The 111,543-nt window shown below is 69.7% G+C and carries 107 protein-coding genes (2 of these 107 running past the window's edge); 55 read left to right on the forward strand and 52 right to left on the reverse strand.

Going from position 1 to position 111,543, the window contains the following annotated elements:
• The 14 genes from AMK58_RS25970 to AMK58_RS26035 all read left to right on the forward strand — a co-directional run.
• On the forward strand, positions 1–1,255 hold the 3' portion of the coding sequence (locus AMK58_RS25970) for a gamma-glutamyltransferase family protein (RefSeq protein WP_059399640.1). The gene continues 335 nt to the left of window position 1, outside the view; the window shows 1,255 of its 1,590 coding nt (coding positions 336–1,590); its start codon lies beyond the left edge, outside the window; it ends in the stop codon at positions 1,253–1,255.
• Positions 1,256–1,299: 44 nt separating this feature from the next.
• Complete coding sequence (locus AMK58_RS25975; protein WP_079285785.1) at positions 1,300–2,454, forward strand: ABC transporter substrate-binding protein; 1,155 nt, start codon at positions 1,300–1,302, stop codon at positions 2,452–2,454.
• A 231-nt stretch (positions 2,455–2,685) separates the two neighbouring features.
• Positions 2,686–3,558, forward strand: coding sequence for a branched-chain amino acid ABC transporter permease (locus AMK58_RS25980; protein WP_035682121.1), 873 nt, complete (start codon positions 2,686–2,688; stop codon positions 3,556–3,558).
• The gene (locus AMK58_RS25985) at positions 3,555–4,592 is read left to right on the forward strand and encodes a branched-chain amino acid ABC transporter permease (protein WP_035682125.1); all 1,038 of its coding nucleotides are present in this window, start codon (positions 3,555–3,557) and stop codon (positions 4,590–4,592) included. Before AMK58_RS25980 ends, AMK58_RS25985 begins: the two co-directional genes overlap by 4 nt.
• Entirely contained in the window at positions 4,589–5,407 is an 819-nt protein-coding gene (locus tag AMK58_RS25990) for an ABC transporter ATP-binding protein (protein WP_035682128.1), read from the forward strand. Before AMK58_RS25985 ends, AMK58_RS25990 begins: the two co-directional genes overlap by 4 nt.
• On the forward strand, positions 5,394–6,098 hold the full coding sequence (locus tag AMK58_RS25995) for an ABC transporter ATP-binding protein (protein WP_035682130.1): 705 nt from the start codon (positions 5,394–5,396) through the stop codon (positions 6,096–6,098). Before AMK58_RS25990 ends, AMK58_RS25995 begins: the two co-directional genes overlap by 14 nt.
• A gap of 21 nt (positions 6,099–6,119) precedes the next feature.
• Positions 6,120–8,489 carry a xanthine dehydrogenase family protein molybdopterin-binding subunit gene (locus tag AMK58_RS26000; protein ID WP_035682132.1) on the forward strand — a complete coding sequence of 790 codons (2,370 nt, stop codon included), beginning with the start codon at positions 6,120–6,122 and terminating at the stop codon, positions 8,487–8,489.
• Complete coding sequence (locus AMK58_RS26005; RefSeq protein ID WP_035682134.1) at positions 8,486–9,298, forward strand: FAD binding domain-containing protein; 813 nt, start codon at positions 8,486–8,488, stop codon at positions 9,296–9,298. Before AMK58_RS26000 ends, AMK58_RS26005 begins: the two co-directional genes overlap by 4 nt.
• The gene (locus AMK58_RS31885; RefSeq protein ID WP_035682136.1) at positions 9,295–9,783 is read left to right on the forward strand and encodes a (2Fe-2S)-binding protein; all 489 of its coding nucleotides are present in this window, start codon (positions 9,295–9,297) and stop codon (positions 9,781–9,783) included. The genes AMK58_RS26005 and AMK58_RS31885 overlap by 4 nt, the downstream gene beginning before the upstream one ends.
• A 4-nt stretch (positions 9,784–9,787) precedes the next feature.
• Positions 9,788–10,435, forward strand: a complete 648-nt coding sequence (locus tag AMK58_RS31890) for an SRPBCC family protein (protein WP_051140917.1) — start codon at positions 9,788–9,790, stop codon at positions 10,433–10,435.
• A gap of 67 nt (positions 10,436–10,502) precedes the next feature.
• The gene (locus AMK58_RS26020; RefSeq protein ID WP_059399730.1) at positions 10,503–11,684 is read left to right on the forward strand and encodes an amidase; all 1,182 of its coding nucleotides are present in this window, start codon (positions 10,503–10,505) and stop codon (positions 11,682–11,684) included.
• On the forward strand, positions 11,681–12,061 hold the full coding sequence (hpxZ, locus tag AMK58_RS26025) for an oxalurate catabolism protein HpxZ (protein ID WP_035682152.1): 381 nt from the start codon (positions 11,681–11,683) through the stop codon (positions 12,059–12,061). The genes AMK58_RS26020 and hpxZ overlap by 4 nt, the downstream gene beginning before the upstream one ends.
• Before the next feature lie 96 nt (positions 12,062–12,157).
• Positions 12,158–12,643: a MarR family winged helix-turn-helix transcriptional regulator gene (locus tag AMK58_RS26030; protein WP_051140919.1), complete on the forward strand. Its 486-nt coding sequence runs from the start codon at positions 12,158–12,160 to the stop codon at positions 12,641–12,643.
• Between the two features lie 49 nt (positions 12,644–12,692).
• Positions 12,693–13,892, forward strand: coding sequence for a YlbE family protein (locus AMK58_RS26035; RefSeq protein ID WP_059399641.1), 1,200 nt, complete (start codon positions 12,693–12,695; stop codon positions 13,890–13,892).
• A gap of 29 nt (positions 13,893–13,921) precedes the next feature.
• Here AMK58_RS26035 and AMK58_RS26040 read toward each other — a convergent pair whose 3' ends face one another.
• The 8 genes from AMK58_RS26040 to AMK58_RS26075 all read right to left on the reverse strand — a co-directional run bounded on the left by AMK58_RS26040 (position 13,922) and on the right by AMK58_RS26075 (position 23,591).
• Positions 13,922–14,866, reverse strand: coding sequence for an electron transfer flavoprotein subunit alpha/FixB family protein (locus tag AMK58_RS26040; RefSeq protein ID WP_059399642.1), 945 nt, complete (start codon positions 14,864–14,866; stop codon positions 13,922–13,924).
• A 35-nt stretch (positions 14,867–14,901) separates the two neighbouring features.
• Entirely contained in the window at positions 14,902–15,666 is a 765-nt protein-coding gene (locus tag AMK58_RS26045; RefSeq protein WP_035677218.1) for an electron transfer flavoprotein subunit beta/FixA family protein, read from the reverse strand.
• A 30-nt stretch (positions 15,667–15,696) separates the two neighbouring features.
• Complete coding sequence (locus AMK58_RS26050; RefSeq protein ID WP_079285096.1) at positions 15,697–17,148, reverse strand: FAD-binding oxidoreductase; 1,452 nt, start codon at positions 17,146–17,148, stop codon at positions 15,697–15,699.
• A gap of 29 nt (positions 17,149–17,177) precedes the next feature.
• Entirely contained in the window at positions 17,178–18,632 is a 1,455-nt protein-coding gene (locus tag AMK58_RS26055) for an aldehyde dehydrogenase family protein (protein ID WP_059399643.1), read from the reverse strand.
• 153 nt (positions 18,633–18,785) lie between these two features.
• Positions 18,786–19,769 carry a ketopantoate reductase family protein gene (locus tag AMK58_RS26060; protein WP_035678508.1) on the reverse strand — a complete coding sequence of 328 codons (984 nt, stop codon included), beginning with the start codon at positions 19,767–19,769 and terminating at the stop codon, positions 18,786–18,788.
• 25 nt (positions 19,770–19,794) lie between these two features.
• Positions 19,795–21,585 (reverse strand): TRAP transporter large permease, encoded by a 1,791-nt coding sequence (locus tag AMK58_RS26065; RefSeq protein WP_059399732.1) that lies wholly within the window; start codon positions 21,583–21,585, stop codon positions 19,795–19,797.
• 169 nt (positions 21,586–21,754) lie between these two features.
• Positions 21,755–22,375: a TRAP transporter small permease subunit gene (locus AMK58_RS26070; protein ID WP_035671138.1), complete on the reverse strand. Its 621-nt coding sequence runs from the start codon at positions 22,373–22,375 to the stop codon at positions 21,755–21,757.
• A 130-nt stretch (positions 22,376–22,505) separates the two neighbouring features.
• Positions 22,506–23,591 (reverse strand): TRAP transporter substrate-binding protein, encoded by a 1,086-nt coding sequence (locus AMK58_RS26075; RefSeq protein ID WP_035671091.1) that lies wholly within the window; start codon positions 23,589–23,591, stop codon positions 22,506–22,508.
• Positions 23,592–23,980: 389 nt separating this feature from the next.
• Between AMK58_RS26075 and AMK58_RS26080 the strand changes: the two genes are divergently transcribed.
• From AMK58_RS26080 to AMK58_RS26110, 8 genes are all read left to right on the forward strand, one after another.
• The gene (locus AMK58_RS26080) at positions 23,981–26,650 is read left to right on the forward strand and encodes a 2-oxoglutarate dehydrogenase E1 component (RefSeq protein ID WP_079285094.1); all 2,670 of its coding nucleotides are present in this window, start codon (positions 23,981–23,983) and stop codon (positions 26,648–26,650) included.
• A gap of 279 nt (positions 26,651–26,929) precedes the next feature.
• On the forward strand, positions 26,930–28,618 hold the full coding sequence (locus AMK58_RS26085) for an acyl-CoA dehydrogenase family protein (RefSeq protein WP_059399645.1): 1,689 nt from the start codon (positions 26,930–26,932) through the stop codon (positions 28,616–28,618).
• A gap of 112 nt (positions 28,619–28,730) precedes the next feature.
• On the forward strand, positions 28,731–29,690 hold the full coding sequence (locus AMK58_RS26090) for a LysR family transcriptional regulator (RefSeq protein WP_014199620.1): 960 nt from the start codon (positions 28,731–28,733) through the stop codon (positions 29,688–29,690).
• Positions 29,691–29,826: 136 nt separating this feature from the next.
• Positions 29,827–30,579: a glucose 1-dehydrogenase gene (locus AMK58_RS26095; protein ID WP_035682162.1), complete on the forward strand. Its 753-nt coding sequence runs from the start codon at positions 29,827–29,829 to the stop codon at positions 30,577–30,579.
• Positions 30,580–30,663: 84 nt separating this feature from the next.
• On the forward strand, positions 30,664–31,869 hold the full coding sequence (locus tag AMK58_RS26100; RefSeq protein ID WP_059399646.1) for a CoA transferase: 1,206 nt from the start codon (positions 30,664–30,666) through the stop codon (positions 31,867–31,869).
• A gap of 94 nt (positions 31,870–31,963) precedes the next feature.
• The gene (locus AMK58_RS31010) at positions 31,964–32,119 is read left to right on the forward strand and encodes a hypothetical protein (protein ID WP_167555943.1); all 156 of its coding nucleotides are present in this window, start codon (positions 31,964–31,966) and stop codon (positions 32,117–32,119) included.
• A 124-nt stretch (positions 32,120–32,243) separates the two neighbouring features.
• Positions 32,244–32,846 (forward strand): cytochrome c oxidase subunit 3 family protein, encoded by a 603-nt coding sequence (locus AMK58_RS26105; protein ID WP_051140920.1) that lies wholly within the window; start codon positions 32,244–32,246, stop codon positions 32,844–32,846.
• 4 nt (positions 32,847–32,850) lie between these two features.
• Complete coding sequence (locus AMK58_RS26110; protein ID WP_035682167.1) at positions 32,851–33,126, forward strand: cytochrome C oxidase subunit IV family protein; 276 nt, start codon at positions 32,851–32,853, stop codon at positions 33,124–33,126.
• A gap of 61 nt (positions 33,127–33,187) precedes the next feature.
• Here AMK58_RS26110 and purT read toward each other — a convergent pair whose 3' ends face one another.
• On the reverse strand, positions 33,188–34,357 hold the full coding sequence (purT, locus tag AMK58_RS26115; RefSeq protein ID WP_059399647.1) for a formate-dependent phosphoribosylglycinamide formyltransferase: 1,170 nt from the start codon (positions 34,355–34,357) through the stop codon (positions 33,188–33,190).
• Positions 34,358–34,454: 97 nt separating this feature from the next.
• A complete protein-coding gene (locus tag AMK58_RS26120; protein WP_035682169.1) occupies positions 34,455–34,952 on the reverse strand; it encodes a hypothetical protein in 498 nt (165 codons plus the stop codon).
• Positions 34,953–35,304: 352 nt separating this feature from the next.
• Between AMK58_RS26120 and AMK58_RS26125 the strand changes: the two genes are divergently transcribed.
• The 3 genes from AMK58_RS26125 to AMK58_RS26135 are packed head-to-tail and all read left to right on the forward strand — an operon-like array spanning position 35,305 to position 38,145.
• Complete coding sequence (locus AMK58_RS26125; RefSeq protein ID WP_035682171.1) at positions 35,305–36,336, forward strand: iron ABC transporter substrate-binding protein; 1,032 nt, start codon at positions 35,305–35,307, stop codon at positions 36,334–36,336.
• Entirely contained in the window at positions 36,260–37,345 is a 1,086-nt protein-coding gene (locus AMK58_RS26130) for a FecCD family ABC transporter permease (RefSeq protein ID WP_236778375.1), read from the forward strand. Before AMK58_RS26125 ends, AMK58_RS26130 begins: the two co-directional genes overlap by 77 nt.
• Positions 37,342–38,145, forward strand: coding sequence for an ABC transporter ATP-binding protein (locus AMK58_RS26135; protein WP_244621365.1), 804 nt, complete (start codon positions 37,342–37,344; stop codon positions 38,143–38,145). Before AMK58_RS26130 ends, AMK58_RS26135 begins: the two co-directional genes overlap by 4 nt.
• Before the next feature lie 7 nt (positions 38,146–38,152).
• Here AMK58_RS26135 and AMK58_RS26140 read toward each other — a convergent pair whose 3' ends face one another.
• The 8 genes from AMK58_RS26140 to AMK58_RS26175 all read right to left on the reverse strand — a co-directional run bounded on the left by AMK58_RS26140 (position 38,153) and on the right by AMK58_RS26175 (position 44,996).
• The gene (locus AMK58_RS26140; RefSeq protein WP_035682173.1) at positions 38,153–38,797 is read right to left on the reverse strand and encodes a protein-methionine-sulfoxide reductase heme-binding subunit MsrQ; all 645 of its coding nucleotides are present in this window, start codon (positions 38,795–38,797) and stop codon (positions 38,153–38,155) included.
• Between the two features lies 1 nt (position 38,798).
• Positions 38,799–39,761 (reverse strand): protein-methionine-sulfoxide reductase catalytic subunit MsrP, encoded by a 963-nt coding sequence (gene msrP, locus AMK58_RS26145; protein ID WP_417891213.1) that lies wholly within the window; start codon positions 39,759–39,761, stop codon positions 38,799–38,801.
• 104 nt (positions 39,762–39,865) lie between these two features.
• Entirely contained in the window at positions 39,866–40,894 is a 1,029-nt protein-coding gene (locus tag AMK58_RS26150; RefSeq protein ID WP_059399648.1) for a Gfo/Idh/MocA family protein, read from the reverse strand.
• 5 nt (positions 40,895–40,899) lie between these two features.
• The gene (eda, locus tag AMK58_RS26155; RefSeq protein ID WP_014199635.1) at positions 40,900–41,535 is read right to left on the reverse strand and encodes a bifunctional 4-hydroxy-2-oxoglutarate aldolase/2-dehydro-3-deoxy-phosphogluconate aldolase; all 636 of its coding nucleotides are present in this window, start codon (positions 41,533–41,535) and stop codon (positions 40,900–40,902) included.
• The gene (locus tag AMK58_RS26160; protein ID WP_104675465.1) at positions 41,532–42,230 is read right to left on the reverse strand and encodes a GntR family transcriptional regulator; all 699 of its coding nucleotides are present in this window, start codon (positions 42,228–42,230) and stop codon (positions 41,532–41,534) included. Before AMK58_RS26160 ends, eda begins: the two co-directional genes overlap by 4 nt.
• Before the next feature lie 85 nt (positions 42,231–42,315).
• On the reverse strand, positions 42,316–43,248 hold the full coding sequence (locus AMK58_RS26165; RefSeq protein ID WP_035682199.1) for a sugar kinase: 933 nt from the start codon (positions 43,246–43,248) through the stop codon (positions 42,316–42,318).
• A gap of 151 nt (positions 43,249–43,399) precedes the next feature.
• Positions 43,400–44,356 carry a DMT family transporter gene (locus AMK58_RS26170; protein WP_035682194.1) on the reverse strand — a complete coding sequence of 319 codons (957 nt, stop codon included), beginning with the start codon at positions 44,354–44,356 and terminating at the stop codon, positions 43,400–43,402.
• A 166-nt stretch (positions 44,357–44,522) separates the two neighbouring features.
• On the reverse strand, positions 44,523–44,996 hold the full coding sequence (locus tag AMK58_RS26175; protein ID WP_051140921.1) for a hypothetical protein: 474 nt from the start codon (positions 44,994–44,996) through the stop codon (positions 44,523–44,525).
• A gap of 355 nt (positions 44,997–45,351) precedes the next feature.
• Between AMK58_RS26175 and AMK58_RS26180 the strand changes: the two genes are divergently transcribed.
• The 7 genes from AMK58_RS26180 (at position 45,352) to AMK58_RS26210 (ending at position 50,974) form a co-directional block, all read left to right on the forward strand.
• The gene (locus tag AMK58_RS26180; RefSeq protein WP_059399649.1) at positions 45,352–46,146 is read left to right on the forward strand and encodes a response regulator transcription factor; all 795 of its coding nucleotides are present in this window, start codon (positions 45,352–45,354) and stop codon (positions 46,144–46,146) included.
• A gap of 340 nt (positions 46,147–46,486) precedes the next feature.
• A complete protein-coding gene (locus AMK58_RS31855; protein ID WP_035682206.1) occupies positions 46,487–47,731 on the forward strand; it encodes a flagellin N-terminal helical domain-containing protein in 1,245 nt (414 codons plus the stop codon).
• A gap of 111 nt (positions 47,732–47,842) precedes the next feature.
• Positions 47,843–48,235, forward strand: a complete 393-nt coding sequence (gene flaF / locus AMK58_RS26190) for a flagellar biosynthesis regulator FlaF (RefSeq protein WP_035682208.1) — start codon at positions 47,843–47,845, stop codon at positions 48,233–48,235.
• Positions 48,225–48,662, forward strand: a complete 438-nt coding sequence (locus tag AMK58_RS26195) for a flagellar biosynthesis repressor FlbT (RefSeq protein WP_035682210.1) — start codon at positions 48,225–48,227, stop codon at positions 48,660–48,662. Before flaF ends, AMK58_RS26195 begins: the two co-directional genes overlap by 11 nt.
• Positions 48,663–48,667: 5 nt before the next feature.
• Positions 48,668–49,060, forward strand: a complete 393-nt coding sequence (locus AMK58_RS26200; RefSeq protein ID WP_035682213.1) for a FlaG family protein — start codon at positions 48,668–48,670, stop codon at positions 49,058–49,060.
• Positions 49,057–49,851 (forward strand): DUF1217 domain-containing protein, encoded by a 795-nt coding sequence (locus tag AMK58_RS26205; RefSeq protein ID WP_035682215.1) that lies wholly within the window; start codon positions 49,057–49,059, stop codon positions 49,849–49,851. Before AMK58_RS26200 ends, AMK58_RS26205 begins: the two co-directional genes overlap by 4 nt.
• Before the next feature lie 88 nt (positions 49,852–49,939).
• On the forward strand, positions 49,940–50,974 hold the full coding sequence (locus AMK58_RS26210; RefSeq protein WP_014199647.1) for a hypothetical protein: 1,035 nt from the start codon (positions 49,940–49,942) through the stop codon (positions 50,972–50,974).
• 25 nt (positions 50,975–50,999) lie between these two features.
• On the opposite strand, the gene AMK58_RS26215 is transcribed toward AMK58_RS26210, so the two are convergent.
• Entirely contained in the window at positions 51,000–52,196 is a 1,197-nt protein-coding gene (locus tag AMK58_RS26215; protein WP_196813258.1) for an MFS transporter, read from the reverse strand.
• Positions 52,197–52,348: 152 nt separating this feature from the next.
• On the opposite strand from AMK58_RS26215, the gene AMK58_RS26220 reads away from it, so the two are divergent.
• On the forward strand, positions 52,349–53,221 hold the full coding sequence (locus AMK58_RS26220; RefSeq protein WP_035682217.1) for a LysR family transcriptional regulator: 873 nt from the start codon (positions 52,349–52,351) through the stop codon (positions 53,219–53,221).
• A gap of 6 nt (positions 53,222–53,227) precedes the next feature.
• Here AMK58_RS26220 and AMK58_RS26225 read toward each other — a convergent pair whose 3' ends face one another.
• Both AMK58_RS26225 and fliI read right to left on the reverse strand, forming a co-directional pair.
• On the reverse strand, positions 53,228–53,833 hold the full coding sequence (locus AMK58_RS26225; protein WP_059399650.1) for a hypothetical protein: 606 nt from the start codon (positions 53,831–53,833) through the stop codon (positions 53,228–53,230).
• The gene (fliI, locus tag AMK58_RS26230; RefSeq protein WP_059399651.1) at positions 53,830–55,170 is read right to left on the reverse strand and encodes a flagellar protein export ATPase FliI; all 1,341 of its coding nucleotides are present in this window, start codon (positions 55,168–55,170) and stop codon (positions 53,830–53,832) included. The genes AMK58_RS26225 and fliI overlap by 4 nt, the downstream gene beginning before the upstream one ends.
• A 125-nt stretch (positions 55,171–55,295) precedes the next feature.
• On the opposite strand from fliI, the gene AMK58_RS26235 reads away from it, so the two are divergent.
• The 9 genes from AMK58_RS26235 to AMK58_RS26275 all read left to right on the forward strand — a co-directional run bounded on the left by AMK58_RS26235 (position 55,296) and on the right by AMK58_RS26275 (position 62,394).
• A complete protein-coding gene (locus AMK58_RS26235) occupies positions 55,296–55,688 on the forward strand; it encodes a flagellar basal body protein (protein ID WP_035682222.1) in 393 nt (130 codons plus the stop codon).
• Between the two features lie 20 nt (positions 55,689–55,708).
• Complete coding sequence (gene flgC, locus AMK58_RS26240) at positions 55,709–56,128, forward strand: flagellar basal body rod protein FlgC (protein ID WP_035682224.1); 420 nt, start codon at positions 55,709–55,711, stop codon at positions 56,126–56,128.
• A 14-nt stretch (positions 56,129–56,142) separates the two neighbouring features.
• Positions 56,143–56,508, forward strand: a complete 366-nt coding sequence (fliE, locus tag AMK58_RS26245) for a flagellar hook-basal body complex protein FliE (protein WP_059399652.1) — start codon at positions 56,143–56,145, stop codon at positions 56,506–56,508.
• 152 nt (positions 56,509–56,660) lie between these two features.
• Positions 56,661–56,927 carry a flagellar biosynthesis protein FliQ gene (gene fliQ, locus AMK58_RS26250; RefSeq protein WP_035682228.1) on the forward strand — a complete coding sequence of 89 codons (267 nt, stop codon included), beginning with the start codon at positions 56,661–56,663 and terminating at the stop codon, positions 56,925–56,927.
• A gap of 1 nt (position 56,928) precedes the next feature.
• Positions 56,929–57,699 carry a lysozyme family protein gene (locus tag AMK58_RS26255; protein ID WP_035682231.1) on the forward strand — a complete coding sequence of 257 codons (771 nt, stop codon included), beginning with the start codon at positions 56,929–56,931 and terminating at the stop codon, positions 57,697–57,699.
• Between the two features lie 70 nt (positions 57,700–57,769).
• On the forward strand, positions 57,770–59,863 hold the full coding sequence (gene flhA, locus AMK58_RS26260) for a flagellar biosynthesis protein FlhA (protein ID WP_059399653.1): 2,094 nt from the start codon (positions 57,770–57,772) through the stop codon (positions 59,861–59,863).
• 10 nt (positions 59,864–59,873) lie between these two features.
• Positions 59,874–60,632, forward strand: a complete 759-nt coding sequence (locus tag AMK58_RS26265; RefSeq protein ID WP_035682233.1) for a flagellar biosynthetic protein FliR — start codon at positions 59,874–59,876, stop codon at positions 60,630–60,632.
• Between the two features lie 10 nt (positions 60,633–60,642).
• Positions 60,643–61,740 carry a flagellar biosynthesis protein FlhB gene (gene flhB, locus AMK58_RS26270; protein ID WP_035682236.1) on the forward strand — a complete coding sequence of 366 codons (1,098 nt, stop codon included), beginning with the start codon at positions 60,643–60,645 and terminating at the stop codon, positions 61,738–61,740.
• A gap of 114 nt (positions 61,741–61,854) precedes the next feature.
• Positions 61,855–62,394 carry a hypothetical protein gene (locus tag AMK58_RS26275; RefSeq protein ID WP_035682238.1) on the forward strand — a complete coding sequence of 180 codons (540 nt, stop codon included), beginning with the start codon at positions 61,855–61,857 and terminating at the stop codon, positions 62,392–62,394.
• 30 nt (positions 62,395–62,424) lie between these two features.
• Here the strand turns inward: AMK58_RS26275 and AMK58_RS26280 are convergent, their stop codons facing one another.
• Positions 62,425–62,853, reverse strand: coding sequence for an Lrp/AsnC family transcriptional regulator (locus AMK58_RS26280; RefSeq protein ID WP_035682240.1), 429 nt, complete (start codon positions 62,851–62,853; stop codon positions 62,425–62,427).
• Positions 62,854–62,984: 131 nt separating this feature from the next.
• On the opposite strand from AMK58_RS26280, the gene AMK58_RS26285 reads away from it, so the two are divergent.
• Complete coding sequence (locus AMK58_RS26285; protein ID WP_035682242.1) at positions 62,985–64,112, forward strand: saccharopine dehydrogenase family protein; 1,128 nt, start codon at positions 62,985–62,987, stop codon at positions 64,110–64,112.
• Positions 64,113–64,142: 30 nt separating this feature from the next.
• On the opposite strand, the gene AMK58_RS26290 is transcribed toward AMK58_RS26285, so the two are convergent.
• Positions 64,143–65,897 (reverse strand): thiamine pyrophosphate-dependent enzyme, encoded by a 1,755-nt coding sequence (locus AMK58_RS26290; protein ID WP_035682245.1) that lies wholly within the window; start codon positions 65,895–65,897, stop codon positions 64,143–64,145.
• Positions 65,898–66,187: 290 nt separating this feature from the next.
• Here AMK58_RS26290 and AMK58_RS26295 point away from each other — a divergent pair, with 290 nt between their 5' ends.
• From AMK58_RS26295 to AMK58_RS30050, 4 genes are all read left to right on the forward strand, one after another.
• Positions 66,188–67,114, forward strand: a complete 927-nt coding sequence (locus tag AMK58_RS26295; protein WP_035682247.1) for a PDR/VanB family oxidoreductase — start codon at positions 66,188–66,190, stop codon at positions 67,112–67,114.
• 36 nt (positions 67,115–67,150) lie between these two features.
• Positions 67,151–67,576, forward strand: a complete 426-nt coding sequence (locus AMK58_RS26300; protein WP_035682249.1) for a PAS domain-containing protein — start codon at positions 67,151–67,153, stop codon at positions 67,574–67,576.
• A gap of 125 nt (positions 67,577–67,701) precedes the next feature.
• Positions 67,702–68,016, forward strand: a complete 315-nt coding sequence (locus AMK58_RS26305; RefSeq protein WP_035682252.1) for a hypothetical protein — start codon at positions 67,702–67,704, stop codon at positions 68,014–68,016.
• A gap of 147 nt (positions 68,017–68,163) precedes the next feature.
• Entirely contained in the window at positions 68,164–68,337 is a 174-nt protein-coding gene (locus AMK58_RS30050) for a DUF1328 domain-containing protein (RefSeq protein ID WP_014199667.1), read from the forward strand.
• Positions 68,338–68,341: 4 nt separating this feature from the next.
• Here the strand turns inward: AMK58_RS30050 and AMK58_RS26310 are convergent, their stop codons facing one another.
• Both AMK58_RS26310 and AMK58_RS26315 read right to left on the reverse strand, forming a co-directional pair.
• Positions 68,342–69,559, reverse strand: a complete 1,218-nt coding sequence (locus AMK58_RS26310) for a S41 family peptidase (protein ID WP_051140922.1) — start codon at positions 69,557–69,559, stop codon at positions 68,342–68,344.
• A 56-nt stretch (positions 69,560–69,615) separates the two neighbouring features.
• Positions 69,616–70,578: a LysR family transcriptional regulator gene (locus AMK58_RS26315; RefSeq protein ID WP_035682254.1), complete on the reverse strand. Its 963-nt coding sequence runs from the start codon at positions 70,576–70,578 to the stop codon at positions 69,616–69,618.
• 103 nt (positions 70,579–70,681) lie between these two features.
• On the opposite strand from AMK58_RS26315, the gene AMK58_RS26320 reads away from it, so the two are divergent.
• The gene (locus AMK58_RS26320; RefSeq protein ID WP_035682256.1) at positions 70,682–71,446 is read left to right on the forward strand and encodes an SDR family NAD(P)-dependent oxidoreductase; all 765 of its coding nucleotides are present in this window, start codon (positions 70,682–70,684) and stop codon (positions 71,444–71,446) included.
• 66 nt (positions 71,447–71,512) lie between these two features.
• Here AMK58_RS26320 and AMK58_RS26325 read toward each other — a convergent pair whose 3' ends face one another.
• From AMK58_RS26325 to AMK58_RS26335, 3 genes are all read right to left on the reverse strand, one after another.
• Positions 71,513–72,160 (reverse strand): DUF47 domain-containing protein, encoded by a 648-nt coding sequence (locus AMK58_RS26325; RefSeq protein WP_035682258.1) that lies wholly within the window; start codon positions 72,158–72,160, stop codon positions 71,513–71,515.
• A 139-nt stretch (positions 72,161–72,299) separates the two neighbouring features.
• Positions 72,300–74,501 (reverse strand): xanthine dehydrogenase family protein molybdopterin-binding subunit, encoded by a 2,202-nt coding sequence (locus AMK58_RS26330; protein WP_059399654.1) that lies wholly within the window; start codon positions 74,499–74,501, stop codon positions 72,300–72,302.
• Between the two features lie 3 nt (positions 74,502–74,504).
• On the reverse strand, positions 74,505–74,963 hold the full coding sequence (locus AMK58_RS26335; protein WP_035682261.1) for a (2Fe-2S)-binding protein: 459 nt from the start codon (positions 74,961–74,963) through the stop codon (positions 74,505–74,507).
• Positions 74,964–75,240: 277 nt separating this feature from the next.
• Between AMK58_RS26335 and AMK58_RS26340 the strand changes: the two genes are divergently transcribed.
• Positions 75,241–76,134 carry a LysR family transcriptional regulator gene (locus AMK58_RS26340; RefSeq protein WP_035682263.1) on the forward strand — a complete coding sequence of 298 codons (894 nt, stop codon included), beginning with the start codon at positions 75,241–75,243 and terminating at the stop codon, positions 76,132–76,134.
• Between the two features lie 127 nt (positions 76,135–76,261).
• The gene (locus tag AMK58_RS26345; protein ID WP_059399655.1) at positions 76,262–78,646 is read left to right on the forward strand and encodes an EAL domain-containing protein; all 2,385 of its coding nucleotides are present in this window, start codon (positions 76,262–76,264) and stop codon (positions 78,644–78,646) included.
• A gap of 49 nt (positions 78,647–78,695) precedes the next feature.
• On the opposite strand, the gene AMK58_RS30710 is transcribed toward AMK58_RS26345, so the two are convergent.
• From AMK58_RS30710 to AMK58_RS26385, 9 genes are all read right to left on the reverse strand, one after another.
• Complete coding sequence (locus tag AMK58_RS30710) at positions 78,696–78,860, reverse strand: hypothetical protein (protein WP_014199676.1); 165 nt, start codon at positions 78,858–78,860, stop codon at positions 78,696–78,698.
• Between the two features lie 103 nt (positions 78,861–78,963).
• Entirely contained in the window at positions 78,964–79,527 is a 564-nt protein-coding gene (locus AMK58_RS26350) for a GNAT family N-acetyltransferase (RefSeq protein WP_236778377.1), read from the reverse strand.
• 64 nt (positions 79,528–79,591) lie between these two features.
• Positions 79,592–80,593 carry a glycosyltransferase family 9 protein gene (locus AMK58_RS26355; protein WP_035682276.1) on the reverse strand — a complete coding sequence of 334 codons (1,002 nt, stop codon included), beginning with the start codon at positions 80,591–80,593 and terminating at the stop codon, positions 79,592–79,594.
• 226 nt (positions 80,594–80,819) lie between these two features.
• A complete protein-coding gene (locus AMK58_RS26360; RefSeq protein WP_035682278.1) occupies positions 80,820–81,347 on the reverse strand; it encodes a flagellar protein FlgN in 528 nt (175 codons plus the stop codon).
• Positions 81,344–81,649, reverse strand: a complete 306-nt coding sequence (locus tag AMK58_RS26365) for a rod-binding protein (protein ID WP_035682281.1) — start codon at positions 81,647–81,649, stop codon at positions 81,344–81,346. The genes AMK58_RS26360 and AMK58_RS26365 overlap by 4 nt, the downstream gene beginning before the upstream one ends.
• 24 nt (positions 81,650–81,673) lie before the next feature.
• Positions 81,674–82,810 carry a flagellar basal body P-ring protein FlgI gene (locus AMK58_RS26370; protein WP_035682292.1) on the reverse strand — a complete coding sequence of 379 codons (1,137 nt, stop codon included), beginning with the start codon at positions 82,808–82,810 and terminating at the stop codon, positions 81,674–81,676.
• 40 nt (positions 82,811–82,850) lie between these two features.
• Positions 82,851–83,915, reverse strand: coding sequence for a flagellin (locus AMK58_RS26375; RefSeq protein WP_035682282.1), 1,065 nt, complete (start codon positions 83,913–83,915; stop codon positions 82,851–82,853).
• Between the two features lie 4 nt (positions 83,916–83,919).
• Positions 83,920–85,317: a flagellar hook-associated protein FlgK gene (gene flgK / locus AMK58_RS26380; RefSeq protein WP_035682285.1), complete on the reverse strand. Its 1,398-nt coding sequence runs from the start codon at positions 85,315–85,317 to the stop codon at positions 83,920–83,922.
• A gap of 25 nt (positions 85,318–85,342) precedes the next feature.
• Complete coding sequence (locus AMK58_RS26385; RefSeq protein ID WP_014199683.1) at positions 85,343–86,575, reverse strand: flagellar hook protein FlgE; 1,233 nt, start codon at positions 86,573–86,575, stop codon at positions 85,343–85,345.
• Positions 86,576–86,885: 310 nt separating this feature from the next.
• On the opposite strand from AMK58_RS26385, the gene AMK58_RS26390 reads away from it, so the two are divergent.
• Positions 86,886–87,497, forward strand: coding sequence for a cold-shock protein (locus AMK58_RS26390; RefSeq protein ID WP_059399656.1), 612 nt, complete (start codon positions 86,886–86,888; stop codon positions 87,495–87,497).
• 75 nt (positions 87,498–87,572) lie between these two features.
• On the opposite strand, the gene AMK58_RS26395 is transcribed toward AMK58_RS26390, so the two are convergent.
• Together AMK58_RS26395 and AMK58_RS26400 are read right to left on the reverse strand one after the other, a co-directional pair.
• A complete protein-coding gene (locus AMK58_RS26395; protein WP_014199685.1) occupies positions 87,573–87,896 on the reverse strand; it encodes a hypothetical protein in 324 nt (107 codons plus the stop codon).
• Between the two features lie 129 nt (positions 87,897–88,025).
• Positions 88,026–89,069, reverse strand: a complete 1,044-nt coding sequence (locus AMK58_RS26400; RefSeq protein WP_035682297.1) for a hypothetical protein — start codon at positions 89,067–89,069, stop codon at positions 88,026–88,028.
• Positions 89,070–89,285: 216 nt separating this feature from the next.
• On the opposite strand from AMK58_RS26400, the gene AMK58_RS26405 reads away from it, so the two are divergent.
• Entirely contained in the window at positions 89,286–89,489 is a 204-nt protein-coding gene (locus AMK58_RS26405) for a hypothetical protein (RefSeq protein WP_035682299.1), read from the forward strand.
• Between the two features lie 48 nt (positions 89,490–89,537).
• On the opposite strand, the gene AMK58_RS26410 is transcribed toward AMK58_RS26405, so the two are convergent.
• From AMK58_RS26410 to pyk, 10 genes are all read right to left on the reverse strand, one after another.
• Positions 89,538–91,736: a methyl-accepting chemotaxis protein gene (locus AMK58_RS26410; RefSeq protein ID WP_158283107.1), complete on the reverse strand. Its 2,199-nt coding sequence runs from the start codon at positions 91,734–91,736 to the stop codon at positions 89,538–89,540.
• 82 nt (positions 91,737–91,818) lie between these two features.
• Positions 91,819–92,496, reverse strand: a complete 678-nt coding sequence (locus AMK58_RS26415) for a TerC family protein (protein WP_035684187.1) — start codon at positions 92,494–92,496, stop codon at positions 91,819–91,821.
• A gap of 79 nt (positions 92,497–92,575) precedes the next feature.
• Entirely contained in the window at positions 92,576–93,859 is a 1,284-nt protein-coding gene (locus AMK58_RS26420) for a TRAP transporter large permease (RefSeq protein ID WP_035684184.1), read from the reverse strand.
• Positions 93,850–94,389 carry a TRAP transporter small permease gene (locus tag AMK58_RS26425; protein WP_059399658.1) on the reverse strand — a complete coding sequence of 180 codons (540 nt, stop codon included), beginning with the start codon at positions 94,387–94,389 and terminating at the stop codon, positions 93,850–93,852. The genes AMK58_RS26420 and AMK58_RS26425 overlap by 10 nt, the downstream gene beginning before the upstream one ends.
• Before the next feature lie 79 nt (positions 94,390–94,468).
• A complete protein-coding gene (locus AMK58_RS26430) occupies positions 94,469–95,455 on the reverse strand; it encodes a TRAP transporter substrate-binding protein (protein ID WP_104675464.1) in 987 nt (328 codons plus the stop codon).
• A gap of 431 nt (positions 95,456–95,886) precedes the next feature.
• Positions 95,887–96,642 carry a GntR family transcriptional regulator gene (locus tag AMK58_RS26435; protein ID WP_035684181.1) on the reverse strand — a complete coding sequence of 252 codons (756 nt, stop codon included), beginning with the start codon at positions 96,640–96,642 and terminating at the stop codon, positions 95,887–95,889.
• 74 nt (positions 96,643–96,716) lie between these two features.
• Positions 96,717–97,664, reverse strand: coding sequence for a DMT family transporter (locus AMK58_RS26440; RefSeq protein ID WP_035684180.1), 948 nt, complete (start codon positions 97,662–97,664; stop codon positions 96,717–96,719).
• Positions 97,665–97,796: 132 nt separating this feature from the next.
• Complete coding sequence (locus tag AMK58_RS26445; RefSeq protein ID WP_051141107.1) at positions 97,797–98,714, reverse strand: formate/nitrite transporter family protein; 918 nt, start codon at positions 98,712–98,714, stop codon at positions 97,797–97,799.
• 16 nt (positions 98,715–98,730) lie between these two features.
• Complete coding sequence (pflA, locus tag AMK58_RS26450) at positions 98,731–99,510, reverse strand: pyruvate formate-lyase-activating protein (RefSeq protein WP_051141106.1); 780 nt, start codon at positions 99,508–99,510, stop codon at positions 98,731–98,733.
• A 66-nt stretch (positions 99,511–99,576) separates the two neighbouring features.
• The gene (gene pyk, locus AMK58_RS26455; RefSeq protein WP_059399659.1) at positions 99,577–101,100 is read right to left on the reverse strand and encodes a pyruvate kinase; all 1,524 of its coding nucleotides are present in this window, start codon (positions 101,098–101,100) and stop codon (positions 99,577–99,579) included.
• 501 nt (positions 101,101–101,601) lie between these two features.
• Between pyk and AMK58_RS26460 the strand changes: the two genes are divergently transcribed.
• The gene (locus AMK58_RS26460; protein WP_035682306.1) at positions 101,602–104,145 is read left to right on the forward strand and encodes an HWE histidine kinase domain-containing protein; all 2,544 of its coding nucleotides are present in this window, start codon (positions 101,602–101,604) and stop codon (positions 104,143–104,145) included.
• Between the two features lie 252 nt (positions 104,146–104,397).
• On the opposite strand, the gene AMK58_RS30060 is transcribed toward AMK58_RS26460, so the two are convergent.
• The 3 genes from AMK58_RS30060 to AMK58_RS26475 all read right to left on the reverse strand — a co-directional run bounded on the left by AMK58_RS30060 (position 104,398) and on the right by AMK58_RS26475 (position 108,913).
• The gene (locus tag AMK58_RS30060; RefSeq protein ID WP_079285394.1) at positions 104,398–107,157 is read right to left on the reverse strand and encodes a hybrid sensor histidine kinase/response regulator; all 2,760 of its coding nucleotides are present in this window, start codon (positions 107,155–107,157) and stop codon (positions 104,398–104,400) included.
• Between the two features lie 145 nt (positions 107,158–107,302).
• The gene (locus AMK58_RS26470; RefSeq protein WP_035682308.1) at positions 107,303–107,980 is read right to left on the reverse strand and encodes a TetR/AcrR family transcriptional regulator; all 678 of its coding nucleotides are present in this window, start codon (positions 107,978–107,980) and stop codon (positions 107,303–107,305) included.
• A gap of 222 nt (positions 107,981–108,202) precedes the next feature.
• The gene (locus tag AMK58_RS26475) at positions 108,203–108,913 is read right to left on the reverse strand and encodes a TetR/AcrR family transcriptional regulator (RefSeq protein ID WP_035682310.1); all 711 of its coding nucleotides are present in this window, start codon (positions 108,911–108,913) and stop codon (positions 108,203–108,205) included.
• 209 nt (positions 108,914–109,122) lie between these two features.
• Between AMK58_RS26475 and AMK58_RS26480 the strand changes: the two genes are divergently transcribed.
• A complete protein-coding gene (locus AMK58_RS26480; protein ID WP_035682312.1) occupies positions 109,123–110,307 on the forward strand; it encodes an efflux RND transporter periplasmic adaptor subunit in 1,185 nt (394 codons plus the stop codon).
• Positions 110,308–110,323: 16 nt separating this feature from the next.
• On the forward strand, positions 110,324–111,543 hold the start of the coding sequence (locus AMK58_RS26485) for an efflux RND transporter permease subunit (RefSeq protein ID WP_035682314.1). It continues 1,933 nt past the right edge of the window; 1,220 of the gene's 3,153 nt are visible here — the first part of the coding sequence; it begins with the start codon at positions 110,324–110,326; its stop codon lies beyond the right edge, outside the window.

Raw genomic sequence — 111,543 nt, forward strand, 5'->3', positions numbered from 1 at the left:
CTGGCGCGAGGCGCTGGCCGTCAGCGCCGGCTGGGCCGACCCGCTGCCGCTCGCCCGCATCCTGGAGGAGGCCATCGCCCACGCCGAGCAGGGCATCCCGGTCACCGCCAGCCAGGAGAGGCTGACCCGCCAGAAGCTGCACGAGTTGAAGGACGTCCCCGGCTTCAAGGACACCTTCCTGCCGGGCGGCGCCGTGCCGCTGGAAGGCTCCACGCTGAAGCAGCCGGCGCTGGCCGCCACGCTGCGCCGGCTGGCGGCGGAGGGGCTGGACAGCTTCTACCGCGGGCCGCTCGCAGCATCCATCGCAGCGGATCTGGAGCGCGCCGGCTCGCCGGTGGGCGCCGCCGATCTGGCGGCCCATGCGGCGCACCGCCGGCCGGCCCTGTCGGTGGGCGTGCGCGGGGCGCGGCTGTTCAACCACCCGCCGCCGACGCAGGGTCTGGCCTCGCTGATGATCCTCGCTTTGTTCGACCGGTTGGGCGTGACGGAGGGCGAGGGCTTCGACCACATCCACGGGCTGATCGAGGCGACCAAGCAGGCCTTCCTGGTCCGCGACCGCGAGGTCGGCGACCCGGCCTACATGGGACGGGAGGCGCAGAGCTTCCTCGACGCCGCCGTGCTGGACGGGCTGGCCGCCAACATCGACCGCGCCCGCGCGCTGCCCTGGCCGCATGTCGCGAAGCCCGGCGACACGGTGTGGCTGGGCGTGATCGACGGGCAGGGCCGCGCCGTCAGCATGATCCAGAGCGTCTATTTCGAATTCGGCTCCGGCCTCGTCCTGCCGGAGACCGGCATCACCTGGCAGAACCGCGGCGCTTCCTTCCGCCTGGCGGAGGATGGCTGGAACGCGCTGGCGCCCGGCCGCAAGCCCTTCCACACGCTGAACCCGGCGATGGCCCGCTTCGACGACGGGCGCAGCATGGTCTACGGCACCATGGGCGGGGAGGGGCAGCCGCAGACTCAGGCCGCCGTCTTCTCCCGCTACGCGATGTTCGGGCAGGGCCTGCAGGCCGCCGTCACGGCGCCGCGCTGGCTGCTCGGCCGCACCTGGGGCGAGGACAGCGTGACGCTGAAGCTGGAAAGCCGCTTCGACCCCGCCCTGGTCGCCGCCCTGCGCGACGCCGGGCACGCGGTCGAACTGCTCGATCCGTACACGAGCACCATGGGGCATGCGGGCGCCATCGTCCGCCATCCCGACGGAACGCTGGAGGGGGCGACCGATCCCCGCAGCGATGGCGCGGTCGCCGCCTGGTGACCGCCGAACCAAGGCACAATCAAGAACAGAGGGGGTTAGACGACATGCGGACGATGAAGACCACGGCGTTGCTGCTGAGCGCCGCGCTGCTGGCGCCGGGCGTGGCCTTTGCGCAGGAGACGATCAAGATCGGCGTGACCCAGCCGCTGACCGGCGCGGTCGCCGCGTCGGGCAATTACGTCGCCAACGGCGCGCGGGTGGCGGAGGAGGTCGTGAACGCCAACGGCGGCGTTCTCGGCAAGAAGATCCAGCTGATCATCGAGGACAACAAGAGCAACCCGAAGGAGGCCGTCGCCTCCGCCGAGAAGCTGATCGTGCGCGACAAGGTCCCGGTGCTGATGGGCGCCTGGAGCTCCACCTTCACCCTGGCGGTGATGCCGAAGCTGGTGGAGTACGGCGTGCCGATGGTGGTGGAGACCTCCTCCTCGACCAAGATCACCACCTCCGGCAACCCCTGGGTGTTCCGCATCGCCCCGACCTCCGCCATGGAGGCCAAGTCCTTCGCGGAGAAGCTGGACCATTTCCAGCCGGCCATCCAGAAGGCCGATTTCCTGGCTGTGAACAACGACTTCGGCCGCGGCTCGGCGGAAGAGTTCCGCAAGATGCTGCAGGCCAAGGGCGTCAAGATCGGCGTCACCGAGACGATGGCCCCGGAGGCCACCGACCTGTCGGCCCAGCTTTCCAGCATCAAGCAGTCGGGCGGCGACACGCTGTTCGTCACCACCGGCGTCGAGCAGATCACCCTGATCCTGAAGCAGGCGGCCGAGTTGCGCCTGCCGCACCGGATCATCACCAACGGCGGCTCCTCCTCCCCCGACCAGCTCATCGCGCAGGCGGGTGCGGCGGCGGATGGCGGCTACTTCACGCTGTTCTTCGCCCCCTGGTTCCCGGAGAAGGCGGTGCACCCGACGGTCGCCAAGAGCTTCGTCGATGGCTGGAACAAGAAGGGCTACGACTTCGCCGGCCTGACCGAGGGCTACCGCGGCTATGACGGCATCATGACCATCGTGGAAGCCATCAAGAAGGCCGGCAAGGCCGAGCCGCAGGCCATCCGCGACGCGCTGTGGACCGTCAAGCTGGACGGCGTGAACGGCGACATCGCCTTCAAGAAGGACGGCCCGGAGGGCAAGGAGAGCGGCCAGAACGAGGCCAACGTCTACGTCGTCCAGGTGAAGGACGGCAAGGTGACGATGCCGTAAGGCCCTCCTTTCAAACGCCCTCTCCCCCGCTCACGCGCAAACGAAGTTTGCGCTGACGCGACAGGCGGACCTTTGGTCCGCCGAAAGCGGGGAGAGGGAGGGGACCCGCGCCGCAGGCGCGGGGAGGGTGAGGGGGATGTCCGTGGCGGCACGTCCGGCAAACGCGCAACCCCCTCACCCTGACCCTCTCCCCGGAGGGGAGAGGGGAAAACCGAGGGATGGAGACACGCGGTGGAAGCGCATCTGCAGCACCTTTTGAACGCCGTGGTCCTGGGGGGGACCTACGCGCTGCTGGGAATCGGCCTGACGCTGATCTTCGGCATCATGCGCGTGGTCAACTTCACCCATGGCGAGCTTTACACCTTCGGCGCCTACATGGCCTACATGCTGGCCGGGATGATGGGACTGAACTTCTTCATGTCCCTGGCGATGGCCGCCGTGTTGGGCATGGCGCTGGGCGCGCTGATCGAATTCACGCTGCTGCGCCCGCTGAAGGGTGCCGACATCGACACCACCATGCTGGTGATGATCGGCGCCGGCATCGCCATGCAGGCCGGCGAGCAGCTGGTCTGGGGCGGTGTCGCGAAGTCCGTGCCCAGCCCCTTCCCGACCGAGCCGGTGGTGCTGGGGTCGGTGTCGGTGGGCATGAACCGGCTGTTCGTCCTGGGCGTGGCGCTGCTGCTGCTGGGCGGCTTCTACCTGCTCATCAACCGGACCAAGCTGGGCGTCGCCATGCGCGCCACCTTCCAGGACCCGGACACGGCGGCGCTGATGGGCGTCAACCGCGGGCTGATGTACACGCTGACCTTCGCGCTCGGCTCCGGCCTCGCCGCCACGGCGGGGGCGCTGCTCGGCCCGATCTTCGTGGTCACACCGACCATGGGCGATCTGGTGGCGCTGAAGGCCTTCGCCATCGTCATCCTGGGCGGGTTGGGCAACATCCCCGGCGCCACCATCGGCGGCTTCGTCCTGGCGCTCGCCGAGGAGTTCGGCGCCGGCTACCTGTCGTCGGGCTACCGCGACGCCATGGGCTTCATCCTCATCATCGCCGTGCTGATCGTGCGGCCCCAGGGTCTCTTCGCCATGAAGGAGCGGATCGGATGACGACGCGTCTCCTCCCCTGGCTGTTCGTCCTGGTCATGGCGGTCGGACCGCTGTGGCTGGGCGACCAGTACATCCTCTACGTCCTGACCTCGACCGGCATCTTCATCATCGGGGCGATGAGCCTGAACCTGCTGCTCGGCTACACCGGGCAGCTCAGCCTCGGCCACATCGCCTTCTTCGGGATCGGGGCCTACACCAGCGCGCTGCTGTCGCTGGGCTTCGACCTCGATCTCGGCGGGGCGGAACCCTTCGTGCTGGGGCCGCAGCCGGTGTGGGTCGCCTTCCTCGGCGGCATCCTGGTGGCGGCGTTGTTCGGCTTCCTGATCGGCAAGCTCGCCTTCCGGGTGCGCGGGGCCTACTTCGTCATCGTCACCATCAGCTTTGCCCAGGTCATGCGCATGGTCGCGCTGAACTGGGTGGACCTGACCGAGGGGCCGATGGCGCTGAACAACATCCCGCCGCTGTCGGTCTGGCTGCCGTGGGACGGGGTGATCCCGCTCTACAAGAAGGAATACAATTACCTTCTGGTGCTGGCGGTCGCGGTGGTCTGCTTCCTGGTGATCCAGCGGCTGGTGCAGTCGCGGGTCGGCCGGGCGCTGGTGGCGCTGCGCGAGAACGAGTCGCTGGCGCGCTCGGTCGGCATCGACGTGACGCGCTATCTGGTCGTCGCCACGGTGATCGCGGCGGGCATGGCCGGGGCCGCGGGCGGGCTCTACACCCACTACATCCGCATCGTCGATCCGGACGTCTTCATGTTCATCTACACGGTGACCATGGTCATCATGGTGGTGACGGGCGGCAAGGGCACGCTGGCCGGACCGATCGTCGGCGGCCTCGCCTTCGGCATCCTGCCCGAGGTGCTGCGCGAGGTGGCGCGGCCCGAGGTGCAGTGGATCATCTACGGCGTCGCCATGATCGTGGTCGTCTTCTTCCTGCCGCAGGGCATCGTCCCGGCGGTGAAGAACTGGTTCGCCGGCCGCCGCAAGCGCGTCGCCGGAACGGCGCTGGGCCTGCGCAAGGAGACCTCGGCATGAGCCTCGCCCTCGACGAATCCGCCGCCCCGATCCTGGCCGCTCCGATTCTGGAGGTGCGCGAGGTCGCCGTCCATTTCAGCGGCCTGATCGCCATCGCCTCGATGAGCTTCGCCGTGCCGGAGGGGGAGATCGTCAGCCTGATCGGCCCCAACGGGGCGGGCAAGACGACGGCCTTCAACGTCATCACCGGCTTCCTGAAGCCGACCGGCGGCAAGGTGCTGTTCCGCGGCACCGACCTGACCCGCCTGTCCTCCAACCGCATCGCCGGCCTGGGCGTCGTGCGCACCTTCCAGCGCACCAGCATCTTCGCCGGCTGCACCGTCTTCGACAACGTGCTGACCGGGATGCACCGGCAGGGCCGGGCGGAGACCTGGGGGGCGCTGCTGCGGCTCGCCTCCGTGCGGGCGGAGACGGAGCGGATGCGGGCGGCGGTGGCCGAGATCCTGGCCTTCGTCGGGCTGTCGCACCGCGCCGACGAGCTGGCCGGCAACCTCGCCTACGGGGAGCAGCGGCTTCTCGGCATCGCCATCGCGCTGGCCGCCGACCCGAAGCTGCTGCTGCTGGACGAGCCCGCCGCCGGGCTGAACCCGTCGGAGACGGAGGCCTTCATGGGCGTCGTCCAGCGCATCCGCGACCGCGGCGTGACCATCCTGCTGGTCGAGCACGACATGCGCATGGTGATGACCATCTCCGACCGCGTGGTGGTGCTGAACCACGGGCGCATCATCGCCGAAGGCCCGCCGGAGGTCATCCGCGCCAACCCGGACGTGATCCAGGCCTATCTGGGCCAGGGGGTGAAGCATGCTAAAGGTTGAGGGGATCACCGTCTGCTACGGCCAGATTCCGGCGCTCCGCAACGTCTCGCTGACGGTGGAGGAAGGGGAGCTGGTCACGCTGATCGGCGCCAACGGCGCCGGCAAGACCACCACGCTGCGCGCCATCAGCGGCCTGCTGCCGCTGGCCTCGGGCCGCATCACCTTCGAGGGGCGGGAGATCGGCAACGCAGCACCCCGCACGGTGCTGGCGCTGGGTGTGGCCCACTGTCCGGAGGGGCGGCGCGTCTTCCCCCACCTGACCGTGCGCGAGAACCTGGAGATGGGCGCCTATCTGCGCCGCGACTATCAGGCGGTGGCCCAGGACATGGAGCGGCTGTTCGACCGCTTCCCCCGCCTGAAGGAGCGGCTGAACCAGCCCGCCGGCACCATGTCGGGCGGCGAGCAGCAGATGCTGGCCATCGCGCGGGCGCTGATGTCGCGCCCGAAGATCGTGCTGTTCGACGAGCCGTCGCTGGGCCTCGCCCCCAACCTCGTGGAGCGCACCTTCGAGATCGTGTCGGACATCCGCCGGGAAGGGACCACCGTGCTGATGGTCGAGCAGAACGCCTACGCCGCGCTCGACATGTGCGACCGCGCCTACCTGCTGGAGAGCGGGCAGGTGATGGAGCAGGGCACCGGGCAGGCCATGCTCGCCAACGACCACATCCAGCGCGCCTATCTGGGCGGTTAAGAAAAAAGAGAGGGTCAGGGAATGGGAGAGGTTAGCACCGCTGGATCGGGCGCCGGTTCCGGCGTCGGCGCCAGGGTCCGCCGCAAGGAGGACGACCGGCTGCTGCGCGGGCGGGGCCGCTTCGTCGGCGACATCGCCCTGGTCGGCATGAAGGAATTGGCCTTCGTGCGCAGCCCGGTCGCCCACGCCACCATCACCGGCATCGAGATCCCGGAGGAGCACCGCGGCGCCGTCTTCACCTGGGCGGACTTGGCGGCGGGCGGCGTCAAGCCGATCCGCGCCGTGTCGGGCCTGCCCGGCTTCAAGGTGTCGGAGCAGCCGGCGCTGGCCGACGGCAAGGTCCGCTTCGTCGGTGAGCCGGTGGCCGTCTGCGTCGCTGCCACCCGCGCCGAGGCCGAGGACATCGCGGCGTCTGTCTTCGTCGATTACGCCGAGCTGCCGGTGAATTCCGACATGCTAGAGGCGGTGACGCCGGGCGCGCCGAAGGTGCACGACCACTGGCCGGACAACGTCTTCCTGGAGACCAACGTCGGCGGGAACATCGCGGAGATCGCCGCCACCGCCCCGGTCAAGGTCTCGCGGACCATCCGCACGGCGCGCCAGTGCATGGTGCCGCTGGAGGGCAAGGGCGTGGTCGCCCATTGGGACCGCCACGTCGAGCAGCTCGTCCTGACCACCTCGACCCAGATGCCGCACATCGTGCGCGCTGGCCTGTCGGAATGCCTGGACCTCGACCAGGGGCTGATCCGCGTGGTGGCGCCGGACGTCGGCGGCGGCTTTGGCTGGAAGGGCCTGCTCCAGCCGGAGGAGATCGTGGCCGCCTGGATCGCCATGCGGCTCGACCGTCCCGTCCGCTGGACCGAGGACCGGCGGGAGCATCTGGTCGCCGCCGCCAACGCCCGCGAGCACCATTACGAGATCACCGCCTACGCCGACGCGCGCGGGCGGCTGCTGGGGATCGAGGCCGACGCCTGGGTCGATGCCGGGGCCTACTCCGTCTATCCCTTCTCGGCCTGCCTGGAGGCGGCGCAGGTCGGCAGCATCCTGCCCGGTCCCTACGACTTCGCCCATTACCGCTGCCGCACCTTCTCCGTCTGCACCAACAAGCCGCCGATCGTTCCCTACCGCGGCGTGGCGCGCACCGGCGTGTGCTTCGCCATGGAGCAGATGATCGACGCCGTGGCCGACGCCGTGGGGCGGGAGCCGTGGCAGGTCCGGCTGGAAAACCTCGTCCCGCCGGAGAAGATGCCCTTCGACAACGTGACGAAGAAGCATTTCGACAGCGGCGACTATCCGGAATCCGTCCGCCGCGCCGTCGCCGCCATCGAGCTTGAGGGCTGGCGCGCCCGCCAAAAGGCGGGAGAGCCGGATGGGCGTCTGATCGGCGTCGGCTTCGCCACCTATTGCGAGCAGTCGGCCCACGGCACCGCCGTCTATCACGGCTGGGGCATCCCCATGGTGCCGGGGCACGAGCAGGCGCAGGCCCGCATCACCCCGGACGGCGGGCTGGAGCTGCGCGTCGGCGTGCAGTCGCACGGCCAGAGCATGGAGACCACCTTCGCCCAGGTCGCCCACGAGGTGCTGGGCATCCCGCTGGAGAAGATCAAGCTGGTGCACGGCGACACCGGCCTGACGCCCTATTCGACGGGCACCTGGGGGTCGCGCAGCATGGTCATGGCCGGCGGCGCCGTCGCCACCGCCTGCCGCACGCTGGCCGAGCGGCTGCGCAAGATCGGCGCGCACCTGATGCAGGCCGGGCCGGACGGGGTGGTTCTGGAGGGCGGGTCGGTGAAGGCCGGGGCCGCCGCGGTGACCATCCGCGAGATCGCCCACACCTGGTACCGCGCGCCGCAGCTCCTTCCCGCCGACGTGGACCGCGGCGGGCTGGAGGTCACCGCCGGCTACAAGCCGGGCAGCGACCACGGCACCTTCTCCTACGCCACCCACGCCGTGGCGGTGGCCGTGGACCCGGAGATCGGGCAGGTCGAGATTCTCGATTACGTGGTGGTCGAGGACGCCGGGACCATGGTCAACCCGATGGTCGTCGACGGCCAGATCTACGGCGGCGTCGCCCAGGGCGTCGGCACCGCGCTCTACGAGCGTATGCCCTACGACGCGGAGGGCCAGCCGCTCGCCTCCACCTTCGCGGATTACCTGATCCCCGGTTTCACCGAGGTCCCGCACGTAAGGATCATCCACATGCTGACCCCCTCGCCCTACACCGAGTTCGGCGTGAAGGGCATCGGCGAGGGCGGCGCCATCGCCCCGCCGGCGGCGATTTGCAACGCCATCAACGACGCGCTGAAGCCGCTGGGAGTCATCGTGACGAACGCGCCGATGACGCCCGAAGTGATTCTCTCCGCCATTGCGGGCGAGCGGGGTGCGGCATGAAGGCGGTCGATTTCGACTACGCCCAGCCGGCGACGCTGGACGCGGCGCTGGAACTTCTGTCCCGCGAGGACGTGATGGTGCGGCCCGTCGCCGGCTCCCAGTCGCTCGGCCCCATGCTGAACCTGCGGCTGGCCCAGCCGGAGCTGCTGGTGGACATCACCCGCATCGCCGAGCTTCAAACGATCCGCCAGGAGGGCGACCGGCTGGTCATCGGCGCCTGCGTCACCCACGCGCGGCTGGAGGACGGCGACTACCCGGACGTGACGCGCGGCGTGCTTCCCAGCGTGGCGGCGGTGATCGCCTACCGCGCGGTGCGCAACCGTGGCACCATCGGCGGCAGCCTCGCCCACGCCGACCCGGCGGCGGACTGGGTGAACGTCCTGACCGCGCTCGGCGCCGACGTGGTGATCGCCGGCCCGGGCGGGCGGCGCAGCGTGCCGATGACCGATTTCATCCTGGGCGTCTTCGAGACGGCCCTGCAACCGGGCGAGATCGTCGCGGAAATCCATGTGCCCGCCCTGTCCGACCGGGCGCGCTGGGGCTATTACAAGGTCTGCCGCAAGACCGGCGAGTTCTCCCACGCCACCGGGGCGGTGCTGATCGACCCGGCCCGCGGCGTCCAGCGCTGCGTCGCCGGGGCGACCTCCGGCAAGCCGGTGGTGATCGACGGCCCGGCCCTGTTCGAGGGCGGCTGCACCGAGGCGGCGCTGGCCGCGCATCTGGCCGGCAGCCCCGCCGCGGACGACCCCATCGCCCTTCGGACCCACACCGTCGCGCTGAAGCGCGCCATCGCGCAGGTGATGTCATGAGCGCCCACGCCAAAAGCATTTCCCTGACCGTCAACGGCACGCGCGTCGAGGCCAGCGTGCCGCCGCGCCAGCATCTCGGCGACTTCCTGCGCGAGCGGGAGCTGCTGACCGGCACCCATCTGGGCTGCGAGCACGGCGTGTGCGGCGCCTGCACCATCCTGATCGACGGCGAGCCGGCGCGCTCCTGCATCACCTTCGCGGTGGCCTGCGACGGGCGGTCCGTCACTACGGTGGAGGGGCTGGACGACGACCCCGTCGCCACGGAGCTGCGCGAGGCCTTCTCCGCCGAGCACGGGCTGCAATGCGGCTTCTGCACGCCGGGGATGCTGGTGGCGGCGCGCGACGTGGTGCTGCGCCGCCCGGACGCCGACAACCCGGCGATCCGCACGGCGATGAGCGGCAATCTGTGCCGCTGCACCGGCTATGTCGGGATCGTCAACGCCATCCGCCGCGTCATCGACGCGCGCAACACGAACGCGGGGTAAGCCCATGCCGACCATGACCCAGACCCTTGCCGTCAATTTCCCGCGCGCCCGCGTCTGGCCGCTGCTCGGCGATGTCGAGCAGGTGATTTCCTGCATGCCCGGCGCCTCGCTGACCAAGCCGCGCGAGGGCGACCGCATCTTCGGGCAGATGCGCGTGAAGCTCGGTCCCATCGCCGCCGCCTTCGCCGGCGAGGGCACGCTGACGATGGACGAGGCGACCCACACCGGCGTCATCCACGGCCAGGGCACGGACCCCAAGAACAACTCCCGGGCCAAGGCCGACGTGACCTTCGCCGTCGTGGAGGAGGGGCCGGGGACGCGGATCGACCTGACCGTCGATTTCACCCTGACCGGCGTTCTGGCCCAGTTCAGCCGCGGCGCCATCGTGCAGGAGATCGCCAACCGCCTGACCGCCGAGTTCGCCCGCAACCTGGAAGCCAGGCTCGCCGCCACGGCACCGGCGGCGGAGGTGGCGGTGGCTCCGTCCTCGGACGCGGTGGCCGCTCCGGCCCTAGGACCTGCTTCCGAGTCCGCCCCCGAACCCGCCAAGGAACTGAACGCAGGCAATCTGCTGTGGGTGATGCTGAAAGACTGGCTGCGTGGCCTCTTCGGCGGCCGCTCTCTGCAAGACAACCACGGCCGTTCCCGATAAACCCTCTCCCGCCCCGGGAGAGGGGATTGCCGTGCCGTTTGCCGAACGTGAGATTGACCACCGCATCATGCCGAACGACCCCCTGAACGCCTTCGTCCCCTACGGCCGGACCGAGGTCGCCGGAGCCGCAAGCGGCCCGCTGGCCGGGCTGCGCTTCGCGGTGAAGGACCTGTTCCACATCGCCGGCCTGCCCACCGGGGCCGGCAACCCGGACTGGCTGCGCACCCACGAGGTCCCGCGGGAGACCGCGCCCGCCGTGCAGCGGCTGCTCGATGCCGGGGCGCGCGTCGCCGGCAAGACGCTGACCGACGAGTTGGCCTGGAGCCTGGCCGGCGAGAACGCCCATTACGGCACGCCGGAGAACCCGAAGGCGCCCGGCCGCATTCCCGGCGGCTCCTCCAGCGGGTCGGCCGCGGCGGTGGCGGGCGGGGCGGTGGACTTCGCCATCGGGACCGACACCGGCGGGTCGATCCGCCTGCCGGCGAGCTATTGCGGCCTCTACGGCATCCGGCCCAGCCATGGGGCGGTTCCGCTGGACGGCTCCGTTCCCTTGGCGCCGAGCTTCGACACGGTGGGCTGGTTTGCCTGGGAGGCGTCGCTGCTCCGCCGCGTCGGAGCGGTGCTGCTGCCCCCGTCGTCCACCCTGGGGCCCGATCCGGCCTTCCGCCGCCTGCTGGTCGCCGAGGACGCCTTCGCCATCGCCGGGGAGGCGGTGCGATCCGCCCTCGCCCCGGCCGTGGAGCGGCTGCGCGGGCGGTTCGGGGCGGTGGACGCCGTGACGCTGGCCCCGGAGGGGCTGGAGCAATGGCGTCCGGTCTTCCAGACGGTCCAGGCCGCCGAGGCCTGGGCGGCGCACGGCGCCTGGATCACGGCGACGAAGCCGACCTTCGGACCGGGCGTGCGCGACCGCTTCGCCGCGGCCGCCACGCTCGACCCCGCCCTGACCCGCGCGGCGGCGCAGACGCGGGAGGGCATCCGGCGGCGGATGGACGACCTGCTGGGGACGGACGGGCTGATCGTCCTGCCCAGCGCGCCGGGCATCGCGCCGCTGCGCGGCTCCTCAGGGGCGGCGGTGGACGCGGAGCGCGGACGGGCGCTGGCGATCCTCTGCCCTGCCGGTCTGGCCGGGCTGCCGCAACTCTCCATTCCCGCAGCGCGGCTCCAGGGCTGCCCGCTCGGCCTGTCGCTCATCGGCCCGCGCGGCAGCGACTCCGCGCTTCTCGCCATCGCCGAGGACCTCTTTGCATGACGCTTGAGATCAACATCCCCGAGGTGGTGGCCGAGGTCACCGCCGCCTTCGAGCGCTACGAGCGCGCGCTGACCGGCAACGACGTGGCGGTTCTGGACGAGCTGTTCTGGAACCACCCGGCGACCCTGCGCTACGGCGTGGGCGAGAATTTGTACGGCTACGACGCCATCGCCGCCTTCCGCCAGGGCCGCCCGGCGGCGGGGCTGGACCGGAGCCTGCGCAACACCGTCATCACCACCTATGGCCGCGACATGGCGACCGCCAACACCGAGTTCACCCGCCCCTCCACCGAGCGCGTCGGGCGGCAGAGCCACACCTGGGTCCGCATGCCGGAGGGCTGGCGGATCGTCGCGGCGCATGTGTCGCTGATGGGCTAGGCGCCACCGCCTTCCGGCCCGCTTGCCGATCCTCCGGCCCGCCGCCATCCTCACTGACAGTCGCTTTCCCAAACCCGCTCCGACGGACCGCCCGCGATGACCTTAGACGACCCCCTGATCGAAGAGGCGTACCGCGTCCTGGCGGAGCGTCCCGGATTCCTCATCCGCCGCTTGCACCAGATCCACGTGGCCATGTTCATGGAGGAGTGCGCGGAGTTCAACATGACCCCCGTCCAGTACAGCGTGCTGACCGCCCTGGTGGACCGGCCCGACCTGGATCAGGTGACGCTGGGCGCCCAGATCGGCATCGACCGCACGACCACGGCGGGCGTTCTGGCCCGGCTGGCCGAGCGCGGTCTGATCCAGCGCCGGGCCAGTCCAGTGGACAAGCGCATGAAGCTGGCCGCCATCACCGCGGAGGGGCGGAAACTGCTGCGCCGCATGGACAAGAAGGCCCAGCGCGCCCACGACCGCACCATCGCGCCGCTGCCCAAGGAGGACCGGGCGGTCTTCCTGCGCTACCTGCTGCATCTGGTCGACGCCAGCAACGGCTACGGCCGTGCGCCCCTGCATCTGCCGTAAAACCCCCTCTCCCGCCCCGGAAGAGGGGTTGAACGCAAGGACACACGCGATGAACGACGCCACCGCGCGGGCCGTGGAACGGATGCTGGCCGCCGATCCGGTGTGGACGGAGACCGGAACCGCCGGGGAGCGGATCGGGCTGGACCGCCACACGCTGCTGCACGCCGGACCGCCCTTCGCCGATCCGGCGGAAATCTGCCCGCCGATCCTCAACGCCGCCGCAGCGGCGCTGCTGTTCGAAGGCATGGCCGGCAGCGTGGAGGAGGCCCGCGCCATGGTGCGGAGCGGCACCGTGACGCTGCGCCCGGCCCAGGACTTCGGCGTGGTCACCCCGCTCGCCGCCGTCGTGTCGCGGTCGATGTGGCTGCATGTGGTGGAGGATGCCGGCGGCTCCGGCGCCCGCGCCTACAGCCCGCTCAACGAGGGCGGCGGTCCCGCCCTGCGCTTCGGGATCGTCAGCGGCGCGGTGGTGGAGCGGCTGCGCCTGCTGCATGGAACGGTTGGCCCGGCGCTGGCCGGGATCGGGCCGGTGGCGCTGTCCGCCATCGCCCGCGAGGCGATGGAGCAAGGGGACGAGCTGCACGGGCGCGTCGGGGTGGCTTCGGCGCTGCTGACCGAGACGCTGGTGTCGCGGCTGGGCGGGACCGGTGGGGTCTGTGCGTTCCTGAAGGAGGCCGGGCAGTTCTTCCTCAACCCCTGGATGGCCGCCTGCAAAACGATGCTGCTGGCCGGCGACGGGGTGCCGGGCGCGGCGCTGGTGACGGCGGCGGGCGGCAACGGGGTGCGCTTCGGGCTGCGCCTGTCGGGCATGATGGGCGAGGGCTGGGCGAGCGCGCCGGTGGCGGCGCCTCAGGGGCCGGACATCGGTGCTTCACGCCCGCGCCTGCCGGCGATCGGGGACAGCGCCGTCATCGACGCGCTGGGCTTCGGCGCGCTGGCGCTCGACGCCGCGCCGCTGCTGCGGGCGGAGCTGGGGGCGGCGGCCGAGACGGCCATCGCTGCGGCGGACCGGCTGCTCTGCGCCGACCACCCCGTCCACGGGCGGCGCGTCGGGCTGGACGCCCGCGCCGTGCTGCTGGGCGGTCCGGTGCCCCCGGTCTGTCTGGCCGCCCTGCACGCGGCGGGGGAGGACGGGATCGTCGGGCGCGGCCTCGCCTGGCACCCGCCCTCCTGCCACGCCGAAGCGGTGGCGGCCGTGGACCGGCTGAGCCGCGCCGGTTTCCCGGACGCCCCCGACCGTCGCGCCTGACGTCCGGGGGACCGGCGACGCCTATGGCGTCACAGCGCGGCCGTCAGCTCCGGCACCGCCTTGAAGAGGTCGGCGACGAGGCCGTAGTCGGCGACCTGGAAGATCGGCGCCTCCTCGTCCTTGTTGATGGCGACGATGACCTTGCTGTCCTTCATGCCGGCGAGGTGCTGGATGGCACCGGAGATGCCGACGGCGATGTACAGCTCGGGCGCCACGATCTTGCCGGTCTGGCCGACCTGGTAGTCGTTCGGCACGAAGCCGGCGTCCACCGCCGCCCGGCTGGCGCCGACCGCCGCCCCCAGCTTGTCGGCCAGCGCTTCCAGGAGCTTGAAGTTCTCGCCCGACTGCATGCCGCGGCCGCCCGAGACGACGATCTTGGCCTGCGTCAGCTCCGGACGCTCCGACTTGGTCAGCTCCTGGCCGACGAACTTGGCGGAGCCGGCGTCGCCCGTCCCGGCGATGCTCTCGACCGTCGCCGAGCCGCCCGTCGCGGCGGCCGCCTCGAAGGCGGTGGTGCGCACCGTGACGACCTTGATCGGGTCGGCGGACTTCACCGTGGCGATGGCGTTGCCGGCGTAGATCGGCCGCTCGAAGGTGTCGGCGGAGACCACCCCGGTGATGTCGGAGATCGCCGCGACGTCGAGCAGCGCGGCGACCCGCGGCAGCAGGTTCTTGCCCTCCGACGAGGCGGCGGCCAGAAGATGTTCATACTTTTCGGGGCCGTAGCCCTTGGCGAGATTGACGACCAGCGGCGCGACGTTCTCCGGCAGCGGATGGGCGTAGGCCGCGTCGTCGGCCAGCAGCACCTTGGCCACCCCGGCGATCTTGGACGCCGCCTCGGCGACGGCCTGCGCCCCCTGGCCGGCGACCAGCACATGGATGTCGCCGCCGATCTTGGCGGCGGCGCTGACCGCGTTCAGCGTGGCGGCCTTCAGCGCGGCGTTGTCGTGTTCGGCAATGACGAGAATGGACATGTCAGATCACTTTCCCTTCAAGGCGCATTGGCCCCTCAGATCGCGCGGGCTTCGTTCTTGAGCTTGTCGACCAGGGCGGCCACGTCGGCGACCTTGACGCCGGCCTTGCGCTTGGCCGGCTCGGCGACCTTGAGCGTGGTCAGGCGCGGCGCCACGTCGACACCCAGCGCGTCGGGGGCCAGCGTCTCGATGGGCTTCTTCTTGGCCTTCATGATGTTGGGCAGCGAGGCGTAGCGCGGCTCATTCAGGCGCAGGTCGGCGGTGACGACCGCCGGCAGCGTCAGCTGCACCGTCTCCAGCCCGCCGTCGATCTCGCGGGTCACGGTGACCGAGCCCTCGCCCGGCGCGACCTTGGAGGCGAAGGTGCCCTGCGGCCAGCCCAGCAGGGCGGCGAGCATCTGGCCGGTCTGGTTGCAGTCGTCGTCGATCGCCTGCTTGCCCAGGATGACCAGGCCTATCCCATTTTTATCGGGGCCTTCCTTGTCGACCAGCGCCTTGAGCACCTTGGCGACGGCCAGCGGCTGCGTCTCAGCGTCGGTCTGGACCAGGATGCCGCGGTCGGCGCCCATGGCGAGGCCGGTGCGCAGCGTCTCCTGCGCGGCCGTCGGGCCGACGGTGACCACGATGACCTCGGTCGCCTTGCCGGCTTCCTTGAGGCGGACGGCCTCTTCGACGGCGATCTCGTCGAAGGGGTTCATGCTCATCTTCACGTTGGCGGTCTCAACGCCGGAACCGTCCGCCTTGACGCGGATCTTGACGTTGTAATCGACCACCCGCTTGACCGGGACGAGGACCTTCATGAGTTTCATCCTTGACTGGCGGAACCGCGCTCAGGCGCGCAGGATCTTGCCGGGATTCATGATGTTGTGCGGATCGAAGGCGCGCTTCAGCGTCGCCATCATGTCCAGCTCGACCGCCGACTTGTAGCGCGGCATCTCGTCGATGCGCAGCCGCCCGATGCCGTGCTCGGCGGAGATGGACCCGCCCAGCTCGACGACGATGTCGTGGACGATGGCGTTGACCGTCGCCAGCTTCGCCTTCCATTCGGCCGGGTCGCCGCCCTCCGCCTGGATCGGGTTGAAGTGGATGTTGCCGTCGCCGAGATGGCCGAAGGCGAAGGGGCGGATGCCTGGGCATTCCCGCTCCAGCGCCGCGTTCGCGCGGTCGAGGAAGCGCGCCACGCGGGAGATCGGCACCGACACGTCGTGCTTGAAGGACACGCCCTCGCGCTTCTGGCCCTCCGGGATGCCCTCGCGGATGCGCCACAGCGAATCGGCCTGGGCCTTGGAGGCGGCGACGACGCCGTCCAGCACCTCGCCGGCCTCCATGCCCGCCTCCAGGATGCCTTCCAGCATCTCCATCAGGCGGTTGCCGCCGTCTTGGTCGGCCAGCTCGACCAGCACGTACCAGGGATAACGGTCGCGCAGCGGGTCGGGTACGTCCGGCACATGGCGGCGGGCCACGTCGATGCAGTCGCGCTGGATCAGCTCGAAGGTGATGATGCGGTCGCCGGCCACGCCCTTGGCGCGGGTCAGCAGATCGACGGCGTCGCTGGGGGCCGACACCGCGACCAGCGCCGTGGCGGTGGCGCGCGGCAGCGGCGACAGCTTCAGCACCGCGGCGGTGACGATGCCGAGCGTGCCCTCCGACCCGATGAAGATCTGCTTCATGTCGTAGCCGGCGTTGTCCTTGCGCAGCCCGCGCAGCCCGTCCCAGATCCGCCCGTCGGGCAGCACCACCTCCAGCCCGGCGACGAGGTTGCGCATGTTGCCGTAGCGCACGACCTGCACGCCGCCGGCGTTGGTGGCGATGTTGCCGCCGATCTGGCAGGAGCCCTCGGCGGCGAGGCTCATCGGGAACAGCCGGCCGATGTCGCGCGCCGCGTTCTGGATGTTGGCGAGGATGCAGCCGGCCTCCACCGTCATCGTGTCGTTGTCGATGTCGATCTCGCGGATGCGGTTCAGCCGGTTGGTCGAGAGGACGATCTCCGTCCCGTCGGCGTGCGGCTGGCTGGCTCCGGTCAGGCCGGTGTTGCCGCCCTGGGGCACGATGGGGGTGCGCGTCTCGGCGCAGATGCGCACCACCGCGGCCAGCGCCTCGGTGCTGTCGGGCAGAACCACGGCGGGCGAGCGGCCGACCCAGCCATCGCGCCAGGATTCCATGAAGGGCTGCATGGTGCCGGGGTCGGTGATCAGCCCGCGGTCGCCGACAATGGCGTGGATGGGGGCGAGCACGGCCGTCGCGAAGTCCGGCCGCCCGGCGGTCAGGGTGTGGTTGGACAAGAAGGCTCTCCCTGGGCTTCGGTTCGGCGTCACAGCGCGCGATAGGCCGTCTTGATGATGGTGTAGAACTCGATGGCGGAGCGTCCCTGCTCGCGCGGGCCGTAGCTCGACATCTTCCGGCCGCCGAAGGGGACGTGGTAGTCGACGCCGGCCGTCGGCAGGTTCAGCATGGTCATGCCGGCCTGGATGTTGGCCTGGAAGTGGCGGGCGTGCTTCATCGAGTTGGTGATGATGCCCGACGACAGGCCGTAGTCGGTGTCGTTGGCCACCGCCAGGGCTTCTTCGTAATCCTTGACGCGGATGACGCTGGCGACCGGGCCGAAGACCTCTTCCCGGTTGATGGTCATGGCGTTGCTGGTTTCGGTGAACAGCGTCGGGGCGAGGAACCAGCCGCGCGTCGGCCGGTCCAGCCGCCCGCCGCCGGAGGCCAACTGCGCGCCTTCCTTCAAACCGGTGTCGATGTATTGCAGGTTCTTGGTGAGCTGGAACTCGTCGATGACCGGACCGATCTGCGTCTCCGGCAACAGGGCGTGGCCGACGCGCAGCGCCGCCATCCGCTCCGTCATCGCGGCGACGAAGGCGTCGTGGATCGAATCCTCGACGATGAAGCGACCGGTGGCGGTGCAGCGCTGGCCGGCGTGGAAATAGGCGCTGTTGACGCCGATCTCGGCGGCGCGCTCCGGGTCGGCGTCGCCCAGCACGACCAGCGGGTTCTGGCCGCCCAGCTCCAGCTGGACGCGGATCATGCGTTCCGCGCAGCGGACGGCGATGCGCCGCCCGGTGTTGACCGAGCCGGTGAAGGACACGGCGTCCACCGTGTCGACCACGGCGGCGCCGACATTCGGGCCGGCGCCGATCACCAGATTGAACAGGCTGCTGGGCATGCCGTGGGCTTCCAGCGCCTCCGCGATGAGGCGGGTGACGGCGATGGAGATGCCGGGGGTCTTCTCCGACGGCTTCCAGATCACCGCGTTGCCGAAGGCCAGCGCCGGGGCGATCTTCCACATCGGCGTGGCGACCGGGAAGTTCCAGGGCGTGACGAGGCCAATGACGCCGACCGGCTCGCGCGTCACGTCAACCTCGACGCCCGGCCGGACCGAGCCCAGCGTCTCGCCGGGCGCGCGCAGCGCCTCGGCGGCGAAGAAGCGGGCGAGGTGGGCGGCGCGGGTGATCTCGCCCAGCGCGTCGGGGATGGTCTTGCCGCCCTCGGTCGCGGCGATGAGGGCCAGTTCGTCCTTGCGGTCGAACAGCGCGCGGGAGATGGAGTCGAGCACCAGCGAGCGCTGCTCCACCGTGGCGGCGCGCCATTGCGGCTGGGCGCCGCGCGCCGCGGCCACGGCCTCCGCCACGTCGTCGGCGCCGGCCAGCGAGTAGGAGCCGGCCAGTTCGTCGAGGTTCGACGGGTTGAAAATGTCGAGCCGGTCACGGCCCGGACGCCAGGAGCCGGCGATGAAGTTGGTGATGCGATCGGAAGCGGGGGACATGTCGTTTTTTCTCCGGGGACGTTCTTTGGTGGCGCTGGTCCTTGCCCCCACCCCGGCCCTCCCCCGCTGCGCAGGGGAGGGGGATTTTCGCGAAGCGGCGGCAGTCCCCTCCCCTGCGACAGCGGAGGAGGGTTAGGGTGGGGGCCTGTGCGCTCAGTCGGCGCGCGCCACCCGCTCCTTCAGGGCGGTCAGCGCCCACAATGTTTCGATGGTCGGCACCGGCACGCCGCGGCGGCGGGCCAACTCCAGGACGGTGGTCACGATGGGGTCGATCTCCATGCTGCGCCCCGCTTCGAAATCCTGGAGCATCGACGGCTTGTGGCCGGGCACGCCGCTGCCCCGGCTCAGCCGCTCGTCGATGTCGTCGGGCAGGGCGACGCCCCAGGCCTGGGCGACGTTCAGGCATTCGCGCATCAGCCGGCCCTGGACGGCGGCCATGCCGGGGGCCTGCTCCATGGCACCCATGGTGGCGCCGGTCAGCACGCTGGTCGGGCCGACCGCCATGTTGAGCATCAGCTTGCTCCACAGCGGCACGCGGATGTCGGCGGGCAGGCGCGCGGTGGCGCCCGCCGCGTTGAAGGAATCCGCCAGGGCCGCCAGCTTCTCCGCGTGGTCGCCGGGCCGGGGGGCGCCGAAGGCCAGCACCGGCAGGGCGGTGTGGGCGACGACTCCCGGCTCGACGATGCGGGCGGGCAGCACCTCCATCACGCAGGCAGCGACCCGCTCCGGGCCGATGGCCGCCCAGATGGCGCCGCCGGGATCGACCACCTCCAGCGGTTCCGGCGTCACGCCGTCGCCGGCGCCGTACAGATACCACCAGGGAATGCCGTTCTGCGCCGCCACCACCAGCGTGTCCGGCCCGCACAGCGCCGGGAAGGACGCGGCCAGGGCCGGCAGCCCGTGCCCCTTCACCGTGACGATCACCACATCCTGAGGGCCGAGATCTTCGGCGGAGTCGCTGGCCCGCGGCCGACTGGTCAGCGTCCCCTTCGGCGTCTGCACGGTCAGCCCGCCCTCGCGGATCGCCGCGAGATGGGCGCCGCGGGCCAGCAGCGACAGCTCGTGCCGGCCCGTGGCGGCGAGATACCCGGCCAGCGCGCCGCCAACGGCCCCGGCTCCTACGACGGCGATGCGCATGTCGCTCTCCCTCTCTCGGTCTCGATCACTTGAATTCCAGCGGCGGCAGGTCGTCGTTCAGGTCGCCGCCGAGGCCCTTGAACTGCTCTTCGATCTGCTTGTCGTCGAGCTTGGTGGCGGTCGACTTGTAGTGCATGACCATCTGCGGGAAGGCGATCACCAGGGCCACCATGACGAGCTGGATGACCACGAAGGGCACAGCACCCCAGTAGATCTGGCTGGTCAGGACGGGGGCCGTCTCCTTCTTCGTGATGCGGTCGATGTAGGGCACCTTCGGCGCCACCGAGCGCAGGAAGAACAGCGAGAAGCCGAAGGGCGGGTGCATGAAGCTGGTCTGCATGTTCACCGCCAGGATGACGCCGAACCACACCAGATCGATGCCCAGACGATCCGCCGCTGGGGCCAGCAGCGGGATGACGATGAAGGCCAGCTCGAAGAAGTCGAGGAAGAAGGCCAGCAGGAAGACCATCACGCTGACCGCGATCAGGAAGCCCATCTGCCCGCCGGGCAGCGAGACCATCAGCTCCTCGACCCAGATGTGGCCGTTGACGCCGTAGAAGGTCAGCGAGAACACCCGTGCGCCGATCAGGATGAACAGCACGAAGGCCGCCAGCTTGGCCGTCGAATAGGTGGCCTGCTGCACCATGTCGAAGTTCAGGCGCTTCTTCATGGCCGCCAGCGCCAGCGCGCCGACGGCGCCCATGGCGCCGCCCTCGGTCGGGGTGGCGAGGCCGATGAAGATGGTGCCCAGCACCAGGAAGATCAGCGCCAGCGGCGGCACCATGACGAAGGTCGCCTGCTCGGCCATGCGGGAGATCAGGCGACGGCCGGTCGCCCGCTCCACCACCGCCACCGTCAGGGCGTAGAGCGCGCCCGCCGCGATGGAGTCACCGATCAGGGCCAGGGTGGTCCATTCGTTGACCGTCAGCCACGCCGCCGCCGCGGTCAGCGCCGCCGTGGCGATGGTCTGCAGGACGAGGCGCTGCGCGCCGAAGCCGCGGTTGAAGGCGGCCGCCAGGAAGGCGACCAGCACCGCCACCGAGAGCAGCAGCACGACGTAGTCGGCGCCGGACTTCACGTCGGTGCGGCCCATCACCCAGGTGGCGACCGCGCCCGCGAACAGGGCCAGCAGGCCGAGCTGCCAGACGCCGCGCGCGCCGTTCGGTTCGCGGTGGGCGATGGCCTCCGGCGGCAGGCCGGGGGCGGCCTTCGGCCAGATCATCGAGACGACGAAGACGTAGAGCGCGTAGAGGCCCGACAGCAGCAGGCCGGGGACGAAGGCGGCCTCGTACATGTCGCCGACCGAGCGGCCGAGCTGGTCGGCCATGACGATCAGCACCAGCGACGGCGGGATGATCTGGGCCAGCGTGCCCGACGCCGCGATGACGCCCGACGCCAGACGGCGGTCGTAGCCGTAGCGCAGCATGATCGGCAGCGAGATCAGGCCCATCGAGATCACCGACGCCGCCACCACGCCGGTCGTCGCGGCGAGCAGAGCGCCGACGAAGATCACCGCGTAGGCCAGGCCGCCGCGGATCGAGCCGAACAGCTGCCCGATGGTGTCGAGCAGATCCTCGGCCATGCCGGACCGCTCCAGCACCAGACCCATGAAGGTGAAGAAGGGCACGGCCAGCAGCACGTCGTTGTTCATCGTGCCGTAGACGCGCTCCGGCAGCGCCTGGAACAGGTCGGGGCGGAACAGCCCGATCTCGATGCCGATCAGGCCGAACAGCAGCCCGTTGGCGGCCAGCGCGAAGGCCACCGGGTAGCCGAGCAGCAGCATCCCGACCAGCGTGGCGAACATGATCGGCGCCATGTTGTGGCCGAACCAGCCGCGCCAGCCGTCCTGTTCGGCGAGCGCCGCGGCGCCGGGCACCGGCAACACGTAGAGCGCCACGGCGACCACCGCCAGCAGCACCAGGGAGATGACGGACAGCCGGACGGCGCGCGGCGAAGGGGTGGGGGAGGTCGTGCTCATCGCGCGGTCACCGGCTGGGAAGGGTATCGGGGTGGGAGGTGCGCTCGCGTTCGGCCGCCAGCAGCCGTTCCGCCTCGGCCTCGGCAGCCGCCAGATGGCCGCCGGCCCGGTGGTTGGGGTCTTCCAGATGGCCGGACATGATCGCGGCGCGCTTGGCCAGCTCGGACAGGCCCTGGATGAACAGCACGGTGAAGCCCAGCGGAATCAGCATCTTCGCCGGCCATTGCGGCAGGCCGCCGGCGTTCATCGACTGCTCCTCGATCGCGTAGGAGGCGATGGCGAAGGGCCAGGAGGTGACCATCATCACGAAGCTGAAGGGCAGCAGGAAGGTCAGATGGCCGAACAGGTCGATGGTGTCGCGGGCGCGCTTGCCGAGCTGCGCGTTCACGATGTCGATGCGGATGTGCTCGTCCTCCTTCAGCGTCCAGGGGGAGCAGAGCAGGAACACCGCGGCGAACAGCACCCATTGCAGTTCGAGCCATGAATTCGAGCTGACGTCGAACATCTTGCGGACGACGGCGTTGACGGCCGACACCAGGATCGCCAGCACGATCAGCCAGGATATCGCCTTGCCCAGCCGCGCGGTGACCGCGTCGACCAGCCGGCAGACCCCGACCAGGGCCGTCATGAAAGGGGAAGCGTTGGGGCTCGGCATGGTGGGCAGGCCCTCCCGAAAAAGCCGGTCGCGCGGAACGCGACGATGCCACGGCCGGGGAGCGGCATACCCGCTCCCCGGTCATGGTTGAGGACGTGCCGGATCAGCGCCGGGCGAGGCGGAGGACGGCGCTGTCGTAGGCGTATTCCGACGCCTGGTTCCACAGGTTCGAATCGTTCTGGAAGCGGCGGTAGCTCTCGTAGAACTTCTTGAAGGTCGGGTTCTTGTCCGACAGCTCGTCGTAAAGCTCCATGGCCGCCTTGTGGCTGGCCTGCAGCACGTCCTGCGGGAAGGCGCGCAGCTTGGCGCCCTTCTCCACCACGCGCTTCAGCGCCGCCGGGTTCAGCACGTCGTAGCGCGCCACGCTGTCGACGTTGGCGAGCGCCGCCGCCGAGGTCAGCGCCGCCTGGTAATGCTTGGGCAGGCTGTTCCAGCGGTTCGTGTTGATGAAGAAATGCTGGAGCGAGGTGCCGTCCCACCAGCCCGGGTAATAGTAGTTCGGCGCGATCTTGTAGAGGCCGAGCTTTTCGTCGTCGTAGGGGCCGTTGAACTCGGCGGCGTCGATGGTGCCGCGCTCCAGCGCCGGGTAGATGTCACCGCCGCTGACCTGCTGCGGCACGACGCCCAGCTTGGACAGGATCTGGCCGCCGAGGCCGGAGATGCGGAACTTCAGCCCCTTGAGGTCTTCCGCATTCTTGATTTCCTTGCGGAACCAGCCGCCCATCTGGGAGCCGGTGTTGCCGCCGGCGAGCGCCTTCAGGTTGTGGCCGGCGTAGAACTCCTCCAGCAGCTTGCCGCCCTCGCCATGGTAGAACCAGGCGTTCTGCTGGCGGGTGTTCAGGCCGAAGGGCAGGCAGCAGCCGAAGGCGAAGCTCGGGTCCTTGCCGACGTAATAGTAGGATGCGGTGTGGGCCATCTCCACCGTGTCGTTGCTGGCGGCGTCGAGCGCCTGCAGCGCCGGGACCAGCTCGCCGGCGGCGAAGACCTGGATCTGGAACTTGCCGTCCGTGGCCTCGGCGATGTTCTTCGCCAGCACTTCGGCGCTGCCGTAGAGCACCTCGATGTTCTTCGGGAAGCTGGACACGCAGCGCCAGCGGATCGTCGGCTCCGACTGGGCGATGGCCGGGGCGGCGAGCGTGGAGGCGCCGGCAACGACGGCGGCACCCTTGAAGAATTGACGGCGCTTCATGTGGATCTTCCTCCCGAGATTTTTGTGGCCGAGATTTTTGTTGCCCGGACGAGGCGATGCCGGCCCGAGGCGCTTGGACCCCGGTGGGTGGCCGGGGAGAGTGTGGTGACCCTGACAGTGGATCAGGCGGCCGCACAGCGGAATGCGTATTGCCGGCATATCAGCCATAAGCGCGGCAAGCCATCAGCGGTACGAACGGTTTCACTCGAAACCCGCGCGATCCCGCCCCCGACCGGTGCGGACGCGGACGGTTTGCTATGCCCGCAATGAATATCTGTTACAGGCACGCCATGCGCTCCGCACCGCGCGATGGGTCGGTAAGCTGGAGGCAACTGGTCTCCGACCGCCATCAAACCGACGGATGTTCAATCGCATGAACGGTGTGCGCCATGTCTAGGCCGTCCTCCCCGCTCAACGCCGCCGGAGCCGCCTATCTCGAAGCGTTGCAGGAACGTTTCCGCGAGGACCCGGCCTCGGTGGACGTGAGCTGGCGCGCCGTCTTCCAGATCCTCGACGAGCTGGGCGCCGTTCCCGCCGGCATGCCGTCCGGCGCCCCGGCCGGCGATCCGACGGTTCCGCTGCGGCAGGAGGAGATCCGCCAGCGCGGCCACGCCGCCGCCGCGCTCGACCCGCTGGGCCGCGCCGCGCCTCCCGAACTCTCCGCGTCCGAGGACGCCCAGACCGTGCGCCTGCGCCGGCTCTACCAGGGCACGCTGACGCTGGAGACCGCGCACATCGACGATCCGGCGCTGCGCTCCTGGCTGCGCGACGCCTATGAGGGGGCGGAGACCGCTCCGCCCGCCGAGGCGCGCCGCCGCGCCCTGGCGCTGCTGACCGCGGCGGAGGAGTTCGAACGGCTGCTCGGCGTCCGTTACCCGACCAAGAAGCGGTTCGGGGCGGAGGGCATGGAGACGCTGATCCCGCTGCTCGACCGCATCCTCGCGGCGGCGGCGGCGGCGGGCGTCACCGAGGTGCAGGTCGGGACCATGCACCGCGGCCGGCTCAGCCTGATGGCCAACGCGCTGGGCAAGCCGCTGGTCGAGCTGTTCGCCGGGATCAAGGGCATGCATCCCTTCCTGGCCGACCCGCCGGTTCCCGCCGACGTGCCCTATCACATGGGGGTGGAGAGCAACCTCACCTTCGGCGAGCGGTCGCTGGCGCTGACCCTGTCGCCCAACCCGTCGCATCTGGAAGCCATCAACCCGGTCACGCTGGGCCGCGCGCGGGCGCGTCAGGACCTGGAGCGGGAGCAGGGCGGCGAGGCCAAGCGGGTGCTCTGCGTGCTGCTGCACACCGACGCCAGCGTGATCGGCCAGGGCAGCGTGACGGAGGCGCTGCAACTGTCCGGCGTGCCCGGCTTCACCGTCGCCGGCACCATCCACGTCATCGTCAACAACCAGATCGGCTTCACCACCGAGCGGGAGGAGGCGCGGACCTCGCTCCACTGCACCGGCCTGTGGAAGGCGGTGGACAGCCCCATCCTGCACGTCAACGCCGACGACCCCGACGCCGCCCTGCGCGCCGCCGACCTCGCCGTGGCCTTCCGGCAGGCGCACGGACGCGACGCGGTGATCGATCTCGTCGGCTACCGCCGCAACGGCCACAACGAGATCGACGAGCCGCGCTTCACCCAGCCGCTCGACTACAAGGCGATCGACGCCCACCCGCCGGCCCGCGCGCTCTACGCGCAGCGGCTGGCGGCTGACGGGCTGGTTGGCCCCGAGGAGGCCGAGGCGCTGGCCGCCGGGCACAAGACCCGCTTCCAGGAGGCGCTGGCCGCGGCCTCCGACCATCGGCCGAACCACGACGGCTTCCCCGGCGGGCGCTGGGCGCCCTTCGCCCCGGCCGGCGCGCCTCCCGCCGAACCGGACACCGGCATTGCCGATGACCGGCTGCGTGGGCTGCTGGCGGCGCTGGCCGCCATTCCCGACGGGCTCGCCGTGGACCGCAAGGTGGAGCGCGTCATCCGCCGTCGCGCCGAGGAGCCGCTGGACTGGGCGACCGGCGAGGCGCTGGCCTTCGCCACGCTGCTGGCCGAGGGCACGCCGGTGCGGCTGACCGGCCAGGACGTGGTGCGCGGCGCCTTCTCGCACCGCCATTTCGCGCTGACCGACACCAACACCGGGCGCCGCCATGTCAGCCTGAACCATCTGGGGGTGGAGCAGGCGCGGTTCGACGTGGTCAACAGCCCGCTGTCGGAATACGCCGTTCTCGGCTTCGAATACGGCTACAGCCTGGAGCGGCCCGACGCGCTGGTGATCTGGGAGGCGCAGTTCGGCGACTTCGCCAACGGCGCGCAGATCATGATCGACCAGTTCATCGTCAGCGCCGAGGACAAGTGGCGCCAGCCCTCCGGCCTCGTCATCCTGCTGCCGCACGGGTTGGAAGGGCAGGGGCCGGAACACTCCTCCGCCCGGCCGGAACGCTTCCTCCAGATGGCGGCGCGCGACAACATCCGCGTCGCCCACCCCTCGACCCCGGCCAACTACTTCCACCTGCTGCGCCGGCAAATGCTGCGCCGCGACCGCAAGCCGCTGGTGGTGCTGAGCCCGAAGACGCTGCTGCGCCTGCCCGCCGCCGTGTCGACCCTGGCCGACTGCGCGCCGGGCACCGCCTTCCAGCCGGTGATCGTCACCGCCGGGGCGCGGGTCGAGCGCATCCTGCTGTGCAGCGGCAAGCTGGCCTACGAGCTGGAGCGCGAACGGGCCGAGCGCAGCGCCGAGGCCGTGGCGGTGGTCCGGCTGGAATCGCTGTACCCTCTGCCCGACGCCGCGCTGTCGGCGCTGTTCCGCCGCTGGCCGGGCGCGTCCTGCGCCTGGGTGCAGGAGGAGCCGTGCAATCTCGGCGCCTGGAGCTATCTGGACCGCCGTCTGGAGGCGTTGCGCGCGGCCGCCGGCTGCGCCGAACCGCGCGTCGCCTGCGTGGCCCGCGACGAGGCGGCGTCGCCCGCCGGCAGCTTCCACGGCGACCACGAGGCCGACCAGCGCCGGCTGGTCGAGCAAGCCTTCGCCGGGATCGCCGCGTCCCTCCCGCCCCGCGAGACGATCGCGGCGGACTGACGCCCCGGCCCTGGAATCCCTCTCCCCTCCGGGGAGAGGGCAGGGTGAGGGGGCAGCGTGGGCTGCAAGCCCGCGCCAGGGGATTGCCAAGGGGCAGCACGCCCCTTGGCGGTGCGCCGCAGGCGCACTGGTCCCCCTCACCCTCCCCACGCCTGCGGCGCGGGTCCCCTCCCTCTCCCCGGAGGGGCGAGGGCTATAATGGCCGAATGCGAGTGCCCTGCTTCCTCCAAAGGAGGACAGACGGGCTGACCCGAACAACAAGAACCGAGGAAACGCGCCATGTCGTCCACCCCAACCTCCAACGGCCCGCTTCCGCTGCCCGACCTGCTGTCCACCACGGCGGCGGCGCTCGACGCGGTGGCGCGGCTGGCCGAGGCCGCCGAGCGCGGCGTCGCCGCGCTGGTGGCGCCGGACGGGCGCGTCGATGCGGCGGCGCTCGACCGCCATCAGGTGGCGGCACACGGCTTCGCCTGGGTGGCGACCTACGCCGAGGCGCTGCGCCAGATGCAGGGCTGGGCGGAGCGGCTGGACCGCGCGGGCCGGCTGGGCGAGCTGGAAGCCTGCATGCTCCAGGCCGCCTTCGGCGAGTATCTGGCCCAGCTCGACGGCGGTCTGGCGATGAGCCAGGGCGAGATCGTCCGTCCCGCCGATTTCGGGCTGGACGAGGCGGAGCGCGCCGCCTTCCGCACCGAGGCGGTGCGCCGGCTGATCGCCGCCGGCAACGCCTCCGCCCTGCGGCTGCGCATCGCCGAGCTGCTGGCCGACGCGCTGCACGGCGGCGGCTTCGGCGAGGCGGCTCTGGAGGACGAGGCGCTTGACATGGTGCGCGAGCAGTTCCGCCGCTTCGTCGCCGACGTGGTGGAGCCGCACGCCCACGAGTGGCACCTGAAGGATGAGCTGATTCCGATGCCGGTCGTCGAGCAGATGGCCGAGATGGGTGTCTTCGGCCTGACCGTTCCGGAGGAGGACGGCGGGCTCGGCATGGGCAAGCTCGCCATGTGCGTGGTGACGGAGGAGCTGTCGCGCGGCTACATCGGCGTCGGCTCGCTCGGCACCCGCGCGGAGATCGCCGCCGAGCTGATCCGCCTGGGCGGCACCGCCGAGCAGCGGGCGCGCTGGCTGCCGCGCCTCGCGTCCGGCGAGATACTGCCAACCGCCGTCTTCACCGAGCCCAACACCGGCTCCGACCTGGGCAGTCTGCGCACCCGCGCGGTTCTGGAGGGCGACACCTACCGCGTCACCGGGGCGAAGACCTGGATCACCCACGGCAGCCGGTCGGACCTGATGACTCTGCTGGTGCGCACCGATCCGGACGCCCCCGGCTACCGCGGCCTGTCGATGCTGCTGGCCGAGAAGCCGCGCGGCACCGAGGCGGACCCCTTCCCGGCCGAGGGCATGAGCGGCGGCGAAATTCCGGTTCTCGGCTACCGCGGCATGAAGGAGTACGAGATCGGCTTCGACGGCTTCGCCGTTCCGCGCGAAAACCTGCTGGGCGGGGTCGAGGGCCAGGGCTTCAAGCAGCTGATGGCGACCTTCGAATCCGCCCGCGTCCAGACCGCCGCCCGCGCCGTCGGCGTGGCGCAGAACGCGATGGAGCTCGGCCTGCGCTACGCCCAGGAGCGCGTCCAGTTCGGCCGCCCGCTCGCCGCCTTCCCGCGCGTCGCCGGCAAGATCGCCTGGATGGCCGTGGAGACGATGATCGCCCGCCAGCTCACCTACTTCGCCGCGCGCGAGAAGGACAGCGACCGCCGTTGCGACATCGAGGCCGGCATGGCCAAGCTGCTGGCGGCGCGCGTCGCCTGGTCGAACGCCGACAACGCGGTGCAGATCCATGGCGGCAACGGCTACGCGGTCGAGTATCCGATCAGCCGTGTGCTGTGCGACGCCCGTATTCTGAATATTTTCGAAGGGGCGGCGGAAATCCAGGCCCAGGTTGTGGCGCGCGGCCTGCTCACCCGGCGCAATTGATCGCGAGACACGGCGGAGGACCGGGCAGGACTGACCTGTCAGGACTCCGCTTGTGTCATACCGGCGTATTCGCTATCCGACCCGGAGGCCGAACGACGAGACCTGTCCCGCGATGGAACTTCTGGAACTGCGCTACTTTGTTCAGGTGGCCGACCTTGGCAGCTTTTCCAAGGCGTCGGTCAAGCTTGGCATCACCCAGCCGGCGCTCAGCCGGCAGGTCCAGAAGCTGGAGCACGAGCTGCGCACCAGCCTGTTCTACCGCCATGGCCGCGGCGTCTCGCTGACCCAGCAGGGGCGCAAGCTCTACGACGTGGTGCGCCATCTGCTGGGCGCGCTGTCGGAGATCAAGGAGGAGATTCAGGACCAGTCGGAACGGCTGACCGGCTCGGTCACTCTGGGCCTCCCCCCGTCGATCTGCGCCACGCTGGGGGCGCCGCTGGCCCGCCGCTTCCACGAGAACTACCCCGACGCCACGCTGCGCATCCACGAGGTGTTCAGCGGCACGCTGCTGGAATGGGTCGAGGGCGGGCGGCTCGACCTCGCCGTGCTCTACGACGCCCGGCGCGGGCGCAGCATGCTGTCCTCGCCGCTGCTCGTCGAAAATCTGCTGCTCGTCCAGCCCGCCAAGGACGCGGTGGCCGGCGACGACGGGCCGGTCGAGGTGGAGACTCTGGGCGGCCTGCGCTTCGTGCTGCCGGGGCTGGAGAACGGGCTGCGCCGGGTGGTCGACGCGGCGGTGCGGCGGGCCGACATCGACCTCCAGGTCGACATGGAGATCGATTCCGTCACCGCCATCAAGCAACTGGTGGAGGAGGGGATGGGCTCGACCATCCTGCCCTTCGGCGCCGTCCACCGCGAGGTGCGCCAGGGCCGGCTGATCGCCCGCGAAATCAGCTCCAAGGACATGCACGCCATGCTCGTCACCGCGACGCCGCTGCACCAGCCGGTGTCGAAGGCGACGCGCGCCCTGCTGCGGCTGATCCACGCCGAGGTGGCGAAATGCGTCGCCAACGGCGTGCTCAAGGGCAAGGTCGTCGCCCCCGGCAGCGCCGGGGAGAACAGCGCTCCCTGATCCGCGCCCCCTGACGCGACGGTCATGATCCGCTGTGGGGCCTGATAGCAGCTATGACGGATGGTCCATAGCACGGCCCCTGCGGCGCGGATAGCCTCCCCCCATCATCACAAAATCCCTTGGGGAGGAACCGAGAATGACGAAGCGTCTGGACGGCAAGGTCGCCCTGATCACCGGTGCGGCGCAGGGGCTGGGCCTCGCGATGGCCGAGACCTTCGTGCGCGAGGGTGGTTGTGTCGCGGTCGTGGACATCAACGGCGACGCCGCCAAGGCGGTCGCCGAACGGCTGGGCGAGTCCGCCATCGGCATCGCCGCCAACGTCACCAAGATGGCCGACGTCGAGATGACCATCGCCGCCACCGTCGAAAAGTTCGGGCGGCTGGACATCCTGGTCAACAACGCCGGCTCCACCCACGCCAACGGCCCGTTCGAGAATGTGACCGAGGAGGAGTTCGACCGCGTCTTCGCGCTGAACGTCAAGTCGATCTACCTCTACTCCAAGGCGGTCGTCGCGACCATGCGGGCGCAGAAGTCCGGCGTGATCCTGAACCTCGGCTCCACCGCCGGCCTGCGGCCGCGTCCGGGCCTGGTCTGGTACAACGCGACCAAGGGCGCCGTGCACAACATCACCAAGTCGCTGGCGCTGGAGCTGGCGCCCGACAACATCCGTGTCTGCGCCCTCGCCCCGGTCGCCACCGAGACGCCGCTGCTCGCCACCTTCATGGGCGGCGACACGCCTGAGAAGCGGGCGCGCATGATGGGCATCGTGCCGCTCGGCCGCCTGGGCCAGCCGACCGACGTCGCCAACGCCGCCCTCTACCTCGCGTCGGACGAGGCGGCCTTCCTGACCGGCGTGGTTCTGGAGATCGACGGCGGGCGTTGCGTGTAACCCACGTCGGCCGTTAGCCCCCACCCCGACCCTGGGTTGGGGGCACCCGTCCACCACGTTGTTTCCATCTGGATCGAGACTCCCATGTCCTCGCTTCTCTCCGATCTGCGCGTCGTCGAGGTGTCGGCCTTCATCGCGGCACCGCTGGGCGGCATGACGCTGGCCCAGCTGGGTGCGGAGGTGATCCGCATCGACCCCATCGGCGGCAACATCGACTACCGGCGCTGGCCGGTGGCGCCGAACGGCACCAGCCTCTACTGGACCGCGCTGAACAAGGCGAAACGGTCGGTGACGCTGGCGCTCGACCGGCCGGAGGGGCGGGAGATCGCCCAGGCGATCATCACCGCCTCGGGCGAGAACGCGGGATTCCTGCTGACCAACCTGCCGGCCAGCGGCTGGATGGGCTACGAGGCGCTGTCGGCCAAGCGCGACGACCTGATCATGCTGCGGCTGACCGGCAACCCGGACGGGTCGGCGGCGGTCGACTACACCGTCAACTGCGCCAGCGGCTTCCCGATGGCGACCGGCCGCGGCGGTGAGCCGGTGAACCATGTGCTTCCGGCCTGGGATGTCGCCGCCGGCCTCTATCTCGCCACTGGCCTGCTGGCGGCGGAGCGGCACCGCCGCCGCACCGGGCGCGGGCAGGAGGTGACGGTGGCGCTGGCCGACGTGATGCTGGCGACGGTCGGCAACCTCGGCTACCTCGCCGACGTCCGGGTCAACGGCGCGGTGCGGCCGCCGATGGGCAATGACCTCTATGGTGCCTACGGCCGCGATTTCGCCACCGCCGACGGCCGGCGGGCGATGGTCGTCGCCATCTCCAACCGCCAGTGGAAGGCGCTGGGCAAGGCGACCGGGCTGACCGAGCGGCTGGCAATGATCGGTCCGCTGATGGACGTGGACATGAACGACGAGGGCGGGCGATTCGTGGCGCGCGACGCCATCTCCGCCGTGCTCGCCCCCTGGTTCGCCGCCCGCACTTTGGCCGAGGTTGAGAGTGCCTTCGCCGGAGCGGGCGTGCTGTGGGGGCCGTACCGGGATTTCGGCCAGCTGGTGGCCGAGGACGCGCGCTGCTCCACCGCCAACCCGCTGTTCCGCGAGGTCGAGCAGCCGGAGGTCGGGCCGCTGCTGGTTCCCGGCTCGCCCCTCGGCTTCCCCGGCCTGGGCGAGCGCACCGACCACCGCCCGGCGCCCGTCCTGGGGCAGGACACCGACGCGGTGCTGGCCGACCTGCTCGGCCTGCCGTCGGCCGAGATCGGCCGCCTGCACGACGCTGGCATCGTCGCCTGACCATGTGAGCGGGGGCGAGACGACCGGCGCGTGGGGGTGTTGGTGAGGCTTACGGCGGGCCGCATCGGCCCGCCTCATGCCGGAGGATGACGCGATGGGCGACAACCGCAACACCGACTCCCAGCCGCAAGCCGAGAACGACCGCGCGACTGGCAAGCCCGAGGACAAGCCGGCGGCGACCAAGGACGAGATGACCAAGGCCCAGGAGGACGCCGCGCGGGAGCGCGCGGACAAGGGCGGTTACCAGTAAGCTGCGTCACCTGATCGGCGCTGCCTGATCAACAACGGTCCGCGAGTTTGCCCCCGGGCAAAGACGGCGTCCGTCTCCCGCGCCATGGTCCCGTCCGGTCATCACTTCCGGAAGGACAGCGGACATGACGGAAACGGCCGCGCCGGCGACGGTCGTCATCGCGGAGGACGTTGCGGACGGGGAGGCCGCCGACTGGGGGCCCCTCTCCAGCCTGCCCGGCAACCCCATGATGTGGATTCTCATCTTGGGGGAGCTGGCGGCCTTCGGGGCGATGTTCATCGGTTTCGCGGTGACGCGCGCGCTGGACCCGGCGACGTTCGACGCCTCGCAGGCTCAGTTGGACCGTCTGCTCGGCGGCGTGAACACCATGGTCCTGGTGACGAGCGGCTGGCTGGTCGCCGTCGCCCTGCGGCGCCGGGCCTCGGGCCTTTCCCATCGCCCGCTGATGCTCGGCGCGATGGCCCTCGGCGGTGTGTTCCTCGCCATCAAGGCGGTCGAATACGGCGACAAGATCGGCCGTGGCCTGACGCTGGAGACCAACAGCTTCTTCCAGCTCTATTATCTGCTGACCGGCTTCCACGCGATGCACGTCGCCGCGGGGATCGTCATCCTGGGCATCGTCACGTGGTGGGACAGTCTGGAGAACCTGGAGACCGGCGCCGCCTTCTGGCACATGGTGGACCTGATCTGGGTGCTGCTCTACCCCATCGTCTATCTGCTGAGGTGAGGCGATGGCCACCCTGACACGCACCTGGGTGGTGCTGATGCTGCTCACCGCCGTCTCGATGTGGGCGGGGCATGGCACCGGCGGTCTCGGCCCGCTCGGGGTCGGACTCGTCCTCGCCGCGGCCAACGTCAAGGCCGACCGGATTCTCACCCACTACCTGGACCTTCACCGCGCGGACGGCAGCTGGCGGGCGGGGTTCCGGAGTCTGCTCACCCTGCTGGGGGCGGCGCTTTTCGGGATCTACGTTCTTTATCCGATGATCGGCGCGGCTCTGCGCTGAGCGGTGGTTCGCAGCCGGGCCGCGCCGTCGGAGACCGACGGTCGCGCCCGGCTCCGTAACCTTACTCGTAGCGGATGCTGACCGCCGAGGCCGCCTTCAGCGCGCGCTCGCGCGCGTCGTCGGTGTCGGTGCCGGCGGCGAGCGCCACGCCCATACGGCGGTTCTTGCGGGTCGTCGGCTTGCCGAACAGGCGGACGTCCACGTCATGCTCCGCGCTGCCGACGCGCATGGCGTCGGCCAGCCCTTCGATGGCGAAGCGCTCGGCCTCGCGGTCGGCCAGGATGACGGCGGAGGCGGCCGGGCCGCGGACGTGGATCGCCGGGATCGGCAGGCCGAGGATGGCGCGGGCGTGCAGGTCGAACTCCGACAGGTTCTGCGACAGCAGGGTCACCATGCCGGTGTCGTGCGGGCGCGGCGACAGTTCGGAGAAGACGACCTCGTCCTTGGTGACGAAGAACTCCACGCCGAAGATGCCGTAGCCGCCGAGATTGTCCACGACCTTGGCGGCCATGTCCTTGGCGTCGTCGAGCAGCGCCGCGGGCATCGGCACGGGCTGCCAGGATTCCTGATAGTCGCCGCGCTCCTGCCGGTGGCCGATCGGCTCGCAGAACAGGATGCCCTCGCGGGTGCGGACGGTCAGCAGGGTGATCTCGTACTCGAAGGGCACGAACTCCTCGACGATGACCTTGCGGCGGTCGCCGCGCATGTTGGCGACGGCATAGGTCCAGGCGGCCTCAAGCTCCTCGGCGGTGCGGACGGTGCTCTGCCCCTTGCCGGAGGAGGACATGACCGGCTTGATGACGCAGGGCAGGCCGGTGTGCTCCGCCCCGGCGATCACCTCCTCCAGGCTTTCGGCGTAGCGGTACTTGGAGGTGCGCAGGCCCAGCTCCACCGCGGCAACCTCGCGGATGCGGTCGCGGTTCATCGTCATGGTGGCGGCGCGGGCGGAGGGGACGACAGTCAGCCCGGCATCCTCGAACTCGTGCAGCACCTCGGTGCGGATGGCCTCGACCTCCGGCACGATGAAGTCGGGCGTGTGCTTGGCGATGGCCGCGCGCAGGGCGTCCGCGTCGAGCATGGAGAAGACCTCCGCCGCGTCGGCGACTTGCATCGCCGGGGCGTTGGCGTAGCTGTCGCAAGCGATGACCTCGCAGCCGAGACGCTTGGCGGCGATGACGAACTCCTTCCCGAGTTCGCCCGAGCCGAGAAGAAGGATTTTGGCCGTGAACATGCGCGGACTCCCATGACGCAGACGCCCGCGGAGCTTTACCCCAACGCGGGCCGTGCGTACATGGCCGAACGCATGCGTACGCCGCATGGACCGGGCGCTATTGCAGGCTGCCCCAGCGCCGGGTCGCGGGCTCCGCCAGCGCCCAGCGCCACTGGCCGTCCTTGGCCCGGCAGATGGTGGTGACGTTGAAGTCCGGGGCGTCGTCGAGCGTGAAGACCACGTCTTTGCAGGGGATCGCCTCGCCGAAGCCGCGGGCCACCTGCACCGTGCCGGTCTTGCCGCTCAGCGGCAGCTTTTCCTCCACCGTCCAGGTCGCTGCCTGCCCGACGGCGAGCGGGCCGGCGGCGCGGGCGACGGCGTTGTGGACGTTGTCGGTGATCCGCCGCTCCGCGTATTTCACGCCCTGGTCGATGCCGTAGCTGGCCCCGGCGCCGGCGATGATGCCCAGCACCGGGTTGCCGGTGGCCGACCCGACCGTCGCCGCCACGCCCGCCGTGGTCACCCCCGTGACCGCCGAACCGAACCCGGCGCAGCCGGACAGCGCGAGCAGGGCGGCTGCGGGAAGGAGGACGCGGCGGAGCGGGGATGCGGTCATCGGGCGGCACGGTGGTGGTGAGCGGACCGCGGCACCCTATCCGTTCGGATGGGGAGACCGCCCGTGGCCAAAGCGTGACCTTCGCGGGACGGCTTGGCGCGCTTGCCCTATGGACGGTGGCGGGCGCAGGCCCCATGCTTTGGATGACGAGGCTATTTCATGTGGCCAAAGTAACCCTCTCCCCTCTGGGGAGAGGGTGGCCCGGAGGGCCGGTGAGGGGGATGCGCGTGTCGCTGCGTTCGGCAAAAGCGCAACCCCCTCACCCTAATCCTCTCCCCGGAGGGGAGAGGGGACTGTAAGTGCAGATACATGGGGTGACGGAGTGAACAGTGGCGTGGGCAGGCGTGGATGGATGGCGGGCGTGGGAGCCGGGCTGCTGTTCGCGCTGCTGGCCGGGCCGGCGGCGGCGGAGCGGGTCGTCACGGACTCCTCGGGGCGCCGCGTCACCGTGCCGGACCGGGTGGAGCGCGTGTTTCCCGCCGGGCCGCCGGCCTCCGTCGTCGTCTACATGCTGGCGCCCGACAAGCTGCTGGGCTGGACGCGGGCGATCAGCCCGCCGGAGCGGCCCTTCTTCCCCGACCGCTACGCCGATCTGCCGGAACTGGGGCGGCTGACCGGGCGCGGCAACACCGTCAACCTGGAAACCGTGGTGGCCGCGAAGCCGGACGTCGTCGTCGATGTCGGCAGCACCGCCCCGACCTTCGTCTCGCTGGCCGACCGGGTGCAGGAGCAGACGCGGGTGCCGACCCTGCTGATCGACGGGCATCTCGCCGACTCCGCGCGCACCTTCCGCACGCTCGGTACGCTGATGGGCGTGGCGGAGCGGGGGGAGGAGCTGGCCCGCTACGCCGAGCGGACGCTGAACGACGTGCGCCGCCGCTTCGACGACGTGCCGGAGGGCAAGCGTCTGAAGGTCTACATGGCGCGCGGGCCGCGCGGCCTGCAGACCGGCATCCGCGGCTCCATCAACGTCGAGGCGCTGGACGTCGCCGGGGTGCGCAACGTCGCGGCGGAGAATCTCGGCAACGGCGGGCTGGTCAACGTCTCGATGGAGCAGGTCCTGGCCTGGCAGCCGGACGCCATCGTCACCATCGACCGCGGCTTCTACGAGAGCGTGTGGACCGACCCGCTGTGGCAGGGGGTGAAGGCGGTGCGCGACCGGCGCGTCTACCTCTCGCCGGGCTTGCCCTTCACCTGGATCGATTCCCCGCCCGCCGCCAACCGCCTGCTCGGCCTGCGCTGGCTGGGCGCCGTCCTCTATCCGGAGCTGTTTCCGGAGGATCTGCGCGAGGAGACGCGACGTTTCCATGCCCTCTTCTACCACCGGGAGCCCACCGCGGAGCAGATCGACGCCCTCCTCGCCGGCAGCCGCCCGCCGGGGTGAGGTTCCCTTCGCGCTGACGCTGGGCGGGGTGGCCGCGCTGCTGGTCGCCGCGGTCTGCGTCGCCTTCAGCATCGGCGCCTATCCCGTCACGCCGGGGGAGCTGGCCGGGCTGCTCGCGGCGAAGCTGGGGCTCGGGAGCGCCGCCGTCGCCCCGGCGGTGGAGACGGTGATCTGGGACATCCGCGGCCCGCGCGTGCTGACCGCCATGCTGGTCGGGGCGGGGCTGGCCGCCTCGGGTGCCGCCTATCAGGGGCTGTTCCGCAACCCGCTGGTCTCGCCGGACATCCTCGGTGTGTCGTCGGGGGCGGCGCTGGGGGCGGTGCTGGGCATCTTCGCCTCGCTGCCGGTCCTCGCCATCCAGGGCATGGCCTTCGCGGGCGGGCTGCTGGCGGTCGGGGTGGTGCTGGCCGTCGCCTCGGCCATCCGTGGGCGGGACCCGGTGCTGGTCCTGGTGCTGGGCGGCGTGGTGATCGGGGCGCTGCTGGGCTCCGGCGTGGCGTTGCTGAAGTATCTGGCCGACCCCTACAACCAGTTGCCGGCGATCACCTTCTGGCTGCTTGGCAGCCTGTCGGCGGTCAACCGTGGCGATCTCGCGGCTCTGGTCCCGCCGGTGGCGGTGGCGCTGCTGCCGCTGGTGCTGCTGCGCTGGCGGCTCGACGTGATGACGCTGGGCGACGAGGAGGCGACGGCGCTCGGCGTGCCGGTGCGGGTGGTGCGGGTCGTGGTGATCGCGGCGGCGACGCTGATGACCGCCGCCGCGGTGTCGGTCAGCGGCATCGTCGGCTGGGTCGGGCTTCTGGTGCCGCACCTCGCCCGGCTGATGGTCGGCCCGGCCTTCGTCCGGCTGCTGCCCACGGCGGTGCTGCTGGGGGCGGCCTATCTGCTGGCGGTGGACACGCTGGCGCGCAGCCTGGGGCCGGTGGAGCTGCCGCTGGGCGTGCTGACCGCGGTGATCGGCACGCCGGTCTTCCTCTGGCTCCTCGCCTTCGGAAAGCGCGGCTGGTCATGAGCGTGCGGCTGTCGGTGGAGGACCTCGCCTTCGGCTATGGCGAGCGGGTGGTCGGCGCCGGGGTCGGCTTCGCCGTGGCGGCGGGGGAGGTTCTGTGCCTGCTCGGCCCCAACGGCGGCGGCAAGACGACGCTGTTCAAGACGCTGCTCGGCCTGCTGCCGCCGCGCGGCGGTCGGGTGCGCGTCGATGGGGAGGACACCGCCGGCTGGTCGCCGCGCCGCCGGGCGCTGGCCTTCGGCTATGTCCCGCAGGCGGGGGCGGGGCAGTTCCCCTTCACCGTGCGCGAGATGGTCCTGATGGGCCGCACCGCCCACCGCGGCGCCTTCAGCGCCCCCGCCGCGTCCGACCACGCCGCCGCCGAGGCCGCGCTGGAACGGCTGGACATCGGGCATCTGGCGGAGCGCGACTGGCTGCGGATCAGCGGCGGCGAGCGGCAGATGGCCCTGATCGCCCGCGCCCTGGCCCAGGCGCCGCGCGTGCTGGTGCTCGACGAGCCGACCGCCAGCCTGGACTTCGGCAATCAGGTGCGCGTTCTGGAGCAGGTGCGGCGGCTGGCCGACGGCGAGGGCGGCGAGGGGCTGACGGTGGTCTTCTCCACCCACCACCCGGAGCAGGCCTTCGCCATCGCCGACCGGGTGGCGCTGCTGCACGGCGGGCGGCTGGCCCGCTTCGGCGCGCCGGAGGCGGTCATCACCGCCGCCATGATGCGCGAGGTCTACGGGACGGAGGTCGAGGTGGTGGCCGTGGGGACGGACGGTATGCGGGTGTGTTTGCCGGTCGGGCTCAAGAGGCCGGGCTGAGGCGGGCTCAGGTCCGGTAGGACGGCGAGAGCCGCCGCCCCGCCGACGGCGACGTCGCGTAGCGCAGCGCGACCAGCCCCAGGAAGATCGCGGCGTAGACGAAGGGCGGGTACTGCCAGCCCTTGACCAGCATGACATAGTGGATGCAGCCCGCTGCCCCGGCGACGAACACCGCCTTGTGCAGCGCCTTCCAGCGCCGCCCGCCGAGCCGCCGCACCATACCGTTGGTCGAGGTCGCGGCCAGCGCCGTCAGGATCACGAAGGCGCCCATGCCGACGGTGATGTAGGGCCGCTTCACGATGTCCTTCCACACCGCCGCCCAGTCGAAGAACTGGTCCACCCCCACATAGACGGAGACGTGCAGCAGCGCGTAGAAGAAGGCGAACAGCCCGATCATCCGGCGGAAGCGCGCCAGCCCCGCCTGACCCGTCAGGATGCGCAGCGGCGTGACGGCGAGTGCTATCAGCAGCAGGCGCAGCGCCCACAGCCCGCTCTGCCGCACCGCCTCGGCCACCGGCTCCGCCCCCAGCCCGCCGCTCATGCCCAGCCAGACCATCCAGCCGAGCGGGAGGAGCCCCAGGGCGAACACCACCGGCTTCGCCCAGCGCGAGGACAGCGCCAGGGCGACCGGGCCTTTCGACGTTGCGGCCATCTCAGTAGTTCTTCCGCAGATCCATGCCGGCGTAGAGCGACGCGACCTCCTCGCCATAGCCGTTGAAGGCCAGCGTCTTGCGGCGGGAGAACTCGCCGACGCGGCGCTCCGTCGCCTGGCTCCAGCGCGGGTGGTCGACCTCCGGGTTCACGTTCGAATAGAAGCCGTACTCGCGCGGCTGCGAGCGGTTCCAGGAGGTCGGCGGCTGGTCCTGCGTCAGGGTGATGCGGACGATCGACTTGATCGACTTGAAGCCGTACTTCCACGGAACGACCAGCCGCACCGGCGCGCCGTTCTGGTTGGGCAGCGTTTCGCCGTACATGCCCACCGCCAGGATGGTCAGCGGGTGCATGGCCTCGTCCATGCGCAGCCCCTCGACATAGGGCCATTGCAGCACGGGGTACTTCAGGCCGGGCATCTGCGAGCGGTCGGCCAGCGTCTGGAAGGCGACGTATTTCGCGTTGCCGGTCGGGTCCACGCGCTTCAGCAGCTCGGCCAGCGGAAAGCCGACCCAGGGGATGACCATCGACCAGCCCTCGACGCAGCGCAGGCGGTAGACGCGCTCCTCCAGCGGGAAGGACAACAGATCCTCGATGCCGAAGGTGGTGGGCTTCCCGACATCGCCGTCCACCGCGATCTCCCACGGGCGGGTGCGCAGCGTGCCGGCATTCTCGGACGGGTCGGTCTTGTCCGTCCCGAACTCGTAGAAATTGTTGTAGCTGGTCGCCGACTTCATCGGAGTCTGGGCGTCCATCTTGGGGTCCTTCGGGCTGACCGTCAGCGGGGCCTGGAAGGGCGCGGCCAGCGCCGGACCCGGGACAACCCCCGTGCCGCCGAGCGCCAGGGCGGCAGCGCCGCCGGCCATGATCGAGCGCCGGGACAGGAACAGGCCGCGGGGCGTCACCTCGTTCTCGCTGGCTTGCGACGCGCTCCGGACTTTGATGAGCATGAACACTCTCCACAGGAAAGCCGCCGGGAGGCGACAGCGCCCCCCGTCCCTCATCTAGCCTTGGTCGCCGCTCCCGGCAAATCAAGCGCGGGACACGAGTTCGTGAGCGAAAGGTGAGGTCAGTCTTCCGGGACCGCCGTGACGGCGCCGCTTTCCGAGGATTTGAGGATCGCCTCGATCAGCCGGTGGACCTTCAGCGCCTCCCGCCCGGACACGCGCGGCTGGGTGCCATGGTCGAGCGCGTTGAGGAAGTCGGTCAGGACGGCGCGGTGGTGGGCGTTGGAGAAGGCCATGGGGTCGGCCCCGCCGCCCAGCGTGCCCGCCGTCTCCCCCGCCTGCACCGTTTCGCCGGAGCGCAGCTGCACCTCCAGCCGGTCGCCGATCAACAGGGCGGAGCCGGCGGACCCGGCGATCTCGATGCGCTCCGGATAGCCGGGATAGGCCGCGGTGGTGGCGTCCACGGTGGCGAGCAGCCCGCCGTCGTAGCGCAGGGCGGCGCACACCACATCCTCGGTGTCGATGGGGCGCAGGCCGCTGGTGTTGGCGAAGGCGGCGACCTCCCGCGGCAGGCCGAGCAGGCTGACATAGAGGTCCAGCGTGTGGATGGCCTGGGTCAGCAGAACGCCGCCGCCGTCGCGCGCCTTCATGCCGCGCCCCGGCTGGGCGTAATAGGCGTCGTCGCGCCACCAGCGCACCACGACGGAGGCCGACAGCGGACGGCCCAGCGCGCCGGTGCGCAGCAGTTCCGCCAGCCGTTCCGCGGCGGCGCGGAAGCGGTGCTGGAGCATGACGCCGAGCGTCAACCCGGCGCGCTCCATGCTCTCCACCACGGCGCGGCAGCCGGCCGGGGTGGCGTCGAGCGGCTTTTCCAGCAGGACATGCTTGCCGGCGGCGGCGCAGCGGGCGACGAGGTCGGCGTGGGTGTCCGGCGGGGTCAGCAGCAGGACGGCGGAGACGGTGGGATCGTCGAGGATCGCCTCCGCCCGGTCCGCCGCCGGCAGGCCGAAGCGCGCCGCGAAGGCGGCCCGCCGCTCGGCGGACGGGCTGAAGCAGCCCGCCACCTCGACGCGGTCCGCCAGATCCAGCAGGCTCTGGGCGTGCGGCGTCGCCGCCATGCCCAGCCCGATCACGCCGACGCGCCGCCGCATCCGGCTCAGCCCTGGGCCAGGGCGGAGGCCTCGCGGGCCAGCCGCTCGATCTCGGACCAGCGGCGCTCCTTCACCGCGTCGGCCGGGGTCAGCCAGGTGCCGCCGAGCGCGAAGACGTTGGGGAGCGACAGGATCTCCTTCACATGCTCCGCCTTGAGGCCGCCGGTCGGGCAGAAGCGAATCTCCGGCATCAGCGGCGCCATGCCGCGCAGCGCCGGGGCGCCGCCGTTCAGCATCGCCGGGAAGAACTTCAGCTCGCGGAAGCCGTGCTCCATGGCGATCAGCGCCTCGGCCACCGTGGCGATGCCCGGCAGATAGGGCAGGCCGGCGGTCTTGGCGGCTTCGGCCAGACGGTCGGTCAGGCCGGGGCTGACGACGAAGCGGGCGCCGGCGTCGCGGGCCTGGGCGAACTGCTCGGGCCGGATCAGCGTGCCGAGGCCGACCAGGGCGCCCGGAACGCGGGCGGCGATGGCCTCCGCGCAGGCCAGCGCGGCGGGGGTGCGCAGCGTCACCTCCAGCGTGGTCAGGCCGCCGGCGACCAGCGCCTCGGCCAGGGCGACCGCGGTGTCCGGCTCGTCGAGGACGAGGACCGGGACGATGCGCGGGCCGGACAGGGAGGGTTCAAGACGCGGGTGGGTCATGTCAGGGCCTCGGCAGGAGAGAAGTACAAGGGGGTGGCGTGCCGCATGTCGTCGATGGTCAGCAGCAGGCCGTCGATGTGGTCGCCGAGCGCCGTCACCGCGCGGTCGGGGTCATGGTCCGCGATGGCGGCGACGATGGCCTCGTGCTCGGCGATGACGGTCGCCAGGCGGCCGGGATAGGGAAGGGTCAGGTGGCGGCAGCGGTCGATCTGCACCTTCACCTGCTGGGTGATCGGCCAGAAGCCGGGATAGCCGGCGATGTCGGCGATCAGCGCGTGGAACGCCTCGTCCGCCTGATGGAAGCCGTCGGCGCAGCCCGAGGCGTCGACCTCGCGCTGGCGCTCCAGATTGGCCTGGAGGGCGGCGATCTGGCTGCGGGTGGCGCGTTCCGCCGCAAAGCGGACGGTCGCCTGCTCCAGCGTCTTCCGGATCAGGTTGGCTTCCGGCAGGTCGGCGATGGGAATGCGCGCCACGAAGGTGCCCGATTGCGGAAAGACCTCCACCAGCCCCTCGTCGGCCAGCCGCAGGACGGCCTCGCGCACCGGGGTGCGGCTGACGCCGAAGGCTTCGGCCACCAGCTTCTCCACGATCGGGTCGCCCGGCTTGCGGGCCAGCGACACGATGTCGGCCCGCAGGTCGCGGTAGATCGCCGCCGCCGCCGTGGTGCCGCGCTGCGACGCGCGGGGCGGCTTCATGGGTCCCGGGGCAGTCGACGGGGCGGTCGACGTCTGGCCGATGGGCGTTGGGCCTGGGGGCATGGAGGGTCCCTCCGTCAGGGGATCAGCCGTCCAGCACGGACGCCATGGCGTCGCGCGGGATCACGGCGCCGCGGTGCTGGATGACCACGGCGGCGATGCGGTGGGCGGAGCGCGCCGCCTCCACCGGGCCGAGGCCCTTCAGGCGGGCGCTGAGGTAGCCGGCGCTGAAGCTGTCGCCCGCCGCGGTGGTGTCCACGACCTTGGCGACCTTCTCCGACGGCACGGTCTCCTCGAGGCCGGGGGCGGAGACGATGCAGCCCGGCTTTTCCAGCTTCAGCACGATCTCCGTCACCCCGGCGCCGCGCACGCGGGCCATGGCGGTGTCGGCATCGGCGTCGCCGTAGAGGCCGCGCAGGTCCTCGACGCCCGGCAGGGCGATGTCGGTGCGCCGGAGCATCGCGTCGTAGGCGCGCTGCGCCGTCTCGCGGTCGGGCCACAGGCGGGGGCGCCAGTTGGTGTCGAAGGCGACGCGGCCGCCGCGCTCGCGCAGGCGGTCGAGCATGGGGAACAGCACCTCCCGCCCGCGCTCGCCCCAGATGGCCAGGCTGATGCCCGACATGTAGAGCAGGTCGTAGCCTTCCAGATCCGCGACCAGCGCCGGGCTGTCGGGCAGAACGAACAGGTCGCGGGCCGGCGCGGAATCGCGCCAGTAGAGGAAGCGCCGCTCGCCGCTGTCGTCCGTCTCGATCATGTAGAGGCCGGGGACTCGGTTGGGCACGCGCAGCACATGGCCGGTGCCGACCCCCTCGGCCTCCCAGGTGGCGACCATGGCGTCGCTGTTGCCGTCGTCGCCCAGCGCCGTCACGTAATCGGTTGCCACGCCCAGCCGCGCCATGTAGACGGCGGTGTTCAGGGTGTCGCCGCCGAAGCCCATGGTGAAGGTCCCGTCGGGACGGCGCACCAGTTCGATCATGCATTCGCCAAGGGTCGCAACCCGGCGCGCGGACTCACCCATCGCCATCCCCCGTCCGGCGGTCGAGCCCGCCGGTTCCTGCTAAAGAGTTCGAACAACACGGGTTTTTAGTCCCGTGCCTCCCGAGGGCAAGTATACTAATATATCAATGTCCGGGCAAGGCTTTTCCGGCGCCGGTCATGCCAATCGCCGGTCATGGCGCGGGCGCCGCGGCGTTTTGCTGCTGTTTCTTGCGCAGCCGCTCGCGGTGGGCGGTGTAGAGGCCGCTGGCGATGATGATCCCGGCGCCCAGGAAGGTCCAGTGGTCGGGCAGCGCCCCGAAGATCAGGAAGCCCAGCAGGGTTGACCAGACGATCTGCACGTAGGAGCAGGGGGCCAGCACCGACGCCTCGCCGAAGCGGTAGGCCTGGACCATCAGCCATTGCCCCATGGTGGAGACCAGACCGATCAGGGCGCCCAGCGCCACCTCCGTTGCGGTCGGCATGGCGACGTTGAAGGGCAGCAGCACGGTCAGAACGGCGAGGCCGGTCAGGGCGGTCCAGATCAGGGTGGTGGTGGGGTGCTCCTGCCCGGTCATCTTGCGGGTGATGACCACGCCGGTCGCCCAGCTCATCGCCGACAGGATGGGGAAGATGGCCGCCGGCTGGAAGGCGGCCCCGCCCGGCCGGATGACGATCAGAACGCCGAGTAGCCCGACCAGCACCGCCGCCCAGCGGCGCGGTCCGATCTTCTCGCCCAGCACCAGGATCGACAACACCGTGACGAAGACCGGCGAGACGTAGCTGGTCGCCGCCGCCTCCGCCAGGGGCAGATAACGCATGCCCATGATGAAGAACAGCGCCGACCCGAGCATCCCCAGGGCACGCAGGACCTGGAGGCCGGGGCTGGCGGTTTTCATCACCGGCGGACCGCCGCGGATCATCAGCGGCAGCAGCAGCGTCGTGAAGCCGACGTAGCGCATCCACCCGATCTCGATGGAGGGCAGCGTCTGGGACAGGTACTTCGCCGTCGCGTCGGAGCAGGAGAAGAAGAACACCGCGGCGACGACCATCAGAATCCCGCGCACGGGATCGTCGCGGCGCTCGCTCCCGTGGGACGGCACGGTCTGGGCAGCGGACACCCCTTCCGGGGGTCGGGAGCAGTCGGGCATGGCCGGAGGGCGCTTCCAGGCAGGAGGACAGCAAGCGGAAGGATGGCCCGGGTCTGTGCCCGGTTAACCCTCAGGTTAATGATGTATCATGCCTGGGAACAATGGTGCGGAGCGTCATGGCAGCCATACGGCCCGGCCCCGTGAATTCACAACACGGGCCTGTGGGTCAACCGTCGCCGCGTTCGGTGCCGGCGGTGCCGCGCAGGGCCGAGGTCACGGCCGGTGCCGGGCGCATCAGGGGTGTTGGCGGGTTGATCGGCAAGTCCATCAGGCCGCGTCGGGCGGCGTTGCGCTCCAGCTCGTAATCGGGGTCGGGGAAGCGCTGCAGGAGCGTCTCGTAGGTGTCGCGGGCCGCGGCGGGACAGCCCAGAATACGGAACGCCTCCCCCTGCCGCAGCAGGGCGCCGGCCTCCGTCCCGCGATGGTAGGAGGCAAGGCTGGCCGCCACGGCGAACCAGCGGTCGTAGGCGGTCCACAACGCCTCCACCGTCGGCCCCTCGCACCGCCCGGCCACCACCGCCGCCTCCAGCGCCTGCCGGTAGGCGGTGTCGGGTGCCGGTCTGGTCATCGCGCAGCCGCCCGCCAGCAGGAGGGCGCCCGCAAGGGCGGTTCCGGCAATCGCCTGTCTGTTGCGCGGCATCGGTCTCTCTCCCCGTTCGCATCCTCTCGCCACCAGTGAAATACAGCCGGATTAAAGCCCGGTTCAAGCCGGAGCGGGGAGGGTCGGGGAGGTTGCGGTGTTGCCGGCAACTCGGGAGAAAAATGCTTCGAATTTCGAGGCAAAGAACAGCCAAGAATCTACGCCTTAACGGATATTAAAAGTCATATAAAAGCAGGCCGTAACATTATCACTTGAGGTAAGCCGGATGGTTGACTCGCGGTACAGGAAGGCTATTACCTGAGGGTGTGAGAAAATAAAGCACTCGGAATTAAGGAAAATTTTAAGTGCCTTGTCCTCCCGCCCTCTAGTTGAACCCCCTGTTGCGGAGAATCCCATGCGCGCTGTCCTGGTTGAACCGAACCCCCTGATCGCCGACGCGCTCGGCCGTCAGCTCGGCATGGGGAAGATCCGCTACGACCGCCAGGACTGGGCCGGGCTGGAGGAGCTTCTGCGCGACCAGGGTGCGGACGGGCTTGGCTACGACGCCATCGTCCTGGGCAGCGTCGACGACCCGGCGCGCTGCGTGGCGGCGCTGCGGGCGCATCAGGTCGGGGCGGCGATCCTCTGCCTGCTCGACCGGCGCTGCGTGGCGACGACGGTGGAGCTGCTCCACGCCGGGGCCGACGACGTGCTGGTCAAGCCGGTGGTCAGCGCCGAGGTGCGGGCGCGCATCGAGGTGGCGCGCCGGCGCTCGCGCGGCTTGCTGAGCAACGCGGTGCGGGTGGGGCAGCTCACCGTCTTCCTCGACGGGCGCGACCCGGAGGTCGCCGGCGAGCGGCTGCGGCTGAGCCAGCGCGAGCACGCCATCCTCGGCGTTCTGGCCGCCCATCACCGCCGCGTGGTGTCCAAGGAGCACATCTACGACGAGGTCTACGGCCTGTCCGGCGCCGACCCGCTGGACAAGGTCATCGACGTCTACATCTGCAAGCTGCGCAAGAAGATCGCCGAGGCCACCGGCGGCGCCCGCTACATCGAGACCGTCTACGGACGCGGCTACAAGTTCGAAGCCCCGCCCGAGCATGAAGAGGCCGTTCCGGCCGCCGCAACCGCCACCGCCGCCCGCCGCTTCCCGGCCATCCCCTTCGCCGCGTCCGGCCTGCACCCCGGCTGTCTCGTCGCCGCCGAGTGACGGCGCCTTAATTTCAAAGTCCCGCCCTGCTTTCTGCTTCCGACATTTTGCCCCCGAAATTTTGAAAGACGCCATGGCCGCGGCCCTTCGGGGCACGGCGGCTGAACCGCCGTGCGCGGCAGCCGCATTTTTATAAAATGCGCGATTACTTTTAAAAACCGCACGGCTTTAAAAGATGACTGCGTCACCCTGGAAAGGCTGCGGTTTTTTTACTCCGGTTTAAACGGGGTCGGTCACAGTCGAATGGTCGGTTGCGCGCCCATAAAAACCAAGTGGGAAGGCCCGCGCACCCGGCCCCAGCGTCAGAAAGGCGCTCTGCATCTCGCGAATGGAGATACACATGGCCTCGATCATGACCAACACCTCGGCGATGACCGCGCTGCAGACGCTGCGCCGCGTGACCGACGATCTGGCGACCACCCAGGATCGCATCTCGACCGGTCTCAAGGTCAACAACGCCAAGGACAACGCCGCCTACTGGTCGATCGCCACGACCATGCGCGCCGACGTCGCCGGCTTCAAGGCGGTGAAGGAATCGCTGGAACTGGGTTCGGGCACGACCAACACCGCGTCGGTGGCGTCCAAGAACATCGTCGAGAACCTGCAGACGCTGAAGGCCCGCGTCATCGCCGGCCAGACCAACGGCGTCGACAAGTCGCTGATCCAGAACGACATCGACCAGCTCGTCAAGCTGGTGAAGGGCGCCGCCGCCGACGCCTCCTTCAACGGCGACAACCTGCTGCGCATCACCTACTCCAACGACGGCACGGCCAAGGACCAGAACGTCGACATCCTGGCGTCGCTGAGCCGCAGCGCCGGCACGGTCGATCCGAGCTACATCAGCTTCCAGCGCCAGGACATGCAGGTCACCTCGATCGTCGGCAAGGCCACGATCGAGCAGCAGGTGGACTCCACCAACGACCTGAAGGCCAGCGTCGGCATCGCCATCGGCGCGCCGGACACCACCTTCATCGACGGCCAGAACCTGGGCCTGGGCAACCTGACCCTGAACGTCACCAACGAGGCGGGCACCAAGACCGCCGTGACAGTGGACCTGTCGGGCATCGACTACACCACCGACCTGGCGACCACCCAGGGCCTGATCGAGACCGCGGTCAACGCGGCCCTGACCACGGCCGGCGGCGACTTCCAGGTGGCCTTCAACGGCGACAAGCTGGAATTCACCGACCAGGACCTGAACACCGACGGCAACTTCACCGCCAAGGTGGACAGCCTGTGGGTCGGCTCGAAGGAAAGCGACGCCTTCGGCGGCCTGGCCGACCTGACGCAGATCGACGTGACCTCCAACGCCACCAAGTCGCTCGAGGTCATCAACGGCCTGCTCGACAAGGCCATCGGCAAGGCCGCGGTGATCGGTTCCATCGAGAACCGCGTGTCGGTGCAGAACGACTTCGTGTCGAAGCTGACCGACTCGATGAACAAGGGCATCGGCTCCCTGGTGGACGCCGACATGAACGAGGAATCGAGCCGCCTGCAGGCCCTCCAGGTCCAGCAGCAGCTCGCCACCCAGGCGCTGTCGATCGCCAACCAGGGTCCGCAGAACATTCTCTCGCTGTTCCGCTAACCCGGTCCGGCCGGCGTCCCTCTCCCGAGGGGGCGCCGGCCTCTTTTTCCTTATTCGATCCAGCCCCAGCCCCATTCCGGCGCCCCCGTGCGCGTTGCATAAGGTGCGACCATGAGCATCGCCGCCTACCAGCAGACGATGGCCGAGTGCGAAGACCCGCGCCGCATCGAATATCTGGTCTTCCTCCGCATCACCCTGGATCTGGAGGCCAACCGCGACGCCGGCTGGCGGTCGGCGGCGCTGAAGGACGCGCTGTGGCGCAACCTGGAACTCTGGAACACGCTGCGCGCCGACCTGCTGGAGGACGGCAACGCGCTGCCCGAGGCGCTGCGCGCCGGGCTGGTCTCGCTGTCCTTCTCGGTGGCCCGGCAGACCACCCAGGTGCTGCGCGGCGAGGCCGACGCGGGCGGGCTGATCGACATCAACCGGTCGGTCATGCGCGGCCTGCAGGGCGTGGCCCGCACGGAGGCCCCCGCGGCGATGGAGGCGTCCTATGGCGCTTAAGCTCCGCCTCAAGCCCTGCGAGCGCGTGGTCATCAACGGCTGCGTCGTGCAGAACGAGAACCGCCGCTACACCCTGACCGTCAGCAACTTCGCCCAGATCATCCGCGGCAGCGACATCATGCAGGAGGACGAGGCCGACACCCCGGTCCGCCGCGCCTACTTCCTGATCCAGAGCATGCTGCTGGACCCCCAGGCGGCGGAGCAGTACGGCAGCGTCGTCGCCGGCATGATGGCCAAGCTCTACACCGCCTTCATGCATCCGGAGATGCAGGACCGCATCATGCAGGCGATGCGCAACGTCAGCGACCGCGACTACTACAAGGCGCTGGCCTGCCTGCGGCCGGTGATGGCCTACGAGGACGGGCTGCTGAACGCCCAGCGCTCCCCGCGGGACGAGCGAACTCCCGAGACTTGCGTGGAGGCCTGACCGCCATGCCCGCCCCCATCCAGGGACTGACCGGCGGCGTGTCCGGCGTCAACGGCGAGCGCGGCACCGCCAGCGCCGATCTGATCGCCGAAGCCCGCCAGCGTCAGGCCGACCGGCTGCGCGCCGCCCAGGCCGAAGCCGCCAAGGCCACCGAGGTGGTCGAGGAGACCCGCGCGTCGGCGGAATCCGACAACCGCCGCCAGCCCGATCCAATCTTGCCCGACCCCATCCCGCCCTACCGCGTCAACCTCGACCCCGGCACGGGCCGCCTCTCCACCGAGGTGCTCGACACCCACACCGGCGAGGTGATCCTGCGCATCCCGCCCTCCTACGCCGATCCGGCGGAGGACGCGGCGGAGGAGAGCGGGCGGCCGAAGGCCCCGGAGGTGAAGGCATGAGCACGCTCCAGGATTATCGCCAGATCGTCCGCAACCAGGACCGCTACGACGCGATGATCCGCTCGCGGCCCGACGTGAAGCGCAACATCGCCTATTTCGAGGCGAACATCGGCAAGATTTCCAGCGCCGAGGAGCTTCTGAAGGACGACAAGCTCTATCGCTTCGTCATGGTGGCCTTCGACCTGGAAAGCCAGACCTACGCGCGCGCCCTCATCCGCAAGGTGCTGGACCAGGGGGTGAAGGACCCGGAGGCGCTGGCCAACCGCATGAACGACGCAAAGTTCAAGGAGATGGCCACCGTCCTGTCCTTCAAGGAGACGGGCGGCGCCACGCTGAAGGAGCCGGCGATCGTCAAGGCCATCGTCGACCGCTTTGTCGACGTGTCGCTGGAGGTGAAGGCGGAGGAGAGCAATCCGGCGGTCCGTCTGGCGCTCTATTTCGACCGCAAAGCGCCGCGCATCACCAACTGGTATCAGGTGATGGCCGACCGCGCGCTGCAGAAGGTGGTCTTCACCGCGCTCGACATTCCCGAGCAGTCGGCGCTGGGCGACCTCGACCGGCTGGTCGACAAGCTGAAGAAGCGCTTCGACATCGCCGACTTCAAGGACCCGGCCAAGCTCGGGAAGTTCCTGGACCGCTTCTCGGCCATGTACGACCTGAAGAACGGTGGGCCCGCCGGGGCCTCCACGAACCTCCCCTACATCGGGCCGATCAACAGCCGCGGACGCTCATCGATCATCGCCATCGACCCGTCCATCACCATGTCGCTGCTGAACTTCCCGCGCTTCTGAGCGGCGGCGTTCCGGCAGGCCGAATTCCGGGAGATTGGCTGTGCAGCCGAGCCGACAGGCCAGGCCGCCGGGCACTTGGCCGCACGTCGTGGCCCTGCTGCCCGGCCCGGACGACCGGGACGAGGACACCGCCCGCGACTCCCTTCATATCCTGCCGATGACCATCCTGCCGCTGGAGACTCCGGGCCTGCGCCGGGCGCGGCTGATCAAGAACGTCCGGCTCCAGACGGTGGTGGAGCTCTTCAACGACGTTCACGCCGGCAGCGGGCAGGTGATGCCCAGCCAACTGCCGCTGCATTTTGGCAACCGCTCGCCCGAGCTGGACCGCGACCTGCTGATGATCGGGCAGATCGCCCAGGCCGCCAGCTTCGATGTCTATTCCCTGCGCATCGAGCTGCGCCGCCTGAAGATCGCGGTGGATGAGCACGCCGCCCTGCGCCTGTCCCAGCGCCGGAAGGACCAGCTCACCCGCTACATGCGCGTCTTCACCCGCCCGCTGATCGAAAGCGTCTACGGCAGCGACGACGTGCAGGTGCAGAATGTCGAGGACCTGATCCGCCTGTTCGCCGAACCCGATCTGGCGGAGGTGCGCCGCCGGCTGACCATGATGGCCGACCGGCTGGACATCGCCATGGCCGACATCCCGGCCTTCCTTGAGGAGTACGGCGACATCTTCCTGTCGCTGGCCTATTTCAAGCAGTGCCTGGACGAGATCGTCCCCGACGTGCAGGCCTTCCTGGCCTGGATGGACGCGGTGCGCGGCTTCAGCGAGGTCCGCCGCGACGCCCGCCACGCCCGGATGCTCGACGAGGTGGGCCGGGACCTGACGGAGATCGCCGCCTCCATCACCGGGCGGTTCGAGAGCTTCGACAACCGCTCCAAGGACTTCTGGCGCAACATCAACGCCCAGAGCTTCCGCAGCATCCGCGACCTGATCACCAACCACCACGTCACCATCGGCGGGGTGCTGTGCGGGCTGGCGGTGAAGATGGCCCTGTGGAAGGCTCGCTTCTCCAGCGGCGGCGGCCCGGTCCGCCGCTTGGAGTTCATCCGTTCCGAAATCCTGCCGGGCCTGTCGCACATCCGCTCCCTGGAGCGCTCGGCGCGGAGCGGGGGGCGCTAAGGCCCCCGGCATTCCACAGACCTCCTTACCGGCGCCGTGCGGCGAGTTGCAGGGCGGTGGCCGCCGCGGCGACGGCGATGCCCAGACCGGTCACCGCGGTCCAGCCCCCGGCGTTCCAGGCCAGCGTCGCCGCGCTCGATCCCAGCGCGCCGCCCAGGAACATGCCGCCCATGAAGATGGTGTTCAGCCGCGCGCGGGCTTCGGGGCGCAGGGCGTAGACGATGTGTTGGTTCGACACCAGCGCCGCCTGGACCGCGAAGTCGAGCAGGATCACCCCGGCGACCAGCCCGGCGACCGACGTCCACAGCCCGAACAGCAGCCAGGAGGCGAGCGTCAGCAGCGTGCCCAGCAGGATCACCCGGTGCGGCCCGCTGCGGTCGGCGATCCGCCCGGCCAGCGGGGCGGCCAGGATGCCGACCGCGCCGACGATGCCGAACAGCCCCGCCGCGTCGGCGCCCAGGCCGAAGCGCGGCTCGGCCAGACGCAGCGCCAGGATGGTCCAGAAGGTGGTGAAGGCGGCGAACAGCAGCCCCTGGGTGACCGCGGCCAGCCGCAGGGCCGGAAACTCCCGCCACAGATGGACCAGCGAGCGCATCAGCGCCGGGTAGCGCAAGGACGCGTTCGGATGGCTGCGCGGCAGCATGACGGCCATCAGCGCGGCCGCAGCCAGAGCCAGCGGAACGGCCAGCCAGAACATGGCGCGCCAGCCCTCGTGCGTTCCGACGAAGCCGGCCAGCGTGCGGCTGAGCAGGATGCCGGTCAGCACCCCCGACATGACGGTCCCCACCGCCGCCCCCCGCCGCTGCGGCGAGGCGAGATGCGCGGCGAAGGGAACGATCTGCTGGGCCACCGTCGCCGAGACGCCGAGCAGCAGCGAGGCGGCGACCAGCAGGGCGGGCCCCTGGGCCAGCGCCGTCACGACCAGCGCCGCGGCGAGCAGCAGGAACTGCCCGACGATCAGCCGCCGCCGCTCCACCAGATCGCCCAGCGGCACCAGCAGGAGCAGTCCGGCGGCGTAGCCGAGCTGCGTGGCGGTGGGGATCATGCCGGTCAGCGGGCCGGGCAGGTCGCCTTCGATCAGGCCCAGCATGGGCTGGTTGTAGTAGATGTTCGCGACGGCCAGCCCCGCGGCGGTCGCCATGGCGAAGGTCAGCCCGCGCCCGAGCCGGGTTTGGTCGGGTGCGTGGGTTGATGTGTGGGGCATTGTGTCGGTGATGCTCATGACATGCGGTCCTTTTGCAACATCCCCTCTCCCCTCTGGGGAGAGGGCTATGTGAGGCCCAAGGCGATGATTTCTGCGACAGACCCTATCGCACTTTCACAATCCGCATCAGTCATGCAGAATGAATGGCCTGTATGTCGGAATATGAAGTAATGGACCTCGCCGGACTCGCCGTTCTGGTGGAAGCCGCCCAGGCCGGCAGCTTGGCCGGGGCCGCCCGGCGGCTGGGCATCTCGCCGCTGATGGCGACCCGGCGGCTGGCCGCGCTGGAGGAGGCCATGGGCGCGCGGCTGATGCAGCGGACCACCCGCTCCCTCGCCCTGACGCCGGAGGGGGAGGCGATGCTGCCCTTCGCCCAGGCGATGCTGGAGAACGAGGCGGCGGCGCGGGCCAGCGTCCGCCCGTCCTCCGCCGGGGCGTCGGGGCTGTTGCGGCTGACCGCCTCCGCCGCCTTCGGGCGCAAGGTGGTGGTGCCGGTGGTCGCGGACTTCCTGACGGACAACCCGCAGGTTTCGGTCGATCTGCTGCTGACCGACACGGTGGTGGACATCGTCGGGCAGGGCATCGACCTCGCCATCCGCATCGCGCATCTGAAGGATAGCGCGCTGATCGCGCGGCGGCTGGCCGACAACCCGCGGGGGCTTTACGCCACGCCCGGCTATCTGGCGGCCCGCGGCACGCCCGCCGCCGTCGCCGATCTGGCGGAGCACGAGTGCCTGTGCCTGTCCGGCACGACCCACTGGAGCTTCGCGGGTGACGGGCGGGAGCGGCGCGTCCGGGTGCGCGGCCGCTTCACCGCCAATTCCATCGAGGGGTTGCGGGACATCTGCCTCGCCGGGCTCGGCATCGCCGTGCTGTCCGAGTGGGACGTGCGCGACGAGGTGGCGCGCGGCGCGCTGGTGGCGCTCCGCCTGTCCGACGGGGCGTTGGAGCCGCTGGCGGTGTGGGGCGTCCACCCCTCGGCGCGCTTCGTGCCGCCGAAGGTGCGGCTGTTCATGGACGCGCTGGCGAAAGCGCTGCGCTGACCGGGGTCAGAGCCGGACGGCCGGGCGGTCCGCCGGTTGGGTGGCATGCAACTCGTAGAGCTTCGCCAGGATTTGCGGGGCGGGCTGCTCCGCCTTGGGCGCCGGTACATCCGCCGCGGCGTCGGTGCTTGGCGTCTTGCGGGCGAGCGCTTCCGCCAGCACGGCGGGGGTCGGGCGATGGTCCGGCGTTGGCTCCGTTTGCGGCTCTTGCGCCGGACCGGCGAGGAAAGGCAGGGGCGGGGCGTTGGACGGCGCGTCCTTCGCCGGGGCCTTCGTCTCGTCCGAGCCGCCCTCCGCCAGCGCGACGAGGTGGCCCAGCGGGTCGTCGCCGGTCACCGCCTCGAAGGCGGCCATGGCGGCGCTGCCCAGCAGGCCGATGGGGCCGCCGAACAGGAAGCCGCCGGCCAGCCGCGCCGGCAGGCCGATCTCGTCGCCGGTGGCGTGGCGGTAGACCTGCGACACCCCCGGCAGATGCTGGAGCGGATTCACCGCGTCCAGCAGGTCCCCGAAATCCAGGCTGAGGTCCGCCGCCTCCGGCTTGGCGGCGGCGGGGTTGGCCGGAGGGGTGGTCGGGGCAAGCGCGCGGGCGGCGAGCGCGGTGGCGTTGGTCATGGCGTGGCTCCGGCGGGAACGGCGAGGATGCGGTCGAGGACACGGAAGGAGTCGGGGGACGGCGTGGCGTCGTCCTTGCCCTGGCGCAGGAACTCCTCCAGCGCCGGGTTCAGCGCGACGGCGCCGTCCACCTCCGCATCGGTGCCCTGCTTGTAAGCGCCGATGCGCACCAGCTCCCGCATGTTGTCGTAGGTGGCGGCGAGGCTCCGCGCGCGGCGCAGCAGGGCGTTCTGCTCCGCCGTGTGGCAGCCGGGCAGCAGGCGCGACACGCTGCGCAGCACGTTGACGGCGGGGTAGCGGCCCTGCTCGGCGATGCGGCGGTCCAGCACGATGTGGCCGTCGAGGATGCCGCGCACCGCGTCGGCGATGGGCTCGTCATGGTCGTCGCCGTCGACCAGCACGGTGAAGATGCCGGTGATGTCGCCCTGGCCCTCGCGTCCCGGCCCGGCGCGCTCCATCAGTTTGGGGAGTTCGGCGAAGACGCTGGGCGGGTAGCTCTTGGCGGTCGGCGGCTCCCCGGCGGCCAGCCCGATCTCGCGCTGGGCCATGGCGAAGCGCGTCACGCTGTCGATCAGGCAGAGGACGTGCAGGCCGCGGTCGCGCAACTCCTCCGCCACGGTCAGGCAGAGATAGGCGGCCTGCCGGCGCATCAGCGGCGGCTCGTCCGAGGTGGCGACGACGACGACGGAGCGGGCGAGGCCGTCCGCTCCCAGGTCATCCTGGATGAATTCCTGCACCTCGCGCCCGCGTTCCCCGACCAGCCCGATCACGATGGCGTCGGCCCCGGCGTGGCGGGCGACCATCGACAGCAGCGTCGATTTGCCGACGCCGGACCCGGCGAAGACGCCCATGCGCTGGCCGCGGCAGATGGGTGTGAAGACGTCGATGGCGCGCACGCCGGTGTCCATCTTCGCCCCCACCCGGCGGCGCGCGTAGGCCGGCGGCGGGGCGGCGCGCAGCGGGCGGGCGTGGTGGCCGTTGCGCAAGGGGCCGCGCCCGTCGATCGGTTCCCCCAAGGCGTTGACGACGCGGCCCAGCCAGCCGGGGCCGGGGCGCAGCGTGAAGGCGGTGTCGTCGGTGACGGCGGCGCAGCCCTCCGCCACGCCGTCGAGGTTGTCGAAGGCCATCAGCAGCGTGCGGCCCTGGCGGAAGCCGATGGTCTCGCACAGCAGCCGCTGGCCGCGCGCCGTCTCCGCCCAGCATTTGTCGCCCACCGCCAGGACGCGGCGCAGCCCCTCCACCTCCAGCGTCATGCCGGTGGCGCTGCGGATCTCGCCGCGCCAGGATCGGGTCGGCATCCGCTCGATCTCGGACAGAAGGTTGGAAAGCACGCGCATCGCCGGGACGTCTCCGCCGTGTCGGAATGCGCTGATCCTGCCACGAGGATTTTAAATCCGGTTTTAAACGGCGGGCGTCATCTTGGCCCTGCCTTGCTTTCCGGCTTTGCGATAGGGCCGTTCCAATGGATTTTAGCAATATTTCGGTGTTCCGGCTGGCCGGCGCGCGCCTCGATTACTTGGCGGAGCGGCAGAAGCTGATCGCCGCCAACGTCGTGAACGCGAACACGCCCGGCTATCAGCCGAAGGACCTGAAACCCTTCGCGGCGCTGATGGACGGCCAGCAAGCGGTGGCGCCCGCGCTCACCTCGCCCATGCACCTGACGGGCTTCAACCCGTCCGGCGCGGTGCAGGAGGCGCGCAAGCCCGAGCAGTGGGAAACCACGCCGGACGGCAACGCCGTGTCGCTGGAGCAGGAAATGACCAAGGGCAGCGAGACGCGCGACGCCTTCGCCCTGACCGCCGGCCTGTTCCAGCGCAACCTGCAAATCCTGCGCGCCGCCTGGCGCGCCGGCTGACGACTTCGGAGTCCCCTCCCATGCTCACCGATCCCCTGGCCGCGACGATGCGGATCGCCAGTTCGGGCCTGCAGGCGCAGGGCACCCGGCTGCGCGTGGTTGCCGAGAACATCGCCAACTCCGATTCCACCGCCATGACGGCGGGCGGCGATCCCTACCGCCGCAAAACCGTATCCTTCGCGACCACGATGGACCGCGCCGCCGGGTCGGAACTTGTGAAGGTCAAGCAGATCGGGCGCGACCGCAGCGACTTCCAGCTCGTCTACGAGCCCTCGCATCCCGCCGCCGACGAGAAGGGCTACGTCAAGCGCCCGAACGTCCAGCCGCTGATCGAGATGATGGACATGCGCGAGGCCAGCCGGTCCTTCGAGGCGAGCGTCAACGTCATCGAGCAGTCGCGCAGCATGATGAGCCGCATGATCGACCTTCTGCGCGGCTGAGGAGACGAAAGAGCATGATCGAACCCATTGGCCGCGCCGCCGCCGCCTACGGCCTCCACCGCGCGCCCCTGGCCCAGCCGGCCCCCGCCGCCTCGCTCGCCACCCCGCCCAACGCGGCGGCTGCGGCGTCACCGTCCGCCGATACGGCGGCGTCGACGGCGGAGAGCAGCTTCGGCGCCTTCCTCGACCGTCAGGTGTCTCAGGCGGTGGAGACGCTGAACGAGGGCGAGCGCATGTCCGTCGCCGCCGTCGCCGGCAAGGCCGGCACGCACGAGGTCGTGCGCTCCGTGCTCGCCGCCGAGATGACCGTGCAGACGGTGGTGTCGATCCGCGACCGCATGGTGCAGGCCTATCAGGACGTCATGCGGATGGCGATTTGAGCTGTGCGGTGATTGGAGCGTTATTGCCCCCTCCCTAACCCTCCCCCGCTTCGCAGGGGAGGGGACTAAGCTCCCTCTCCTGCGAAGCGGGGGAGGGAAGGGGCCCATGCGCAGCATGGGAAGGGTGGGGGCAACAGTGAGGAACTCCCCCAATGAACGAAGCCGACGTGCTGGAAGTCCTGCGCACCGGCATCTGGACGATGCTGCTGATCGCCGCCCCGCCGCTGGTCGTCGCGGTCCTGGTCGGCGTGGCGATCTCGCTGGTCCAGGCGCTGACCCAGGTGCAGGAGATGACGCTGACCTTCGTGCCGAAGATCGTCGCCATCCTGGTCACCACCGTGCTGGCGCTGCCCTTCATGTACGGCGCGCTCACCACCTACGCCGATCGGCTGGGCAGCCTGATCGTCTCGGTGCGGTGACATGCGCCGGCTGGCCGGACTGGCGCTGCTGCTCCTGGCCGGAACCGCATCGGCAGCGGAGGTGAAGCCGCCCGCCGCCCAGATCGGCACTTGGTCCACCGCCCTCTACGCGCCAAGAGCCCTGCCCGCGCGCAGCCTGCCGCCGGAGGCCGCCTGCATCGACGCCATCCTGGCGGCAGAGCGCGAGGCCGGGGTGACCGACCACATGCTGCTCGCCATGGGCTTTACCGAGGCCGGGCGGATGACCGCCGACCGGCTGTTCACCGTCTGGCCCTGGACCGTCAACACCGAAGGCGCCTCCCGCTACTTCCCGACGCGGGAGGAGGCCATCACCTTCGTGCGCGCCGCGCAGGCGCGGGGCACGCGCTCCATCGACGTGGGCTGCCTCCAGGTCAATCTGAAATGGCACCCCGACGCCTTCCCCGACCTGGAGACCGCCTTCGACCCGCGCGCCAACGCCCGCTACGCCGCGCGCTTCCTCGGCGACCTGCACCGCGCGCAGGGATCGCTGGACGCCGCCATCGCCCGCTACCACTCCGCCCAGTCGGAGCGCGGGGCGGCCTACCGCGAGCGGGTCGGCGGCAACCGGCGCTGGGTAGCCGGCGCCATGGATTACCTGAAGACGCTGGCCGCCGGTCCCCAGACCGCCAATTCCCAAGCCGCCGCCGGTGCGCTGCCCGCCTGGGGCAAGGCCGAGCTTGGCCGCCTGTCCTTCCTGTCCAGCCTCTACGCCAACGCGGCGGTGAAACCGCTGTTGCCGACAGCCGAGTAGCGCAGACGTAAAAGCCGGTTTTACCACGGGACGCTAGCGTACCAACGGTGCCGCACCCTGGAGTTCCCGCATGGCTTTCACGGACACCCTTCGCAACCGGATGACCAGCCTCGGCGATGCCGGGCTGGCGAACCGCGACGTGCTGTTCGCGCTGGGCATCCTGCTGGTGCTGGCCGTGCTGTTCCTGCCGGTGCCGACCTGGTTCCTCGACCTCGGGCTGACGCTGTCGCTGGCGGTCAGCGTGCTGATCCTGATGGTCTCGCTGTGGATCAGCAAGCCGCTGGACTTCTCGTCCTTCCCGACCGTCCTGCTGGTCGTCACGGTGCTGCGGCTGGCGCTGAACATCGCCTCCACCCGCCTGATCCTCAGCCACGGCCACACCGGCCCGTCCGCCGCCGGCCATGTGATCGAGGGCTTCAGCCAATTCATCATGGGCGGCAACTTCGTGATCGGCGTGGTGATCTTCGCCATCCTGATCGTCATCAACTTCGTGGTCATCACCAAGGGTGCCTCCCGCATCGCGGAGGTCGGCGCGCGCTTCACGCTGGACGCCATCCCCGGCAAGCAGATGGCCATCGACGCCGACCTGTCCGCCGGCATGATCGACGACGTCGAGGCCCGCCGCCGCCGCAAGGAGCTGGAGGACGAGAGCACCTTCTTCGGCGCCATGGACGGCGCGTCGAAGTTCGTGCGCGGCGACGCGGTGGCCGGGCTGGTCATCACCGCCATCAACGTGCTGGGCGGCATGGCCATCGGCATGGCGCAGCAGGGCATGTCCTTCGAATCCGCGGCGTCGGTCTACACCATCCTGACGGTGGGCGACGGTCTGGCGACGCAGATCCCGGCGCTGGTCGTCTCGCTGGCCGCCGGCCTGCTGGTGACCAAGGGCGGCAACGTCGGTTCCGCCGATCAGGCGGTGCTCGCCCAGCTCGGCGGCTATCCCAAGGCGCTGATGGTGGCGGGCGGGCTTCTGGTCACGCTGGGCGTCACGCCGGGCCTGCCCGCCGCGCCCTTCGTCATGCTCGGCGGCGGCTTCGGCGCGGCGGGCTGGTACGCGATGCGCGGCAAGATGCGCCGCGCCGCGCTCGCCCGGCTGGAGGAGAGCCGCAAGGCGCCCACCGCCCCGGCTGAGGAGGCGGTGGAGGACATGCTGAAGGTGGACGAGGTCAAGGTGGAGGTCGGCAACCACCTCGTCCCGCTGATCCTCAACAAGAACGGCCCGCTGACCGGCAAGGTGAAGACGCTGCGCAAGCGCTTCGCCAAGGAGTTCGGCTTCATCCTGCCGTCGGTGCGCATCAAGGACAGCAGCTTTCTGCCGCCCAAGGGCTATGTGGTCAGCGTCATGGGCGTCGAGGTGGCGAGCGGCGAGGTGCGGCCCAAGCAGCTTCTCGCCATCGACCCGTCCGGCGGGGCGGCCCCCGACCTGCCCGGCGAGGCGACGCGCGAGCCGACCTTCAACCTCCAGGCCCGCTGGATCGACCCGGCCCGCCACGAGGAGGCCATCGCCAAGGGCTACACGGTGGTCGACCCGGAAAGCGTCATCACCACCCACCTGACCGAGGTCATCAAGGACCATCTCTCCACCCTCCTGACCTTCGCGGCCATGCAGAAGCTGCTCGACGGGCTGGGGCGGGAGTACCAGAAGCTGATTTCCGACATGGTGCCGTCGCGCATCACGCTGGTGGTGGTGCAGCGCGTGCTTCAGGCGCTGCTGGCGGAGCGGGTGTCGATCCGCAACCTGCCGGCCATCGTCGAGGCCATCGCCGAGGCGGTGAACTGGACGCGCAACATCACGCTGGTCACCGAGCATGTGCGGGCGCGGCTCGGCCAGCAGATCTGCCAGTCGCTGACGGCACCCGACGGCTTCGTCCCGGTCATCGTCCTGACCCCGCGCTGGGAGCAGGCGCTCCAGCAGAGTGTCATCGCGGAGGGCGAGGATCGCCGCTTCGCCATGCCCCCGACCCAGGTGCAGGAGTTCCTGACGGCGCTGCGCATCACCATCCAGAAGCACGCCACGCCCCAGGTCTGGCCGGCCCTGCTGGTTGGGGCGGAGGTGCGGCCCTTCGTGCGCTCGCTGCTGGAGCGGGTCAGCCCGATGACCCCGGTCATCAGCCACGCCGAGCTGCATCGCAAGGTGTCCGTCAAAACGATCGACCAGGTCTGAAGGAGCGGTGATGGACACGCTCGCCGACCTGCTCAGCCTGGAGGTCTACCGCGCCTTCCTGGTCTTCGCCCGCGTCGCCGCGGCGGTCAGCCTGCTGCCGGGCTTCGGGGAGCTGGCGGTGCCGCCGCGGGTGCGGCTGTGCATCGCGATCCCGGTGGCGCTGGCGCTGACCCCGACCGTGCCCGGCCTGCCCGACCGGCTGCCGCCGGACGCCGCGGTGATGCTGGAGCAGATCTTCGCGGAGACGGTGGCCGGTGCCTTCCTCGGGCTGGGCGCCAAGCTGTTCCTGGCATCGCTCCAGGTCGCCGGCAACATCGCCGCCCAGGCGATGGGCCTCGCCAACCCCTTCGGCACCGACGCGGCGGGGTTCGAGAGCGGGTCGATCCTGTCGGGCACGCTGGTCATCGCCGGGCTGGCGCTGCTGTTCGCGCTCGACCTGCATTACCTGATGATCGACGCGCTGGTGCGCTCCTACGGAAGCTGGCCGGCGGCGACGCTGCCCGATCCTGGCATGGTGGCGGGGCGCTACGCCCAGCTCGTCGGCGTCACCTTCCGGCTGGGCGTGCAGATGGCCGCCCCCTTCCTGGTCTTCGGCATGATCGCCAACATGGCTCTGGCCCTGGTCAACCGGGTGATGCCCTCCATGCCCGTCTATTTCGTCGCCACCCCGGCGATGGTCGGCGGCGGGATGCTGGTCTTCCTGGTGACGGCGGGCGCCATGGTCACCGCGACGCTGGCCGCTATGGCCGGCTGGCTCGGCGGGCGGTGAGGAGGCGGGGATGTCCGACGGCCAGGACGAGGAGCAGAAAACCGAGGAGCCGACCGAGAAACGCCTGCGCGAGGCGATGGACAAGGGCGACGTCCCCCGCGCCCGCGACGTCGGTCTGGCCGCCGCCATGGCGGCGGCCTGGCTGATCGCCGCGGCGGGCGGGCCGCTCGCCGCCTCGCGCATCGCCGAGGTGCTGCTGCCGCTGATCGAGAATCCGAACGACATCCGGCTCGACGGCGGTCCCTACGACGTGATGAACAGCCTGCGCTGGCTGATCGGCGGGGTGGCGGTGGCGATGCTGCCGGTGCTGGGCCTTCTGGTCGGCGGGGCGGTGGTGTCGGCGGTGGGGCAGGGGCCGCTGCTGGCGGCGAGCGACCGCATCCGGCCCAAGCTGTCGCACCTGTCGCCGCTCAGCGGCTGGCGCCGCATCTTCGCGCGCCACGCGCTGGTCGAATTCCTGAAGAGTCTCGTGAAACTGGCGATCATCGCCTGCGCCGTCTGGTTCGCCGTGGCGCCCTACATCGATTGGACGGAGGGGATCGTGGGCATGGACGTTGCGGCGCTTCCCGACCTGCTGCGGGACCTGACCCTGCGGCTGCTGCTGGCCGTCCTCCTGGCGACGGTGGTGATGGCCGCCGTGGACGTGCTGTGGAACCGGCTGGAGTGGCGGCGCCGCCTGCGCATGACCTTCCAGGAGCTGAAGGACGAGTTCAAGCAGACCGAGGGCGACCCCCATCTGAAGGCGAAACTTCGCGAGATCCGGCGCGACCGCTCGAAGCGCCGCATGATGGCAAACGTGCCGCGCGCCACGGTGGTGATCGCCAACCCGACCCACTTCGCGGTGGCCCTGGAGTACGACCGCGCCAAGATGCCGGCGCCGGTCTGCCTCGCCAAGGGGGCCGACCTCGTGGCGCTGCGCATCCGCGCGGTGGCCGAGGAGAACGGCGTTCCGGTGATCGAGAACCCGCCGCTGGCCCGTGCCCTCTACGCCGCGTCGGAGGTCGACGCGGTGATCCCGCTCCAGCATTACCAGGCGGTGGCCGAAGTGATGATGTATGTGCTGCGCCTGAAGAACGGAGGAGCCGCGCAGCCGGCGCAGCGTGCATGATGGGGTGGCTATGATCGGGCGGACGATGGATGGTTTGGAATTCCGCTTAATGTCTTCTCAACGGGTTTGGCGGTAGACGAAAGGAATCCTCCCCTTCCGCGGCGCATCACGGCAATGAGCGACGGCGACGACCTGTTCGAGATGTACCGCTCCGACCGCGCGGCCTCCGGCGCGCTGAAGGGGGAGGCGCTGGCCAGCGCGCTGGCCGACAACGTGCGGCGCAGCTTCGCCGAGATGGACCGGCTGATCCCCGAGGTGACCCAGGCGCTCGCCCAGGCCCGCTACACGCTGCGCCTCGCCCCCGCGGTGGTGGACCGCGGCGCCTATATCCAGCACGACCGCTCCTCCGAGAGCTTCCGCGATTACCTGCGCCTGTGGAGCCACCGCCGCGCCGAGGCGGGCAGCGGCGGGATGCATTGGGAAGCGAAGATCCTGGTCACCGACAGCCGACGCCGCACGGCGGAACTCGGGCTGGGCGTGGCCGTCGAATGGCCGTCCGCGGACCGTGCGGCCGATTGCGCCTTCGTGGAGTTCTGGACGACCGGCCAGGGGGTGAATCTTCCCTCCGAGGGCCGCAACTTCCAACGCGCCCTGGTCGCCTGCCTGCGGCGGCTGGAGGAGGCGGGAGAGATCACGCCCGCTGGGAAGCGCTGACCGCGGCGGCCGGGCGGCCATCACCTCCCCTCACCGTTCGAACTTTGTCGCCATGATGATCGACGAGGTCGTCCGCTCGATGCCGTCGATGGCGCCGATGCGGTCGATCAGCGCGTCCATCTCCTCCATGCTCCCGGTCCGCACCACGGCAATCAGGTCATGCGCGCCGCTGATGGCGTGGAGCGCCCGCACCTCCGGGATGCGCTTCAGCGCCTGGACCACCGCGGCGGTCAGCTTGGGCGACAGGTTGATGGAGACATGGGCGCGGATCATCCGGCGCGCCGTCTCGTCCGACAGCCGCACCGTGTAGCCGGCGATCACGCCGCGCTCCTCCAGCCGCTGGATGCGGCTCTGCACCGTGCTGCGCGACACGCGCAGGCGGCGGGCCAGCGCGGCCGTGGGCTCCCGCGCGTTGTCCTGAAGCGCGTCGAGAAGGTGCTGATCCAGCTCGTCCATCATATCGCCGGCCTTTCCGTCAATCCGCCGAGCATAACTGGGCGTTTCGTCACCCTGCACCCTGCACATCGACAGGCCGTCCGGTCAAGATTGCGTCATAACGACGCAAACCAGAAAGCAGGGGGTACGGGACGATGCGCGACATTCTTCTGATGGGCGGCGGCAAGATCGGCGAGACCATCGGCGACTTCCTGAAGGCCACGGGCGATTACCGGGTGACCGTCGCCGACCGTTCGGCGGACGCGCTGGAGCGGCTGCCCGCCCACACGCGGATGGAGACGCGCGTGGTTGACGCCGCAAACCCCGCCGATCTCGCCGAAGCGATGCGCGGCAAGTTCGCGGTGCTGAGCGCTCTGCCCTACCACCTGACGGTCGGCGTGGCGGAGGCGGCGCGGGACGCCGGCACCCATTACCTCGACCTGACGGAGGACGTGGCGAGCACGCGGCGCGTCAAGGAGCTGGCGGACGGCGCGCGCTCGGCCTTCATCCCGCAATGCGGGTTGGCGCCGGGCTTCATCTCCATCGTCGCCAACGACGTGGCCTCGCGCTTCGACACGCTGGACACGGTGCGGATGCGCGTCGGCGCTCTGCCGAAATACCCGTCCAACGCGTTGAACTACAACCTGACCTGGAGCACCGAGGGCGTCATCAACGAGTATCTGGAACCCTGCGAGGCCATCGTCGAAGGCCGCCTCGTCTCCGTGCCGCCGCTGGAGGAGCGCGAGGAGTTCTCACTCGACGGCGTGCTGTACGAGGCGTTCAACACCTCGGGCGGCCTGGGCACGCTGTGCGAGACGCTGGCGGGCAAGGTGCGGACGCTCAACTACCGCTCCGTCCGCTATCCGGGGCACCGCGACCTGATGAAGGCGCTGCTGCACGATCTGCGGCTGGGCAGCCGGCGGGAACTGCTGAAGGACATCCTGGAGCACTCGATCCCGGCGACCCTCCAGGACGTCGTGCTGATCTTCGTCACGGTGACCGGGACGAAGCGGGGGCGGCTGCTCCAGGAGACCTACGCCAACAAGATCTACGGGCGGGAGATCGGCGGCACCTTCTACAACGGCATCCAGATCACCACCGCGTCGGGCATGTGCGCCGTGCTGGACCTGCTGGCCGACGGCACGCTGCCGCAGCGGGGCTTCGTGAAGCAGGAGGAGGTGCGCTACGCCGACTTCATCGCCAACCGCTTCGGGCGCAACTACGCGATGACCGACGCGGCCCCCCAGCAGGGCGCCCAGCAGGGGGCGGGGCGCGCCGCCTGAGCGGGCGCCCCATTCCAACCGAGCCGCGCCTCAGATCACCTCGCGGGCGCGGCCCTTGAAGACGGTGGCGGCGATCTTCAGGGCGTCGGGGGTGCCGCGGGCCAGCGCCTCGGTGAAGTGGAGGGCCTGCTTGGCTTGGACCTTCGGCGGCATCGGCGGCTCGTTGGTGTCGACGAGGCAGTCGACCACCACCGGTCCGGGATGGGCGAGGGCGGCGTCCAGCGTGGCGCCGCAATCCTTCGGGTCGGTGATGGTGAAGCCCCGGCCGCCGCAGGCCTCCGCCACCTTGGCGAAGTCGATGGGCTGGAGGTCGCAGACATACTCGGGGTTGCCGAGCATGGCGATCTGCTCCCATTTGATCTGGCCGAGGGAATTGTTGTTGTTGATGATGACCTTGATCGGCAACTTGTACTTCACCGCCGTGGCGAAGTCGGCCATCAGCATGGAAAAGCCGCCGTCCCCGACATAGGCCACCACCTGCCGTCCGGGATGGGCGAGCTGGGCGGCGATGGCGTAGGGGACGCCCGGCGCCATGGTGGCGAGGTTGCCGGACAGGGAGTGCATCTGGCCGCGCCGCGCCGGGATCTGCCGCGCCCACCAGGTGGCGATGGTGCCGCTGTCGCAGGCGACGATGGCCGTGTCGGACAGGCGCTTGCCCAGCTCCCACGCGACGACCTGCGGCTTCATCGGCAGGTCGGGGCGGGTGCCGCGCTCCTCCATCAGCGTCATCCACTCCGCCTTGCCCGCCTGCGCCGTCTTCAGGAAGGAACGGTCCTCGTGCCGCCGCACCCGCTCGGTCAGGATGTCCAGCGCCAGCCCGCAGTCGCCGACCAGCCCGGCCTCCACCGGATAGCGCAGGCCGATGCGCGCCGCGTCGATGTCGATCTGGATGGCGCGGGCCTGCCCCGGCTTCGGGTAATACTCGATGTAGGGGAAGGTCGAGCCGGCGATCAGCAGCGTGTCGCAGGTCTCCAGCGCCTCTTGCGAGGGGGCGGTGCCGAGCAGCCCGACCTGTCCCGTCGTGAAGGGGCTGTCGTCCGGCACCGCGGCCTTGCCCAGCAGCGCCTTGACGATCACCGCCCCCAGCTTGTCGGCCAGCCGTTCGAGCTGGTCGGTCGCCCGCAGCGCGCCCTGGCCGGCCAGGATGACGACGCGCTTCCCGGCGTCGAGGATCTCCACGGCGCGGCGGGTCTGCGCCTCCGACGGGACGGGAAGCTGGGGGGCGAACAGGGCGGTGTTGTGGCCCTTCACGTTGCGCGGCGCCCGCATGTCGGCGCCGATGCCCTGCTCCTGCAGATCGACGGGGATGGTGATGTGCGACACGCCGCGGTGGGCGAGCGCGGTGCGGCAGGCCAGATTGGCGATGTTGCGGACATGCGCCGCCCCCATGATGCGCTGGTTGTAGAGCGCGACGTCCTGGAACACCTTGTCCAGCTCCACGTCCTGCTGGGTGTAGGTGCCGACGAGGTCGTGGTATTGCAGCCCGGTGATCGCCAGCACCGGCTGGTGGTCCAGCTTGGCGTCGTAGAGACCGTTCAGCAGATGCAGCCCGCCGGGGCCGGAGGTGGCGATGCACACGCCCAGCCGCCCGGTGAACTTGGCGTAGCCGCAGGCGGCGAAGGCCGCCGCCTCCTCATGCCGGACCTGGATGAAGCGGATCTCGTCCTGGCGGCGGCGCAGCGCCTCGACGATGCCGTTGATGCCGTCGCCGGGCATGCCGAAGATCGTGTCCACACCCCAATCCACCAGAACATCCACCAGGATGTCGGAAGCCGTGCTCGCCATGAGGGAGTCTCCGTCGCAAACGGTCGTGATGAAGTCGCTCGATCCATCGGCAACCGAGCGGAGCCGGGACGGTTCCCCGAACGGTGGGACGTTCTTAGCTCTTGACCTCAAGTTAAGTTGAGGTTCTAGAGTGGCTGTAATGTATCTGGCATGCCAGAGACGCTCCGCACAGGTCGGACGTCCGGACGCAGGCCGGGATGCAGGAACGGACAACCACCCGGGCGGGCAAAAGAATGACGACAACCGGTCAAAAGGAGAGTACGCAGCGGCCGCCTGCGACGACGCGGTCGATGCGTGTCCATCATATGGCGCGCGTCACACCGCAAGTGCTGCTGGTGGAACTCCGCGACCCGGACGGCGAGGATCTGCCGTCCTACGAACCGGGCGCGCACATCGACGTGCATCTGCCGGACGGGGCGGTGCGCTCCTATTCACTGTGCGGCGACCCGGCGGATCGCTCCGCCTACCGGATCGCCGTTCTGAATCTGCCGGGCGGGCGGGGATCGCGCTTCATCCATGGGGACCTGCGGCTCGGCACCGCCGTCGCCATCGCTCCGCCCCGCAACAATTTCCGCTTCGATGCCGCCCCGCGCTACCGGTTCATCGCCGGGGGCATCGGCATCACGCCTCTGCTGCCGATGATCCGCGAGGCGTCGCGCCGGGGAGCCGATTGGGTCCTGCATTATTGCGTGCGCAGTGCGGCCGAGGCACCGTTCCTCGCCGAGCTTCGCGAGTTGGGCAACGGCGAGGTGGTGGTTCACGCCGCGGACGAAGGCCGGCGGCTGGCGGTGAACGACCTGCTCGCGGCGACGCCCGACGATGCCCTGATCTATTGCTGCGGGCCGCAGCGCTTGATGGACGCGGTCGCAAGCGCCATGCGGCCGTCGCAGGATGTGCGCTTCGAATGGTTCACGCCGCGCTCGGATGCGGGGCGTGACGCGGCGCCGGACGATTGCTTCGAGGTCGTCTGCGCCCGCTCCGGCGTGACCGTCGCGGTGAAGGAGGGGGTGAGCGTGCTGGACGCGCTCGACGCCGCGGGCGTCCCGGTTGTCTCGTCGTGCGAGCAGGGCATCTGCGGCACCTGCGAGACGGCGGTGCTGGAGGGAGAGCCCGACCATCGCGACAGCGTCCTGTCCGACGCCGAACGCACCGCCGGAAAGACGATGATGATCTGCGTGTCGCGCGCCTGCAGCGCACGCTTGGTCCTGGACATTTGAATCGGGCACATCGCAACGGAAAGACAGAGGGGATTTATGACCGACAACGACCTGCAACGGTTGGGGCTGGCGCTGCTGAACAGCCCGGCCGAGGCCATCGCCTATTCCGACCGCGAGGGCATCATCCGCTTCTGGAACGCGGGGGCGGAGCGCGTGTTCGGCTTCACCGCCGAGGAGGCGCTCGGCCAGTCGCTGGACATCATCATTCCGGACCGTCAGCGCCAACGCCATTGGGACGGCTACGATCAGGTGATGAAGACGGGCGAGAGCCGTTACGGCAGCGGCGATCTTCTGTCGGTGCCGGCGACGCGCAAGGACGGAACCCGCATCTCGGTGGAGTTCACCATCGTGCCGCTGAAGGATGCGGACGGCGCCATGATGGGGATGGCGGCGGTCATGCGCGACGTCACCGCCCGGTTCGACGAAGTGAAGGCCCTGCGCCGCCAAGCCGCCGGACGCTGAAACGCTCATTATCCCGGGAGAGCCACGCAGCGTTCGATGCGTGGCTCTCCGAAATCGGAACCCTCATGGGCGGGGGCAGTTGAGAGGAGGCGATATCCTCAAGACATCAGCGTAGGGAGTGCGACATGCGCAATCTGATGATCGCGGCGTCGGCCGCGATGCTTCTGGCCGCCTGTTCGGGTATGGATGGTGGCGGAATGAGCGGCGGCAGTTCCGGCAGCAGCATTTCGGGCGGCGGCACGTCCGGCAGCCAGGGTGTGGACGAGCCGAACGTCAATCCGAACGCGACCACCTCCAGCCCTGGTCCTTACAGCGGAGGCCCCTACAGCGGGTCGGGGGTGAGCGAGCCGCAAAGCCGCACCCGGTCGCCCAACGAGTCCGGCATGGACCAGGGCATGACACGCCAATCCCTCCCGAACCGCTCCGGCACCGGGTGGTAACCCGCAACGGCACGGCCATCCTGCGGAATTCCGGACCCGGGCGAATAGGGAGAGCCTGACCGGCCTGTTCTGGAACCCGCGGCGGTCGGCGAGGTTCCTACCCTGCCGGCCACGCCGGCTGGGTTTCAGAACGCGCAGGAGTTGTCCATGCTGAAATGGGCGTTGATCTTTTTCGTGGTGTCTCTGGTCGCCGGCGCGCTCGGCTTCACCAACGTGTCGTCGGCCACCGCGGGAGTCGCGAAGATCCTCTTCGGGATCGCGCTGATCATCTTCCTGGTCTTCCTGGTGCTCGCCCTGCTGGCCGGCGAGGTGATTTTCTGATCCGTCAGCGGAGCCCCGCTGACTGGGGACGAAGAATGGACAGCGCGCGGGCGAAGGCCTGATCGTTGGCCGCGTTGGGGATGCCGTTGGACGGTAGGGCGGATTGCCCGTCCTCCGCAGCCGGCTCCGCGATGGTCTCGTCGGGCTGGATGCCGATCTGGTGGATCGACTGGCCCGACGGTGTGTAGTAGCGCGCCGTGGTCAGCTTCAGCGCCCCGCTGTCGAAGGGGATGACGCTCTGGATGATCCCCTTGCCGAAGGTCGTCGTGCCGATCACCGTCGCGCGCCGGTGGTCCTTGAGCGCCCCGGTCAGGATCTCCGCGGCGGAGGCGGATTTCGCGTTGACCAGCACCACCAGCGGCAGGCCGTCCGTCTCGTCACCCGGCGTGGCGATGTAGGTCTTGTCCGCCCCGCGTCCGGGGCCGCGGGCGGTCAGGATCGTTCCCTTGTCGAGGAAGGCGTCGGCGACGCGGACGCTCGCCTGCACCAGCCCGCCGGGGTTGTCGCGCACATCGATGATGAAGCCGCCGATGTCCGGCCCGATCCGCTCGCGCAGCGAGCGGATGGCCGTGCTGACCCCGGTGGCGGTCTGACGGTCGAAGCGGGTGATGCGGATGTAGCCCACCGTCCCGACGGCGCCCAGCCGGACCGAGGGAATGCGCAGCTTGCCGCGGACCACGCTGACCTCGAAAGGGTCGGGCATGCCGGCGCGCAGGACGGTCAGCGACACCGCCGCCCCTTCCGGACCGCTCAGCATCTGCTTGACGGTCGCCAGTTCCGCCCCGCCTACCGGCTGCTGGTCCACCGCCAGGATCACGTCGCCGGAGCGCAGCCCGGCGGCCTCGGCGGGGGACTCGGGAACGGTCTCGACAATGCGGACGCGGGTGCCGTGGGCCTCGTAGCGGATGCCCAGCCCGGCGAAGGCACCGTCGTTCGACGCCTGCAACTGGCGGTATTCGCCATCGTCGAGATAGGCGGAGTAGCGGTCCCGCCCGGCCATCGCCTTGATGGCGATGTCGACCAGTTCATGGTCGGTCAGCGGCTCGACATATTGGCCGCGGATGGTGCGCAGCGCCCGGACGAAGCGGTCGACCTCCTCCGCCTCCGTACTGTGGCCATAAGGGGTTGCATCGCCGGCCTGCGCGCTCCGTCCAGCGGTCATACCGCCTGGGATCGCGAGGAAGGCGCAAAGGGCGGCGGCGGTGACGAGGCGCAGCTTCACGGCGGCAATCTCTCGGGATCGGAGCGGCGATGCTTCGAAATTAGCCGCGAATTGGTTTATGTACCGTTAACCATAACCGGAGCGTGTTGGTCCTTGCCCAGGCTGTCGGACCGCCGCCATGCCGGCTCCGACAGGCGTTCGACCAGGAAGTCGGCCAGGACCCCGACCTTCGCCGGGCGTGTGCGGGCCGACGGCGTGACGAAGTAGAGCCCGCCTTTCGGCAGTGACCAGTCGGTCAGGATGGCGGTCAGCCGCCCGTCCGCCAGATGCTCCGTGGCCATGAACTCCGGCAGTTCGGCGATCGCCAAGCCCTCCAGGAGCATCGGCACCAGGGCGTCGGCGTTGGTGACGCGCAGCGGGCCGGATGGCGTGACACTCTCCTCCTCGCCGGCGCCGTTGGTGAAATGCCAGATGTCCTGGCGCCGCCGGTAGGCGTAGCCCAGGCAATGGTGGTCCTTCAGGTCACGGGGATGCCGGGGCAGGCCGTGGCGGGCGATGTAGCGGGGGGCGGCAAGGACGACGGGAGCGATGGGGCACAGCCGCCGCGCCACCAGCGAACTGTCCGGAAGCACGGCGATCCGCAGCGCAGCGTCGAAGCCCTCCCCAACCAAGTCGACGGTCGCGTCGCTCAGATGCAGGTCGATGGAAATCTCCGGATAGAGACGGAAGAAGTCCGGCAGCAGGGGCGCCACCCAGCGCAGCCCGAACGACATCGGCACCGCCAGACGGATCAGACCGCGCGGGCGGCTGGACAGTTCACGCGCCGCGTTCTCGGCCGCTTCCGCCTCGTCATAGAGGCGCATCGCGCGCTCGGCCAGGGAATGGCCGAAATCGGTCAAGGCCAGCCGGCGCGATGTGCGGTTGAACAACCGTCCGCCCAACCGCTCCTCCAGCCGGCCGACCGCGCGCGACACCGTGGCGACCGACACGCCCATGGCGCGGGCCGCACCGGCGAAGGAGCGCTCCTCCACCACCTTGGCGAACATCGCCAGGCCCTCGAAATCCGGCAGCTTCGACATCGCCAATCCTGCAACGATGGTTTTCAGTCGTTTCTATTTCGATGTGTGTCCGCCGTCGATAGCTTTGTCTCCAGCGAACAACCCAGTCCCAAGGAGACTTCCGATGTCACGCAAGCTTGACGGCAAGATCGCCCTCGTCACCGGCGCCACCAGCGGCATCGGCCTCGCCGCGGCCAAGCGCTTCGCCGCCGAAGGTGCGGCCGTCTATCTCACCGGCCGTCGCCAATCCGAACTGGAGGCCGCGGTCGCGGCGATCCGGGACGCCGGCGGCACGGCGACGGGGGTGCAGGCCGACTCGTCCAATCTGGCCGATCTCGATCGGCTCTATGCCCAAATCCAGAGCGAGGCGGGCCGTCTTGACGTGCTGTACGCCAACGCCGGCGGCGGCGGCATGCTGCCGCTGGGCGCCATCACCGAGGATCAGTACGAGGACACGTTCAACCGCAATGTGAAGGGCGTGCTGTTCACCGTGCAGAAGGCGCTGCCGCTGCTCGGCCGGGGCGCGTCGGTGATCCTCGCCGGGTCCACCGCCGGCAGCATGGGCACGGCGGCCTTCAGCGTCTACAGCGCCAGCAAGGCGGCGGTGCGCAACTTCGCCCGCAGTTGGATCCTCGACCTGAAAGACCGCGGCATCCGCGTCAACACGCTCAGCCCCGGTCCGATCCGCACGCCGGGTCTGGTCGAGCTGGCCGGTCCGGACGCGGCGCAGCAGCAAGGGCTGGTGGATTATCTGGCGGCGCAGGTGCCGCTGGGCCGCGTCGGCGATCCCGACGAAATCGCCAAGGCCGCTGTCTTCCTGGCGTCCGACGACAGCAGCTTCGTCAACGGCGTGGAACTGTTCGCCGACGGCGGCATGGCCCAGGTTTGAAGTCAAATCCGAGGAAGGGACCGGGGGAACGGTTTCCGATCCCCCGCCCAACACTGGAAAGCGTCCTTACGCCTGATCCAGGGTGATCCCTTCGATCAGGTCGCCCACATCGTCGCAGCGGTCGGTGACGGCTTCCAGCAGTTCGTAGACCTCGCGGCGGCCCAGGAAGTCGATCATCTCCGGACGCTCGGCGATCAGGGACTTCATGGCGTCGCGCAGGATCTCGTCGGCCTCGTCCTCCAAATCGGAGATCTGGCCGCAGATGTGCAGGATGCGGTCGGCGTGGACGGAGATCTTGGTCAGCAGCGGCATGACCTCGGACAGCAGGGCCGCTTGGCGGCGGCCGATCGCCGCCATGCGCATCATCCGGTCGTCGAAGGTCTCGATGCCGTAGAGCGCGGCGAGGCGCGGCACTTCGTCCATCAGGTCGATGCAATCATCCAGCGCGTTGATCAGCGCCTGGATCTCCGACCGGTCGAAGGGGGTGATGAAGGCGCGGTGCAACCCGCGCCCGGCGTCCTTGGCGACGCGGTCGGCGTCCTTCTCGATCCGCTTCAGCGTCGCGGTGCGGTCGGCGCGCTCCTCCGGACCGGCCTGCATGACGGCTTCCAGGGCGGCGGCGGCGTCGACGATGTGGCGGGCCTGCTCGATGAATTGCTCAATGACCCGCTCTTCCTTCGGCATCATGGAGCGGATGGCGCGCAGCAGCAGCATGGAAACGGTTCTCTCGGTCGGTTCTGCCGTTTCCTCTTAACGCCGGACGTCATGAAATTGCAGCAAAAACGTCATACGGGCAGGACAGGGCAGACAGGCCGGGGGAGAAAGCCCCGGCCTGCCGTGTCCTGCGCCGTCCTTACACCATGCCGGAGCGGGTGAAGGGCAGGTGGTGCAGGCGCTTGCCGGTGGCGGCGAAGACCGCGTTGGCGACCGCCGGGGCGGCGGTCGGCACGCCGGGCTCGCCGACGCCGGTCGGACGGGCGGTGGAGGGGAGGATGTGCACCTCGACCGGCGGCATCTCCGAATTGCGGAGCGGTTGGTAGGTGTCGAAGTTGCTCTGGTCCACCAGCCCGCCGGTCAGCGTGATCTCGTCGCGCAGCGCGTGGCCGATGGCCCAGCCGGTGCCGCCGGAGATCTGCGCCTCGACGATGTTGGGGTTCACGACCTGCCCGCAATCCACCGCGCAGACCACGCGGTCGATGGTCACGCGGCCCTGGTCGTCCACCGAGACCTCGGCGACGTGGGCGACGAAGCTGCTGAAGCTCTCATGCACGGCGATGCCGCGGCCCTTGCCCTTGGGCAGCGGCTGGCCCCAGCCGGCCTTCTCGGCCGCCAGCTTCAGCACGCCCTGGAGGCGCGGGTGGTCCTTCAGCATCTCTAGCCGGAAGGCCACCGGGTCCTTGCCCGCCGCCGCGGCCAGCTCGTCGATCATCACCTCCTTGGCGTAGGCGGTGTGGGTGTGACCGACCGAGCGCCACCACAGGGTGGTCACCGGGGACTTCGGCGACTGCAGATCGACGTACAGGTTCGGCACGGCGTAGGCCATGTCCGAGGACCCCTCGACCGAGGTCGCGTCCACGCCGTTCTTGACCATCACGGCTTCGAACGGGGTGCCCTCCATGAAGCTCTGCCCGACGATCTTCTGCCGCCACGCCACCAGCGTGCCGGAGGCGTCGAGGCCGGCCTTCACCTTGTGCAGGAACAGCGGGCGGTAGCGACCGCCGTGGATGTCGTCCTCGCGCGTCCACACCAGATGGACCGGGGCCTTGCCATAAGCTTTGGCGATGGACACAGCCTCGGCGATGTAGTCGGCGTCGGTCGTGGCGCGGCGGCCGAAGCTGCCGCCCGCCCAGACGGTGTTGATCACCACCTGCTCCGGCTTGCAGCCCAGCATGGCGGCGGCGACCTTCTGCTCGACCCCCTGGAACTGCGAGCCGGCCCAGATGGTGCAGCCGCCGTCCGGGTTCAGCTCCACGGTCGCGTTCAGCGGCTCCATCGGGGCGTGGGCGAGGTAAGGGAAGACGAACTCCGCCTCCACCACCTTGGCGGCTCCGGCCAGCGCCTTCGCCGCATCGCCAGTATCGGTGGCCACGTTGCCCGGCTGGTCGGCCAGCTTGCGGTAGTCGGCGAGCATCTCGTCGGTGCCGCGCATCTCCGCCTTGGCGTCGTCCCACTCCACCGTCAGCGCCTCGCGGCCCTTCATGGCGGCCCAGGTGTTCTTGGCGACGACCGCGACGCCCCTCGGCACGGTCAGCACCTCCAGGACGCCCGGAACCTGCTTGGCCGCGGCGGCGTCCACCGACTTCACGGTGCCGCCGAAGCGGGGGGAGCGGGCCATCACCGCCGTCACTTGGCCGGGGCGGCGGATGTCCATGGCGAAGATCGCCGTGCCGTCGGTCTTGGACACATGGTCCAGCCGGTGCAGCGACGGGTTGCCGATGAGCTTGTAGTCCTTGGCGTCCTTCAGCGCGACATTCTGCGGGACGGGCAGCTTCGCCGCGTCCTCCGCCAGTTCGCCGAAGCGGGCGCTGCGATTGGAGGCGGCGTGGCGGACGACGCCCTTCTCCACCGTGACGGACGAGGCCGGGACCGACCAGCGCGCCGCGGCGGTGGCGACCAGCATGGCGCGGGCGGCGGCGCCGGCCATGCGCAGCTCGTCCCAGCTGTTGGCGACGGCGGTGGAGCCGCCGGTGCCCTGGATGCCGAAGAAGTGGTTGGCGTAGAGCGCGCCGTCCGCCGGGGCGAAGGCGCCGCGCATCTGCGCCCAGTCGGCGTCAAGCTCCTCCGCGACGATGGTGGTCAGGCCGGTCATGATGCCCTGGCCCTTGTCCAGATGCTTGACCAGCACGGTGACCGTGTCGTCGGCGGCGATGCGGATGAAGGCCTGCGGGCGCGGGTCCGCCGGGCCGACAACCTTGGGGGTGGCGGCCTCGCTGGCGAACCCCGTCCGGGGCAGCATGGCGCCGAGAACCAGGGCGCCGCCGGCCCCCTTGAGGAAGCCGCGGCGCGAGGGGGAGGCGACATCCGCCGCCGCCTGCTTGATGAGCTGGTTCAGCATGGCTCAGGCCCCCATCGCCTTGGCGGCGTCCTTGATGGCCGCGCGGATGCGCGGGTAGGTGGCGCAGCGGCAGACGTTGCCGTCCATCGCCGCGTCGATGTCGTCGTCCGTGGGGTTGCGGTTGTCGGACAGCAGCGCCACGGCGCTCATGATCTGGCCGGACTGGCAGTAGCCGCACTGCACCACGTCCAGCTTCTGCCAGGCGGCTTGGACGGCCTGGGCGACCGTGCCGGACACGCCCTCGATCGTGGTGATCTTGGTGCCAGCGGCGGATTCCGCCGGGGTCTGGCAGGCGCGGATCGGCGTGCCGTCCATATGGACGGTGCAGGCGCCGCACTGGGCGATGCCGCAGCCGAACTTGGTGCCGGTCAGGTTCAACTCGTCCCGCAGGACCCACAGAAGCGGCATGTCGCCGGGCACGTCGACGTCCCGGTCCTGCCCGTTGATGTTCAAACGAATCATCGGATGATCCCTGTCTCTCGACTCTGCCTGTCGGGTATTGTGGTGTGGGCCTTCGGCGGGCAATTCCTGCGTGAATCCCAGCTTCGAAAAGACCGTATGCAGTGTGGTCCCGTTCGGCGGGCGTGGCAAACATCCCAGTGTGGGAGTTGGTCTTCCGCGGAAGCGCCGGCCCTATCCGTTCGTTCGGCCCGCAAACGTGACCACGATCATCCTAACCGCTTCGCTGCGAGCCGAATAGCCGGTACAATCCGCTTGAGCTTATGAATTTGGTGCATGAATGAACCGGAACGACCTCAGCGATCTGGCGGCCTTCGCCGTCGTGGCGGAGGAGGGGAGCTTCACGCGGGCGGCAGCCCGGCTGGGGATGTCCCAATCCGCGCTCAGCCACGCCATGAAGGCGCTGGAGGACCGGCTCGGCCTGCGCCTGCTGGCCCGCACCACCCGCAGCGTATCCACGACGGAGGCCGGGCAGCGGCTGCTCCGTACCCTGCGGCCGGCGCTGGACGACATCGCCGCCGGGCTGGCGGCGGTGGGGGAACTGCGCGAGAAGCCCGCCGGCACGCTGCGCATCACCACCGGCAAGCACGCCGCCGTGCGGTTGCTGTGGCCCGTGCTGTCGCGCTTCCTCGCCGACTATCCGGAGGTGCAGGTGGAGCTGTCCATCGACAGCAGCCTGACCGACATCGTGGCCAGCCGCTTCGACGCCGGGGTCCGGCTGGGCGAGCAGCTCGAGAAGGACATGATCGCGGTGCGCATCGGCCCGGACATCCGGGCGGCCATCGTCGGCGCGCCCTCTTACTTCGCGCAGCATCCGGTGCCCTGCGCCCCGCAGGATCTGGCCGGGCACGACTGCATCAACTACCGTTTCACCACGTCCGGGGCCGTCTATGTCTGGGAGTTCGAGGAGGACGGCCATCCAGTGAACGTCCGGGTGACCGGATCGCTGGTGTCCAACGACATGGACGTCATCATGGCCGCCGCTCTGGACGGGCGGGGGTTGGCCTACATCTTCGAGGACGAGGTGGCGGAGCACGTCGCCGCCGGGCGGCTGGTCCGTGTGCTGGACGACTGGTGCAAACCCTTCCCCGGTTATTATCTCTACTACCCCAGCCGCCGGCAGATCCCGCCGGCTCTGGCCGCGCTGGTCGACGCGCTGCGCTACCGACTGTAGCATCCGCGCAACGTGAGCATGCCGATTCCGCGCTCCGGACGGATCCGAAAAAGGATTATTAACGTACCAAAAGATTAAGGTAATCGGATCAAGCGGCGCCGAGCCGCCGGAACGGGATGAACGCCGGATGATGCGTGTGTATGCCTGCATAACCCAGCAGCACGATCTGTGGCTCGTGCTGCTGGCGGGGGCGGTCTGTGGATTCGGTGCCTGGGTGTCCCTGAACCTCGCCCGCCGCGCTGCGGCGGCGGTGGGACGGGCGCGCTGGGGGTGGCTGGCCGGTGCCGCGACGGCGACCGGCGGTGGCGTGTGGGCAACCCACTTCATCGCCATGCTGGCCTTCCGGACCAGCCTGCCCATGGGCTACGACGTCGGTCTGACGGTCCTGTCGATCCTGATCGCCATCGGCGGTGCCGCGGTGGGCATCCGCCGCGCCATCGGCGGCGGGCGGCTGGCCGCGCCGCTGGGCGGCGCCATCGCCGGGGCCGCGGCGACGGCCATGCATTTCACCGGCATGGCGGCGCTCCAGGTTCCGGCCAACCTGCATTACGATCCGGCTTACGTCGCGGTGGCGCTGGGCCTGGGCGTCCTGCTGGGCGGGGCGGGCTTCACCGCCGCCCTCCGGATCGGATCGCTGAAGGGGCTGGCGGCGGGGGCGGCCCTGTTGGCGCTGGGCATCTGCGGGCTGCATTTCACCGGCATGGCCGGCGTGACGCTGATTCCCGATCCGCTGCACGACATGTCCGACGTGATCATGGAGCCGGGCCTGCTGGCGATCGCCATCGCGGTAACGGCCACGGTGGTGATGGCGCTGGGCCTCGCAGGGGCCATTGTCGACCAACGCTTGGCCGCGAGGGCGGCGCACGAGGCGGCGCGGCTGCGCGCCAGCGAGGAGCGGTTCCGCCAGCTCGCCGACGCCACCACGGAAGGCATCGTCATCCACCGCGACGGCGTGGTCCTCGACGTCAATCGCGCCATGGCGGAGCTGCTGGGCAAGCCGCAGGCGCAGTTCATCGGGCAATCCATGCTGCGCTTCGTGGTGCAGAACCGCCGCTCCGACATCGCGCGCAAGCTGGCCCAACCGACCTCCGAGCGGGTGGAGCTGGACCTGCTGCACGACGACGGCACCCTGGTGATGGTCGAGGCGCACGGGCAGGACATCACGCACGAGGGCCGTCCCGCCCGCGTCGTCGCCGTGCGCGACATCCGTGAGCGCAAGCGGGCGGAGGAGCGCATCCGCCACATGGCGCACCACGACCTGCTGACCGGCCTGCCCAACCGCTCCTTGTTTCTCGACCGGCTGAACGGCGCGCTGGCCAGCGCGGGTCGGGCACGGACTGGGGTGGCGGTGCTCTATCTGGATCTCGACCGTTTCAAGGCGGTGAACGACCTGCTGGGCCACCCGGCGGGCGACCGGCTGTTGCAGGAGATGGCGCGCCGGATGCTGGAGGCGGTGCCCAGCCACGACACGGTGGCGCGGCTGAGCGGCGACGAGTTCGCCGTGCTGCACCGCATCGCCCAGCCGGGCGAGGCGCTGGCCCTGGCCGACCGCCTGGTCAAGGCACTGGGCGTGCCCGCCGAATTGGACGGCCAGCGGATGGTGGTCGGGGCGAGCATCGGCATCGCCCTGTTCCCCCAGGACGGCGGCGGGGCGGAAGCGCTGCTCCAGCACGCCGACACCGCGCTCTACCGCGCCAAGTCGGAAGGGCGGGGCACCTTTCGCTTCTTCGAGGCGGAAATGGACGAGCGTCTGCAGGCCCGCCGCGGCCTGGAGCGCGACCTGCGCCAGGCGCTGGTTGACGGCGCGCTCAACGTCCATTACCAGCCGCTGGAGGACTGTCGTACGCATCGTATCCTGGGCTTCGAGGCGCTGGTGCGCTGGAAGCATCCGGAGCGCGGCATGATCCCGCCGTCGGAGTTCGTGCCGCTGGCCGAGGAGAGCGGGCTGGTGATGCAACTCGGCGAGTTCGTCCTGCGCACCGCCTGCCGGGACGCCCGGAACTGGCCAGACGCGGTCAAGGTGGCGGTGAACCTGTCGCCGATCCAGTTCCGCCATTCCGACCTCTCGGCCACCATCCTCGGCATCCTGGAGGAAGAGGGACTGCCGCCGCACCGGCTGGAGATCGAGGTGACCGAGGGGGTGATGATCGACGACACCGAACGCGCCCTGGCGGCGCTGACCGCCCTGAAGGCCGCCGGGGTGCGCATCGCCCTGGATGATTTCGGCACGGGCTACTCCAGCCTCAGCTACCTTCAGAAATTCACCTTCGACAAGCTGAAGATCGACCGCTCCTTCGTCCAGCTGATGGCGGAGAACCGCGAGTCCCTGTCGATCATCCGCACCATCCTGGCCCTCGCGAAGAGCCTGGACATCGCCGTCACGGCGGAGGGCGTGGAGACGGAGGAGCAGCGGACCCTTTTGAAGAACGAGTCCTGCAACCAGCTCCAGGGTTATCTGATCGGGCGCCCGGTTCCGGCGTCCGAGCTGGCGCGCTTCTACGAGCCGGCGTGAGGCGCCACTCCAGGCGCCATTCCGGACGTTTTTCGCGGCGTGGCGCGGGTCAGCGGATCTCGATGAGGTCCGTCAACTCGCGCACGACCAATTCCAGGCTGTCGGCCACGGCCTCGCACGACACCCGTTCCTCCGGGGTGGTGAAGTCGGCGGAGCGCAGGGTGGCGATCTGCTCCTTCAACCGGCCGATGTAGGCGATCAGCTTTTCTTCCATGCCCGGACCCCGTGGTGCGAGAGGCTTCCCGCAACCATAACAGGCGAGCGGGGGCTTTGGCGCTCGAATTCTCCGCCCGCCGGACTGTGGGCCTGCGCCGCCATCAGAGCGGCTTTCTCATGGCGCACCGCCGTGCAATGGGAAGCCCTGCCTGTCCCTCGGCCTGCAAAACCGCCTCCAGACGGGCGCCCAAATGGCCGTGATCCAATGTCATGAACCCAAGTCTCTGATAATAGGGCTCATTCCAGGGCACCTTTCTGAAGGTGGTCAAGGTCAGGGAAGAAACACCGTGGCGGATGGCATGGTGCTGAGCCGCGTCGATCAACGCCCGTCCGATGCCGCACCCCTGTTGATCTCGGTGGACAGCCACCTGCCAAATGTGAAGCGCGTCGGGGGTCACCTCCCCGTTCAGGAACGCCACGACTCCGCGTCCCTCCAACTCGGCGACGAAGGCAACGCCCGTCGCGATCAGGGCGCGATGCTGCGCCTCCGATTGGACATCGTCGTCGGCAATCCACTCCAGCCCGTCCGATTGCCGGAATATTTCACCGGAACTGCGCTCGATCTCCGGCAGGAGCGTCGCGTCGCGCTCGTTTGCCAATCTTATGCTTATCATGTGCGCCAAGAATTGACGGAGGCTACGCCCGCCATGGCCGATCACCGTCATCGGCCATCCGGCCCCCGGTTCCTCCGGAGTGGAGAGGGGTGGTCGAGCGGAAGGCGCGAGCGGCTCATGAACGGATGAGCCCCTCAACCTCCTTGATCGCGGCATCGGCGGGAATGCGTTCCATCTCGCGACCGCCGAAGGCGGCGGCGGTCAGCACCGTCCCCCGTGTCACCTTGGGGCGCAGCTTCTCCGCGATGGTCGGGCCGTAGAGGGTCAGCAGCGGCACGTCTGCGAGGCCGAACAGGTGGCTGGTCCCGCTGTCGTTGGCGACCGCCGCCGCGCAACGCCGGGTCAGCGCGATGGTGCGCACCGGGGAATAGCGCGGCTCGGCCAGTTCGGCGTCCTGGAGCGGGAACAGCGCCTGCGGCACGGCGGCGCGCAGCCCGGGCAGCCAGTCCAGCTCCGCCGGGCCCAGGATGAAGACCGGCACCCGCCCGCCGGCGACCTGGGCGCGGGCCAGTTCCACGAAGCGTTCCAGCGGCCAGCATTTTACCCGCTTGCCCGCCCCCGGCGCGATGGCGACGTAGCCCGGCCCGTCGGGCAGGACGGCGCGCGCCTCGGCCTCGGCCTCGGCCGGGATGGGAACGGCCATGTCCAGGGGGGGGCGCCGCCCGCCGGCGACCTCCAGCAGGTCGAACAGGCGGTCCAGCACATGCCGCGGCTCCGTGTAGCCGGGCGGTGGGCGGCGGTCCGACAGGCGGTAGCCGGCGCAGGCCGAGACGAACACGTCGTGCCGCAGCCGCCGCGCCAGCAGCGTCCGCCAGGGCAGCGCCTGGGTGTCCAGCACCAGGGAGAAGCGGTCCTTGATGGGCATGGGCCTCAGCAGGCCGAGCGGGCTGCGCCCGATGCCGGTGTCGGCGCGGAACTCGTCGATCAGCCCGTCCATCATCGGGCGCAGCGTGGTCGCCAGATGGGTGCCTTCGGTGGTGATCCAGGTGATCCGGTGGTCCGGGAACAGCCCCCGCAGGGCGCGCACGAAGGGAATCTTGATGAGCGCGTCACCGATCAGCTCGCCATGGGTGAAGACGGCGAGCGACGGGGAGCCGGCGCGGTCGTTTGCGGGCATGCGGAAGCCTTGGGAGGATGCGGCCAAGCGGACGCCGGACTATAGCGGCCCGCATCCGGCGGCGGAACCCTCCGCAAAGCCGCCGTCCTTCAATCCCCTCTCCCCTCTGGGGAGAGGAAGGGTGAGGGGGTTGCGCTTTTGCCGAACGTGCCGCCGCGCGCAACCCCCTCACCGGCCCTGCGGGCCACCCTCTCCCCAGAGGGGAGAGGGCTGTGATGGAGCCGGCCTACAGTTCCGCGTTCAGGCCCGACGCCGACAGCTCGACCGGGCGCACGGCGTGGCCGGAAGGGGCGTAGAGGCCGTCGCTGGCCGCCTTCTCCAGCGCCACCAGAAGGCTGCGGTTGATCGACAGCACCGCCTTGCGCATAGCGACCAACCCGGCCGCGTTGTCGTTGATGGCGCGGTCCAGCCGCTCCACCCGCTCCAGGATCATCGCGCGCAGGTCGTCGTTCAGCCGCAGCGTGCCCGACTGTGCCTGGGTCATGATGCCGCCCAGACGGTCGGCCATCGCCTGCTTGCGCCGGGCGTAGACCTCCAGCCCCTCCAGATCGCCGGCGGCAAGCGCCGCCGTCTCCTCGTCGAGCAGGACGCTCAACTCCGCCACCGTGTCGAGGAACTCCGTCATCACCACGGCGGTCGGCCCGTCGGCCAGCGCGGGGATCTCGGGCTCCGGAGCGGCGGCGGGCGCGGCGTCCTCGACCGGCTTGGCGTCGGGGGCGAATTCGCGGATCAGGTCCTTGAAACGGCGGCTCATCCCTTGGTTCCTTCGCTCGTCTGGCCGTAGAGGCGGGCCACGTCGGCTTCGACCATGCGGCCGATGCCCAGGGTGCCGGCCTCGGCGATCGCCTTGCCGTATTCCTGGAGCATGAAGCTGCGCCACGTCCGCTCGCCCTGGCCGCCGCCGAAGGCGCTGCCGGTCTCGATGCCGGCGAACATGGATTCCAGCATCTGCCCGACCATCAGCGCCTCGAACTCCTGCCCGGCCTTTTCGGCGGCCCGGTTTTGAGTGGCGGGCTTCGCGGCTTGGGTGGTTGTGGAAAGGGGGGAGATGTCCATCGTGTCGTCGTCCGGCCGGAGGTGTCAGATGATTTCCAGATCGGCGTGCAGCGCGCCCGCCGCCTTGATCGCCTGGAGGATGGCGACCATGTCGCGGGGCCCGACGCCCAGCGCGTTCAGCCCGTTGACGAGCTGCTGCAGGCTGACGTTGCCGCCAATGGTGACGAATTGGCGCCCGTTGCCCTCCTGCACCTGCACGTCGGTGCGCGGCACCACCACCGTCTGCCCGTCGGAGAAGGGCTGAGGCTGCGACACCTGGGGCGTCTCCACCACGCGGACGGTCAGGTTGCCCTGGGTGATGGCGACGCGGCTGATGCGCACGTCGTCGCCGATGACCACGGTGCCGCTGCGCTCGTCGACCACCACCCGCGCGATGCCGTCCGGGCGCACGGTGAGCTGCTCGATGTCGCCGATCAGCCGGGCGACCGCGCCGGTGTAGCGGGGCGGGATGCGGACGTCGACGGTGGTCGCGTCCAACACATGGACGGCGCTGCTGCCCAGCCGCACCGCCACCGCGTCGGCGATGCGGTTGGCGGTGGTGAAGTCGGGGTTGCGCAGGGCCATGCGAACGGCGGTCGTCTCGTCCAGCGCGAATTTCAGCTCGCGCTCGACGATGGCACCGTTGGCGATGCGGGCGCTGGTCGGCACGCCCTTGGTCACGTTGGCGGCCACTCCGCCCGCCGAGAAGCCGCTGACCGACAGCGACCCCTGGGCCACGGCGTAGGCCTGCCCGTCGGCGCCCAGCAGCGGCGTGACCAGCAGCGTGCCGCCGAGCAGGCTGGTGGCGTCGCCGAGAGCCGACACGGTGATGTCGATGGTCGTGCCCTGGCGGGCGAAGGGCGGCAGCGAGGCCGTGACCATCACCGCCGCGGCGTTGCGGGTGCGCAGCACCTCGTCGCGGGTGTTGATGCCCAGCCGCTCCAGCATGCCCTTCAGGCTCTGCTCGGTGAAGGGCGTGTTGATGAGCCGGTCGCCCGAGCCGTTCAGCCCGACCACGAGGCCGTAGCCGATGAGCTGGTTGCGGCGCACCCCGTCGAAGGTGACGAGATCCTTCACCCGCGTCTGGGCCAGCCCATCGCCCGCCATGGCGGCGGCACCCAGCAGGCAGGCCGCGGCCAGCGCTGCCACGCGGAGGGCTCGGCGGATCGGACCTTGCTTCATCAGACCGTCTTTCATCGTCCCGCAGGGAGGCCGTGCCGTCCTACAGGTAATTGGTCAGGCTCATCCGGGCGATGCGGGCGGTAGCCGCCGCGGTCGCCTCGATCTGCACTTCGAGCTGGTTCATGCGCAGGCTGGCCTCCGCCGGATCGACGCTTTCCATCGCGTCGAGCTGGTCGTTGAGGACGCGGAGCTGCGTCGTGTTCATCGCCGCGATGTCGTCGAGCTGGGCGCGGTGGATGCCCAGCTGCGCGGTGGCGTCGCGCACCCCCTCGATGCCGCCCGACACCTTGGCGACCGCCGCCTCCATGTAGGGCTTGTAGGCGTCCAGCGGCAGCTGGCTGGTGTCGATGCTGGCCAGCATGTAGAGGCCCTGGAGCAGGTCCCGCACGGCCGGGTCGTTGCCCTGGATGCCGTAGGGGATCTCGGTCGTGCGGTCGAGCCGGGCGCTGAGGCGCGGCGCGGTCGTGGGCGCCCCCTGATAGAACCCGCCCTCGAAGCTGAGCGGCGAGGCCGACGGTGCGGCGAACAGGTCGTCCAGCGCCGCCACGGCGGCGGCGGTCTCGGTCGGGGTCTGCGGCGATGACGTGCCTCCGGTGGCCGCGGCGATGGTGTCCTGCACGATCTGGATGGGCGAGGGCAGGCCGGAGTCGTCGCCCTGCACGGCGCGCATGGGGGCGGCCTTCACCTCCACCCCGCCGAACAGGTAGCCGTTGCCGGAGGAGGCGTTGAGCATGCCCACCACCTGCTCCAGCATGGCGCGGGCCCGCACCTGGAGCGAGCTGCCGGTGGGCGAGGGCTGGCCCAGCCCGACCGAGGCGGCGGCCAGAACGTCCTGCCCGGCGGACAGGATGTTGGTCAGCGCGCTGTCCATGGTGCCCAGCCGTCCCTGCAGCAAGGCGGTGGATTTCAGGGTTTGGTCGGTCTCGTCATAGAGGTTGCGCAGCGCGATGGCCTGACCGGTGCGCGCGCCCAGCGCCTTGGCGACGTCGAAATGCTTGCCGCTGGCGATCTCGTCGTTGTTGCGCAGCCGTTCGAGCTGAAGCTCGGTGTTGGCGGTCTGCAGGCGCTTGGAAAGGCCGAGGGTGGAGACGGCGTTGTAGAGCATGGCGTCAGTTCCGGATCTGGAGCAGCGTGTCGAGCATCCGCCCGGCGGCCTGGAGCACCTGGGCGCTGGCGCCGTAGCTCTGCTCGATCAGCAGCAGCTTCTGCATTTCGTCGTCGACGTTCACGCCGTCGCGGTTGAGCCGCGCCGATTGCAGCGCGTCGGCGCTGATCTTGCGGGTCTTCATCTCGGACTCGGCGGTGGTGCGGTAGCCCTGCTGGGTGGAGACCATGCCGGTGGCGTAATCGCCCAGCGTGGCCGAGGAGGGCAGGTCCGCCGCGGCGAAGCTGCGGGTGGCGGAAAAGGCGTTCAGGAAGCGGTCGATCTGCGTGGTGTCGCCCGACGCCAGCGGAGCGCCCGCCTGGACGCCGCTCTGCATCATCCATGGGTTGCTTCGCACGCTGCCGTTGACGGCGATGCGCGAGGCCAGCCCTTCCGTCGTGCCGTAGGCGGCGCCGGCGTCGGTGAACAGGCCGGGCTGGGTGGGGTCGGCCTCCGCCGCCTGGAACTGCTGGACGATGCCCGCCGCCAGCTCGTCGAGCTGGGCCAGCGCCCGCGGCATGTCCTGGTGGGCGGTCTGGACATAGCCCATGATGCGCCCGCTCTGGATGTCCTGGTCCGGGTTGTCGGAGATGATCTTGCCGCCGGCCACCAGATCGCCGCCGACGAGCTGAAGCGGCTGGGCGCCCGCCGGCAGCTCACGGTCGAGCAGCGTCTGGCCGTTGCGGGTCATCACCACCACCTCCCCGCTTTCGCGGGTGTGGATGCGGATGCCGATCTCGCTCGACACCTGATCGAGCAGCCGGTCGCGCTCGTCCATCAGGTCGCCGGTCTCGGCGCCCTTGGCCTTCTGGGTGGCGATGGCGCTGTTCAGCTCCCCGATGCGGACGAGCGAGCGGTTGACCTCGTCGACGGAGGACTGGAGCCGCGCCTTGGCGTCGTTCTGCACGGTGATGGCCGCGGCGGCGGTGTCATGCAGGCGGCGCACCAGCGATTCCGCGGAATCCACCACGGCGGTGCGCGCCGCCTCGTTGTCCGCCTGGTTGCGGAGCTGGCTGAAGGACTGCTGGAGTTTCGCCAGCGCGGTGGAGACGGACCGCTCGTCCTGCGGCTGGCCCAGCGCCGTGGCGTAGTCGGCCAGCGCCGAGGCGCGGGTTTCCTGCGCGGTGTACCGGCTCTGCTCGAACCGGGCGTCGCGGATCAGGAACTCGTCCACGCTGCGCAGCACGCCGTCGACGCGCACGCCCTGGCCGCGCCCGCCGCTGATCGCGGTGGAGACGGCCAGATCCTTGCGGACGAAGCCCGCGGTGGTGGCGTTGGTGATGTTGTGCGAGACCAGCGCGGCTTGCTGCTGGGTCGCGCGCAGCCCGGACAGGGCGGCGCTGAGGGCCAGTTGGAGGCTCATGGCGGGCTATCCCCTTTCCCGTCCGTCAGCGCTTCAGACGGGTGGTCTCGTCCACCATCTCGTCGGCGGTGCGCACCAGCGTGGCGTTGGAGGAGTAGGCGCGCTGCGTCTCGATCAGCGACACCAGCTCCTCGGCGATGTCGACGTTCGACTGCTCCAGCGCGTAGCCGGCGACCGAGCCGGCGGTGCCGCTGTTGCCGTTGCTCAGCGTCATCGTGCCGCTGTCGATGCCCAGCGTGTAGGTGTTGCCGTCCTGCGGGACCAGACCGCCGGGGTTGACCACATCGGCGACCGGCACCTGATAGAGCGGCTGGCGGGCGCCGTTGTCGTAGACGGCCCACAGCGTACCCGCCTTGTCGATGTCCACGGTGCTGACGCGGCCGGCGCGGGCGCCGTCGCCCATGAACTGCGGCACGTAATCGCCGTTGAGCTGCGTCAAGTTGCCGACCGTGACGTTGACGGTGTCCGGCGTCGGGTTGGCCGGCGAGGTCAGCGTGATCTGCGGCAGGGCACCCGCCGGCAGGCCGGCGTTGGCGCCCGTGGTGTTGAAGGTGACGGTGCTGGTGGACAGGGTGGCGGTGTAGCCGGCGGGCGGCGTGACCGACAGCGTCCACTCGTTCGGGTTGGCCGTCTTCGTCCAGGTCATCGTGACGTCGAGCGGGTTGCCGAGCCCGTCGTAGAGCGAGGTCGAGGTGTCGAAGCTGGTGCCGTCCGTGGCCTGGGCCGGCAGGTTGCCGGCGAAGCTCATCTGCGTCGTCTTGCTGCCGCCATAGGCCAGCCCGGCGATGGAGACGGCGCTCAGCCCGTCGAAGCTGCTGCGGTTCACCGCGGGCAGGCTGCCGTCCGGACCCAGCTTCCATGCCTGGAGATACTGGCCGGCGCTGTTGCGCAGGAAGCCCTGGTCGTCGGGCAGGAAACTGCCGGCGCGGGTCAGCGCGTAGCCGGGCGAGGTTCCGGTGGTGCCGGCGTTGTCGGCGACGACGAAGAAGCCGCGCCCCTCGATGGCCATGTCGGTGGCGGACTGGGTGCCCTGGATGGTCCCGTCCTTCAACACCTGATAATGCACGTTGGAGCGGACGCCGCCCGCGGAGTAGTTGCTCGTCGAGCCGGAGGAGGTCATCAGCGTCGAGAAGTCGACCGCGGCGCGCTTGTAGCCGATGGTGGCGGAGTTGCTGATGTTGTCCGAAATGGCGGCCATCCGCGAGCTTTGCGCGGACATGCCGCTCACACCGGACCGCATGGCGCTGAACAGGCTCATCGGGAGATCCTCATCCTAAATCGGTTGGGCCGGAAGCGAGCCACGGGATTCTCCGCGATGGACTTCGGAGGGGAGAGTACAGGGCGGCTTTTAAAGCGGATTTAAAGAGCGTTTTTGTGCGTTTACTTAAAATTTTCCGCTCTTTTGCTGCGGCGGTCCGTTGGGGCGGCGGCCGGGGGCGGCTCTTTCCCGTGGGGAAAGGGTGAAACCGAAGTGCGATTGCGGGGGCGGCGAACGGATGCCGCATTGCGCGGATCGACAAATCCGGTCACTGTTGGACCGGTTGTCCTCCATGCATCGAGTGTCCAGAGTGAGCGAAGAGCAAAAGCAGCAGGTTACGGCGGTCGTCAAATGGTACAAGGCCGACAAGGGCTTCGGCTTCGTCCGCTTCGCCGACGGAAGCGGTGAGGCGTTTCTGCATTCCCGGGTTCTCGCCTCGCTGGGCGAGGTGTCGCTGACCGAGGGCACCGGCCTCGTCTGCGACATCGCCGAGACCCCGAAGGGGCCGCAGGTCGTGGCCATCCATTCCATCACCCCCGCCGACCCGGCGGAGGCCAAGCCGGCCCGCGCGCCGAAGCAGCGCCGGCAGCGCCAGCCCGAGGCCGGCGATCCCCAGGCCGTCCGCCCCGCCGCTCCGGCGGCCATCCGCGAGCCCAAGCCGCGGCGCGCCGAGCGGCCGGCTCCGGCCCTGATGCCGGTGCCCACCGGTGAGATGATCTATGGGACCGTGCGCTGGTACAATCTGGACAGCCAGTCCGGCCTGATCGACGCGTGGGACGACGAGACGGGCATCGGCGTCTATTTCGACCGCGCGATCCTGCGCCAGTCCGGGCTGGAAGTGGTGGCCGACGGCGAGGACGTGCGTTTTGTCGCCGTGCCGGGCGACGGCGGCCCGACCGCGCTGCGCGTCGAATTGGTGTGAGCCAACGGGAATCAGGCGCCGCCGGGCTGAGACCCCGGCGGCGCCTGATTCAAACCGGGACCCCGGCTGACGCGCTCAGCGGGGGGTGAAGGACCGCGAGGGACGGCGCTCGACGACGACCGGCGGGCGCTGGTCCATGCCGCCGGAAGGGCGGGACGGGTAGTGGCCGCGGGATTCGGAGGAGTCCATCCGCCCGGCGGCCTCGCGCACCTCGAAGATGCGGCGTTCGACCGGCAGGCTCTCCGCCAGGACGATGACGGTGTTGAGCGAGATCCGGTCGATCGCCGGCTCCATCCGGTCGGCGCGCAGCCGGCCCGCCTGCACAAGTTCCTCCACCTCGGCTTCCGAGCACTTCAGCCAGGCCGCCGCCTCGGCGATGGAGAGTGACTGGTCGCGCATCGAAGAAGCTCCAAGACTGGGGTGGGGACGGGAAACCGGGTTGCCAATAGGGGTGTACCCGATTTCCGCGCCGAACAACAGGGTGGCGAAAGGGCGTCCCGCCACAAGACGCCCGGGAACCGCTTCTTTTTACTCCTTGGTCACGCTCCGGCAGCGTTGCTGGAGCAGGGCGACGGCCTGGGCGGCCTCGTCGCCCTGCAGCGTGAAGGCCCGCTCGTCCAGCAGCCGCCCGTCGGCGTTGAAGGCGCGGACGAACAGGCCGTGCGCGGTGCTGGTCACCACGGTGTCCACCACGGCGTCCGCCGTCTCGTCGCTCGCCACGTCGATGAAGGAGGCGAGTTCCGACAGCTCGCCGTCGTCCGTCCAGTCGGCCTCGGCGATCAGGTCGAGCAGATCGTTCAGCCCGCCGGCCGGCTCGCAGCGCTGGACACGTGGATCGGCGCCCTGGATGGCCGCCGTGAAGCGGGTCAGCGCCTCGCGGATGCGGGTTTCCTCCGCGGGGTCGAGCTCGGGTTCGCCGTCCTCGCCGATGCGGGCCAGCCCGAGGAAGTCGGGAACCGCATCCTCGCCGGCGGCCTCGACGGCTTCCGCCTCTTCCTCGATCAGCCCGACGACGCCGACCAGCCGGGTGCCGGTGTCCGCCGGATCGGCCAGCAGGTCGCCTTCGCGGACGAAGCGCAGCGCCGCGTCGGTCGAGTCCAGCATGCGCAGCAGCAGGGTGCGGCGGTCGGCGGCTTCCAGATAGACCAGCGCTTCCGGCTCCAGCCAGACCGGCAGCAGGCGCGTGTCGGCGGCGGTTTCCAGCAGGCCGGTGGAATCCAGCGCCTCTTCGATGGTCTCTACGGCGGGCGGCTGCGACAGGTCGCCGGACACCTCCACCGCCAGCCAGAAGAGGGTGGCGATCATGTCGTCGCCCTGGGCGTCGGTGCGGCGGACGGATTCGGCGATGGTTTCCACCTCGTCGAGGAACTCCGGCTGTTCCTCCTCGCGCAGCTTGTCCAACGCGGCTTCCAGCACCGCCTGGCGTCCGGCGTCCAGCGTCTCGTCGAGCAGTTCATCGAAGCGGCGGTCGCTGTTGCGCCAATAGCGGACCAGGCGGTCCGCCGGCGTGCCCGTGAAGGTTCCGGAGGCCGGCTTGTCCGCGCCGTTCCGCCCGTTGCCTGTCTTTGCCATGCTGCCTCTCCTGACTGGTCCGCCGGCGCTGTCGGGCGCGGGGGTGACGATACGGGCAGTGACCGTAGTGGCCGAAGGGCGCGCTGGCAAGCCGCCTGTCGAGCCACCTGTCAAGCCGCCCGTCAAGCCGTTGTCTTGCGCTTTCAGGGCACTCGACAGCGGCGGCCGTCCTGCGGCAGGCTGGAGCCCGCAATCAAAAGCCGGAGGGCAGGACCCGTGACGACGCGCGATGAGACCGAGGTCCTGCTGGAGGAGCTTCGCAAAGGCTTCGGCGTGGCCTCGAACAGTGAGCTTCTGCACCTGCTCGCTGCGCTGGGGCGGGTCGTCCTGGACGAATCCAGCCGGGACGAGCGTGGACGCCGCGTGCTGAAGATCATCGGCAAGGGCGGGCGCGAACGCCAGATCGTGATCTCGGAGTAGGGGAGAAACGCCCTTCCCCGCGCACCGCCGCGGGGAAGGGCGTCCTTATCAGCTCGCGCGGACGCGCTGGAGGAAGCCGGACAGCTCGCGGTTGAGCGCGTTGGCGCCGTCGGCGAGGTCGTGGGCCTTGTCGAGGAGCGTGCGGGCGGCGGTGCCGCTGCGGTCGGCGGCGGCGTTGACGCCGGCGATGGTCTGCGTCACCTCGGTGGTGCCCAGCGCCGCCTGATGGACGTTGCGGGCGATCTCCTTGGTGGCGGCGCTCTGCTGCTCCACCGCTGCGGCGACGGTGGCGCCGATGGTGCCGACGCGGGTGACCACCTGGACGACCGCCTGGATCTCCTGCACGGCCTCGCCGGTGGCGCTCTGGATGCCGGCGGCCTGGGCGGCGATCTCGCCGGTGGCGCGGGCGGTCTGGGCGGCCAGCGCCTTCACCTCGTTGGCGACGACGGCGAAGCCCTTGCCGGCCTCCCCGGCGCGGGCCGCCTCGATGGTGGCGTTGAGCGCCAGCAGGTTGGTCTGGCTGGCGATGTCGTTGATGAGATCGACGACGCGCCCGATGCTCTGCACGGAGTCCGCCAAGCCGCCGATCTGCCCGTTGGCGCGCTCGGCCAGGGTCATCGCCTCGCGGACGATGTTGGTGGACTCGGTGATCTGCCGGGTGATCTCCTCGATGGAGCTGGTGAGCTGCTCCGACGCGGCGGCGACGGTCTCCACGTTGGCCGAGGTCTGCTCGGTCGCGGCGGCGACGCTGGTGGCGAGACGGTTGGTCTCCTCCGCCGTGGCCGACATGCTGCGGGCGCTTTCCTCCATTTCGGTGGATTCCGCCACGAAGCGGCTGACCACGCTGCCGACGGCCCCCTCGAAGCTGCTGGCGATCTCCTCCAGCGAGCGCTTGCGGTCCTCCTCGGCGCGGCGGGCGGATTCGATCTGCTCGGCCTCCAGCCGGCGCTTGGCGAGGGCGTTCTCGCGGAAGACCTCCACCGTGCGGGCCATGGCGGAGATTTCGTCGCGGCCGCCGGACGGAACCGTCACGTCGAGGTCGCCGGCGGCGATCTTCTCCATCCCGCCCTGGAGGGTGAGCAGACGGCGCACCACCATGCGGCGCACGAAGACCAGGATGACCAGCGCCGACAGCAGCAGGCTGACCACGCCGACCCCGATCTGCAGGATCGTGCCGTTGGACAGCGCCTTCTCGCTCTCCTCGGCGGCGTCGGTGATAGCGCCCTCCTGCGTGTGCACGAGGTTCACCACAGCCATGGTCAACGTTTCGGACAGGCTCAGGTTGTTGGTCAGCAGGTCCCGCTGCGCCTTCAGGATCTCCAGCTCGGCCAGACGGGTGGGAATCAGCCCGTCCGGCTCGATCGAGAGGGTTTCGATCGCCTTCAGCGGCTCGGCCATCGCTTGGCGCGAGGCTTCGGGCAATTGGCTGGAGCTGGCGGTCATGGTGGTTACGAGAATGCGCGTCTGCGCCTCGATGATCGAGAGCCGGCTTTCGTCGAAGCTGGCGGCGGCTTCGGTCAGCAGGCCGCGGACGGTGGTGGCGCCATCGTCGATGCTGCGGACGAGGGTGAGCTGTTCCTCGGTCTGGAGATACTCCTCGCCGGCTTGCAGCCGCTCCTCCGCTGGCCGGGTGTCGTCCCGGAATGCGGCGCGCTGCATGTCCACGCCGCTGCTGTGGATTGACTTCCAGGGCGCCACGAGTTGCGACAGGCGCCGCGTGGCGATGACCACCTGCTCCAGCAGTTCGGCGCGGCGGTCGCTCAGCCCGATCCGCTTGTCCGCCGCCTGATCGAGCAGCGTGACGTTGGCGAGCAGGGCCTGGGCGGCGCTGCTGGCGGCGGCGGTTTCGGACTGTCCCCCGGCGTGGGACGCGGCGTTGGCGCTGTTCTGCTCCAGTTCGGCCAGATCGCGCAGCTCGCGCTCGAAATCGTGCCGCTCCATGGCGATGCGCGCCGCGAGATCCGCCTTCTCCTCCTTGCTGGTGACGGAGCGAAAGGCCGGAGCCAGCGCGTCGATGCGGCCGGCGTGCTGGGCCGCCCGCAGGGCGCCGAGCGCGGACGGCACGGCCTCCGCGGTGATGACCTGCAGCGTCCGGCCGAAGCCGGCGTATCCGGTCAGCGCCACCCCGATGGCGACGAGCGTGCAGCACATCACGGCGCCGACACCGGTGAACAGACGCCCCTGAACGCCTCCCAGCCGGCTTGGGCGCACCACCTTATCCTGGGCAATTCCTAACGGTTTGGACATGTCATCTCTTCCCCAACGGCGGTCTTGCTTCTCGTTGGCGCCGCCGCACGCCGTCCGCGGCGGGCCTTGTCCCCACTTCCCGTCAGCCGAGCCAGGCCGTGTGGGCCAGAACCTCGTTCGAGCCCCGCCAGACCATGTCGAGCGCAACATAAGTGATGATCGCAAGACCGATCCAACCAATCCAGCGATGTTTGTGCAGAACACGTGCAATTACGTTCGCGGCGGCTCCCATCAACGCCACCGAGAGCAGCAGGCCGAGCACGAGCACGGTCGGATGCTCCTTGGCAGCACCGGCCACCGCCAGCACATTGTCAAGCGACATCGACACGTCGGCCACCACGATCTGCCAGACGGCGGCGCCCACCGAGACGGCGCTGGCGGCGGCCACCGCCGCGTTGCTGCTGAAGGAGGCCGTTCCGGGCAGGACGTCGGGGGCGTCCAGCGCCTCCTCCGGCGTGATCTCGTCGGCGCCCTGGGAGCGCAGTTCGCGGAACATCTTCCAGCAGACCCAGAGCAGAAGCACGCCGCCGGCCAGGGTGAGGCCGATGATGGCGAGAAGCTGGGTGGTCATCAGCGCGAAGAGGATGCGCAGCACGATGGCCGCGCTGATGCCCCACAGGATGACCCGGCGCCGCTGCTCCGCCGGGACGGCGGCGGCGGCCATGCCGACGACGATGGCGTTGTCACCGGCCAGAACGAGGTCGATGGCAACCACCTGCCCGAAAGCGACGAGTTGCGGCCAGAGTTCGGCGGTCATCATGATTCGTCTCCATTGCAGCGGGGCGCCCGATGATCGGAGCGCCCCGCGGTATCCTTGCTGTGCGGTTGGGGGCGCCCGGTCAGCGCATGAGCATGTGCGGGAGCCAGAGTGAGAAGGCTGGGACGTAGGTGACGAGGAGGAGGGTGACGAACAGCGCGCCGTAGAAGGGGAGGATGGAGCGCATGACCTGGCCGACGGAGATCTCGCCGATGGCGCAGCCGATGAACTGGGTGGTGCCGACCGGCGGGGTGTTGAGGCCGAGCGCGCAGTTGATCAGCATGACGATGCCGAACTGCACCGGGTCCATGCCGTACTGCATGGCGATGGGCAGGAAGATCGGCGTGCAGATCAGGATCGTGCTCGCCATGTCCATGAAGGTGCCGAGCAGGAACAGGATGATGTTGATCAGCAGGAAGATGACCAGCGGGTTGGTCGAGATGCCGGCCATCAGCTCGCCGGTGATCTCGGCCACCTGATAGAGGCCCATGATGTACTGGAACATCGTGGAGACGCCGATCAGCAGCAGGACCACGCCGGTCGTCTTGACCGTCTTGGCGGCGGCGGCCAGGAAATGGTCCCAGGTCAGCGTGCGGTAGACGAAGGTGGTGAGCAGCAGGGCGTAGATCACCGCGATGGAGGCGGACTCGGTGGCGGTGAAGACGCCCGAGGTGATGCCGGCCAGGATGATGACGACGATGAGCAGGCCGGGGGCGGCGGCGGCGAAAGAGCGGCCCAGGATCGACCAGCCCGGGAAGGTGCCGGCGGGGTAGCCGCGCTTGACGGCGACGTAGTAGGCCGCACCCAGGTTGCAGACCATCAGCAGCAGGGCGGGGACGATGCCCGCGGCGATCAGCGCGCCGATGGAGGCTTTGCCGCCGGCGGCCAGCGCGTAGATGATCATGTTGTGGCTGGTCGGCATCAGCGCGCCGACCAGGGCGGCGTGGGTGGTGACGTTGACGGCGTAGTCGGCGTGGTAGCCCTCGCGCTTCATCATTGGGATCATCACGGCGCCCATGGCCGAGACGTCGGCGACGGGGGAGCCGGCGACGCCGCCGAAGAGCGTGCAGGCGACGACGTTGGACATGCCCAGGCCGCCGCGGATGTGGCCGACCATGTTCTTGGCGGTGGCGACGATCTTGTCGGCGACGCCGCCGTGGAGCATCAGCTCGCCGGAGAAGACGAAGAAGGGGATGGCGAGGAAGGAGAAGACGTTCATGCCGGACATCATCTGCTGGAAGATGACGGCGACGGGGAGGCCCTCGTAGAGGATGGTGCAGAGCGCCGACAGGCCGATGGCGAAGGCGACCGGAATGCCCAGGACGAGGAAGCCGAAGAAGCTGATGGAAAGGATGGTCAGTTCCATGATGGTGCGACCTCCTCGCCGCGGATGATGGCGACGACGTGTTCGATGGCGAAAAGCACGATCAGGACGCCGGAGAGCACGAGCGGGATGTAGCGGACGGCTTCGGAGACGTGCAGGTTGGGGATGAAGTACGGGGCGACGGAGGTGCCGAGCACCCAGCCGTTGTAGGCCATGCAGGCCCCGAAGACGCCGACGAGGGCGTAGATGACGATCTCGACCTTGCGGCGGATGGGGTCGGGCAGCATGACGAGGAAGGATTCCAGGCCGATGTGCCCGGCGTCGCGGACGCCGACGGCGGCGCCGATGAGGGTGACGTAGAGGACCAGCACGATGGCCAGGCTCTCCGCCCAGGTCGGCGAGTCGTTCAGCACGTAGCGGCCGAAGACCTGATAGAACACCACACAGACGATGGCCATCAGGCCGACCATCGCCACGCACATCCCCGACCACGCCAGACGCGCGTTCACCCGCGTCAACAAGCGTGGGGCGGCGAGGGGGCGGACCTCTTCCAATTCAAGTTCGATGCTCATGATGCCGTCCTTCCCGCGGGGGGCGGCGCCGGCCGGACTTGGCCGGCGCCGCGACCGCGTGCCTTACTTCGTGTCCTGCCTACTTCGTGTCCTGGATGCGCTGGACGAGGCCCTGCAGCTTCGGCGTGTTCGCGAACTTGGCGAAGACGGGCTTCATCGCGTCGATGAATTCCTGCTTGTTCTTCACGTCGCTGATCTGGGAACCGGCCTTCTCGACGATGGCGCGGGAGGCCTCCTCACGCTCCGTCCACAGCTTGCGCATGTAGGGGACGGAGTCCTTGGCGGCCTTGCGGATGGCGGCCTGGTCGTCCTTGGACAGGCGGTCCCAGGTGACCTTGGAGAAGACCAGCACCTCCGGCGCCATCGCGTGCTCGGTGCGGGTGAAGTACTTGGCAGCCTCGAAGTGGCGCGAGGATTCGTAGGACGGGTAGTTGTTCTCCGCCGCGTCGATGATGCCGGTTTTCAGGCCGGTGTAGACCTCGCCCATCGGCATCGGCGTCGGGTTGGCGCCCAGCGCCTCGATCATCGACACGAACAGGTCCGACTGCTGGACGCGGATCTTCATGCCCTTCAGGTCGGCCAGCGACGACACCGGTTTCTTGGAGTAGAGCGAGCGCGAGCCGCTGTCGTAGAAGGCCAGACCGATCAGCCCCTGGCTTTCCATGGCGGCAAGGATCTCGTCGCCGACCGGGCCGTCGAGGACGGCGTGCATGTGGTCGGTGTCACGGAAGATGAAGGGCAGGGCGACGACCATCGTCTCCGGAACGACGTTGTTCAGCGGCGCCACGTTGATGCGCATCATGTCGAGGCCGCCGATCTTGATCTGCTCGATCGTGTCGCGCTCGTTGCCCAGCGCGCCGTTCGGGTAGACCTTCACGCCGAGCTTGCCGTTGCTGCGTTCGCTCAGCAGCTTGCCCATGTATTTGACCGCCTCGACGGTCGGGTAGTCGCCGGGGTGGATGTCGGCCGACCGGAAGTCGCGGGCCGAGACCGGGGCGGCGAGCAGCGCGCCCGCGGCGCAGGCGGCCAGCAGCGCCATGCCGAGGCGGCGGAAAGTGTTCTTCATGGACCGTACTCCTGCCTTAGGAGAAGTGCCTGTTGGAGCGGAGGCGGGGTGTCGGCCCGCCGAAAATGGACAAACGAATAGTTCCAGCGTTCGGAAGAAGCCCCGGCTGTTCGGCTGCGCGCTTCGAATAACAGCGCTGCGAAGGCGGGGGCAAAAAAGAACCCCGAAGGGTATGAGGGCGCAAAATCCCGGCGCCATCGGCGTGTACCGACGGGGGGTGAAGCTGGGCGGTTTCTTGTCCTTTGTTCCGAAGCGCCTGCGGCGTTCTTCCGCGCGGCTGCCCTGATGTTGTCCGGTGAGCGGGCGGCGTCGGTTGTTCAAGCCCGTGCCACATCCCGCTGCGCTAGTTATATTAATATATCAGCTTTCAAGGCAAGCGCAAAACGGAGGCCGGAAAGCGTGACGCCAAAATGTCGCAAGCCGGGTGGGGATTAAAGCCGGGGCGGGGTTTGACGCCCCGCGGCGGTGGGCGCGTCGGTGAAGTAAAGCGGTGCGGCGGCGCGCAAATCGTCGATGGCCAGGCGCAATCCGTCGAGATGGGCGCCGAGCGCCTCGACGCTGGCCTCGCGGTCGTGGGCGGCGACGGCCTCGACAATGGCGTCGTGCTCGGCGATGACCTTCGTCATCTGGCCGGGCACAGGCAGGGTCAGGCGCCGGCAGCGGTCAACCTGCACCTTCACCTGTTCCACCAGCGCCCAAAAGCCGGGGAATCCGGCGATCTCGGCGAGCAGGGCGTGGAAGCTCTCGTCGGCTTCGTGAAAGCCGTCGCGGTCGCAGGCGGCGCAGAGGTCGCGTTGCTCCTCAAGCGCCGCGCGCAGCTGGGCGATGTCGCCAGGGGTGGCGCGGATGGCGGCCATCCGCACGGTGGCCTCCTCCAGCGCCTTGCGGATCACCCCGGCCTCCGGCAGGGCGGCGACCGGAATCAGGGACACATAGGTGCCCGACTGCGGGAAGACGTCGATCAGCCCCTCGTCGGCCAGCCGCAGCACCGCCTCGTGCACGGGGGTGCGGCTGACGCCGTAGGCCGCGGCGATGCGGGCCTCGGCGATGGGCTCGCCGGGTCGTCGGCGCATCCCCAGGATGTCGTTCCGCAGGTCGCGGTAGATGGGAGAGGCGGAGCGCGGTGCGGGCCGGACCGTGGCAAGCCGGCGCTGCCGCGGCGGGGCGGTGAAGGAATCGGATGGCATGTGCCACCTCGTCGGGCGGGCGGGGCGCGCAGACGTAGGCCGGCGCCCCGCAGGACATCATAAAAGCTAATATATTAGTGTTTGCGCCCGATGCTGAGTGGCAAATTGTGGGACACCTCGGGCGAAGTGTCGCACGCCTCCGCTTCGGCCCGGCGGCGCGTCTCGCGGATCAGGATCAGCAGGCCGCTGGCGATGACGATGGCGGCCCCGGCCAGCACATGGGCTCCTGGCCAGTCGCCCCAGAACAGCCAGCCGAACAGGCAGGCCCAGAGGATGCCGGCGTAGTTGAACGGGCTGATGACCGCCGCCGGGGCCAGGGCGTAGGCGCGGGTGGCAAAGTACTGGGCGCCGCCGCCGACCAGACCCATCGCCGCCATCAGGGCGAAGCCCTCCGCCGTCGGCATCGTCCAGACGAAGGGCAGGGCGACGGCGCTGAGCAGCGTGGAGAAGGCGGTGAAGTAGAAGACGGTGGTGACCGGCGCCTCGGTCCGCCCCAGCTGCCGCATCGCCATCATGGCGAAGGCGTAGGCGACGGCGGCGCTCAGCCCGACCAGCGCGCCGGTGTTCAGCATGCCGCTTCCCGGCTGCACGATGACCAGCACCCCGGCGAAGCCCACCGCCACCGCCCCCCAGCGGTAGGGACCGACCCGCTCCCCCAGCACCGGCACGGACAGCGCGGTCAGGAACAGCGGGGCTGAGAAGGACAGCGCCACAGCGTCGGCCATCGGCATCAGGTGGTAGGAGAGGAACAGCAGCACCATCGAGGTCAGGCCGATCGCCGCCCGCCAGAAATGACCGCCGAGATGCTCCGTGCGCAGGCTGCGCCAGCCGCCGGCGCGGGCCAGCATGGCGGTGGCGGGCAGCAGGGCGAAGGCGTTGCGGAAGAAGGTCACCTCGGCCAGCGGATAGTCCGCCGCGAGATGCTTCGCCAGCGCGTTCAGCACCGCGTAGAGGAACACCGCCAGCAGCATGGAGACGATGCCGCTGCGCGCCTGGAGATGGCTGGGGATGGGCTGGGCCATGGGTGCCCCGGGGGTGGTTCGTTGGTGAGACCTTGCCCCCACCCCGGCCCTCCCCCGCTCACGCAGGGGAGGGAGAATGGTCCCCTCCCCTGCGAAGCGGGGGAGGGTTAGGGAGGGGGCAAGGTCCGCCGTCTAATGCGCCGTGCGGCGGCTCGGGCGGCGGTAGATGAACCAGTAGACGGCGCCGACCAGCACCGCTCCGCCGAACCAGTTGCCCAGCGTCACCGCGGCGAGGTTCAGCAGGAACTGCCCGACCGGGATGACCGGCGCGGCGCGACCCAGGTCGGCCCAGAAGGAGGCGGGGGCGCCCCATTCGATCAGCAGGCCCAGCGGCACGAAGTACATGTTGGCGACGCAGTGCTCGAAGCCGGCGGCGACGAAGGCGCTGACCGGGAAGACGATCGCCATGATCTTGTCGGTCACGCTGCGCGCGCCGAGCGCCAGCCACACCGCCAGACAGACCAGCACGTTGCACAGGATGCCCAGGAAGAAGGCCTGCCCGGCGGGCAGCCCGGCCTTGGCCGTGGCGAAGTAGAGCGCCGAGGCCCCGACCGCCCCGTGGCCGAAGGCGTATTGCCCGGACAGGAAGACCAGCAGCGCCGTGCCGGCGGCGCCGACGAAGTTGCCGAGCCACACCATGGTCCAGACCCGGAGCATCCGCCCGGTCTTCACCCGCCCGCTGGCCCAGGCCATCACCATCAGCGCGTCGCCGGTGAAGAGCTGCGCGCCGCCGACGATGACCAGGATCAGACCCAGTGAGAAGACCAGCCCGCCGAGCAGCCGGGTCACCCCGTAGGGCAGCATGCCCTCGGCCCCCGACATGGCGACGGTGGCGAACAGGCCGCCCAGCGCGATGAAGGCGCCGGCCAGGACGGCCAGAGCGAACAGCGTCGCGCCGTCGTAGTTGGCCTTCTTGACGCCCAGATTCTCCGCCGCGAGCGCGATGGCGTCGGGCATCAGCGCGTCGAGGGAGGACGCGGGCGGGGCGGCGGTAGGGGAGATGGCCGGGGAGGCGTGTGGGTTGGCCTCCGGAAGGGAATGCGTGTCCATAAAGGTGCTCCTCGTCTCACACGACCGTAAGGCCCTGCGTCCGGAAGATGCCGCGCACCCGCTCGGTCAGCTCCGGCGGGGGAGGTTCGGTGTTGGCCAGCGCGTAGGGCAGGCCGAGCTGCTTCCACTTGAACTCGCCCATCTTGTGGAAGGGCAGGACGTCCACCCGCTCCACCACCTCCAGGCCGGCGGCGAATTCCGCCAGCCCCTCGATCTCGTCGAGATGGTCGGTCAGGCCGGGAACCAGCACGTAGCGCAGCCAGATCGGCTTGCGCATCGCGGACAGCCGCTCGGCGAATTCCAGGGTCGGGCGTAGCGGCACGCCGGTGACGGCGCGGTAGGTGGCCTCCTTGAACGCCTTGATGTCCAGCAGCACCAGATCGACGTCGGCCAGCAGATGGTCGTCGGCGTGGCTGCCGAGGAACCCCGAGGTGTCGAGCGCGGTGTGCAGGCCGAGCTGCTTGGCGCCGCGGTAGATGGCCGCGCAGAATTCCGGCTGGACCAGCGGCTCGCCGCCGCTGATGGTCAGGCCGCCATGGGCGCGGTGCAGGAAATCGGCGTAGGTCGCGATGTCGGCCAGCACGTCCGAGGACTGGGCCGGCGACCCGTCGTGCATGTGGCGGGTGTCGGGGTTGTGGCAGTACTGGCAGCGCAGCGGGCATCCGGCCAGGAACAGGACGTAGCGCAAACCCGGCCCATCGACCGTGCCGCCCGTCTCCACCGAATGGACCCAGCCGCGGACCGATGCGCCCGTCCCGGCGGCGTGCGCGGGGTGGGGGGTAATCGGGCTGAGCATGAGGCACCTCGTGAATGGGCGCCGGTGTCCGCTTCATGCGGCACCGGCGCTGTGTGCCATCCTATGTCACGCCCCGGCGTCGGCCATGACCGGGGTCAATTGATCTGACCGCGAATCCTGCGCGTATTGCATGTACCCGCCCGCTGGAAGGACGGGGCGCTCCACCCAGGCGATGCGCAGGATGTTGGTCGAGCCCGGCATGCCGAAGGGCACGCCCGCGGTGATGACCAGCCGCTGCCCATCCTCTGCCAGACCGTGGGCGTAGGCGATGCGGGTCGCCTTGTGCACCATGTCGGAGAAGTTCTGGATGTCCTCGGTGAGCACGCTGTGCACGCCATAGGCCAGCACCAGCCGGCGCGAGGCGGCAACGGTCGCGGTCAGGCAGAGGATCGGCACCTCCGGCCGCTCGCGGGCGGCGCGCAGGGTGGTCGAGCCGCTGGTGGTGTAGGTGACAATGGCCGCCGCGTGGATGGTGTGGGCGACCTGCCGCGCCGCCGCGGTGATGGCGTCGGCGGCCGTTTCCTGCGGGTCGGCGTGCTGGGCGTCCATCATCGTGCGGTAGAGGTCGTCGTGCTCGACCCGGCGGGCGATGCGGTCCATCATCGACACCGCCTCGACCGGGTAGGCGCCCGACGCGGTCTCCGCCGACAGCATCACCGCGTCCGCCCCGTCGAAGACGGCGGTGGCGACGTCCGACGCCTCCGCGCGGGTCGGGGCGGGGGCGCCGATCATCGATTCCAGCATCTGGGTGGCGACGATCACCGGCTTGCCGGCCTTGCGCGCTTCGCGGATGATCCGCTTCTGAATGCTCGGCACGTCCTCCGGCGGCATCTCCACGCCGAGATCGCCGCGGGCGACCATCACGCCGTCCGACAGCTCGACGATGCGCTCCAGATGCTGGATGGCCAGCGGCTTCTCCAGCTTGGACATCAGGGCGGCGCGCCCGGCAATCAGCTTGCGCGCCTCGGCCACATCCTCCGGCCGCTGCACGAAGGACAGCGCCACCCAATCCACCTCCTGCTCCAGCGCGAAGACGAGGTCGGCGCGGTCTTTCGCGGTCAGCGGCGACAGCGGCAGCAGCACGTCGGGGACGTTCACGCCCTTGCGGTCGGACAGCCGAGTTCCGGCCACGACGACGGTGTCGGCGTGCTCCGGGCTGCAATCGACGATGCGCAGACGCACCTTGCCGTCGTCGAGCAGCAGGTCGGTGTCGGGGCGCAGGGCGGCGAAGATTTCCGGATGGGGCATGCCGACGCGGGTCGCGTCGCCCGGCTCGGTGGAAAGGTCGAGGCGGAAGGGCTGGCCCACCGTCAGTTCCACCGAACCGGCGGCGAAGCGGCCGAGCCGCAGCTTCGGTCCCTGGAGGTCGGCCATGATGGCGATCGGCCGTTCCAACTCGCGCTCCAGGGCGCGGATGGCGCGCACGCGGGCGCCGTGGTCGTCGTGGGAGCCGTGGCTGAAGTTCAGACGGAAGACGTCCACGCCCGCCTCGAACAGCAAGCGGATCATCTCCGGCGAGGAGGAGGACGGACCCAGCGTGGCGACGATCTTCGTCTGCCGGAAGCGGCGGATCGGGGAGGTGGCGGTCATATCGAAACGGGCTCCGCAAAAGAGGGCGGGGACGGCGGGCGCGGCGGCGCGGGCGCTCATCGGCAAGACCGCCGCGCCAGGGCCGGCGTGACGGTGCGGCGCGCGGCGGTCGGTGCGGTCCTGGGGGATGCGCTCGCGGCACGGGCGGGCTTGGGCCGGCCGGGCTGCGCGTCTGTCCTTCGCAAAATAAAATACTAGTATATCAGATTGAAAGGCAAGCCCGTTTCGCGGTGCGGGGCGGCCCTTCGGCCAATATGCCGCAGGCTTCCCCGCCCAATGGATTGACCGGCATGTAGGGCTTTCTGCCGAGAGGGATGGTATTGGACCCCCTTCGATTTTGGATTATTTTACCGACACGGCGTGCTTTAAGGCCGCTCCGGTGTGTTGGCATGGAACAAGCCAAGGGATCGGCAAATCATCGTCCCATCCGGATGCATGGGACAAATTTGAGGAACGCCGGAACAATGATGATGGTGGCTGAATGACGCGGGCGGTGCGGCGATGAACGGTGGCGTAGACTTGAGCAATTGCGACCGGGAGCCGATCCATCTCGTCGGGTCCATCCAGCCAAGCGGATTCCTGATCGCGCTGTCGACGGATTGGATCGTCAAGCACGCCTCGTCCAACATCGGGGTGTGGCTGGGGGTGGAGCCCGACGCGCTGCTGGGGCTTCCCCTGACCGAGGTGATGGAAGAGGAGGCGCTTCACGCCATCCGCGGCCGACTCCAACTCTCCCTCATCAACGGGTCGGTGGAGCGCGCCTTCCGCCTGACGCTGTCGCCAAATGCGCTGCCCCTGGACATCGCGGTCCATCTGTCCGGCCAGTCGATCATCGTCGAGGCGGAGCCGAGCGAGCCGGACGACGAACTGGACGTCGGCTCCATGGTCCGCGCGATGATCGGGCGGCTCCAGCGCACCGCCGATTTCGACTCCTGCTGCCGCGAGGCGGCGCGGCAACTGCGGTCGCTGACCGGCTTCGACCGGGTGATGATCTACCGCTTCGACCGCGACGGCGCGGGGGAGGTCATTGCGGAATCCGCGGTGCGCGGCGTGCCCTCCTATCTGGGGCTGCATTATCCGGCGTCGGACATCCCGAAGCAGGCTCGCGCGCTGTACGAGCGGAACTGGCTGCGCTGCATCAATGATGTGGATGCCCCGCCCGCAGCCATCCTGCCGCCGGTCGGACCGGAGGGCGAACCGCTCGACCTGTCGATGAGCGTGCTTCGCAGCGTGTCGCCCATCCATTGCGAGTATCTGCGCAACATGGGCGTTGCGGCCTCGCTGTCGGTGTCGATTCTGCGCCGCGGCAAGCTGTGGGGTCTGTTCGCCTGTCACAACATGGTGCCACGGCGGCTGTCGCTGGAGCGGCGCACGGCGGCGGAGCTGTACGGCCAGATGTTCTCCTTCCTTCTGGAAGGCGTCGAGCGCGACCGGGAGGAGGCCTACGAGGCCAAGGCGCGCCTGCTCCACACCCGCATCATGGCGGTGATGGCGGACGGTGCCTCCTCCATGGAGAATCTGGAGCGGCTGCGCGGCGAGGTCGGCCACTACATCCGCAGCGACGGCTTCGCCATCGTGCTGGGCGGCCAGATCCTTGTGGAGGGCACCACCCCGACGCCGGAGGAACTGCTCGGGCTGGTGCGCATGCTCAACCGCACGCACGCCAGCCGCGTCTTCGCCACCGGCGAAATCGGGCAGGTCCACCCGCCGGCGCAGGATTTCACCGAGCGCGCCGCCGGCATGTTGGCCATCCCGGTGTCGCGCAAGCCGCGCGACTACATCATCTTCTTCCGCCGGGAATCGGTCCGCACCGTCACCTGGGCCGGCAACCCGGACAAGCCCGTCGAGCCCGGCCCCAACGGGCAGCGCCTGACTCCGCGCAAGAGCTTCGAGGCGTGGAAGGAAACGGTGCACGGCCAGTCCGAGCCCTGGACGGAGGCCGACCTGCGCATCGCCGACTCCCTGCGGGTCACGCTGATGGAGGTGGTGCTGCGGCTGGCCGACCAGGCGGAGGAGGAGCGCCGGACGGCCCGCGAGCGGCAGGAGCTGCTGATTGCCGAGCTGAATCACCGGGTCCGCAACATCCTCAGCCTCGTCCGCGCCTTGCTGGCCCAGAGCCGGGCCGGGGTCACCCGTGTCGAGGAGTTCGCGGAGATCGTCGGCGGGCGCATTCAGGCGCTGGCCCGGGCGCACGACCAGCTGACGGCGGAGAACTGGAAACCCTCGCCCCTGCGTCCCCTGATCGCGGCGGAGGTCGACGCCTATCTGGGCAGCCGGGCGGACCGGGTGGTCCTGTCGGGGCCGGAGGTGCTGCTGTCGCCGCCGGCCCTCTCCGTGATGGCGCTGATCATGCACGAGCTGGTGACCAACGCCGCCAAGTACGGCGCCTTCGCCGACAGCGGCGGCCGGGTGAAGGTCCATTGGAGCCTGGACGACCGGGACGCCCTGGAACTCTGCTGGGAGGAAAGCGGCGGCCCGCCCGTGCAGGCGCCGACGCGCCAGGGCTTCGGCACCACCATCATCGAGCGCTCGGTCCCGCACGAGCTGAAGGGCGAGGCGATGGTGACCTACGCCCTGGCCGGGCTGAGAGCGCGCTTCACCATCCCGGCCATCCACGTCAGCTTGGCGCCGGAACGCCCGGCGGCGGTGATCGAGGCGGCGGTGACGCCCTGTGCGGCGGCGGACATTCCGCTGGGCGGGACGGTGCTGATCTTGGAAGACAACATGATCATCGCGATGAGCGCGGAGGACATGCTGTTGAAGCTGGGCGCCGAGCGGGTGGAGACGGTGGCGAGCGTCCGTCAGGCGCTGGTCACCATCGCCGACGACCCGCCGGACATGGCGCTTCTCGACGTCAATCTGGGGACCGAGACCTCCTTCCCGGTGGCGGAGCGGCTGCGCGAGCTGGGCATCCCCTTCCTGTTCGCCACCGGCTACGGCGAGTCCGCGATCTTCCCCGAGGAGTTCCGCGACGTGCTGGTCCTGCGCAAGCCCTATGATTCGGAGCAGGTGCGGCGAGGGCTCCAGACGGTGCGAGGTATTTAACCGGTCGAGCCGAAGTTCGGGATTCTCGGGGGCAACAGGGTCTTCACGGATTGCGCGGATTTGGACACGGATGGCACGGATTTATTTTCTGGCTTGCCCCGAAAACGCCGTTCGAGAAGCCAAAACTGAGCAAGCATTAAAGAAAATCCGTGTCATCCGTGCTTAAATCCGCGCAATCCGTGTAGAATTTATTGTCCTTCAACAGGCCACTCCTTCCCCGTTTGCCGCCCCGACCTCGACCCGGCCGAGGACTCACGCGGCGGTGCCGGTCTGGCGGGTCAGGGCTTCCTGGAGAAGGCGGGCGGTGACCGGTTTGAACATCAGGCCGATCCCGTGCCGTTCGGCCTCCTGCATCACGTCGGGGCCGGAATCGCCGGTCAGCAGGACGGCGGGGACCGGTGCGCCGGCCAGTTCGCGGATCTTCAGGATGGCTTCGGTGCCCACCTTGTGCTCGCGCAGCCGGTAGTCGGCGACCATCACGTCGGGCCGTCGCCCCGCCGCCCTCAGGCGGTCCAGCGCCTCCTCGGTGGAGGAGGCGACGATGGTGTCGTAGCCCCAGTCCTGGAAGATCGAGCGCAGCCCCATCAGGACGATGGCGTCGTCGTCGATCAGGACGGCCAGCCGCCCTCGCTTGGTTTCGCGGGACGGGGGAGGCGTAACTGGGGTTTCCGCGGCGTCGCCGAGCGGCACGGAGATGCGGAACACCGATCCTTTGCCGAGTTCGGAGCGCACCTCCACCGGATGGCCGAGCAGGGCGGACAGCTTCTGCACGATGGCGAGGCCAAGGCCGAGCCCCTGGTTGCGGTCCCGTTCGGGGTTGCCGACCTGATAGAACTCTTCAAAGATCCAGGACATCTGCTCGCCGGAGATGCCGATTCCAGTGTCGCGCACCTGGATGCCGGCGTGGCCGTCCAGGGGGTGGCACTCCAAGCGGATCACCCCGCGCTCGGTGTAGCGGATGGCGTTTTCCACCAGATTGCGGACCATGCGCCCCAGCAGGTTGCGGTCGCTGCGCACGGTCAGGTCATGGTGGTTCACCACCTGGAGATCCAGACCCTTGGCGGCGGCGACCGGGGCGTAGGCGGAGCCGATGTCGTCGAGCAAGGGCTTGACCGCAATGTCCTCGATCCGCGGTTCGATCACCCCGGCGTCCAGCTGCGAGACGTCCAGCAGGCTGTCGAGCAGGCCCTTCAGCGTCTCCATTCCGCGTTCCAGCATCGCCAGGGCGTCGCGCCCGCGCGGGGAATGGACGTGGCTGTGCAGCGCCTCGGCGAAGAAGAACATCGACTGCATGGGCTGGCGCAGATCGTGGCTGGCGGCGGCCAGGAAGCGGCTCTTGGAGCGGTCGGCCTGCTCCGCCGCCTCGCGGGCCATGCGGCTGTCGTGCACATCCACCGCGGTGCCGACCCAGGCGATGATTTGGTCGTTTTGGCGCATCGGGTTGATCCGGCATGCGTGCCAGCGGTAGACCCCGTCGTGGCGCTGCATGCGCACGTCGAAGCCGTAGGATTCGCCCGCGGCGATGCCGCGCTCGCGGCTGTCGAGCAGCCGTGGATAATCGGCGGGGTGGATGTAGGACCAGCGCTCCCCCTGTTCCAGGCTGCGCCCGGTGTAGGAGCGCCAGGCGGCGTTGTAGTACTCCCGGCCGCCGTCCGGCCGGTTGATCCACATCATCACCGGGGTGTTCTCGACCAGTTCGCGGAAGCGGGTCTCGCTCCGCCGCAGGGCTTCCTCGCCGGCCTTGCGCTCGGTGATGTCGGTCAGGGTAACGACGGCCAGGGTGATGCGGCAATCGGGATCGCGCACCGGTTCGGCGTCGGCCAGGCAGGTGATGGGACCGGCCGGAGTGTCGCGGCGCAGCTCCTCCTGCCGCACCACCGCACCGTCGCGCAGGGCGCGGACCAGCGGCAGCTCGGCAGACCCTTCCGGGCCGCCGGTGAAGGGGCGGGGATAGTCCTCGATGCGGTCGATCCGGCCCAGGGGCTGGCCGATCAACCGTTCCGCCGCGCTGTTGTGCAGGATCACCCGTCCGGTGGGCGCCTCCGCCACCACCACGCCGGCGCGCAGATGCTCCAGCACGGCCTTCAGCAGCGACCGCTCCGTCTCGCGCTGGCGGGTCAGGCGCCCGATTCCCCAGGCGGTGGCGATCAGGGTGAGCAGCAGGATCACCAGGAAGGGAAACCAGGAGCGCAGCGCCACCACGTCGGTGGCGCGCAATGCGGCGGCGTGATCGATGCCCACCGCGACGGCGAGCCCGTTGCTGTTCACGCCAGGAGGAGAATAGGCCACAATGCGGGGCACCCCGTCCAATCCCTCGGTCAGCGCCGTCGCCGTTCGGTCGCCGCTCAGGAAGAGGTTCAGCCGCTCCGGCAGCGGCTGTCCGACCAGTCCCGGAATATCAGGCACACGGACAATGATGGTGCCGTTGCTGTCGGCCAGCAGGACCGTCGTGTTCGGAGGCAACGGTTTGCGGGCCTGATACTGCCGCAGCCAGTCGAGGTCGAGCAGGGCGGTCACGACCACGGGATCGGAACCGTCGCCGGAAGTTCGGGCGTTGTCGTGCGCGTAGGGCATGGCAAAGGGCAGGACGTGACGCTCCAGCCCTTCCGCGACGATGTAGTCCCCCAATGCGAAGTGACCGGTGGACAGGGCCTGCTGAACCTCCGGCTGGTTGGCGACCCCGGTCCCGACGATCCGTCGGTCGGTGGCGCACCGGACGGTGCCGGAACGGTCGGCGAAGCCCAGGGTCAGGTAGCTGGGCAGGCGCTGCCCCAGCCGTTCCATCGTTTCCTGGCAGCCAGGGCCGGCGATGTTCGCCACCATCAGCGTGGCAAGGATGTGTTCGATGTCGTCGATGATCCGCCCCTGTTCGACATCGATCAGGTCGAGCAGGCGCAACGCCTCCTGACCGAGTTCGGCCTCCCGCTCCGCCCGCAGCCGGGTGTGGGAATAGACCTCGAACCCAATCAGCGGGGCCAGGGTGAAGACGAGCAGCAGAAGCCAGCGGGCCATGGACACGATCGACCGTCCCGGCCCGGGGGGCCGATGGGATGAAGGAAGCGATCGTGTGAACCCTAACATACCGAGGTATGTTGCAACGCCTGTCCTTCGGTCCTAACGCTTTCCTGTGTCCGGCTGCGCCGTCCTCAGCCCAAGGTCAGTGTTCCGCATTGGGGCGGGTGCCTGACAGAAAGAGGGTGACGGCCCGTCCGACGTAACGCTCCACCTCTTCCCTGGAGAAAGAGAGTTCCGGCAGGATCAAGCGGCGCAGCAGGATGTTGCCGGTGATCATGCCGATGAAACCGCGTGCGGCGGTCTCCGGCTCCACGACGGTCAGGGCACCGGCGGCGGTCTGCCGCGCCAGATAGTCGGCCAGCCGCCGCTGGGCGGTTTCCGGGCCGATGCGGAAGAAAGCTTCGGCAATGTCGGGGATGCGCCCGCCTTCCGACACCAGCACGCGGACGATGGCCATGGTGCGGTCGTCGAACAGCGCCGCCACGAGGTGCAGGGCGAAGCGTGTCAGCCCGTCCTCCGGTGCCGCACGCTCGTCGGCCTGGATGGCGGCCAGCCCCTCCTGGATGCGGGCGCTGTTCTCTTCCATCATCGCGCGGAACAGCCCCTCCTTGTCGCCGAAATGCTCGTAGAGGGTGGCGCGGGAGCCGCCGGCCCGGCCGATGATGTCGGTCAGCGTGGTCTTCTCGAAGCCCTTCTCGACGAACAGGGCCGCCGCCGCGTCGAGCAGGGCCTGCCGGCGCGCCCGACCGCGCGGGCCGACCGTCGGTGAGTCTTTGTCCGTCGTCCTGTCCGTCAATTCCCTGGCGCTTCCCCGGTCCATCGGTTTTTCCCTTAGCGCTGGCGGCGGTTGCCCCCACCCCGGCCCTCCCCCGCTATCGCAGGGGAGGGTGCCTTCTGCGAAGCGGCGGCAGTCCCCTCCCCTGCGAAGCGGGGGAGGGTTAGGGTGGGGGGCAACGCCACAACAAGCGCACGCATCATCGCGGGAGCTATGACCCCTGCCGTCCCCGCTGGCAAGACGGCAATACGCCGCTCTCCCTCGTGGTCAGGGCCGCGTCCCTGCGAGGAACAACCGCACGGACTGACGGACGTAACGCTCCAACTCCTCCATGGAGACGGGCTCGTCCGGAAGGATCAGCCGCTTGGTCAGCAGGTCGCCGACCACCATGCCGATGAAGGCGTGGGCGGCTCCCTCCGGATCGTCGATGCGCAGGCGCCCCGCCTCGGACCACTCGCGGAAGCAGTCGGCGAGCCAGCCGATGGTCTTCTCCGGGCCGACCTGGAAAAAGGCCTGGGCGATGTCGGGGATGCGCCCACCCTCCGACACCAGGATGCGCAGGATGGCGGTGGTTTCCGGCATGGTCAGCGTGCCGGCAATGTGCAGGCCGACGCGGTACAGATTCTCCTCCAGCCCCTCGGCCATCGCCGCCGGCCCGGCGGCGCGCGTGGCCGACATCTCCTCCAGCACGCGGTCGCAGTGGCGCTCCATCACCGCGCGGAACAGCCCCTCCTTGTCGCCGAAATGCTCGTAGAGCGTGGTGCGCGATCCACCGGCCTGCCGCAGGATGTCGGACAGCGAGGTCAGCGCGAATCCCTTCTCCACGAACAGCGCCGCCGCCGCGTCGAGCAGCGCCCGGCAACGCGCCTGGCCACGCGGGCCGCAGCCGGGCGTGTCGAAGCTGTTGATGCCGAGGCTGGCGATTCCGGCTCCGGCGATTCCGCCCTGGAACGGTGTGGATGCCCCCTTGTCGGGCATTGCGGTTCCCCCTTGCGCGAACGGTCGTTCTGAATGTATCGTCCGGTACAGTGTACTGTATGAGACAGTACGAATAAAGGGGTCATTTCGCACCGTCCGCGCGCACCGGCCTTTTCCGCCGGTCCCGAAAAAAGCCGGGCGGAACGTGGGAGATTCCCGGCTCATTAGGACATTTCATCGCCGCATCACGGCGTTTTCACGAGGAACGGATGTTCAACAGGAACGCATTTCTGTCTCTTGCCGTGGCGGCCTCCCTGACCGTGGTGCTGGGTGCCTGCCAGGACAAGAAGCACGCCGCCGGGGGCCAGCCGGCGCCCGGTCCGGCGGAGGTCGCGGTGGCGACCATCCAGCCGCAGAGCCTGTCGGTCACCACCGAACTGCCGGGCCGCACCGCGGCCTTCCGCGTGGCGGAGATCCGCCCGCAGGTCAGCGGCATCGTGCTGAAGCGCTTCTTCACCGAGGGCAGCGACGTCAAGGCGGGCGACCAGCTCTACCAGATCGACCCGGCCACCTACGAGGCCAACCTCGCCGTCGCCCAGGCCGACATCCAGAAGGCGGAGGCCAACCTGCAGGCCGCCCGCAACAAGGCGGCCCGCTACAACGACCTCGTCAAGAACAGCGTCGTCAGCAAGCAGGACTACGACGACGCCATGGCCTCGCTGAAGCAGAACGAGGCGCAGCTCGCCGCCGCCAGGGCCGCCCACAATCTGGCGCGCATCAACCTGGACTACACCAGGGTCTTCGCCCCCATCTCCGGCCGCATCGGCAAATCCGCCGTGACGGAAGGCGCGCTGGTCACCGCCAACCAGGCGACGGCGCTCGCCACCGTCCAGCAGCTCGACCCGATCTACGTGGACGTGACCCAGACCGCCTCGCAGCTCATGCAGCTCCGCCAGGACATGGAGAGCGGGCGCATCCGCCCGGCCGAGCCCGGAAAGATCCCGGTCTCGCTGTTCCTGCACGCGGCGGAGGCCCCCTATCCGCAGCGCGGCGAGCTTCAGTTCTCCGACGTGTCGGTCGATCCGGGCACCAGCTCCGTCCAGCTCCGCGCGGTGTTCCCGAACCCGAACCTGAATTTGCTGCCCGGCCTGTTCGTGCGCGCCCGCGTCGAGCAGGGCGTGGCCGAGAACGCGCTCGCCGTGCCGCAGGAGGCGGTGCAGCGCGGTCCGGACGGCTCGGCCCGCGTCTGGGTCGTCGGCGACGACAACAAGGTCAACCCGCGCACCATCAAGACCGAGCGGGCGATCAACAACGCCTGGCTGGTCTCCGACGGTCTGAAGGCGGGCGAGCGCATCGTGGTCGAGGGGCTTCAGAAGGTGAAGCCGGGGGGCGAGGTCAAGCCGGTGGCGGCCCAGGCCGCCGTGGCGGCCCTGCCCGGACCGCAGGCGCGCTGAGGCCGAGGACCGATCCATGTCGAAATACTTCATCGACCGGCCCGTCTTCGCCTGGGTCATCGCCATCGTCATCATGCTGGCGGGCGGTCTGGCGATCCTGGGCCTGCCCGTCGAGCAATATCCGAAGATCGCCCCGCCGACGGTGTCCATCACCGCCAGCTACCCCGGCGCGTCCGCGAAGACGCTGGAGGATACGGTCACCCAGGTCATCGAACAGAAGATGACCGGGCTCGACCACTTCCGCTACATGTCCTCGAACAGCGATTCGTCGGGCAACGTCACCATCACCCTGACCTTCGAGCCGGAGGCCAACCCGGACATCGCCCAGGTCCAGGTGCAGAACAAGCTCCAGCTCGCCGTGCCGCTCCTGCCGCAGGAGGTGCAGCAGCGCGGCCTCCAGGTGTCGAAGGCCGGCAACGACTTCCTGATGGTCGCCGGCTTCGTGTCCAGCGACGGGCGGCTGAGCCAGGGCGACATCGCCGACTATGTGGCCTCCAACCTCCAGGACACGATCAGCCGCGTCGAGGGTGTGGGCGACATCACCGTGTTCGGCCCGCAGCACGCCATGCGGATCTGGCTGGACCCCGACGCGCTGAACAGCCACCAGCTGACCACCATCGACGTCACCAACGCCATCAAGGCGGAGAACGCGCAGGTGTCGGCGGGTCAGCTCGGCGGCGCCCCGGCGGTCCCCGGCCAGCGCATCAACGCCACCATCATGGCACAGTCGCGCATGCAGACGCCGGAGGAGTTCGGCGCCATCCTGCTGCGCGTCAATCCCGACGGCGGCCAGGTGCGGCTGCGCGACGTCGCGCGGATCGAGATCGGGCAGGAAACCTACGAGATCACCGCCCGCTACAACGGCAAGCCGGCGGCGGGCCTGGGCGTCAAGCTGGCGACCGGGGCCAACGCGCTGGACACCGCCGCGGCGGTGAAGGCGCGCATCGCCGAGCTGTCGGCCTTCTTCCCGGAAGGGCTGGAGGTCATCTACCCCTACGACACGACGCCTTTCGTCGAGCTGTCGATCCACGAGGTCGTCAAGACGCTGATCGAGGCGATCATCCTCGTCTTCGCCGTGATGTACCTGTTCCTGCAGAACTTCCGGGCGACGCTGATCCCGACCATCGCGGTTCCCGTGGTGCTCCTCGGCACCTTCGGCGTGCTGTCGCTGTTCGGCTTCTCGATCAACACGCTGACCATGTTCGGCATGGTGCTGGCCATCGGCCTGCTGGTCGA

It is taken from the genome of Azospirillum brasilense (assembly GCF_001315015.1).
GTDB lineage: Bacteria > Pseudomonadota > Alphaproteobacteria > Azospirillales > Azospirillaceae > Azospirillum > Azospirillum brasilense.

Excerpts from the sequence above, each read along its gene's own strand:
- AMK58_RS25975 (WP_079285785.1), top strand. The coding sequence starts at position 1,300 with ATGCGGACGATGAAGACCACGGCGTTGCTGCTGAGCGCCGCGCTGCTG.
- AMK58_RS25985 (WP_035682125.1), top strand. The coding sequence starts at position 3,555 with ATGACGACGCGTCTCCTCCCCTGGCTGTTCGTCCTGGTCATGGCGGTC.
- AMK58_RS25990 (WP_035682128.1), top strand. The coding sequence starts at position 4,589 with ATGAGCCTCGCCCTCGACGAATCCGCCGCCCCGATCCTGGCCGCTCCG.
- AMK58_RS25995 (WP_035682130.1), top strand. The coding sequence starts at position 5,394 with ATGCTAAAGGTTGAGGGGATCACCGTCTGCTACGGCCAGATTCCGGCG.
- AMK58_RS26000 (WP_035682132.1), top strand. The coding sequence starts at position 6,120 with ATGGGAGAGGTTAGCACCGCTGGATCGGGCGCCGGTTCCGGCGTCGGC.
- AMK58_RS26005 (WP_035682134.1), top strand. The coding sequence starts at position 8,486 with ATGAAGGCGGTCGATTTCGACTACGCCCAGCCGGCGACGCTGGACGCG.
- AMK58_RS31885 (WP_035682136.1), top strand. The coding sequence starts at position 9,295 with ATGAGCGCCCACGCCAAAAGCATTTCCCTGACCGTCAACGGCACGCGC.
- AMK58_RS31890 (WP_051140917.1), top strand. The coding sequence starts at position 9,788 with ATGCCGACCATGACCCAGACCCTTGCCGTCAATTTCCCGCGCGCCCGC.
- AMK58_RS26020 (WP_059399730.1), top strand. The coding sequence starts at position 10,503 with ATGCCGAACGACCCCCTGAACGCCTTCGTCCCCTACGGCCGGACCGAG.
- hpxZ (WP_035682152.1), top strand. The coding sequence starts at position 11,681 with ATGACGCTTGAGATCAACATCCCCGAGGTGGTGGCCGAGGTCACCGCC.
- AMK58_RS26030 (WP_051140919.1), top strand. The coding sequence starts at position 12,158 with ATGACCTTAGACGACCCCCTGATCGAAGAGGCGTACCGCGTCCTGGCG.
- AMK58_RS26035 (WP_059399641.1), top strand. The coding sequence starts at position 12,693 with ATGAACGACGCCACCGCGCGGGCCGTGGAACGGATGCTGGCCGCCGAT.
- AMK58_RS26040 (WP_059399642.1), bottom strand. The coding sequence starts at position 14,866 with ATGTCCATTCTCGTCATTGCCGAACACGACAACGCCGCGCTGAAGGCC.
- AMK58_RS26045 (WP_035677218.1), bottom strand. The coding sequence starts at position 15,666 with ATGAAGGTCCTCGTCCCGGTCAAGCGGGTGGTCGATTACAACGTCAAG.
- AMK58_RS26055 (WP_059399643.1), bottom strand. The coding sequence starts at position 18,632 with ATGTCCCCCGCTTCCGATCGCATCACCAACTTCATCGCCGGCTCCTGG.
- AMK58_RS26060 (WP_035678508.1), bottom strand. The coding sequence starts at position 19,769 with ATGCGCATCGCCGTCGTAGGAGCCGGGGCCGTTGGCGGCGCGCTGGCC.
- AMK58_RS26065 (WP_059399732.1), bottom strand. The coding sequence starts at position 21,585 with ATGGCGCCGATCATGTTCGCCACGCTGGTCGGGATGCTGCTGCTCGGC.
- AMK58_RS26070 (WP_035671138.1), bottom strand. The coding sequence starts at position 22,375 with ATGACGGCCCTGGTCGGGGTCTGCCGGCTGGTCGACGCGGTCACCGCG.
- AMK58_RS26075 (WP_035671091.1), bottom strand. The coding sequence starts at position 23,591 with ATGAAGCGCCGTCAATTCTTCAAGGGTGCCGCCGTCGTTGCCGGCGCC.
- AMK58_RS26080 (WP_079285094.1), top strand. The coding sequence starts at position 23,981 with ATGTCTAGGCCGTCCTCCCCGCTCAACGCCGCCGGAGCCGCCTATCTC.
- AMK58_RS26085 (WP_059399645.1), top strand. The coding sequence starts at position 26,930 with ATGTCGTCCACCCCAACCTCCAACGGCCCGCTTCCGCTGCCCGACCTG.
- AMK58_RS26090 (WP_014199620.1), top strand. The coding sequence starts at position 28,731 with ATGGAACTTCTGGAACTGCGCTACTTTGTTCAGGTGGCCGACCTTGGC.
- AMK58_RS26095 (WP_035682162.1), top strand. The coding sequence starts at position 29,827 with ATGACGAAGCGTCTGGACGGCAAGGTCGCCCTGATCACCGGTGCGGCG.
- AMK58_RS26100 (WP_059399646.1), top strand. The coding sequence starts at position 30,664 with ATGTCCTCGCTTCTCTCCGATCTGCGCGTCGTCGAGGTGTCGGCCTTC.
- AMK58_RS31010 (WP_167555943.1), top strand. The coding sequence starts at position 31,964 with ATGGGCGACAACCGCAACACCGACTCCCAGCCGCAAGCCGAGAACGAC.
- AMK58_RS26105 (WP_051140920.1), top strand. The coding sequence starts at position 32,244 with ATGACGGAAACGGCCGCGCCGGCGACGGTCGTCATCGCGGAGGACGTT.
- AMK58_RS26110 (WP_035682167.1), top strand. The coding sequence starts at position 32,851 with ATGGCCACCCTGACACGCACCTGGGTGGTGCTGATGCTGCTCACCGCC.
- purT (WP_059399647.1), bottom strand. The coding sequence starts at position 34,357 with ATGTTCACGGCCAAAATCCTTCTTCTCGGCTCGGGCGAACTCGGGAAG.
- AMK58_RS26120 (WP_035682169.1), bottom strand. The coding sequence starts at position 34,952 with ATGACCGCATCCCCGCTCCGCCGCGTCCTCCTTCCCGCAGCCGCCCTG.
- AMK58_RS26125 (WP_035682171.1), top strand. The coding sequence starts at position 35,305 with ATGGCGGGCGTGGGAGCCGGGCTGCTGTTCGCGCTGCTGGCCGGGCCG.
- AMK58_RS26130 (WP_236778375.1), top strand. The coding sequence starts at position 36,260 with ATGCCCTCTTCTACCACCGGGAGCCCACCGCGGAGCAGATCGACGCCC.
- AMK58_RS26135 (WP_244621365.1), top strand. The coding sequence starts at position 37,342 with ATGAGCGTGCGGCTGTCGGTGGAGGACCTCGCCTTCGGCTATGGCGAG.
- AMK58_RS26140 (WP_035682173.1), bottom strand. The coding sequence starts at position 38,797 with ATGGCCGCAACGTCGAAAGGCCCGGTCGCCCTGGCGCTGTCCTCGCGC.
- AMK58_RS26150 (WP_059399648.1), bottom strand. The coding sequence starts at position 40,894 with ATGCGGCGGCGCGTCGGCGTGATCGGGCTGGGCATGGCGGCGACGCCG.
- eda (WP_014199635.1), bottom strand. The coding sequence starts at position 41,535 with ATGACCCACCCGCGTCTTGAACCCTCCCTGTCCGGCCCGCGCATCGTC.
- AMK58_RS26160 (WP_104675465.1), bottom strand. The coding sequence starts at position 42,230 with ATGAAGCCGCCCCGCGCGTCGCAGCGCGGCACCACGGCGGCGGCGGCG.
- AMK58_RS26165 (WP_035682199.1), bottom strand. The coding sequence starts at position 43,248 with ATGGGTGAGTCCGCGCGCCGGGTTGCGACCCTTGGCGAATGCATGATC.
- AMK58_RS26170 (WP_035682194.1), bottom strand. The coding sequence starts at position 44,356 with ATGCCCGACTGCTCCCGACCCCCGGAAGGGGTGTCCGCTGCCCAGACC.
- AMK58_RS26175 (WP_051140921.1), bottom strand. The coding sequence starts at position 44,996 with ATGCCGCGCAACAGACAGGCGATTGCCGGAACCGCCCTTGCGGGCGCC.
- AMK58_RS26180 (WP_059399649.1), top strand. The coding sequence starts at position 45,352 with ATGCGCGCTGTCCTGGTTGAACCGAACCCCCTGATCGCCGACGCGCTC.
- AMK58_RS31855 (WP_035682206.1), top strand. The coding sequence starts at position 46,487 with ATGGCCTCGATCATGACCAACACCTCGGCGATGACCGCGCTGCAGACG.
- flaF (WP_035682208.1), top strand. The coding sequence starts at position 47,843 with ATGAGCATCGCCGCCTACCAGCAGACGATGGCCGAGTGCGAAGACCCG.
- AMK58_RS26195 (WP_035682210.1), top strand. The coding sequence starts at position 48,225 with ATGGCGCTTAAGCTCCGCCTCAAGCCCTGCGAGCGCGTGGTCATCAAC.
- AMK58_RS26200 (WP_035682213.1), top strand. The coding sequence starts at position 48,668 with ATGCCCGCCCCCATCCAGGGACTGACCGGCGGCGTGTCCGGCGTCAAC.
- AMK58_RS26205 (WP_035682215.1), top strand. The coding sequence starts at position 49,057 with ATGAGCACGCTCCAGGATTATCGCCAGATCGTCCGCAACCAGGACCGC.
- AMK58_RS26215 (WP_196813258.1), bottom strand. The coding sequence starts at position 52,196 with ATGAGCATCACCGACACAATGCCCCACACATCAACCCACGCACCCGAC.
- AMK58_RS26220 (WP_035682217.1), top strand. The coding sequence starts at position 52,349 with ATGGACCTCGCCGGACTCGCCGTTCTGGTGGAAGCCGCCCAGGCCGGC.
- AMK58_RS26225 (WP_059399650.1), bottom strand. The coding sequence starts at position 53,833 with ATGACCAACGCCACCGCGCTCGCCGCCCGCGCGCTTGCCCCGACCACC.
- fliI (WP_059399651.1), bottom strand. The coding sequence starts at position 55,170 with ATGCGCGTGCTTTCCAACCTTCTGTCCGAGATCGAGCGGATGCCGACC.
- AMK58_RS26235 (WP_035682222.1), top strand. The coding sequence starts at position 55,296 with ATGGATTTTAGCAATATTTCGGTGTTCCGGCTGGCCGGCGCGCGCCTC.
- flgC (WP_035682224.1), top strand. The coding sequence starts at position 55,709 with ATGCTCACCGATCCCCTGGCCGCGACGATGCGGATCGCCAGTTCGGGC.
- fliE (WP_059399652.1), top strand. The coding sequence starts at position 56,143 with ATGATCGAACCCATTGGCCGCGCCGCCGCCGCCTACGGCCTCCACCGC.
- fliQ (WP_035682228.1), top strand. The coding sequence starts at position 56,661 with ATGAACGAAGCCGACGTGCTGGAAGTCCTGCGCACCGGCATCTGGACG.
- AMK58_RS26255 (WP_035682231.1), top strand. The coding sequence starts at position 56,929 with ATGCGCCGGCTGGCCGGACTGGCGCTGCTGCTCCTGGCCGGAACCGCA.
- flhA (WP_059399653.1), top strand. The coding sequence starts at position 57,770 with ATGGCTTTCACGGACACCCTTCGCAACCGGATGACCAGCCTCGGCGAT.
- AMK58_RS26265 (WP_035682233.1), top strand. The coding sequence starts at position 59,874 with ATGGACACGCTCGCCGACCTGCTCAGCCTGGAGGTCTACCGCGCCTTC.
- flhB (WP_035682236.1), top strand. The coding sequence starts at position 60,643 with ATGTCCGACGGCCAGGACGAGGAGCAGAAAACCGAGGAGCCGACCGAG.
- AMK58_RS26275 (WP_035682238.1), top strand. The coding sequence starts at position 61,855 with ATGAGCGACGGCGACGACCTGTTCGAGATGTACCGCTCCGACCGCGCG.
- AMK58_RS26280 (WP_035682240.1), bottom strand. The coding sequence starts at position 62,853 with ATGATGGACGAGCTGGATCAGCACCTTCTCGACGCGCTTCAGGACAAC.
- AMK58_RS26285 (WP_035682242.1), top strand. The coding sequence starts at position 62,985 with ATGCGCGACATTCTTCTGATGGGCGGCGGCAAGATCGGCGAGACCATC.
- AMK58_RS26290 (WP_035682245.1), bottom strand. The coding sequence starts at position 65,897 with ATGGCGAGCACGGCTTCCGACATCCTGGTGGATGTTCTGGTGGATTGG.
- AMK58_RS26295 (WP_035682247.1), top strand. The coding sequence starts at position 66,188 with ATGCGTGTCCATCATATGGCGCGCGTCACACCGCAAGTGCTGCTGGTG.
- AMK58_RS26300 (WP_035682249.1), top strand. The coding sequence starts at position 67,151 with ATGACCGACAACGACCTGCAACGGTTGGGGCTGGCGCTGCTGAACAGC.
- AMK58_RS26305 (WP_035682252.1), top strand. The coding sequence starts at position 67,702 with ATGCGCAATCTGATGATCGCGGCGTCGGCCGCGATGCTTCTGGCCGCC.
- AMK58_RS30050 (WP_014199667.1), top strand. The coding sequence starts at position 68,164 with ATGCTGAAATGGGCGTTGATCTTTTTCGTGGTGTCTCTGGTCGCCGGC.
- AMK58_RS26315 (WP_035682254.1), bottom strand. The coding sequence starts at position 70,578 with ATGTCGAAGCTGCCGGATTTCGAGGGCCTGGCGATGTTCGCCAAGGTG.
- AMK58_RS26320 (WP_035682256.1), top strand. The coding sequence starts at position 70,682 with ATGTCACGCAAGCTTGACGGCAAGATCGCCCTCGTCACCGGCGCCACC.
- AMK58_RS26325 (WP_035682258.1), bottom strand. The coding sequence starts at position 72,160 with ATGCTGCTGCTGCGCGCCATCCGCTCCATGATGCCGAAGGAAGAGCGG.
- AMK58_RS26330 (WP_059399654.1), bottom strand. The coding sequence starts at position 74,501 with ATGCTGAACCAGCTCATCAAGCAGGCGGCGGCGGATGTCGCCTCCCCC.
- AMK58_RS26335 (WP_035682261.1), bottom strand. The coding sequence starts at position 74,963 with ATGATTCGTTTGAACATCAACGGGCAGGACCGGGACGTCGACGTGCCC.
- AMK58_RS26340 (WP_035682263.1), top strand. The coding sequence starts at position 75,241 with ATGAACCGGAACGACCTCAGCGATCTGGCGGCCTTCGCCGTCGTGGCG.
- AMK58_RS26345 (WP_059399655.1), top strand. The coding sequence starts at position 76,262 with ATGATGCGTGTGTATGCCTGCATAACCCAGCAGCACGATCTGTGGCTC.
- AMK58_RS30710 (WP_014199676.1), bottom strand. The coding sequence starts at position 78,860 with ATGGAAGAAAAGCTGATCGCCTACATCGGCCGGTTGAAGGAGCAGATC.
- AMK58_RS26350 (WP_236778377.1), bottom strand. The coding sequence starts at position 79,527 with ATGACGGTGATCGGCCATGGCGGGCGTAGCCTCCGTCAATTCTTGGCG.
- AMK58_RS26355 (WP_035682276.1), bottom strand. The coding sequence starts at position 80,593 with ATGCCCGCAAACGACCGCGCCGGCTCCCCGTCGCTCGCCGTCTTCACC.
- AMK58_RS26360 (WP_035682278.1), bottom strand. The coding sequence starts at position 81,347 with ATGAGCCGCCGTTTCAAGGACCTGATCCGCGAATTCGCCCCCGACGCC.
- AMK58_RS26365 (WP_035682281.1), bottom strand. The coding sequence starts at position 81,649 with ATGGACATCTCCCCCCTTTCCACAACCACCCAAGCCGCGAAGCCCGCC.
- AMK58_RS26370 (WP_035682292.1), bottom strand. The coding sequence starts at position 82,810 with ATGAAGCAAGGTCCGATCCGCCGAGCCCTCCGCGTGGCAGCGCTGGCC.
- AMK58_RS26375 (WP_035682282.1), bottom strand. The coding sequence starts at position 83,915 with ATGCTCTACAACGCCGTCTCCACCCTCGGCCTTTCCAAGCGCCTGCAG.
- flgK (WP_035682285.1), bottom strand. The coding sequence starts at position 85,317 with ATGAGCCTCCAACTGGCCCTCAGCGCCGCCCTGTCCGGGCTGCGCGCG.
- AMK58_RS26385 (WP_014199683.1), bottom strand. The coding sequence starts at position 86,575 with ATGAGCCTGTTCAGCGCCATGCGGTCCGGTGTGAGCGGCATGTCCGCG.
- AMK58_RS26395 (WP_014199685.1), bottom strand. The coding sequence starts at position 87,896 with ATGCGCGACCAGTCACTCTCCATCGCCGAGGCGGCGGCCTGGCTGAAG.
- AMK58_RS26400 (WP_035682297.1), bottom strand. The coding sequence starts at position 89,069 with ATGGCAAAGACAGGCAACGGGCGGAACGGCGCGGACAAGCCGGCCTCC.
- AMK58_RS26410 (WP_158283107.1), bottom strand. The coding sequence starts at position 91,736 with ATGTCCAAACCGTTAGGAATTGCCCAGGATAAGGTGGTGCGCCCAAGC.
- AMK58_RS26415 (WP_035684187.1), bottom strand. The coding sequence starts at position 92,496 with ATGATGACCGCCGAACTCTGGCCGCAACTCGTCGCTTTCGGGCAGGTG.
- AMK58_RS26420 (WP_035684184.1), bottom strand. The coding sequence starts at position 93,859 with ATGGAACTGACCATCCTTTCCATCAGCTTCTTCGGCTTCCTCGTCCTG.
- AMK58_RS26425 (WP_059399658.1), bottom strand. The coding sequence starts at position 94,389 with ATGAGCATCGAACTTGAATTGGAAGAGGTCCGCCCCCTCGCCGCCCCA.
- AMK58_RS26430 (WP_104675464.1), bottom strand. The coding sequence starts at position 95,455 with ATGAAGAACACTTTCCGCCGCCTCGGCATGGCGCTGCTGGCCGCCTGC.
- AMK58_RS26435 (WP_035684181.1), bottom strand. The coding sequence starts at position 96,642 with ATGCCATCCGATTCCTTCACCGCCCCGCCGCGGCAGCGCCGGCTTGCC.
- AMK58_RS26440 (WP_035684180.1), bottom strand. The coding sequence starts at position 97,664 with ATGGCCCAGCCCATCCCCAGCCATCTCCAGGCGCGCAGCGGCATCGTC.
- AMK58_RS26445 (WP_051141107.1), bottom strand. The coding sequence starts at position 98,714 with ATGGACACGCATTCCCTTCCGGAGGCCAACCCACACGCCTCCCCGGCC.
- pflA (WP_051141106.1), bottom strand. The coding sequence starts at position 99,510 with ATGCTCAGCCCGATTACCCCCCACCCCGCGCACGCCGCCGGGACGGGC.
- pyk (WP_059399659.1), bottom strand. The coding sequence starts at position 101,100 with ATGACCGCCACCTCCCCGATCCGCCGCTTCCGGCAGACGAAGATCGTC.
- AMK58_RS26460 (WP_035682306.1), top strand. The coding sequence starts at position 101,602 with ATGAACGGTGGCGTAGACTTGAGCAATTGCGACCGGGAGCCGATCCAT.
- AMK58_RS30060 (WP_079285394.1), bottom strand. The coding sequence starts at position 107,157 with ATGGCCCGCTGGCTTCTGCTGCTCGTCTTCACCCTGGCCCCGCTGATT.
- AMK58_RS26470 (WP_035682308.1), bottom strand. The coding sequence starts at position 107,980 with ATGGACCGGGGAAGCGCCAGGGAATTGACGGACAGGACGACGGACAAA.
- AMK58_RS26475 (WP_035682310.1), bottom strand. The coding sequence starts at position 108,913 with ATGCCCGACAAGGGGGCATCCACACCGTTCCAGGGCGGAATCGCCGGA.
- AMK58_RS26480 (WP_035682312.1), top strand. The coding sequence starts at position 109,123 with ATGTTCAACAGGAACGCATTTCTGTCTCTTGCCGTGGCGGCCTCCCTG.